The sequence below is a fragment of the Brucella sp. LJL56 genome (assembly GCF_054871705.1).
In genome coordinates, this window is the sequence record NZ_JBTXLQ010000007.1 from 56003 (window position 1) to 171345 (window position 115343).

The following is a 115343-nucleotide window of genomic DNA, read 5'->3' on the forward strand; positions in this document are numbered from 1 at the left end:
GGCTGGGACGTTCATCTGGCGACCGATGCGCGTGCGCAGCGTTTCGCGGGTGCCTTTGCGGAAGATCATGTTCATGTCATTCGCTCGGCGACGATTGCCGGTCGCAATCCGATAGCGCTTTTGAAGACGTTCTGGTCACTGTGGCAGGGCAATCTCGATTCTCGCAAACTGTTTCGTCGGCTGAAACCCAAACTCGTTGCGGGCTTTGGTGGCTATCCGACGCTGCCGCCGCTTTATGCGGCCAGCAACATGCATATTCCGACACTGGTGCACGAGCAGAATGCTGTCATGGGCCGCGCCAATAAAGGGCTTGCAGGTCGGGTAAAAGCCATTGCTGGTGGCTTTCTGCCCGAAACGGGCGGTGCTTATGCCGAGAAGACGGTCACGACCGGCAATCCGGTTCGTCCGCCCGTTCTGGCCGCAGCCGGAACACCCTACAAGCCGGTCAAGGCGGATGAACGGTTTCGTCTGCTGGTCTTCGGCGGCAGCCAGGGCGCGCAGTTCTTTTCGACCGCCATTCCCGCTGCCGTGGCTTTGTTGCCGGAAAAGGATCGGGCACGGCTGCTGGTCACCCAGCAGGCCCGGAAGGAAGACGAGGCGGCTGTTCGTGATACATACAAGAAGCTTGGTATTCCCGCCGACGTAGCGCCGTTTTTCAACGACATGCCTGCGCGTATGGCGGATGCCCAGTTTGTGATTTCGCGTTCCGGTGCTTCGACTGTTTCCGAGATCACGGTGATCGGTCGTCCGGCGATGCTGGTGCCGTTCCCGCATGCACTGGATCACGATCAGGCGGCGAATGCGGCAGCGCTCGCGGCTGTCGGTGGTGGCGAGGTTGTTCGCCAGTCGGAATTGTCGCCAGAACGCTTGGCCACGATACTCCAGACGGCGATGAATGAGCCGGAGCGGCTCGAAAACATGGCAAAAGCTGCAAAAAGCGTTGGTAAGCCGGATGCGGCGCGGTTGCTTGCTGATCTGGCAGAGGCTATTGCAGCGGGTAAATCTGTTCAGGAATTCAAAGAAGGAAACCGGCCATGAAAATGCCGCTGAATATCGGGCTTGTCCATTTCATCGGAATTGGCGGCATCGGCATGAGCGGTATTGCCGAAGTGCTGCACAATCTCGGTTACAAGGTACAGGGCTCGGACCAATCCGATAGCGCCAATGTACAGCGCCTGCGTGACAAGGGCATTGATGTCTTTGTCGGCCACAAGGCTGAAAATATCGGAGATGCCGAAGTTGTTGTCGTTTCGACGGCGATCAAGAAGAGCAATCCCGAATTGGTTGCTTCGCGCGAAAAGCTGTTGCCCATCGTGCGTCGCGCCGAAATGCTGGCAGAGCTCATGCGCTTCCGCCGTGCAGTTGCCATTGGCGGCACGCACGGCAAGACAACCACGACGTCCATGGTTGCGGCCTTGCTTGATGCCGGGCACCTCGATCCCACTGTTATCAATGGCGGTATCATTAACGCCTATGGCACCAATGCCCGCATGGGCGATGGAGACTGGATGGTCGTTGAAGCCGACGAAAGCGACGGCACTTTCCTGAAGCTTCCCGCCGATATCGCGGTCGTCACCAATATCGATCCCGAACATCTCGACCATTACGGCAATTTCGACAATGTGCGCGCCGCCTTTGCACAGTTCGTCGAGAACGTGCCGTTCTACGGTTTCGGTGTCATGTGCCTCGATCATCCGGAAGTGCAGGCTCTTGTGAGTCGCATTGAGGATCGCCGCATCATTACCTACGGTCAGAACCCGCAGGCGGAAGTACGCTTTATCAATCATCGCATGGATGGTGCGGCGAGCCTGTTCGATGTCGTGATCCGCTCCCGCAAGGGCGAAGCGACCGAGATCAAGGACTTGCGCCTGCCGATGCCGGGTCAGCACAACGTATCCAATGCAACGGCGGCAATTGCGGTTGCGCATGAGCTGGGCATATCCGCCGACGATATTCGTCGTGGGCTCAGCTCGTTCGGTGGTGTGAAGCGCCGCTTTACCCACACGGGCACATGGAACGGCGTCGAGATATTTGACGATTACGGCCATCACCCCGTTGAAATCCGGGCTGTGCTGAAAGCTGCACGTGAAGCCACGAAAGGCCGTGTGGTCGCCATCGTGCAGCCGCACCGTTTCACGCGACTTGCAAGCCTGTTCGACGAATTCGCGGCATGTTTCAATGATGCCGACACGGTTATCGTCACGCCGGTTTATACGGCTGGCGAAGATCTGATCGAAGGCGTCAATTCCGAGGCGCTGGTATCGCGTATCAAGACCGCAGGTCATCGCGATGCGCGCTATGCCAGTGGTCCAGAGGCGCTGGCGCCATTGGTCGCTTCGATTGCGGAGTCGGGCGACTTCGTGGTCTGCCTCGGTGCAGGCAATATTACGCAGTGGGCATATGCACTGCCGAAAGAACTGGCTGAGCAGGGTAAGAAGTAAGATGGAAAGCGGCGAGACGCTTCTGAAGAAGCTCGACGGCAAATTGTCGGGCTTGCGTGGTCGGCTGACACCCGATGCCGGTATGGACAAAATCACCTGGTTCCGCGCTGGCGGACCGGCACAGGTCCTGTTTCAGCCTGCCGACGAAGAGGACCTCTCCGCATTTCTGAAAGCCGTGCCGGAAGAGATGCCGATCCTCGTCGTCGGCATTGGCTCCAACCTGCTTGTACGTGATGGCGGTGTGCCCGGTTTTGTGATTCGGCTCTCGGCGAAAGGCTTTGGCGAGGTGGAGCGTGTCTCCGACACGCAGCTCAGGGCGGGCACAGCGACGCCAGACAAGCGTGTGGCCGCAGCGGCGCTGGAAGCGGGGCTGTCTGGCTTTCATTTCTACCACGGCATTCCTGGTGGCATTGGCGGGGCATTGCGCATGAATGCGGGCGCAAACGGTGTGGAAACGCGTGAGCGCGTCGTGGAAGTTCGTGCACTTGATCGCAAGGGCGAGGTGCATCTGCTTTCCAACGCGGATATGGGCTACGCCTATCGTCATTCCTCAGCCTCGCCGGATCTGATTTTCACTTCCGTATTGTTCGAAGGCAATCCGGGCGAGCCTGATGCAATCAGGCAGGCCATGGACGAGGTGCAGCACCATCGCGAGACGGTGCAGCCGGTGCGTGAAAAGACGGGCGGTTCGACCTTCAAGAATCCGGAAGGCACATCGGCCTGGAAGGAAATCGACAAGGCAGGCTGTCGCGGTTTGCGTGTCGGCGGCGCGCAGATGTCCGAAATGCACTGCAATTTTATGATCAATACAGGCACCGCAACGGGGCATGATCTGGAGACTTTGGGTGAAACGGTACGCGCCAAAGTTTTCGAAAATTCGGGTATTCGCCTTCATTGGGAAATCAAACGTCTTGGTTTGTTCCGCGAGGGTGAGCCGGTTGAAGAGTTTCTTGGAAAATTTTGATAAAAAAGTTGCCCGGATTTTCTACCTGATATTCCGGGCTTTTTTGCCTTCACAAGCGACACGTAAGGTTCGTCCCTTCCTATAGGGTCTTGTCACGGAATCAATCCTCTGATTCTTTAGGGTTAACCACACAGTGATTTGATTCGGCAGGATTTTCCTGCCGCGGGTGCCTGCGGCCTGTGCTGCTGGGTTACTCGGATTCTGTTTAATTGATGCGCAGGGGATTGCGCAGAGGGGATGCTAACATGACGGGAAAGCACGTCGCCGTTTTGATGGGCGGTTTCTCTTCGGAGCGTCCGGTCAGCTTGTCCTCCGGAACGGCTTGCGCTGCGACCCTTGAAGAGCGCGGCTATCGCGTGACGCGTGTTGATGTGGACCGCAATGTTGCCAGCGTTCTTGCCGAACTGAAGCCTGACGTTGCGTTCAATGCGCTGCATGGTCCTTTCGGTGAGGACGGTGCTATTCAGGGTGTTCTCGAATATCTCCAGATTCCCTACACGCATTCGGGCGTGCTCGCTTCGGCTCTTGCCATGGACAAAGATCGCGCCAAGAAGGTTGCGGTGGCGGCTGGTGTTGCTGTGGCTCCCTCAAGGCTTATGAATCGTTTCGACATCGGTATGGAGCATCCGATGGAGCCGCCTTACGTGGTGAAGCCGGTTCGTGAAGGGTCGAGCTTCGGTGTTGTTATCGTCAAGGAAGATCAGGCGCATCCACCGCAGGTTATCGGTTCAGCCGAGTGGAAATATGGCGATGAGGTTATGGTCGAAGGCTATATTGCCGGGCGTGAGTTGACTTGCGCCGTGATGGGCGATCGCGCCATGGACGTGTGCGAGATCATTCCGGTCGGGCATCAGTTCTACGACTATGATTCAAAATATGTTGCAGGCGCGTCTTCTCACGTGTGTCCGGCAAAAATTTTACCAAATATTTACCAAAAAATACAAACAATGGCCCTTACGGCGCATCGGGCAATCGGGTGTCGGGGCGTAAGCCGGTCAGACTTCCGTTTCGATGATCGTTTCTCTGAAGATGGCGAAGTTATCTGGCTGGAAATCAATACCCAGCCGGGGATGACTCCTACCTCGCTCGTGCCTGATATCGCCAAAGCGGCTGGTATCTCTTTCGGTGAATTGTTGAGTTGGATGGTGGAGGACGCGTCTTGTTTGCGTTGAACGGAAAATCGGACAGATATGGGCGCTCGGGCTCGATGCGGGATGCATCGGGAGCGATGGGTGCTGCTTTTGTCCTGCCGCGCTTCCTGCGCAAGCCGTTCCGCTTCGCTGTTCGCCTTTTCCAGGGCAACGTAAATATTCCGCGCCATGCTGGCACTGTCGGTATGCTGGGTTTCCTTGGTGCTACCGGCCTTTACGGTATGGTGGTTGGTAATCATACGCCCGAGGTCGTCAAGGCGACAGCTTCCACGTTTGGTTTCGCAATCGAGGATGTGAAGGTCGTCGGCAATAACGAGACTTCCGATATTGATATTCTGGGCCAGCTCGATCTCGACGGCGAGACGTCTCTTGTCGGTCTGAGCGCTGAAGAAGCACGCCAGTCCATCGACAAGCTGCCGTGGGTTGAAAGCGCAGAAGTTCGCAAAATTTATCCTGGTACTGTTCTCGTCTCGCTGCACGAGCGCAAGGCGTTCGCCATCTGGCAGAACGACAAGGACCTGTCGCTGATCGACGCCGCTGGTGACACGATCGTTCCGTTCCGTTCCGGTCGTTACAATTCGCTGCCGCTCGTCGTAGGCGAGGGCGCCGAAAAGAAGGTAAAAGGGTTCGTCGACGAGATTGCTGCCTATCCCGGTCTGGCCGGAAAGGTTCGTGCCTACATCCGTGTCGGCGACCGTCGCTGGGATCTGCTTCTCGATAATGGCGTGCGCATCATGCTGCCGGAAACCGATCCGCTGAAGGCATTGGCGCAGGTCGAGAAGCTCGATCAGGACCAGCATCTTTTGTCGCGCGATATCGCTGCGGTCGATCTTCGTCTCGATGATCGCGTGACGGTCCAATTGACGGCAACTGGCATGGAGCAGCGCCAGAAGTTTCTGGCAGAGCGTAAAAAAGAACTATCCCGCACGGGGAAGCGCGTATGAGTATTCTGGGCGGCAAGGGATCATCACAAGGCGGAACTGCAGGGCGCAAGGTGCGCCTGTTAACGGTTCTGGATGTCGGATCAAGCAAGGTTTCCTGCGTCATCGCACGGTTGCGTCCGCATGAAGGCGGCGCACTGCTGCCAGGTCGCACGCATCGTATGGAAGTGCTGGGCATAGGCCATCAGCGTTCGCGCGGCGTCAAGTCGGGCGTCATCATCGATCTGGATGCGGCTGAGCAGTCTATACGTCTTGCAGTCGATGCAGCAGAACGCATGGCTGGCCTTACCGTCGATAGTCTGATCGTCAATATTTCAGCCGGTCGCCTCAAGAGCGAAACCTTCACGGCAAGCGTCAATCTGGGCGGCCATGAAGTCGAGCAGACTGATATTCGCCGCGTTCTGGCCGCTGGTGCCAAGCAGGCGCTCGCAGCCGAGCGTCACCTCGTTCATTCGCTCCCTGTCGGTTATACGCTCGACGGTGAACGTGGCATTCGCGATCCTCTCGGAATGCTGGGCGACAGCCTTGGTGTCGACATGCATGTGCTGACCGCCGATGCAGCGCCGCTGCGCAATCTGGAGCTTTGCATCAACCGTTGCCACCTGTCGGTGGAAGCCATCGTAGCGACGCCTTATGCCAGCGGTCTTGCGGCTCTGGTCGGCGACGAGGCTGAAATGGGTGCGGCCTGCATCGATATGGGCGGCGGCACGACGACGATTTCCGTCTTCTCCGAAGGCAAGTTCATTCACGCCGATGCAGTGGCCATTGGCGGCAATCACGTGACGATGGACGTGGCTCGCGGCTTCTCCACCCGGATGGAAGATGCGGAGCGCCTGAAGGTCATGTACGGCTCCGCTCTGCCGAGCGCTGCCGATGACCGCGATCTCATCTCCGTTCCGCCCATCGGCGACGATGAGCGTGATGTACCCAATCAATATCCGCGCTCGGTGCTGACGCGGATTATCCGTGCAAGAGTGGAAGAGACGTTGGAACTGGTGCGCGACAGGCTCAACCAGTCAGGTCTTGGACATATTGTCGGCAAGCGTGTGGTTCTGACCGGTGGCGCAAGCCAACTGCCAGGAATGCCAGAGGCTGCCAGGCGAATCCTTGCAAGAAATGTACGAATCGGGCGTCCTCTAGGAATAGCGGGATTGCCTGAGGCGGCTAAGGGGGCAGCTTTTGCCGCGACCGTTGGACTTCTGATTTACCCGCAGGTGGCCGGGATAGAGGAGCGGTCGGTGAAAGCGGCTTCCTCCGGTCTCATGACCGGTACGGGTGGGCGCATTCAACGTGTCAGCCAATGGCTGAAAGAGAGTTTCTGAGTAGCAAGTGTTGTGTAAGCTGTTGAAATAGCGTGTTGAATTATTGGGGCGTGACCATCTGGGTAACAACCAATCCACACCGCGGCGGCGAAGCGGTGGTAAGGCTTAAGAGGAACAAGGACCTATGACTATCAATCTGCAAAAGCCGGATATCACCGAGCTGAAGCCACGCATCACCGTATTCGGTGTTGGCGGCGGCGGCGGCAATGCGGTCAACAACATGATCAATGCCGGTCTGCGCGGCGTGGATTTTGTCGTAGCCAACACCGACGCTCAGGCTTTGACGATGTCGAAGTCGGAACGCATGATCCAGCTTGGCGCTGCCGTCACGGAGGGTCTTGGTGCTGGTTCCCAGCCAGAGGTTGGCCGCGCGGCCGCTGAAGAATGCATCGACGAAATCGTCGATCATCTGAACGGCACGCATATGTGCTTCGTGACCGCAGGCATGGGTGGCGGCACCGGCACTGGCGCTGCTCCCGTCGTGGCGCGTGCAGCGCGCGAACGCGGTATCCTCACCGTTGGCGTTGTGACCAAGCCTTTCCATTTCGAAGGCGCCCGCCGCATGAAGACTGCCGATCTCGGCATTGAAGAACTGCAGAAGAATGTCGATACGCTTATCGTCATTCCGAACCAGAACCTCTTCCGCATCGCCAACGACAAGACCACCTTCGCCGATGCTTTCGCAATGGCTGACCAGGTGCTCTATTCGGGCGTTGCCTGCATCACAGACCTGATGGTCAAGGAAGGCCTCATCAATCTCGACTTCGCCGACGTTCGTTCGGTGATGCGCGAAATGGGCAAGGCGATGATGGGTACGGGCGAAGCTTCCGGCGAAGGCCGCGCAATGGCTGCTGCCGAAGCTGCAATCGCCAACCCGCTGCTCGACGAGACCTCGATGCGCGGCGCAAAGGGCCTCCTGATCTCGATTACCGGTGGTCGCGACATGACCCTGTTCGAAGTCGACGAAGCTGCAACGCGTATTCGCGAAGAAGTCGATCCGGATGCGAACATCATCCTTGGCGCAACCTTCGACGAAGGCCTCGAAGGCGTCATCCGTGTGTCTGTTGTCGCAACCGGTATTGACAAGCAGTTAGGAGACGCGGCGCCTGCGCCGCTGGAATTTCGCCAGCCGGTAAAGCAGACTGCTCAGGTGAAGCCGATGGCTCCGCATGGCGCACTTCGTCCTCCGGTCGTTGAACAGCCGCGTCAGGTCGATCCTATTGCCCAGGCGATCCAGTCTGCTGAAGCTGAAATTCCAGCCGCACCGGCAGCTCCTGCCGCTTCCGCCGAGCCGGAATTCCGCCCGCAGAGCCGCATTTTCCAGGCTCCGGCGCCGGAATCCTTCGAACGTGCTCCGGCTGCCCGTGCACCGATGCCGCAGGCCCCGGCAGGTCATCAGGCAGCACAGCCACAGGCCTACCAGCAGCCGCAGATGCACGAACAGCCGGTACGCGAGCCGCGCCCGGCTCCGCGTATGCCTGCCGTTTCGGATTTCCCGCCGGTTGCACAGGCTGAAATAAATGCTCGTCGTGCTCCGCAGCAGCCTGCGCAGGAAGAGCCGCGTGGCCCGATGAGCCTCCTGAAGCGCCTGACCCATGGTCTGTCGCGTCGCGAGGAAGATCAGCCTGCAGCCCGTCTGGAACCGGCTCAGCATCGTGAACCTGGCATGCGCCCGGCTGAACGTCGCGCTCCACAGCAGGATTCGTCGATCTATGCACCGCGTCGTGGCCAGCTTGACGATCAGGGCCGTCCGCAGCCGCGTGCAGCTTCGGAAGAAGATCAGCTCGAAATCCCGGCCTTCCTGCGCCGCCAGTCGAACTGAGCCACTTCGGACAACGAATAAGAAAGCCGCGGGTAACTCCCGCGGCTTTTTCGTTTCTGTAAACAAAATCAAAACATTCGTAAGAAAGCGTGATTTTGTTCAAGTCACGCAAATTATTATTTTAATTGAAACGGGGTATGGTTGGGGCAGCACATGTTTGTGAACCTTGTGTATTTCCGGTCGCAATTTTAGCTATATCTATCCATATAGACGCAAAGAATTGCGAAACGGGCTGTGTTGAAATTCCGTTTGAACGGCCTGCATTCATTTTATTCAGCAGATTGGAACTCTCTTGAGCGCTTATCAAAAGACAATTGGTCGTGCGGTCACGCTTTCGGGCGTTGGCGTTCATGGCGGAGCCCCGGCTTCGGCGACTTTTTTCCCAGCCGATGCTGACACGGGCATTGTCTTCCAGCGTTCCGACATGAAGGGCAGCGCACCAGAAGTGCGCGCCCACGTTTCGCAGATCGGTGCAACGGATCTCTGCACGTCGCTTGGGCCGAAAGAATCCAAGATTGATACGGTCGAACACCTGATGGCGGCAATCGCTGCATTGGGCATCGATAACCTTATCGTGGAAGTCGATGGCCCGGAAGTTCCCATTCTCGATGGTACTTCTGCGCGCTTTATCGAAGCTTTCGATGAGGCGGGTGTCGTCACGCAGGAAGCAAAGCGCCGCTTTATCCGCATTCTGAAAACGGTCCGGGTTGAAGCCGGAGGTTCCTGGGGGGAGTTCCGTCCTTTCGCCGGTACGCGATTTGAGGTCGAAATCGATTTCGAGTGCCCGCTGATCGGGCGGCAGAAATTTGCTGATGACGTGGATGAAGCGACCTTCCGCAAGGAGCTTTCCACCGCGCGCACGTTCGGTTTCATGAAGGATGTGGAACGTCTCTGGGCTTCGGGCCATGCGCTTGGCTCTTCGCTCGACAATTCGCTTGTCATCGGTGACGATAACTCGGTTATCAATCCGGGTGGCCTGCGTTTCAAGGACGAATTCGTTCGCCACAAGACACTCGATGCTGTCGGTGATCTGGCTCTGGCCGGCCTTCCGTTCATCGGCTGTTTCCGCTCTTATCGCAGCGGTCACAGACTGAACGCCGAAACGGTGAAGGCGCTGCTGTCGGACAAGACTGCATTCGACATTGTCGAGGCTTCCGGTGTCCGCCGGAATTCCAGGGCGTCGGATTTCGTTACCGTGAAGCCGAATATCGCCGCTCCATGGGCGCTCTAACTTCTTCTATTTCAAGCATAATCTTATCGATCCTCGTTCCACTCCGGTCGGATTATGCTCTAAAATCAGCCAAGAAATAAGTGCGTATCGGCGCATGGCCTTAATTGAGCCGTGTTCGCCGGTTCACCTCGCAATTGAGTCGGTGCGCCGTGTCTGCGGTGGATTGATCGGGGAGCATCTACCCATACGGGTGGTCAATACCGGGGACAATTCACACTGGTTACGCGTTTCGATACGCCGTCCGGCGCATTTCAGACCACTAGGCGATTGCCGATTTCGCCTGCATGTGGTTTATGGACGGCCAAAACAGCGTCAGCTATGTTCGTACATTTGCTGAAGCTGAATGATTTGTATGGATGGAGCCGCCGTGCAGTGTTAGAAGCACGCAGCTCCAAACAGGAATGACGCTGCCAGAAGGCCGGAGACCGCATGACGAGTTTCAAATTCAAGGGTGTGACGAAAACCGCGCTGCTGACTGGCGCTATCGCCGTTCTTATCCCGCTCGCCGGTTGTGCCAGCAAGGACGACGACATCGATCTCACCAAGTATGTCGAGACGATCGATCCAGCCGACAAACTCTACAATGAAGGTCTCGCCAATCTGGACGCAGGCCGCCTCGATGAAGCTGCGAAGAAATTCGCTGCCGTCGACCGCCAGCATCCCTACACTGAATGGGCGCGCAAGTCGCTCGTGATGGCTGCCTTCACCAACTACCGCAAGGGCAATTACGAAGAAGCGATTTCGATGGCGAAGCGTTACAACACGCTTTACCCGACTTCGCCTGAATCTGCTTACGCCTATTACATCATTGGTCTTTCCTATTTCCGCCAGATCCCTGACGTGACCCGCGACCAGGCTGCAAGCCGCCGCGCAATCGCTGCGATGCAGGAAGTGGTCGATCGCTTTCCGGATTCCGAATATACCGATGATGCCAAGGCCAAGATCCGCTTTGCGCGCGACCAGCTCGCCGGCAAGGAAATGCAGATTGGCCGTTACTATCTGGAACGCAAGGAATATCTGGCAGCTATCAAGCGCTTCCGCGGCGTCGTGGAGGAGTATTCCAACACCCGCCAGGTGGAAGAAGCGCTCGCTCGTCTCGTCGAAGCTTATTATGCGCTTGGTCTGACGTCGGAAGCCCAGATGGCCGCCTCGGTTCTCGGCAAGAACTACCCGGACAGCCAATGGTACAAGGACAGCTACAAGCTTCTGCAGAGCGGCGGTCTTCAGCCGCGCGAGAATGGCAATTCGTGGCTGGCCAAGGCTTCGTCGCTCATCACCGGCGGCTCATAAGCCGATTCCCATATGCTGTCGCACCTGTCGATCCGCGATATTGTTCTGATTGAAAGGCTCGACATCGAGTTCAAGACAGGCTTGTCCGTGCTTACCGGTGAAACCGGAGCGGGCAAGTCTATCCTGCTTGATTCGCTTTCGCTGGCGCTTGGTGCACGCGGCGATGCCTCTCTCGTGCGCCATGGTGCCGATCAGGGGCAGGTGACAGCGGTATTCGATGTGCCGGGTGGTCATCCGGCGCGACTTTTTCTTCGCGAAAATGGTTTTGACGACGACGGCGACGTTATCTTGCGTCGTTTGCAGATGGGCGATGGCCGCACGCGCGTCTTCATCAACGATCAGGCGGCAAGCGTCGCGCTGCTGCGCGATCTCGGGCGCAGACTGGTGGAAATTCACGGCCAGCATGACGACCGGGCACTGATCGATACCGATCTTCATCGCACATTGCTGGATGCTTTCGGTGGTCTCGAGCAAGAGGCCGCATTGGTCCGCGAGCGTCACAAGGCCTGGCGCGATGCGGAAACCGCACTTGCCAAGCATCGCGCCCGCGTCGAGCAGGCCGAGCGTGAAGGTGACTACCTGCGCTCTTCGGTTGAAGAACTGACCAAGCTTGATCCGCAACCTGGCGAGGAAGAAGAGCTCGCCGAGCGCCGCGCGATCATGATGAAATCCGAAAAGATCGCCGGTGACGTGAACGAAGCTGGCGAGTTGCTGTCGGGGCAGGGATCACCTGTACCGACGCTGGCGAGCCTCGTGCGCCGTCTGGAGCGCAAGATTCCGGAAGCGCCGCATCTGCTGGAGCCGGTTTGCAAAGCAATCGATGAGGCGCTCAACAGTTTGGCTCTCGCTCAGGACGGTATAGATCACGCCATGCGCGAGATCGATTTCGATCCGCGTGTGCTGGAACAGGTCGAGGAGCGGCTTTTTGCTCTGCGTGCCGCTGCGCGCAAATATTCTGTCCCGGTGGAAGGATTGCCTGCACTGCGTGACAAGATGGATGCTGATCTTGCCGATCTCGATGCTGGAGCGGAAAAGCTCATCCAACTGGAAAGTCAGGCGAGCGAAATGCGGGCGGCCTATGACACGGCAGCGGCTAAACTTTCCGGGTCGCGCAAGGAGACGGCGGAGCATCTAAAGGCCGCCGTAATGGCCGAACTGCCGGCACTGAAGCTTGAGCGTGCTGAATTCATCGTTGAAATGACGACTGACGCGCAAGCGCGGGCTGCGGAAGGCATCGATACAGTTGAATACTGGGTGCGCACCAATCCGGGCACAAGGGCTGGTCCGATGATGAAGGTCGCTTCGGGTGGTGAGCTTTCGCGTTTCCTGTTGGCGCTGAAGGTGGCGCTTGCGGATCGCGGTTCGGCCCCGACGCTCGTATTTGATGAAATCGATACCGGCGTGGGCGGTGCGGTGGCAGATGCCATTGGGCAGCGCCTTGCGCGGCTCTCCGGTCGCGTGCAGGTCCTTTCGGTCACGCATGCGCCGCAGGTGGCAGCGCGTGCCTCCACACATTTCCTGATTGCCAAATCGGCAACCCATGAAGACCGGATGGCGACCTCGATCCGATCCATCGGGGTGGGTGAACGACAGGAAGAGATCGCCCGCATGCTGGCCGGTGCCAGCATCACTGATGAAGCACGTGCCGCTGCCGAGCGGTTGCTCGCCGAGAATTGAGCATTTCCAGCAAAAGTGCGAAGCGGTTTTGCGTCGGATAATGCGTACAACAAAGAAACAGTGCACTCGTCTCCTGACACGACGCTGTCAGGGGATTTGCATGTTCGTAATGTCGGGCTGGTGTAGGCGCGATGCCATTTCTTGGTTATGTTGAGCAAAATTGAATCAGCAGGTTTTGCTCCGCCTATGACCGATATTCCCGTCGAAAAACTGACCGAATCAGAAGCCGCTTCCGAACTGGAACGGCTGGCGCTCGAAACTGCTCATCATGATGAGCTTTATCATGCCAATGACCGGCCAGAGATTTCGGATGCCGAGTATGATGCGCTGAAGCGGCGCAACGATGCGATTGAAGCGCGTTTTCCGCATCTCGTACGAGCAGACAGTCCGTCTTTGCGGGTCGGCACTGCGCCGGTTTCCAAATTCGCACAGATTGTCCATGCGCGTCCGATGCTTTCGCTCGGTAATGCGTTTTCGGATGAGGACGTGCGCGATTTCGTGGGCAGTGTCTATCGCTTCCTGGGGCAAATACCGGATAACTCAATCGCGTTTACCGCCGAACCGAAGATTGACGGGCTTTCCATGTCGATCCGTTACGAGAACGGAAATCTGGTTAGCGGCGCGACGCGCGGTGACGGTACGACCGGCGAGAATGTCACGGCGAATATCCGCACTATCGCCGAAATTCCGAACAGACTTCCGGCTGGAGCGCCTTCTATCGTTGAAGTGCGCGGCGAGGTCTATATGGCCAAGAGCGACTTCCTCGCGCTCAACGAGCAGATGGCAGCCGAAGGCAAGCAGACTTATGTGAACCCGCGCAACACGGCAGCAGGTTCGCTCCGCCAGCTCGACGCCAAGGTGACGGCGAGCCGCAAGCTGAAATTCTTTGCCTATGCCTGGGGTGAGATGTCGGACATGCCTGCCGATACGCAGCATGGCATGGTTGAGATTTTCCGCGAATGGGGATTTCCCGTCAATCCGCTAACGAAGCGGCTTCACGGTGCAGACGAACTGCTTGCGCATTATCGTGCCATCGGTCTCGAACGATCAATGCTCGACTATGATATCGATGGCGTCGTCTACAAAGTTGATCGGCTCGATTTACAAACGCGGCTAGGCTTTCGTTCACGCAGCCCGCGTTGGGCAATTGCGCATAAGTTTCCGGCAGAACAGGCTTTTACAAAGCTTCTGAAAATCGACATTCAGGTCGGACGTACCGGTGCGTTGACGCCGGTAGCGCGGCTGGAGCCGATCACTGTCGGTGGAGTGGTCGTCACGAATGCGACGCTGCACAACGAGGACTATATCAAGGGTATCGGCCTCAAGGGTGAGCGTATTCGCGCGGATGAGCATGACATTCGCGTCGGCGATACGGTTATCGTGCAGCGTGCAGGCGATGTCATCCCCCAGATTGTCGATGTTGTGCTGGAGAAACGCCCGGATGATGCTGTGCCTTTCCATTTCCCCCATGAATGCCCGGTCTGTGGCAGCCATGCCGTGCGCGAAGAGGGCGAGGCGGTTTATCGCTGCACCGGCGGTCTGACCTGCGCTGCACAGGCAGTTGAGCGCATTCGCCATTTCGTATCGCGCAATGCGTTCGATATTGAAGGTCTTGGTGAAAAACAGGTCGAGTTTTTCTTCCATGCCGAAGATGACAGCCTGAAGATCAAATCGCCTGCGGATATTTTCACGCTTCAAAAACGACAGGCCGAATCGCCTCTGAAGAAACTCGAGAACATCGAAGGCTTCGGCGTGACTTCCGTGAAGAAGCTTTATGATGCGATCAATGACCGGCGCGAGATTGCCCTGCATCGTTTTCTGTTCGGCCTTGGCATCCGTCACGTTGGCGAGGTGAATGCCAAGCGTTTTGCGCGGGCCTATCTGTCTTATGCGGCTTTTGAAAAAGCTGCTCTGGAGGCTGTACCGCCGAAAGAAGGCGACCGCACCGATAAGGGCAACGAATCCTGGCAGGAACTGATTGCGGTTGAGGGCATCGGTTCCATCGTTGCTGAAGCTGTCGTGGATTTTTATGTGGAGCCGCATAACCGCGAAGTGCTGGCCGCTCTTCTGGCCGAAGTGACGCCGCTTGATGAGGAAGCACGTGTTTCTACCGGTTCGCCGGTCGAAGGCAAGACGGTAGTATTTACCGGCAGTCTGGAACGTATGTCGCGCGATGAGGCGAAGGCCATGGCCGAGCGCTACGGAGCAAAGACAGCCGGATCGGTATCGAAAAAGACCGATCTCGTGGTTGCCGGACCGGGAGCGGGTTCCAAACTCGCCAAGGCGTCGGAGCTTGGCATCGAAGTCATTGATGAAGACGCCTGGTTTACACTGGTCGGAGAAGAATAATGGCCCCGTTCAGCGGATTTGGTGAGAAAGCGATCCCGTTTCTGAAAGCTCTGGATTTTCACCAGAATCGCGAATGGTTCGTTGAGAACAAAGATCTTTTCGAACAGCAGTTGAAGGAGCCGCTTGGCGATCTTGTGGACGAACTGACTGGTCGTTTCGAAAAGGCCGGTCTGCCGTTCAAGGGCGACCGGGTGAAATCGCAGTTCCGCATCAAACGCGATACGCGGTTTTCCAAGGACAAGGCACCCTATAACCGCCACCTGTCTGCACTATTGTCGCAATCGGGTACCAAATGGGACGAGAGCGGCTGCTTCTATGTCTGCATCGGCCTGCCGGGTGTCCGCGACTGCTACGCCTGTGTGGCTTGGTGGGGGCCAAAGAAGGAACTGCTTCTGGCTATACGCACTTCTATTGCCGAGAAGCCGGAAGAATTCCGCGCTATGGTCGCGAAGCTCAAGAAAAACGGTTTGAGAATCAGTGATTATGACCGGCTGAAACGCACGCCACGTGGTTTCGAGGCCGTGACCGATGATGATCTGCTGGAAGCAATTCGCAATCGGCATTTTTCTGTGCGAATCGAAATCGATCCTGACACGATTACCAATCCCGATCTGGCGGATCGCCTTGTCGACTTCACCGAACGGGCTCGCCCGCTTGTGGACTGGATGCACAAAATCGAAAAGACCGTTCCGCAACAATCATGATCATTCATGAATGCATCAGCAGGATTTATGAGTGATGCGCAAATGCGGCATCGCTGTTTAATAGTATGATTTTTTGGGAAATCATATTCCAACGGGTCGTAGAATTTCCTAGTTACTCTTCATTCGGAGGAGTGAATATTCGTGGATCAGACTTTTCGGCCCGTAAGGGCTTCAGCGCGCGCCGATATTATTGACGGTGTCCGGCGCGGACTTCCGCTTGTCGTTGCCGGAGCGCCCTTTGGCTTGCTGTTCGGCGCACTTGCTGTCGATAACGGATTGTCGCTCGCCGAAGCGGTGTTCATGAGCTCCATCATCTATGCCGGGGCCAGCCAGATGGTCGGGCTTGATCTTTTCGGCCAGAACATCGCGCCGTGGATGATCGTCATGTCGATCTTCGCCGTCAATTTCCGGCACGTGCTCTATTCGGCGACCACGGGTCGGCGCATCCGTCACTTCAAGCCATGGCAGAAGGCGCTGGCCTTTTTCGTGCTGGTGGACATCCAGTATGCGGAAGTGGAACAGCGGGCGGAAGCCGGAAAGCCGGTCACCTTCGTCTGGTATATGGCCATCGGGCTCACATTCTATCTGACCTGGGTTCTCGAAGCGGTGATTGGCGGGCTGTTCGGGAATCTCATTTCGGATCCCTATGCTTTTGGCATCGATTTTCTGTTGCCGATCTATTTTCTCGGCATGGTGATGAGCTTCCGTCATCGGCAGAACTGGCTGCCGGTCGTCATCGTCAGTGCGATTTCAGCGGTGGCCGCCTACAAGTTCGTGGGTTCTCCGTGGCATGTTTCGCTGGGTGCGCTCGGCGGCATCGTGCTTGCGGCGATTATTGCCAAGCCACGCGAAGGGGAGGCGTAAATGTCCACCACGATCTGGATCATTCTCGCAGGCGCGCTTTGTACTTATCTCACCCGTATTGGCGGGCATCTGGTCCTGTCACGCTTCAGCCGTGTGCATTATCGGGTGGAAGCGGCGCTCAACGCCGTGCCTGCAGCCGTTCTGACGGCCATCGTAGCCGCACCTGCTTCGGATCACGGCTGGCGGGAACTGCTCGTGCTTGCGGTCTGTATCGTGCTTTCGTTGCGACTCAGCATGATGACCATGTTCTTTGCAGGCGTAGCGCTTTTGATCGCGCTACGCCATTTCACCGTGTGAAGGCATTGTCAAAGCGGCGCAGTCGCCGCTTCGAGCCATTTGCGTTCAGCGTCCTTGAGATGGCCTGACAGCTTCTCGCGCACGCTGGCATGGTAGCGGTTCAGCCAGTCGATTTCCTCCTGCGTGAAAAGCGACTTGTCGACCAGGCGTCGGTCGATAGGGCAGAACGTCAGAGTCTCGAAGCCCATCATCGGAATGTCGCCGCCTTCCGGTACTTCGGGTTCGGTGACGATGATGAGGTTTTCGATGCGAATGCCGAACGAATCGGGTTTGTAATAGCCCGGTTCGTTGGAAAGGATCATACCCGGCAGCAGTTCCTGCGCGCCCTTCTTCGAAATGCTTTGCGGGCCTTCGTGCACCGACAGATAGGAGCCGACGCCGTGGCCGGTTCCGTGCGCATAGTCGAAACCATGCTTCCATAGTGCGATACGTGCCAGAACGTCGATATCCTGCCCGCGTGTGCCTTTCGGGAAGCGGGCAGTCGTGATCGCAATCACACCTTTCAATACAAGCGTGAAAGCCCTGATCGTCTCTGGTGTCACCTTGCCGATGGGGACGGTGCGGGTGATGTCGGTGGTGCCGTCGCGATATTGTGCGCCGGAATCGACCAGATAAAGCTCGCCATCTTCAAGCGTTCTGTTGGTGTCGGTATTGACGCGATAATGGATGATCGCGCCGTTTGGCCCCGCACCGGAGATCGTGTCAAAAGATATATCTTCCAGTGGCATCTGGAAGTCACGCCCGGCTTCGGAGCGTGATTCTTCCAGCTTCTGCGCTGCGCTGATTTCATCGATTGTGCCGGGCTTCTGGGCGTCGACCCACGAGAGGAAATTGACCATCGCCACGCCGTCGCGCTCATGGGCAGCACGTGAGCCGTCAAGCTCGGCCTTGTTCTTGATTGCACGTGGGATACGGGCAGGGTCTTTGCCTTCGATTACGCTGCCACCTGCGCTGGTGACAATGAGGCGAAGTTTTTCGGCCGCGAGGATCGGATCGAGAAGAATAGCTTCGCCCTTGGCTGCGCGAGCACTGAGATGCCCTTCCAGATCGGCAGGCGACGAGAGCTTGGCGAGTTGGGTCAGATAGGCGCGCGGTTCGATGGCGAGCTTGCGTTCATCGATGAAAAGCTCTGGCTCACCCTTCGCAGGAATGATGGCAAAGCTCAGCGGAAGCGGCGTGTTGGACACGTCCTTGCCGCGGATATTGAACACCCATGCGACCGAAGACGGGTCGGTCAGGACAGTCGCGCTGGCACCACTTGCCGCAACCGTAGCCTGCATTTCCTTGATCTTGTCTTCTGCTTCATGACCTGAGAAGCGAGCTGGCTGGATCGTGATTTCTGCCGTCGGCACTTCAGGCTGGTCGTCCCAAACAGAATCGACAAGATTGATTTCCACGGGAACGAGCTGGCCGCCGTGGTTTTCGAGCGCGTCGCGTAAGCTGCGGGCCTCCGAAATGGTATGGAGCCAGGGATCGAAGCCGATATTCAGGCTCTTGCCGTTTTCCGCCAGCCAGGAAGCTGGCGGATTTGTAACAAGGCTTTCATAGGAGAAGACCTTCGGGTCGGTCTGGGCGCGGACCTGTAGCTCATAGCGTCCATCAACGAAGATGTAGGCACTATTCTTGAGGATGAGCGCGGCACCGGCCGATCCGGTGAACCCGGTCAGCCAGGCGAGACGTTGTGCGTGGGGCGGAACATATTCGCCCTGATGTTCGTCCGCCCTGGGAACCAGAAAGCCATCGAGGCCAAGTTCGGCCATCTTCGCACGTAATTTTGCAACGCGCGGGCCGCCATTGGCTGGATTTGTGGTGACGTCGAAATTCTGAAAAGCCATAGGTGTAACTCGCTCAAAACAGGAATATGCCGTGATTTATACGGCCTGTTATTTCAGATGAATTGCCACCCAGCCTTCGCGATGTAACGTCTTTTGATGGGTGAGTCCCTGTGCCTGATAGGCAGCGAGCACCGCATCATGCTGACTGTCAAGTATTCCCGAAAGAATGATGGAACCACCGGATGCCAAATGCTCCTTGAGGGAAGGGGCTAGCTCGATAAGAGGATTGGCGAGAATGTTGGCGACGATCAGGTCGAATGGCGAATAGGAACGGAAGATTGAGTGGCCGAAACCTTCTGCCGTTGCTGTGACGATATGTTCTGCCACACCGTTTTTGGCGGCATTTTCGGCAGCGACCGTGACGGCAATGGGATCAATATCCGTGGCCAATACCGGAATCGGGGCAAGCTTGGCGATGGCGATGGCAAGAACTGCGCTGCCGGTGCCAAGGTCGAGCGCGTTGGTCGGATGTTCACCGGTGACGGTTTCTTCGATCAGTTCGAGGCATCCCGCCGTTGTACCGTGATGGCCGGTACCGAAGGCAAGACCGGCATCGATTTCAATGGGGATGTCGCCCGCTTCAATCTTGTCGCGGTCGTGTGAGCCGTGGACGAAGAAATGTCCAGCTCTCACTGGTTTCAGCCCTTCCAGCGAATGCGTGACCCAGTCGATGTCAGGCAGTTCCTCAACTGCGAAAATATTTGACCCCACCAGAGCATCGATTCGTCTGGCGACATCTTCGGCATCGTCTTCGACATAAACCGACACCTCGAAAATCTGCCGATCTTCATCGATCTCGGTGATAGCGATGGGGAAGCCGTCTTCCTCGAAAGCCTGTTCGAGAATGTTGTAAACGCGCTCGGCTTCCGCCTTATCCGCCGAAAAGAAAAGTCGTGACTGGGCCATGAAGTAAAAAGCTCTCTGCTGGAAATGCTTCGGAGCCTTTACTTAACCGTTCGCAGCGGCTTTGGCCAGATTCTTCAACTTTTCCAGAGCCGTATCCGGGTTTTCCTGATAGGCGATGGTGCTGCGGAAGCGACCGCCCTTGTCGAGCAGAAATACCGATGCCGTATGATCCATCGTATATTCGCCGTCTTCGCCCGGAACTTTCTTGGCGTAGACGTGGTAGGATTTGACTACATCAGCAATATTCTCCGGCGTGCCCGTGACTCCGATGATACGGTCGGAAACATTGCTCACATAGGTCTTCATGACTTCCTGCGTATCGCGCTCCGGATCGACAGTGATAAAATAAGCCTTGATGTCACTGGCTTCGGGTCCAAGCTGCTTCAGCCAGCCATCCAGTTCATAAAGCGTCGTAGGACAAACGTCCGGGCAATGGGTGAAACCGAAGAAGATGGCTGCGGGCGCAGCGCGCAAGTCCTTTTCGGTGAAGGGTGTGCCGTCCATGGTCACGAGGTTGAGCGGACCGCCGAAGGGTTCTTTCGCCGCCTGCTTATCGCGGAAAAGGTTGAGACCTGCAGCGCCGACAATGGCGACGATGAAGGCAATGATGAAGATGGGCAGGAATTTTTTCATGTCCAGTCAGCCTTGAATTTCGCAACGCGCCTTGCTGCGCTGCTCAACAACCTATCTTTTCTTTATGCGCTGCAGAACGGTCGATATAGCCGCATCCTGCCATCATGAAGAGCGTGCCGGTAATGTACTGCCATCTGCTCAATTTTCAATAATTTCTGAAACTTTTGACGATATGTCGCGCGGTGGAAATGGCTCCTCTTAGCTTGTGGAGCTAGAGCCGTTCACACATGACCAAAGTTGAACAGCTTCGACACTCTTTCTTTTTGCAAGGTCAGCTAAACTGATATATTTCCGTCATAAAACCGCAATTTCTTGTGAGTGCCATAGTGGAAATCGATTATATCATTGCCTGGGTCGATGGGCAGGACCCGGCGCATATGGCTGCCAGAAAACAGTTCGCTCCCGATTCCGCTCGCACGCATTTTGAAGCCGTAACCAGCGAACGTTATCTCGATAATGGCGAGATTTATTACAACATCGCTTCCGTCATCAAATTCGCGCCGTTCATCAAGCGTATTTTCATCATCACCGATCATCAGAAGCCACGGTTCCTCGATGCGTTCAAGCAGGAGAGCAAGTGCGACGCGTCCTTTATCCAGATCGTATCGCATGATGACATTTTTGAAGGCTTGCCGGCTGCCCGCCCGTCGTTCAACGCTCGGGCCATCGAAGGGGCGATGTGGCGGATACCCGGATTGTCGGAGCATTTTATTTATTCCAACGACGATTTCTTCGTGAATGCCCCACTGACGGTATCCGATTTTTTTGAGAACGAAAGTCCTGTCCTGCACGGCGATTGGGTGCGGCCTGAGAATACTCGCTGGAAATACAAGTTGCGTCGTTTGCTCGGGAAGATATCGCGGTACGAGTATACGTTCCCGAAGTTCCGCTTGGCGCAATGGAAAGGCGCCTCAACCGCTGGCATGAAAGATCGCTTCATGTCGATCCATCATCATCCACATCCATTGAGGCGCAGCACGCTGGCAGCTTTCTTCGCCGAGAAACCTGACGTTCTGAATAAGCAGGTCAGTTTCCGGTATCGTGATATCGAGCAGTTCAACACGGTTGCTCTCGCCAATCATCTCGAGATTTTGCGGCACAAAGCCTCCGTTCGCCCGGCGAGAGAACTGGCGTATCTGGATTTTGTCCAGGAGAAGCGTTGGGCGGAAGAACTGCAAGCAATCGAAGCGGGATCAGCGCCCTTCGGCTGTGTGCAGGGGTTTGAGCGTTTCGATCCCGCGTTCCGTGCCCAAATTCACCAGACACTCATTGCAAAGTTTGACGATGTTCTGCCGAATGTTATCAAGGATTATCTTTCCGGCGAGGAAGATGGTTCGCAGGAAGCGGCTTAGGCAGTTCGTTCCAGAGCTGACTGTGCTGCAGGGAAGCTTGGGGTGAATTTGCAATGACGTCGTCCGGTGATCTTCGTTTCCAGAACAGCGAACCGCGCATTCATTCCACGGCCCAGTTGAAATCCGTCAAACTGGGGCGGTATGCCGATATCGGTGAGCGCGTCATTCTTCGTGAGGTCACAGTCGGTGACTTCACCTATTTCGAGCGTAACGGTGAGGGGATCTACGCCGAAATCGGCAAGTTCTGTTCCATTGCCGCGAATGTCCGCATCAACGCGCTCGAACATCCGATGGAACGGCTGACGACACATAAGGTCAGCTATCGGCCGAATGAGTATTTTCGCTATCTGGGCGTTGATGGAGAGTTCCGGGCAAGGCGTCAGGAACAGCGTGTGGTCATCGGCAACGATGTATGGATCGGTCATGGTGCGGTCATCACACCGGGCGTTCAGATCGGTCATGGTGCTGTGATCGGAGCGAATGCGGTGGTGACGAAGGACGTGCCACCCTATCATGTGGTTGGCGGTGTTCCTGCCCGTTTCATCCGCAAACGCTTCGATAATGCCGTCATAGATCGGCTGCTTGAACTCGAATGGTGGAATTGGCCGGTGGAAAAGCTCTATGAAGCAGTGCCGGACATTCAGACGTTGGAGATTGAGGCTTTCCTCGAAAAGTGGGGCGGGTGAATTCCGCTCTTGCAAAGCCGCAATTGTTTATCCACCTTCGCATCACAACAGTTCTGGAGGCTGGAAGATATGGTTGGACTGAAGCGCTTTGCCGGTTGTTTGCTTACTCCCATGCTGGTCCTTGCTGCTTCGGCGGCTCCGGCTGAAGAGGTCGGTAAGGTTGGCGTTGACTGGCTTGGAAATGATATTGTCATCGATGCGGTCCAGGACCCGAAAGTGCAGGGCGTAACCTGTCATCTCGCGTCGTTTTCGCGCGGCATGATCGACCGGCTGCAAAAGGGCAACTGGTTCGAGGACCCATCCAATGCTTCCATCTCATGCGAACAGACAGGGCCGATCACAATCGCTGATATCAATCTCGGCAAGGGTGGAGAACGGGTTTTTTCCGAGCGTACCAGTCTGATCTGGAAGAAGCTTGTCATCACGCGCATATACGACAAGACAAACAACACGCTGCTCTATCTCGCACATGCAACACAAGTTCAGGACGGTTCAGCGAAGACCTCGCTTTCAACCGTGCCGCTCTATAAGGGCGATGTTACGTGGGCGAAGGGCAAGCCGGAATAATCCGGCTGCCCTGATGTTTCACTGAAAATGCGGGTTTAGATCGGCTGGACGAAGCTATCGAGAACACGCTTCTGTCCTGCTTTATCGAAATCGATTGTCAGCTTGTTGCCGTCGATGGCAGAGATTTTGCCATTGCCGAATTTCAGATGGAACACACGGTCGCCGGGCTTGAAGGCCGATGGTTTGTCGGCCACTGATTTCGCTACCAGTTCACCGTCTATCGTGCGTCCCTTCACAGAACCTCGCCCGGCTCCGAAACCTGAATCGGTCTCGCCATAGCCGATACGCTCAACACGACTACCGGAGCGCGAGCCCCAGTTGTTGCGCGTGGCGTCGGAACGGTTCTGCTGCGCACGCTGCCAGCCGGGCGTCGAATAAGAGTTCTGGAACGGGTCGGCCTTGTCAAAGCGAGACTGTCCATAGCCGCCGCCATAACCACCGTAATTGCCTTCCAGTTCAGCCACTTCCACATGGGCTTCCGGCAATTCTTCCAGAAAACGGGACGGAATGGTCGATTGCCACATGCCGTGAATGCGCCGATTGGACACGAACCAGATATGCAGATTTTTTTTGGCACGGGTCACACCGACATAGGCGAGGCGACGTTCTTCCTCGAGGCCGGAACGTCCGCCTTCATCGAGTGCGCGCTGGTGCGGAAACAGGCCTTCCTCCCAGCCGGGAAGGAAGACGGTTTCAAACTCCAGCCCTTTGGCCGAATGCAGCGTCATGATGTTGACGGCATCCATATCTTCGTTCTTTTCAGCATCCATGACGAGCGCGACGTGCTCGAGGAATCCACGCAGGCTTTCATATTCCTCCATGGAACGGATCAGTTCCTTGAGGTTTTCAAGTCGGCCCGGTGCTTCCGCCGATTTGTCGTTCTGCCACATGGTCGTATAGCCGGATTCATCCAGAATAGTTTCGGCCAGTTCCGTATGCGGCGTGTTGTCGATCAAGGACTGCCAGCGCAGGAAATTCTCGACCACTTCGCGCAGGGCGGAGCGTGGCTTCGGCTTCAGTTCTTCCGTTTCGATCAGGTCGCAGGCAGCAGCGAACATGGAAATCTCGCGTGCGCGCGCATAATCGTGGATTTGCCGGATAGCCGCTTCACCCAGACCACGCTTTGGCGTGTTGATGATGCGCTCCAGTGCCAGATCGTCTGCCGGTTGTGCGACGACGCGCAGATATGCCATCGCATCACGGATTTCGAGGCGCTCATAGAAACGCGGTCCGCCGATGACACGGTAGTTAAGGCCGAGCGTGACAAAACGATCTTCGAACTCGCGCATCTGGAAGGAGGCACGGACGAGGATCGCCATGTTGTTGAGGAGGCGCCCTTGACGCTGAGCCTGTTCGATGGCCTCGCCAACAGCACGGGCTTCCTCTTCTGAATCCCATGCGGCGTGGATTTTGACTTTCGGATCGTCGGGGTTTGGCGCTTCTGTGAAAAGCGTCTTGCCGAGGCGACCTTCATTATGTGCGATCAAATGGGCTGCGGTACCCAGAATATGTGCGGTCGAGCGGTAGTTGCGCTCAAGCTTAATCACGACTGCGCCCGGAAAATCCTTATCGAAGCGCAAAATGTTGTCCACCTCGGCTCCGCGCCAGCCATAGATCGACTGGTCGTCATCACCAACGCAACACAGATTGACTTTATCTCCGCTCACGCCGAATTCGCGGTGCTCATCGGCTCCGCGGGGGCCTTCGGACGCCCTAGCGGGCTGTACTGGCGAGCCTCCGGCCTGTATTGGTGCGGTCGTTCGTGATTTTGGTCGCTGTGCCAGCAGGCGCAGCCAGAGATATTGGGCTGTGTTGGTATCCTGATATTCGTCCACGAGAATGTAGCGGAACTTGGCGTGATATTCGCGCAGGATATCGGGATGATTGCGGAAGATGCGGATCGGATGCAGCAGAAGATCGCCGAAGTCGCAGGCATTCAGCGTGCGCAGGCGCTCCTGATAGGCCTGATAAAGCTCGCGACCTTTGCCGTTGCCAAACGAGCGCGCGTCGCCTTCCGGAATGTCTGAGGGGCCAAAGCCCTTGTTCTTCCAGCCGTCGATCATATTGGCGAAGGTGCGGGCGGGCCAGCGCTTGTCATCCAGACCTTCCGCCTGAATGAGTTGCTTGATCAGCCGGATCACATCGTCCGTATCAAGGATGGTGAAATCGGATGTGAGATTGACCAGTTCCGCATGGCGGCGCAGCAATTTCACGCCGATGGAGTGGAACGTGCCGAGCCACGGCATGCCTTCCACAGCGCCGCCGACCAGATGGCCGATGCGCTCTTTCATTTCGCGTGCGGCCTTGTTCGTAAACGTTACAGCGAGAATCTGGCTTGGATAGGCAAGGCCAGTGGTGATGATGTGGGCGATGCGGGTAGTCAGAACGCGGGTCTTGCCGGTGCCAGCGCCCGCAAGCACCAAAACGGGGCCCTCGGTGGTCAGGACGGCCTGACGCTGTTCGGGGTTCAGCCCGTTCAGATAATCGGGCTCGCCACGCTGCTGGTTGCGTGCCGCCATGGCACGTGCGGCAATGCTTCCGGGAGCAGGTGCGCGGCCTGCCGGAGCGTCGTCATCGCCGAAAAACGGCATATCGTCGGGAAAGTCAGACATTTGACCCGAATGTAATGATTCGTGGCTGAAAGACCAGCGAAAGGGTTAAAATATTCGACTACTCTAATTGAGTGACGCGACGATCCGTAAAGTTCAGGCGATGCGAGGCCAGTGCCTCCACAAGGCCGCGCAGTTCGGGTTCGCGTTGTAACAGATCGTCGAGTTCCGTCATCTGGTTCATCGCAATCAGCCGCAGAATGTCGTCCCGGATGGTCCCGTCGGCGCGGCGCGGCAGATGGGCAACCGGCTGGATCAGTTCGACCCGCTGCCCTTTGAGCCTTGCGCGAAGGCTTTTTTCGTCGGCGTTGAGCGTTTCCACGAAAGCGTAGATGCCAACGCCCTTGGCGGGTAGAGAATAGAGCGCGAGCGCTATATCCGTGACACGCGGATCGGATTTGAGTGCGGCCTGAATTGCGGGCCCTTCATTGTCGATCCGGTCGCCGGTGCCTTCACCATCCGACCAGCTAAAAATGCCGCGCGTGATGAAGTTGTAGACTTTCTTGCCTGTGGCCAGCCAGATGCGCGACGGCAGGGAGCGGCGTGCCAGAATGCGCTTTTCCGTTGGCGTCATCAGGTCTTTTGCGAAAGCACGCTTTTGCTTGATGAGATGGCGGAAATCCTCATAGGCCATCAGTCGATAGAGGGCACCACGACGACGATGAACGCTTGCAAGCTGGAAATCGATAACTGCCGCTTCGCCTTCGGGCGTCATCAACCAGTTCTGCGGCTTGGCGAGATCGTTGTGGGTAACGCCAAGGCGGCGCATGTCGCGCAGGATACGGTGCGCGGTACGATACCATTTCGGATCGGAGGGGCGCGCAAGATGCAGCGGTGTGCCTTCCGTCCAGGATCGATACAGCCCGTCCTTGTCGGTGGCGAGCAGTTGGGGAACGCCTTCAATGCCGCGCACCGTTTTGAGGCCGCGGATTTCTCGCCGGGCCAGTATCCACGCGAGCGGTCTCGACCACCAGGGAGCAGCGCTCACGACGCGACGGATGATGCGGGTATCGGGGTCGCCTGTAAAATAGCCAGCATGCGTTTCTGAAAACACGTCGCGCTTGAACACGGCGGTCTCGACAAATTCCGGTATTTGATCGCCTTTCAGAGGCACATCTATATTGGGGTTCTGAACCATAAGGCTCCCACTAGCCGCTTGCGTCCGATCAATCAAGTTTGATGGCGGATAACCCTCATTGCAATCGCGTGATCGAAAGCGCACAAGGAACACACAGATTTCGTTCAAGTCATCGGGGAAACGCAGAAAATGGCACAGGGCGACGACAACAAGCAGGCGATTGCGCAGATCATCCGACAGGAACAGGCGCTTATTTTTTCGTCGTTTGACGAGAACGAAGCATTTGCGCTCGGTCATCGTATTCGCGACATCGCCGTGAAGGAAAAGCTCGGCATCGCCATCGAAATCTCACTGTGGGACCGGCAGTTGTTTTATGCGACGACTGCTGGAAGCACTGTGGATAATCAGGAATGGTTGCGCCGCAAGTTCAATGTCGTGCGCCGCTTTCATGCTTCGACCTATCGTCTTGTTCTTGAACAGAATCGCGACGACCGCATGTTCGCTCCCCATAAAGCGTTGAATGTTGAGGACTACGCGCTGGCGGGCGGCGGATTTCCGATCCGCGTTTCCGGGGCAGGTGTGATCGGCGCCGTAATCGTATCGGGGCTGCCGCAGCGCGAAGACCATAATCTGGTTATCCGGGCCGTTGCCGAGCATCTTGGACAGGATCCTGTTGCGCTGGCATTGCCTGCCGTTTGAATATGAATTTCGGAGAATGAACGATGTCGCTTGAAAATGTTGTCGCGCTTGCACGCAATGAGAACGGTATTGCAGCAGCAGTGGGTATTCTCAAGCAGCGTTTCGGTGAGCGCGCGCAGACCGGTCAGGCTATCCGAGAACAGCACGGCCACACGACAACTTATGTGCCGACACAGGCGCCGGATATCGTCATCTTTGCCGAGGCCGCGCAGGAGGTGCAGGATGTTGTCCGCATCTGTGCCGAACATCGTGTTCCTGTCATCGCCTTTGGTGCCGGTTCATCACTCGAAGGGCAGGTTAACGCGCCCGCTGGTGGTGTGTCTCTTGACCTCACGCGCATGAACAGGGTGATTGCCGTGCATGCGGAAGATCTTGATTGTGTGGTGGAGCCCGGCATCACACGCCGGGAACTGAACGAGTATCTGCGCGATACCGGACTGTTCTTTCCGATCGATCCGGGTGCGAATGCCACGCTCGGTGGTATGGCTTCCACGCGTGCGTCCGGCACGAATGCGGTGCGTTATGGGACCATGCGCGAGAATGTGCTGGCCCTGAAAGCCGTGATGCCTGATGGACGACTGATCGAGACTTCCAAGCGCGTGAAAAAGACAGCGGCGGGTTACGATCTTACGAGGCTGCTTGTCGGAGCCGAGGGAACGCTTGGCATCATTACCGAGCTGACGTTGAAACTGCAGGGAATTCCGCAGGCGATTTCCGGCGGTATCTGTCCTTTCCCGGACGTGGCTTCGGCTTGTCGTACGGTGATCGAAACCATCCAGATGGGTATTCCCGTTGCGCGTATCGAGCTTGTGAACACGCTTCAGATGCAGGCCCTGATCCTCCATTCCAAACTGCCTTACGAGGCGCAGCCTTATCTGTTCGTCGAGTTCCACGGCACGGAAAGTGGCGTTGCCGAACAGGCGGAACTGTTTGGGGAAATTGCTGCGGGCAATGGCGGCGGCGATTTCCAGTGGACGCACGATGCCGAGGAGCGTGACCGGCTCTGGCGGGCGCGTCACGACGCCTATCTCGCCTCCTTCCTGCTAAGGCCCGGTTGCAAGGGCGTTTCCACCGATGTCTGTGTGCCTATTTCGCGCCTGGCCGATTGTATTGGCGAGACGGAAAAGGATCTGGCCGAAACCGGCCTGATCGCACCGATTGTCGGCCATGTGGGGGATGGAAATTTCCATCTTCTCCTGCTTCTCGACACGGATGATGTGAGCGAGATGGAGCGTGCCGAAGCTTTTATGGATCGACTGGCCAAACGCGCCATTGCCATGGAGGGAACCTGCACCGGCGAACATGGCATCGGGCAGGGCAAGATGAAGTATCTGGCGATGGAGCTGGGTGAAGCCACGGATTACATGCGCGCCATCAAGAACGCACTTGATCCCGATAACATCATGAATCCCGGCAAAATACTGATTTCGTGATTCAAATCAGCCGTTTGGACGGGTTTGCCAAGAGTTTGATTCAGGCCGGCGTGCATATCGATGTGGCTGCGATGCAATTTGCCTTGTTGTCGCCGGATCGATGCCGTTATGTTGCGCAGATAAAGACAGCGTGATTCACTCTTTGTTTCGCGCTAACTTGCAATCTGTTTGACCGGAGCTGGTTCTTGGGCCGCATATTCGTGATCGTCGGCGGGCTTCTCGTGCTGCTGTTGACGGCAGCACTTGTCGTGCCGCCCTTTGTTGACTGGAGCGGCTATCGTGCCGATTTCGAGCGCGAGGCGAGCCGCGTTCTAGGGCGCCCCGTCAAGGTCGCCGGTGACGTCAGCGCACGGCTTTTGCCATTTCCCTCCGTTGCATTTTCCGATGTGCGTGTTGGCGCCGATGCGGCTCATCCGGTCATGACCGTCGATACGTTTTCGATGGATGCGGAACTGATGCCGTTTCTGCGTGGCCAGCTTCTGATTTTCGATATGCGCGTGGATCGTCCCCGGGCTACGATTTCTCTCGACAAAAGCGGCAAGGTTGATTGGGCAATCCGCCCGACGACGCCGCTGGATCCGACGAAAATCAAGCTGGAACGGCTTTCCGTCAATGACGGAACAATCACCCTTCGTGAAGAGGCAAGCGGTCGCAGTCATACGGCAACCGAACTCAACGCCGTGATTTCCGCAAACAGTCTGGCAGGCCCGTGGCAGGCGAACGGAAGTCTCGTTCTTCAGGGTGAAAAGCTGGCGATAGACCTTTCGAGCGGCGAGGCAAAGCCGGACGGTTCGCTGCGCGTGCGTGCACGAATTTCGCCGGATGCAATCCCAGCTACTTTCGAGACGGATGGCGATGTGACCGTAACTGACGGTCGGCTCGATTATGCCGGTGATTTTTCGCTTCGCTCTTCCGATATGGTTGCCAAAGCCGGTAAAGATCAGAAAATACCGACGGAAACGCCATTTTTCAGTGGCGTGCGCGTAAGCGGAAAGTTCAAGGCGGATCGTAGTCGCTTCGATGCCAGCGAATTCCGCATGGAGCAGGGACCGACCGACAATCCATATGTGGTGAATGGGAAGGCATTCATCGATTATGGCGACAAGCCGCGTTTCGAGGTCAGCGCCGACGGGCAGCAGTTGTTCTGGGGGCCGAATGAAGCTGTCAGCGAAGAGCAATCCGGTTCTGCCATGCCCGTCCCGGATCGCATTGCAATAGCGCGTCGGGTTCTTGAACAGCTTCCTATTCCGAGCATACCTGGCAATGTGGATCTGCGCCTGCCTGCAGTTATTGCAGGGGGCACGACGATACGTTCGGTTACAGTGAGCGCGGAGCCTGACGGAAACAATTGGAATATTCGTCAGTTCGCTGCCGATCTTCCTGGTCGGACCAAGGTCGAAGCCAAAGGGACGCTCTCCGTTGGAAAGGACTTCGGCTTCAAGGGAGACATACTCGTCGCCTCGCGCCAGCCGTCCGGCCTGGCAAGCTGGCTCAACGAGACTGTTGATGATTCCGTGCGCAAACTCGAAGGTGCGGGGTTTTCCGGACACGTGAATCTTCGCGACGGGATGCAGCGGATCGAAAATCTCGAAATCGCATTGGGGCAAACGTCGCTCAAAGGATCGTTTGTTCGCGAGGCAAAGGGTTTAGCCCAACCTGCACTTACGCTCGCGCTTAATGGCGGCACGGTGGAAAGCGAGGCCCTGCAAGCCTTTATAACCTTTTTCTCAAGCGGTGAGGGGCTAGGGTTTCTCGATGGTCAGTCGCTGAACCTGGCGTTCAAGGCCGGTCCCGTCCGATATCAGGACATGGAAGCCGGTAATGTCGATATGGCGCTCAGGTTGCACGACGGTCGCTTCGATTTCGACCGGCTTCTGGTCGGTGATGTTGCGGGTGCCACGTTGACTGCAACAGGCACGTATGAACCTTTCGTCAATACGCCCTCCGGTTCGCTCGATGCGACGATCCTGTCCGGTGATCTTTCGCGCTTCCTTTCCCTGATGGCTAATCGGTATCCTCAGCTACCGCTGTTTCATGCGCTTTCGATGCGGGCGGCGAATTTCCCTGGGCTGTTCGAAGATAGCGAAATCAATGTCATCGCCAATGCGGTGGCGCCGTCCGTGCCGGAGGCCGACAAGGCACCTGCGAAAAGCACGGCATCCAAGGGTAAGAGCGCACGGCCTGCTGAAGTAAAGACCAAAAACGTTCCCGGTGTTGGGGAGTTTTCGTTCAGCGTCACCGGAAGAACAGGTGGTATGAAACTGGATCTTTCGGGGACAGCGAGCGGGGGGGAGGGCGAGAGCGAGCCGTTGCAGATGCAGTTGAATGGTACTGCAACATCGGCTCAAGGCGAAGCTGTGCTTGCACTGATAGGCTTGCCCACATTGCCCCTGGGGCTTGCTGGCGAGCTTACTGCCGATCTGAACATGCAGGGCGCACCGAGTGCAGGTATGCGGACTCAGCTCAAGCTTGCGGCACCTGATGGCTCGGCCGCCGCCGATGGCGTGATTTCGCTGGTCGGCGGCGATATCGCTGCCAGCGGCAAAGCCCAGTTGAAGTCTGCCGATCTGCAACCGTTCATCGCGACAGCCGGTTTCGCGCTGCCTGGTTTCGGCGAAGGACTTTCGGCAAATCTGACCAGCGATTTCCAGTTTGCAAAGGGTATTTTACGGTTTCCCAATCTGGCCGGAAAGCTGGACGAAGAAGATGTTTCCGCGCGATTGGAAGCGAATTTTGCCGATAGCGGTCTGCCGCAGTTGAAGGGCGAAGCAAAGCTTGCCACGCTCGAGGTCGATAGCCTTGCAGCGATCATGCTTGGGCAGGATGCATTCGAGCCGGCAAAGCCCACCGCAAAGACCATTTGGCCACGCGGTGCATTCGCGGTTCGACCTTCATTACCGCTGCTGCTGGATATGAAACTCAACGTGGCCCAGGCTCATATGGGTGGGTTCGGAACTGCCACGGAGTTTTCCACACGGCTCCAGAAGACCATGGACGGTCTTCAGTTGAACGAGTTGACCGGTAATTGGGCGGGCGGGTATCTTGTCGGCAATGTTTCTCTGAGCAACAGCGACAAAAACGCTCTCCTCTCGACAGAGATCAAGTGGAGTGGCGCGAACCTCAAGGATTTCTATCGTCTGGAGGATGGTGTTGCTCCGCTGGGTGGCGTGGTGAAAGCTGCCGTGAATTTGAACGGCAGTGGCGAGAGCGTTGCAGCGTTGATCGGTTCGCTTGCGGGAACGGCAAGTTTTGACGTGGAGAATTTTACCGTCAACGGTCTGGACGGAGCGGCATTACCCGCAATGATCGGAGCCGCCGATATGATGGGGGATCAGTCCTCCGGATCCGACAAGCTGGCTTCCAAGCAATTTGTCGGTATTGCCGACAAGGCTACGGGGCAAGGCGTATTCGCGCCAGGTAACGCACGGTTCGATTTTACAGTTAGTGGCGGCGTCGCACGCATGGCGGCAACCAATCTGAACGACGGAAATGCTGCGCTTCTCAGTGATTTGCAATTCGATCTGTCGACGCTTGGTATCGGCGGAAACGGCACCTTGACGTTCCGGAATAGCGACGGCGCTGACACTGGCATCGCTCCGCAGGTGGCCATTTCGCTTGGTGGCAGTTACAGCGCACCCGAGGTGAAATTCGACCGACAGCCTTTGGTTCAGTTCCTGACTCAACGTGCGCTTGAGCGCGAACAGGAACGCGTTGAATCCATGCAGGCGAGCCTCATGGAGAAACAGCGTCTTCGTCGCCAGCTTGGGCTTTTCGAAGCGGATGAAGCGGAACGGGACCGTTCGCAACGTGAGGAAGAGGCGCGGCGCCGTGCTGAGGCTAGTGCGCGCGAAGTGGCTCGGAAAACCGCCGAGGAAGCTCAGCGGCTTGAGGCAGAGAAGCCACAAGAGGGACCGGCGGGCGGGTCGAAAGATCCCCTGGCATCGCCGGAAGGTGGGCAATCTTTGAACGAGTTTCTGAAGAGTCTGGAGCAGACACCAGTGGTTCCTGCGCCTCAGCCGTGAGTTATTCTGGATTTAAGCCAGTCGAGAACGTGGAGACGGAGCGCGGAAGACAGGTTGATCGGTCTGTCACGCTTGCTGTCGATTTCTGCAATCAGGGCCGCAACGGAAAGCTCTCGTGTGGCCGCGATTTCTTCGATCAATTCGAAGAATGGGTCTTCAAGCGTATAGCTGGTCGCATGCCCACGAATACTGACGGAATGTTTGCGTAGCCGACCCGACACGGTTACTTTTCCTCGTCCGGCTTGTCGCTTTTTTCCAAACGGTTCTGGTCCAGAAACCGCTCCGCTTTCGTCGCTTCCGTGCGAGCGAAAGCTTTTTCAGTCTTCGTTCGACCGAATTGAATGCGGTTCTGATCAGCCTGCTTTTCTTTTTCAGTGCGGGCCTTCTGCTTCTTGAATTGCCTGAGATTGACGATGTCGCTCATGGAACCACGCGGAAATGTTGAGGGTTTTTGAAAAATTATCGCGTTTCGGCTCGGTCTCGCAAGCTCGTAATGGGCTGGTGCTATTTCTGCGGGTCCTTCGGATTGGTGAACCACCAGATGGCCAAGGACGCCAGGATGAGGAGTATGAGCCCCACTGTCATCTGCAGAAGAGGAAAGTTGGGTTCGTCTTTTGCCACAAAGAAAGCAGCTACGATGCCGCTTATCCACAACACTGCCTGAGCAATTGCACGAATCATTGAACTCATTCCTGAACTGGTTGCCGTCAGGACAGAGTATAAAACGTCTGTTTATTTTTCACCATTGATTGCAATCAACCGTGAGATGAACTGTCCAGTCAAACAGGACAGCAATACCAGCGGGAAATTTGGCAGATTCGTGGGGCAGAGATGGCAGGTACAGGATTACTTCTTGCGGAAGGCATCCAGCGAAACAACATCAGCCGTAGGCTTGGCGTCCTTATCTGCACCGTCATCTGCATTGCTGTCCTTGGATGCAGCGGCTTCTTTTTCGGCAGCAGTCTTGCGTGACTTCGATTTGGGCTTTTCTGCCTTTTCGACTGGCGCATCTGTCGGGACAATTTCGATGGGAGCAGTATTGCCGCCTTCGTCATTGTCGCTTTCCGGCTGTGCGACCGCGACATCGAACTCGAGTTCGAAATTTACCGAAGGGTCATAAAAGCCGCGGACCGCCGAAAAAGGAACCGTCAGCTTTTCTGGGATGTCGCCGAAGGACAGGCCAACTTCGAACAATTGGTCCGTGACAAGCATGTCCCAGAACTGATGCTGTAAAACGATAGTCATCTGCTCGGGATATTTTTCCTTCAGGCGCGAGGAAATTCGCACACCGGGCGCTCCGGTCAGGAACGTGATGAAAAAATGATGGTTACCTGGCAAGCCAGCCTTGGCCACCTCCGCAAGTACCTTGCGAATGACGCCGCGTAGGGCTTCCTGAGCGAGAATATCGTAACGGATTAGGTCCTGTACCATGGTTTGCTTATCCCACGGATTCGGAGGTCGATGTCAAGTTCGTTCTCGCAGGAACTGATGATATATGACCTGAAATTGCGACAGGCGGTATCTATGATAGAAAGATACGCAACTTTTGAGCGCAAAAAAATGGGCGTTACTCTATCTGCATCCGAAAGCCATCAGAAACGTGCGCACCCCATTAACGGCGCTTTTCTCGATGATTGCGTCATCTATGCCTTGGCCGGTGAGCATGTGGTAGTGCGTATCGGCATTGATCAGCGCCATAAAATGGCGTGCCGCCAGGTCCGGGTCATCAATGCGCAGATGGCCGTCCATTGCAAGGCGAGCCAGACGCGCTGCTATAGCAGGGATAGCCTGTGCCGGGCCTTTCGTATTGCAGATACTGGCTGCAAGCGGCAGGTTGGTCTCGTTAGCCTGCATGATCTTGCGTAGGAACGCACCGGACGGATCGTATATGCAGTTCCGGCTCATGCGGATGGAGAAAGCCACAAGATCCTGTTCCAGATTTTCCCCAGTTTGGGGGAAGGTGGCCAGAACCGCGAACAGGCTCGCATTCATGCGTGCAAGCGCATCCTCGACGACGGCGGCAAGCAGCGCTTCCTTGTCGCGATAGTGATTATAGATGGTCTGACGCGACACGCCCGCTTCGCTGGCAATGAGGTCTATGCTCGCGCCTTGAAACCCGTCGCGATTGAAAACGCGCGCTGCTGAGCACAGAATAAAGTCGCGCTTCATGCACTGTCCGGGCTTTACCGCCGCGGAATTCAGGCCCTTTTCGGATATGGCGCGCTTCTCGGGCAGGACGGCCATGTCAAATATGTCAGTAGGCTTCATAACCCCAACATAAGATAGCTTGACGTTTTGGACAATGGTGTCTAATTTGACATTAGTGTCAAAACTGTTTTGACGTTGCGTATAGAATGCCTTTCGCTACTGACTTTTCAAGTGTCGGCCATATTGAGAAATGGGTCGATATCATCAAGATGAAAAGAAAACTGGTAGTGAATACAAATATTTATCTGTCCTGTGCCGATTTTGCGAGCCCGATGGCGCCATCCTCCCAAGCAAAACCGGAGATCCGAAATCGGTGCGGGAATCTCACGAAACATTGATGAAAGCGCGTCCCCCATGGCTTCCAGTCTTGTGCGCAATGCCATTGTTCTTGGCCTTCTTTCCGCCATTGGCCCATTTGCGATCGATATGTATCTGCCAGCTCTGCCCACCATAGCCGCCGATTTGCATGCGGAAACGGGTGCCGTGCAGATGAGTCTTCTGGCCTTTTTCATTGCTCTCGCGGTTGCACAGCTTTTCTGCGGGCCGCTGTCCGACATGGTCGGGCGTAAACTCCCGCTTTATGGCGGTCTGGTGCTGTTCGGTATCGGTAGCATCGGTTCTGCTCTGGCGACGGATATAGATGTGCTGGTGCTGTTCCGTTTTGTGCAGGGGCTAGGGGCTGCTGCAGGCATGGTTATTCCGCGCGCTGTTGTGCGTGACCTTCACACAGGTGTCGAAGCGGCGCGTCTTATGTCGCTTTTGATGCTCGTCTTCTCCATTTCACCGATCCTGGCACCGTTAACCGGCTCGATCATCATCAGCTTCTTCGGTTGGCGCGGTGTTTTCTGGGCCGTTCTGGTCGCTGCTGCGATCGGAATAGTGCTGGTTGCGACAGCGCAGAAAGAGACGCGGACGGCCGAAGCGCGCCTTGAAAGTAATCTCGGTACCGCTTTGCGCGGCTATGGTCGCCTGCTGAAGGATCGCTATTTCCTCGGGCTGGCTTCCGTCGGCGGCTTTGGCATCGCTTCCTTCTTTGTCTATCTCGCTAATTCGTCGTTCGTGCTGATCGACCACTACGGGCTGACGCCGACGCAGTATGCGATGGCCTTTTCGGCTAATGCGGTGTCGTTCTTCGGTGTTTCACAACTGAATGGGTGGCTTGGATCGCGCTTCGGACTTCGTCGTGTCATGCGATTCGCGGTTTCGGGATTTGCAGCGGCCATGCTCGCCATGTTCGCAGCCGCACTCATGGGGCATCAGTCGCTATGGCTGATCGCGGGGTTCCTGTTCGTGGGGTATGGCTTCTTAGGTCTCGTTATCCCGACAACAGCGGTGCTCGCTCTCGAAGATCACGGCGAGATTGCAGGAACCGCTTCTGCGCTGATGGGCACGCTGCATTTCGTGATTGGCGGTGTGGCGATCGGCGTCACCGGTTCGTTCTTTGATGGAACGGCTCTGCCGATGACCGGAGGGATTGCCGGTTGTGCGCTCACGGCCTTTGTGCTGACGCAGATTGTTCTTTCGCGCAAGACGAGTGAACTCGATACGGAAGCTGCGGCTGCATAGATTATCTGAAAGGGAAAGTGGAGGCTTCTGTTGCTAGGTGCCTCCGAACCCCGCCTTAAGGGGCTAACCCTAAGGACTTTAGAGTGGGTTTCCCGCACCGCCATTAGGCAGCGAGAGCATAACCCTGAGCTTTGTTGTCATTTGCAACTACTCAATTGACCCGATAACGGTGGTATCATGCCGAGTAAAAGAGCGATCTTTACACCCTTGTCGATCCTATTTCGCCCCCGCCACAATACAAACCGCTTGATTGATCTGTATTCTGGTGGAGGCGCCGGGTACCGCCCCCGGGTCCAATAGGTTTATTACACCGTCCGTTTATCACCATAGTCGGCTTGCGCCGACACGCCGTATATAGGCGCGGTTGATTATGATTGGAAGAGGGTGTGCCGTTTTTAACGGGTTTTGCTTACGGGCCCAACGATCGGCTTCGTGTTCATTTTTCATTGACAGCCTGCTTTTGCTGGTCAATCCTCGCAACATATCGGGTCGGCAAGCAAATTTTTATATAGCCGGATTCCGTGGGCTGAAACGGGGTGCTGATACCCCATTCGAAGGAGAGTGGATATATGAGTGAATATCTCGCGGATGTCCGTCGCTACGATGCCGGTGCCGATGAAGCTGTAGTCGACAAGATCGTCAAGCATCTGGGCATTGCGCTGCGCAATCGCGATTCCTCGCTCGTTTCGGCAACGGACCCGGAAGAATTGAAGCGTGTTCGCACCAACTGGGTTGCCAAGAAACTCGGCATCGACGACGAAGCCAAGGGCGATGAAGTGGTTGCGCATGTTGCTGAAGTCATGAAGGGCGATCGCAACAAGAATCGCGTCACCTTCTATTATCTGGTCGCCAAGCAGCTCGGAAAACTCGGCAGCCTCTGATTCACAGCGATTTTCTGAATCCGAAGCCCCGGTGCCTCACGCCGGGGTTTTTCTTTATAGTGGACTCGAAACGAATCGGTTCTGGATCATCCCCTATGCGCACCTATCTCGATCTTCTTCAACATGTGCTCGATAACGGCGTCGACCGTGGCGATCGTACGGGCACAGGTACGCGGTCGGTTTTCGGATACCAGATGCGCTTCAATCTCGAAGAGGGCTTCCCGGTTCTGACGACCAAGAAGCTGCACCTTCGCTCGATCATCTATGAACTGCTCTGGTTCCTGAAAGGCGACACGAATATCGCCTATCTGAAGGAGAATGGCGTCTCGATCTGGGACGAATGGGCGGATGATAATGGCGACCTTGGTCCGGTTTACGGCTATCAGTGGCGCTCATGGCCAGCGCCGGATGGCCGCCATATCGATCAGATCGCGAATCTCCTGAAGATGCTGCATGGGAATCCCAATTCGCGGCGTCTGATCGTGTCGGCCTGGAACCCTGCATTGGTCGATGAAATGGCTCTGCCGCCATGCCACTGTCTTTTCCAGTTCTATGTCGCCGACGGCAAACTCTCCTGCCAGCTCTATCAGCGGTCTGCGGATATTTTCCTGGGCGTGCCGTTCAATATTGCGTCCTATGCATTGTTGACGATGATGATCGCGCAAGTTGCGGGTCTGAAGCCGGGAGAGTTCGTGCACACGCTTGGTGACGCGCATATTTACGCCAATCATTTCGACCAGGCGCGCCTGCAACTGAGCCGCACGCCAAAGAAATTGCCGACGATGAGGATCAATCCGGAAGTGAAGGATCTTTTTGGCTTCCGCTTTGAGGATTTCCAGCTTGAGGGCTATGAGGCAGATCCGACGATCAAAGCACCCATTGCTGTCTGAGGCACCCAATGTCCATGCAAGAACCGATAGTTTCAATTATTGTAGCCGCCGCCGAAAATGGCGTCATCGGGCGTGACAATGACATGCCGTGGCGGCTTTCAACCGATCTCAAGCGCTTCAAGGCACTGACGCTCGGCAAGCCGGTTATCATGGGCCGACGGACATGGGAATCCATCGGGCGACCCTTGCCGGGACGGCCCAACATTGTGGTGACGAGGGACAACGGATTTCAGATTGAAGGTGCAAGTATTGTCGGTTCTCTCGATGAGGCGATAGCGCTCGGGCGAAAACTGGCTGCTGACATGGGTGTCGGGGAAGTTTGCATCATAGGCGGCGGGAAGATTTATGCGCAGGCTTTGCCTCTCGCGGACCGCATTCACCTGACCCGTGTTCTAGCCAAGATCGACGGAGACACGCACTTTCCAGAAATCGATCCGCAACTGTGGTGCGTCGTTTCGCAGGAGGATGTGCCCGCCGGAGAGAAGGACAGCCATCCAACATGCTATTTCGTGTACGAAAAATGTGCTGTGTAAAGCATAGTTCATGAATTTTGGCGTCTTCGCGTTGAAAGCGGACCTCGCGATGCCTATAAAACGGAAACATTAGTTGATGACGGGAGTGGGTAGCTCGCTTTCCCGTCACCCGGACGAGAGGTGAGGATGCCCTGGAGTAATCAGAATGGTGGCGGCGGCCCATGGGGCGGCGGCGGCGATAATAACAATAACAACAATAATGGCGGTCCTTGGGGACAAGGACCGAAGGGCTCGCGTGGCGGCGGCCAGAACACACCACCTGATCTCGAAGATATTCTGCGTAAAGGACAAGATCGTCTGAAGCAGGTCTTCCCCGGTGGTGGCGGCAAGGGCGGCAGCAATCGCGGCGTTCTTTTCCTTATCGGCGCGGCAGTTTTGGGTTTTTGGCTTTATCAGTCGATCTACACCGTGCAGCCCGACGAACTCGCCGTCGAACTGCGCTTCGGCAAGCCGAAGGAAGAAGTGTCCGAACCGGGCCTGCATTTCCATTGGTGGCCGATCGAAACCTATGAGAAGGCGCAGATCGTCGAGAAGCAGATCAATATTGGCGGGCAGGGCAACCGAAGTGCGACGCAGGGCCTCATGCTGACGGGCGACCAGAACATCGTCAACGTTCAGTTTTCGGTTCTTTACCGCGTATCGGACCCGCAGGCGTATCTTTTCAACGTCGATAACCCCGATGCGATGGTGCAGCAGGTTTCCGAAAGCGCGATCCGCGAAATCGTCGGTCGTCGCCCGGCTCAGGACGTTTTCCGCGACAACCGTTCGGCCATTGCAGCGAGCGTTCGCGATATTGTTCAGCAGACACTCGATACCTATAAGACAGGTATACAGATCAATGCCGTTTCTATCGAAGATGCCGCGCCACCGCGTGAAGTGGCTGATGCCTTCGACGAAGTTCAGCGTGCCGAACAGGACGAAGACCGTTTCGTAGAAGAATCGAACCAGTATTCGAACCAGAAGCTTGGTCAGGCCCGCGGTGAAGCAGCCCAGCTTCGTGAAGAAGCAGCCGCTTACAAGAACCGTGTTGTTCAGGACGCGGAAGGTGAGGCGCAGCGTTTCAGCTCGGTTCTCGGTGAATACCAGAAGGCGCCGGAAGTGACGCGTAACCGTCTCTTCCTCGAAACGATGGAACAGGTGCTGAAGAGCACCAAGAAAGTTATTGTCGAACCTGGAAAGGATGTCGTGCCTTATCTGCCGCTGAACGAACTCATGCGCCAGCAGCCACGCCCCGGTGTGAATGCCACCACGACGACCCCGAGCGGAGGTGCCCAGTAATGGCCCAGAACAGGCTTCCAATCATTGGCGGTATCATCGCCGTCATCGCTTTCCTGATCTACTCCGCTACGTTCATCGTATCCGAGCGTCAGCAGGCAATCGTGCTTCGTTTCGGTCAGATCGTTGATGTGAAGACGGAACCGGGCATCTACTTCAAGCTGCCTTTCGGGTTTCTTGATGCAGACACGGTGCAGTTGATCGATGATCGCCTGCTGCGCTTCGATCTGGACGACATTCGTGTTCAGGTTTCGGGCGGCAAGTTCTATGATGTCGATGCGTTTCTCGTCTATCGCATCACCGATGCCCGCAAGTTCCGTGAAACCGTTTCGGGCAGCACACTGCTTGCCGAACAGCGTCTGCGTACCCGTCTCGATGCTGCCCTGCGTAGCGTTTACGGCCAGCGCGGTTTCGAAGCGGCACTTTCGGAAGAGCGTGGCGACATGATGCGCGAAGTCCGTGACCAGCTTCGTCCCGATGCAACCTCACTCGGCCTGACCATCGCCGATGTGCGTATTCGTCGTACCGATCTGACGGCGGAAGTTTCGCAGCAGACTTATGACCGCATGAAGGCGGAACGTCTGGCGGAAGCCGAACGTCTGCGTGCACGTGGTCGTGAAGCAGCCCAGCGCATTCGCGCCGTAGCTGATCGTCAGGTTGTGGAAACGCTTGCCGAAGCGCGTAAGGAATCGGAAATCCTTCGCGGTGAAGGCGATGCGCAGCGCAGTGAAATCTACGCAAGCTCCGCAACGAAGGATCCGGGTTTCTTCGCCTTCTATCGTTCGATGGCCGCTTATCGTAAAGCGCTCGAAACCCCGGATACAACGCTGGTGCTCTCTCCGGACTCGGAGTTCTTCAAGTTCTTCCGTGATGCTGGCGGCAAGCTGGCAACGCCTGCCCAGTAAAACCGGGTCAAACGCTCATGAGCGATTTTCTAGCCGCCGTAGGTCTTCTCTTCGTTCTCGAAGGGCTGCTCTACGGCGGCTTTCCTTTTTTGGCGAAGAAACTCGCCCGTGAAGCAAGCGAAACGCCTGAAAACATGTTACGCATCGCCGGTATTGCGGCGCTTGCAATCGGCGTTGGTATTGTCTGGCTTGCCAGGGGATAAGCCGCTTTCCTTCTGTTATTTATTGTTTGTAGTCTATGCGGGGCCGTAAACAGGCCGTATTTTGCAGCAACTTATCGCTAATCAAACGACTGCAAGCAGACAGGAACGGAGCAGGGCTTCATGGCAATTGCACCAAAGGCGGGATTTGTTCGCACCCTTTTCGCAACCGTGGCATTGGGAGCGATGACCGTCGCTGGCACTCTTTCGGTAGGAACGCCTCCGGCAATCGCGGCGCAGGGACCGGCTTCGGTTGCCGATCTGGCCGAAGGGCTGCTTGATGCGGTCGTGAACATATCGACCTCGCAAACCGTCAAGGAAGACGGTGAAGGTGACGGCGCGGTTCCAATGCCGCAGGTGCCCGAAGGCTCGCCGTTCCAGGAATATTTCAAGGATTTTTTCGGTGACAAGGAAGGCGCGCAGGGCGACGAATCGCGCAAGGTCCAGTCGCTGGGGTCAGGCTTCGTCATCGATGCCGACAAGGGCTTCATCGTCACCAACAATCACGTCATTGCCGATGCGGACGAAATAGAAGTCAATTTCAACGATGGTTCCAAGCTGAAAGCGGAGCTGGTTGGAAAAGACATCAAGACCGATCTGGCAATTCTCAAGGTAGACCCATCCAAACACAAGCTGAAGGCCGTGCAATTCGGTAATTCGGAAAAGGCGCGTATCGGTGACTGGGTGCTTGCGATCGGCAATCCCTTCGGGCTCGGTGGAACCGTAACGGCTGGTATCATCTCGGCCCGCAAGCGCGACATCAATTCTGGACCCTATGACGACTTCATCCAGACCGATGCGGCCATCAATAGGGGCAATTCCGGTGGTCCGCTGTTCGACATGGACGGCAAGGTGATCGGCATCAACACGGCGATCATTTCTCCATCGGGCGGTTCTATCGGTATCGGCTTTGCTATCCCGGCCGAGATGGCGGTGGGTGTTATCGACCAGCTCAAGGAGTTCGGCGAGGTTCGCCGTGGCTGGCTCGGCGTACGCATCCAGCCGGTAACCGAGGATATAGCCCAGAGCCTTGGACTGAAGGAAGCCAAGGGTGCGCTGATTGCCGGGCTGATCGAGAATTCCGGCGTTGACAACAAGGCGATTGAAGCCGGTGACGTCGTGATCCGCTATGAAGGCAAGCCGGTCGATACGGCTCGCGATCTGCCGCGACTGGTCGCGGAAACTCCTGTCGGCAAGGAAGTCGAGATCGTTGTGGTTCGTCAGGGCGAGGAGAAGACTGTTAAAGTGAAGCTTGGGCGTCTGGTCGAGGATGACAAGAGCACCGAGGCGGCCGCGGAAGATCAGGCTCCACTTCCAGAAGGCGAGGGTGGTGAAGAAGGCACACAAACACCGGATACGCCGAAAAAAGAACAGAAAAGTGATGCCGCCCCGAGCGTGCTTGGAATGAAGCTCAGCGAATTGAATGACGATGTTCGCGGAGAATTTGGCATTGCAGAAGATGTGGAAGGTGTTGCGGTCCTGTATGTTTACCCCGGCTCAGCCGCAGGTGAGAAACGTATCGAAACCGGCGATGTTATCGTCGATATCGGACAGGTGAATGTGAAGACACCCGAGGACGTGAAAAAGCGTATTGATGCGCTGCGTCGCGAAGGGCGCAAGAATGCTCTTCTGATGTTGGCTTCCCGTTCGGGAGAATTGCGTTTTGTAACTGTCCGGATCAATTGATTCATAATTGAATACACTGCTGAAGCGGCATTGTGGAGCAATCTGCAATGCCGTTTTGCTTCGTAGTTTGAATGGCTTGACGCTAGAACTGCACAAACAGATTCGGATAGTCCTCCGTTTGGTTATCCGAAATGGCAAAGCCTTCTGTTTCATGGGTCACTGGTGTGCTATGGACCGGCGCCATTCGGAGTAAGGTGAATTGGAAACAGTTGATATCGTGGTGATAGGCGCCGGTGCAGCAGGCATGATGTGTGCCGTCGAGGCGGCCAAACGCGGGCGTTCCGTGCTGGTCGTGGATCATGCAAAATCGGCTGGTGAGAAAATCCGCATATCGGGTGGTGGCCGCTGCAACTTCACCAATCTTCATGCAAGCCCGAAGAACTATCTCTCACAGAACCCGCATTTCTGCATCTCCGCTTTGAGCCGTTATACGCAACGCGACTTCATCGCGCTCGTTGAGCGTCACCGCATTGCCTATCACGAGAAGACGCTGGGTCAGCTCTTCTGTGATGGTTCGGCATTGCAGATAATCGAGATGCTGCTGGGCGAAATGAAGCGCTATGGTGCGCGACTGAAGCTTGGCTGCAGTATCAGTTCCGTCGAGAAATCAGCACAGGGCTTTTCTCTCCAGTTGTCGGATGGTCCAGTGCGCTGTCGATCACTGGTGGTGGCGTGTGGAGGAAAGTCGATCCCCAAGATGGGGGCGACAGGTTTCGGTTACGATATCGCGACGCAGTTCGGATTGCGGATTGTCGAAACACGGCCGGCGCTCGTGCCGCTGACGTTTGAACCCAATACATTGGAACGGCTGAAACCGCTGGCCGGTGTTGCCGTCGATGCCGTTGTCGCCTGCGGCAAAACGAAATTTGCCGAGGCAATGCTTTTTACGCATCGCGGTATCAGTGGCCCTTCGATCTTGCAGATTTCTTCCTACTGGCGAGAAGGTGAAGAAATCCGCATTGCGATGATGCCGGATACGGATATTTTCGAGGGATTGCGCGAGCAGCGCAAACAAAACGGCAAGCAGGCATTGCAGACGGCACTCGCCATTTATCTTCCGAGGAAGCTTGCGCAAACCATAGCCGAGGATATGGGCGCGATAGGTCATCTGGCGGATATGTCCGACAAGACTTTCCGCCGCGTCGAGGCTGCGATAAATGACTGGCGCATCAAGCCCGCTGGTTCGGAAGGCTACCGTACGGCCGAGGTTACACTCGGAGGCGTTGACACGCGCGATCTCGATTCCAAAACCATGGAAACCAAATCCGTTCCGGGCTTGTTTTTCATCGGCGAGGTGGTCGATGTAACCGGCTGGCTGGGCGGCTATAATTTCCAGTGGGCCTGGTCTTCCGGCTGGGTGGCCGGTCAGTCTGCCTGAATGCGATAGACGGAATGAAGCTTCAAATGTGGAGTTTCATCCGGCACACGGGGATGGTCGAAATCGCTCGACGGATCACGGGTCATGCCGATGCGCTGCATCACGGCTGTGGACCGCTCGTTATTATGGACGGCGAAGGAAACGACTTCCGAGAGGCCAAGGGTGCCGAAAGCATATTCGATCAGCGCTTTGCCCGCTTCGGTTACATAGCCCTTGCCCCAAAATGGAGTGGCCAGCCGCCAGCCGATTTCAACAGTGCCGTCCGGTAAATGAGGCTCGAGGTTGGTGCGGGAGAGTCCCGCAAAGCCGATGCACAGACCGCTTTCTTTTTCTTCAAGCGCATAGAAACCGAGGCCCGTTTCAGAGATCATCTTCTGTACGGAGTCGAACAATTCGTCTGACTGCGAGCGGTCCCTGCGAAACGGAAAGAAACGCATAACTTCTTCATCGGAATTGATGACGTGGAACAGATCGCGGTCGCGATCCTCCCAGTTCCGGATGATAAGGCGCGGCGTTTCAAGAATGATCATTGAACGAAATCCGTCTTTCTATAGCCCTGAATATAGAGGAGGGCGGTCAGGTCGCCATGGTCAACCCGCATTCTGGCCTGCGCTGCCACAGTCGGCTTCGCGTGAAGTGCGACACCAGTGCCTGCAAGCTGGATCATGCCGAGATCGTTCGCTCCGTCGCCCACCGCAATTGCGTCATCCGGTGTGAGACCGAGGCGCTCGGCGATTTCCAAGAGTTTCTCGACCTTGGCTTCACGGCCGAGAATTGGCTCTGTGACAAGGCCGGTCAAATACATGCCATCGTCGATCAGCCTGTTAGCACGGTCTTCATTGAAGCCGATCATTTCGGCGATACGCTGGGTAAATGAGGTAAAACCGCCGGATACAAGCGCCGTGTAAGCACCATGTTTCCGCATGGTACGCACGAGTTCCGGCCCGCCGGGCATCAGTGTGATGCGGGTTGAAATGACCTTGTCGATGACATTGAGCGGCAGGCCTTTCAACAAGGCCACCCGCTCGCGCAAGGCCGGTTCGAACTCGATCTCACCGTTCATGGCGCGTGCGGTGATGGCCGCGACATGCTCGCGCAGACCGGCTTCTTCCGCCAGTTCGTCGATGCACTCCTGCTGGATCATCGTGGAATCCATATCGGCAATCAGAATTTTCTTGCGTCGGCGCTCCTGTTCCTGCACCACCACATCAATCGGTGCGCCATCGAGCGAGCGACGCAGCAGGGCTTCGGCTTCTTCACTGTCGATCCCCGACGGAAGCGCAATGTCGCAGGCAATGTCGTCGGCCAGCCAATAGAGTCCGGTTGCATTCACTGCCGCTGAGGCTTTAATCCCAAGCGCTGATGCAAGCGAGGCTTTGGCCGGGTTGGCGATCAAAGTGGCGACGAGAGAAACCTGTTGAGACATGGAGAGCAATTCCGGCGATGAGTGAGGATGCGGTCACGAATGCAATCCTGATAGCTGGCCCAACGGCCAGCGGCAAGTCGGCACTTGCCATTCGCATGGCTCGTGAGACCGGCGGCTTCATTGTAAACACCGATTCCATGCAGGTTTATGATGTTCTTGATCTTCTGACTGCCCGGCCCGGCGAAGCCGATCTCGCTTCGGCACAACATCATCTCTACGGGCACGTTGCGCCGTCGATATCCTATTCAACCGGACGATGGTTGGACGATGTCACCGACCTGTTGTCGCAACCTGCAATGAAGAACCGAACGCCAATTTTTGTTGGTGGCACCGGGCTTTATTTCAGGGCGCTGCTCGGCGGACTGTCTCAAATGCCGGCGGTGCCGGTCGATACTCGCGCCTATTGGCGAGGCCGGATGGAGACGGACGGCCCGGAGCTTCTTCACCAGATCCTTCGTGAACGCGACCCGGATATGGCCGCAACCCTCAAGCCTTTCGACAGTCAACGTATCGTTCGGGCGCTGGAAGTGTTTGAAGGCACCGGAAAGTCGCTTCTCATGTGGCAGCGTACTAAAGGACAGGCGCTGGTGGATGACGATAGCGCGCGCAAAATCGTGCTGCTACCTGACCGGGCATGGCTTGCCGAACGAATTGCGAGGCGATTTGCGCTAATGTGGGACAATGGCGCGATCGATGAGGTCAAGGCATTGCTGGCGCTTGATCTCGATCCGGCATTGCCTGCGATGAAAGCCATCGGCGTGCGTGAAATCACAGCATTTCTGCAAGGCTCGATGACGCGGGAAGAAGCGGTTGAACGTTCGGTCATCGCCACTCGACAATACGCAAAACGTCAGTCGACCTGGTTTCGAAACCAGCTTGATGATCGCTGGGTGGTACACGCAAATTCTGACGATGCGCTCGCTCAATTAACGACACTGAAATAACTCGCTGGCACTCTCTCGAACAGGAGAGGCGGGCGCGGACTATGCGGTTTCATAAATCGGAGCGGGCATTTTTTATTCTGATTGTTTTGATGTTCGGTATCGGGCTGTTGCTTTACCAGGCCCGTGTCGACATCGGACAATTGCAGACCTTGCCACTTGACGTGAGCGCTTCTGAACTGGTTTCGACGCTCGACCAGTTGAGCTATGTCACGATCTGGGTGTTGATTGCGACTATCGCGTGCGGGGTGTTCCTGATCTACCCTCAAATACGAACCGACGCGCTGGACCGTGGCAAGCTGCAGGTCATCACGCAGGATCTTTCCGAACGATCTCAGAGCCTTGAACATGCCGCACTGACGGACAGCCTGACCGGCATGCAGAACAGACGTTATTTCGATGAGGCGTTAAAGGAATATCTGGTTCAGTTCGACCGTATCCAGCGGCCTGTCGGGTTGATGATTATCGATCTCGATCACTTCAAGACCGTCAATGATACCTATGGACACGACATTGGCGACATCGTGCTGCAAGAGGTGGCGCGGTGTCTCAAGGACTATACGCGGTATCATGATGTGGTAGCCCGGCTTGGTGGTGAAGAATTTGCCGTTCTTGCACCGAACATGGATGCGGAATTGATGATCAAGCTCGCCAATCGTGTCCGCAAAGCCATATCGACGCTCGAAATCGACCTTGGCGATGAAAAGCTTGGTGTTACCGTCAGTATCGGTCTTGCGATATGGGACCGACGCGAGACATCGAAAGACCTCTATCGTCGCGCCGATAAGATGCTCTATGCGGCGAAGAACATGGGCCGTAACCGCGTCTGCGCCTAGCGCTGTTTATTTTTGACGGAGCCGCCCCGGCTAGAGCATATCTGGAAAAGTATGAAATGGTTTCGGATATAATGCGCTCTAGCGTTCGCGGTCCTTGCGAAAACTGCGTACGAGTTCGCCCATCTTTTCAATGCTCTGCTTCGTGTCGAGGCTGAGTGATACATGCGGCCTTGGCGAAGAAGGCGAAATATCATCCTCCGATACGTGGTCGCGGCGGGTGGTCGAAACCGGATTGCCCCACAAATTGCTCTCATCTGCGAGCTGGTCCCTTGGTTCTGCCTGGGAACTGCTTTCAAAAGCACGCAGTCTTTCGACGATACGGTCAAGCGATATTTTGTCGTCACCGCGCCAACTGGAAAGAGCGCTTTCGCCCTTGCTGCATTCTGGAAGCTGATGAGGCGGGATGGTTTCGAATGTAAGGCGCATCGGTGTCGAGAAGGCCTCGCCAAACGCTATGGCCTCGCGGTTAGCGATTGATGACAGGAAACCTGCCATGCTTTGCGCACCCCCGCGAATGGCGCCCTTGATGATTTCCTGATCACGTTCGTTGCCGAGCCGCATTGCAAAAATCGAATTGCACTGGGACAGAATTGTAGGGTCAAGTTCGCCCGGACGCTGGCTGATGACCCCAAGATAGGAGCCGTATTTTCGGCCTTCTTTGGCAATTCGCGCTATCGCTTGTCTTGTCGGCCAGAAACCGGCATCGCGGTCGGTCGGAATATAGCGATGAGCTTCTTCGCAGATTACCAGTGTTTGCAGACTGCCCTCACTTGAAAGAGCGATATCGAATGCCAGGCGGCACAAGACTGAGGCAACCGCGTTGACAACCTCGGATGGCAATCCTGCGAGCTGGAATGTGCAGATCGGTTTTCCGTTTTGCGGAATGCGGAAAATGCGGCCAATGGCTTGCCGCATTGTTTCAGGGCCACCAGTTACGGCGAACATGAAGCGAAAGCGGGGATCGGACGAGATCGATTCCAGTCGAGCCTTGAGGCTGCGCAGATAGGGACGATCCGCTTTGCTGTCGAGAAGACCGATACGCTCATCGACGAGGGCTAGCAGGTCAGCCAAGCGATAGGAGACAGGCGTGTCCGCGCTGACGCTCTGGCGGTCGGCCAACTGTCGCCGCAAGGTCTTCGTGGCCGACGTTTCGATGCCGTGCATTTTTTCGCGGGCAAGCTGGACCAGATCGCGCAATATGTCGAGTTCCGTCGGGTCCGGCGTACGGCCACGAAAGATCACATCTGCGAATTCATCAAGCCGTAGCATCCAGAAGGGCAGCTCGATATTTGTCTGATCGACTGCTACCGCCAGATCGGGAAATGCGCTCGCAAATTCATTGTGTGGATCAAGAATGAGCACACGCAGATTGGGCTTTTCGGCGACGATGCGGCGTAGGAGCAGCATGACGGCGCTCGATTTGCCGACACCCGTTGTGCCGACGATGGCGAAATGTCGGGAGATAAGGTCAGCGACCGAAATATAGGCGGGAACCGTTGCATCCTGTGTCAGTGTCCCGATTGAAACGTTGCTGTGCCCGGTCTGCGCATAAATGGTCGCGAGATCGGTCGCCCGGATACGATGAGCAATAGCGCCGGGATGGGGGAACTGCGAAATGCCACCATTGAATACGGTCTGTCCGTTCGGCTGCACACGAACCTCGCCCAGAAACTCGATATGGACATGCAGCGTGTTGTCACCGCCACGTATCCAGATATCCCCCGGAACAAGCACGTTGCGGATAAGGCCGACGACGCGATTGTCGCCCGTCTGAATGGATATGAGCTGGCCTACGGCCCAATAATCATCGGATGCCGCCGAAGAAGGGCCTGACAGTGCCGAGACGACCGCACCTTCGCCATCACACTGGATGACATAGCCTTCCGTACGATTACGCTCAACATATTCACCTTGTCCCCGCGCGTCGGAACCATCCCCGATTTCGCTCATGTCGCCCACTCTGCCCCGACTTTCAACAAGAGGTTCCGCGCCATAATAGAAGCCTTCGGTTGAAATAAAGTTATCGTTTGAGGCGGATGAGCCTAAGAAAATATCGCAGGCGACGTATTTATGCGTTGACGACGCCAAATCCGGCTATTAGTGTCCGCCACCATGAACACGTTTATTATTCTTGTGGTACGGGCGCGCATGGGCAGGATGGTATAACCATCCGGCGAAAGCTCCCATGCGCGAAAGACAGGCTCCCTCGGGGGCCTTTTTTATTATCCAAAATCAGAAATGAAGTGCAGACGACGGGAAGAGAACAATGACTGCAGGTAAACATGAGGCGGATGCAAACGCCGCAGAAACGCAGGAAGCAAGCAATCCACGTGAAATGACCGGTGCCGAGATGGTCATTCAGGCTCTGATCGATCAGGGCGTGGAGAGCATTTTCGGCTATCCCGGCGGTGCCGTGCTTCCGATCTACGACGAGCTTTTCCAGCAGGATAAGGTTCAGCACGTTTTGGTCCGTCATGAGCAGGGCGCTGGACATGCGGCGGAAGGCTATGCGCGGTCGACCGGCAAGGTTGGCGTGATGCTTGTTACGTCCGGTCCGGGTGCGACCAATGCGGTCACTCCGCTGCAGGATGCCCTGATGGACTCCATCCCGCTGGTTTGCATTTCCGGTCAGGTTCCGACAACGTTGATCGGCTCCGATGCGTTTCAGGAATGCGATACGATCGGTATCACGCGCCCCTGCACCAAGCACAACTGGCTGGTAAAGGACGTCAACGATCTGGCGCGCATCCTGCACGAAGCCTTTCATGTCGCATCCACCGGTCGTCCTGGTCCCGTTGTGGTCGATATTCCAAAGGACATCCAGTTTGCCAAGGGCATTTATACGCCACCGGAAACTGCGCCGCGTACCAGCTATCGTCCGGTTCTCGACGGCAATGCGCAGGCAATTTCGGATGCCGTTCGCCTGCTCGTCAATGCGAAGAAGCCCGTCATCTATTCGGGCGGCGGCGTGATCAATTCCGGCCCGGCAGCTTCCCGTCTGCTGCGCGAGCTGGTAGAGATCAGCAATTTCCCGATCACATCCACGCTGATGGGTCTGGGTGCTTATCCGGCTTCCGGCAAGAACTGGCTCGGCATGCTGGGTATGCATGGCACCTACGAAGCCAACATGACCATGCATGATTGCGATGTCATGCTGTGCGTCGGCGCCCGTTTCGATGACCGTATCACTGGACGTCTGAACGCATTTTCTCCGAATTCGAAGAAGATTCATATCGATATCGATCCATCTTCGATCAACAAGAGCGTTCGCGTCGATGTTCCGATCATTGGCGATGTCGCCCATGTTCTGGAAGACATTGTTCGTCAGGTCCGGGCCTCTGATAAGAAGCCGGAAAAGCAGGCAATCGGTGCCTGGTGGGAGCAGATTGATCGTTGGCGCTCTCGCAATTCACTTGCCTATGCGCCGAATAAAGACGTCATCATGCCGCAATATGCAATTCAGCGGCTCTATGAACTGACCAAGGTTCGGAAGACCTATATCACCACGGAAGTTGGCCAGCATCAGATGTGGGCAGCGCAGTTCTATGGCTTCGAGGAACCAAACCGCTGGTTGACCTCGGGTGGCCTGGGTACCATGGGATACGGCCTGCCAGCAGCACTCGGTGTGCAGATCGCGCACCCTGACGCATTGGTTATCGATATTGCGGGTGACGCCTCAATCCAGATGTGTATTCAGGAAATGTCGGCGGCCATCCAGCATAATGCGCCGATCAAGATCTTCATCCTGAACAACCAGTACATGGGCATGGTGCGCCAGTGGCAGCAGCTCTTGCATGGCAACCGCCTGTCGCACTCCTATACTGAGGCAATGCCGGATTTCGTGAAGCTGGCGGAAGCCTATGGTGCGCACGGTATCCGCTGCGATAAGCCAGGTAAACTCGATGACGCCATTCAGGAGATGATCGACATTGACAAGCCGGTGATCTTCGATTGCCGCGTGGCAAATCTCGCCAATTGCTTCCCCATGATCCCGTCAGGCAAGGCGCATAACGAAATGCTGTTGCCGGATGAAGCAACAGATGAGGCAGTTGCCAACGCCATCGATGCCAAGGGCCGCGCGCTCGTCTGATCCGGAGGAAAGAAATCATGAATGCACAGAACCTAGCTTCCGGATCGGCCTATTTCATTGCAGCCGAAACGCAAACGCCGGAAACGCATACGCTTGCCGTACTCGTTGACAACGAACCGGGCGTCCTAGCTCGCGTGATCGGCCTTTTCTCTGGTCGTGGCTATAATATTGAAAGCCTGACGGTTTCGGAAACCGAGCATGAAAAACACCTGTCGCGCATTACAATCGTGACGCGCGGCACGCCGCACGTGCTCGACCAGATCCGCCACCAGTTGGCCCGCATTGTTCCGGTTCATCGTGTTGTCGATTTGAGCCATCGCGCCTCTGAACTCGGCCACGACCGTCCTGTCGAGCGTGAACTCGCACTGGTGAAGGTCGCTGGCAAAGGTGAAGCGAGAGCTGAAACGCTGCGTCTGGCCGATGCGTTCAAAGCCAAGGTGGTTGATGCGACGACAGATCATTTCATTCTGGAGATCACCGGAAAGACCGCGAAGATTGATCAGTTTATTTCGATCATGAAGCCGCTTGGTCTGGTTGAGACCTGCCGTACGGGTGTCGCGGCCATGAATCGCGGGCCGGAAGGTATGTAACAGCCTTCAATCAAAACCGATACAATATCGTTGAAAACCGGCACAATGTTTCGATTGTGCCGGTTTTTTATTGAGCTAATTTGTCCCCATAAATCGAGGCCGTCCTATGTCCATTGAAGTTTTTTTGGCGCTTCTTGTCTTCGCCTTCGTCTCGTCCGTTACACCGGGACCAAACAATCTGATGCTTCTAGCTTCGGGCGTAAACTTCGGTTTCCGCCGCACCATTCCGCATATGTTGGGGATCGGCGTGGGCTTCTTCGTATTGCTGCTGGCGGTTGGTTTCGGTCTCGGCGCTTTGATCGAGACGGTACCGTCATTCTATGTGGCGCTGAAGTTTGCCGGTGGTGCCTATATGCTTTATCTCGCCTGGAAAATTGCGATGTCGCGCTCCATTGGCGATGCCAAGCATCGGGATAAAAGCGAGCCAATGACTTTCTTACAGGCGGCGGCATTCCAATGGGTCAATCCGAAAGCATGGGTGATGGGGATTACAGGAATTGCCACTTATGCCAACCACGACAACTATTATGTCGCGGTGCTTCTGGTCAGCGTCGCCTTTGCGATTGTGAATTTGCCAAGCGTGTCAGTGTGGGCAGGATTTGGCACATTGCTGCGCAATTGGCTTTCCGATCCCTTTCGGTTGAAATGTTTCAATTTTATCATGGCTTTACTGCTCATTTTGAGCTTGTGGCCAATGCTGAAATAAAGGTGAAGGGCAAATGACGAACAAGCTTCCAACTTATGATGACGTGGTCTCGGCTGCAAAGCAGATCGAAGGCTATGCTCACCAGACACCGGTATTCACATCGTCTACCATCGACCACGAAACCGGTGCCCAGTACTTTTTCAAATGCGAGAATTTCCAGCGGATCGGTGCCTTCAAGTTTCGTGGCGCCTTCAATGCCCTGTCCCGATTTACAGATGAGCAAAAGGCTCGAGGCGTACTTGCGTTCTCATCCGGCAACCACGCCCAGGCAATCGCGCTTGCAGCAAAACTGCTCGGCATCGGCGCAACCATCATCATGCCTGAGGATGCGCCGCGCGCGAAACTTGACGCTACGCGAGGTTACGGCGCGAAGGTTGTCACCTATAACCGCTATGAAGAAGATCGCGATGTGATCTCAAAGCGTCTGGCAGAAGAGGGGGGGCTGACCCTCATTCCACCGTTCAATCATCCTGATATCATCGCTGGGCAGGGAACTGCGGCCAAGGAGTTGATCGAGGAAACGGGTCCGCTCGATGCTCTGTTCGTTTGTCTTGGCGGCGGTGGCCTGCTTGCAGGTTCGGCATTGGCCGCGAAAGCCTTGTCGCCGGAGTGCGATGTCTACGGCGTGGAACCAGAGGCGGGAAATGATGGTCAGCAGTCGTTCCGGTCGGGCAAAATAGTCCATATCGACGTGCCGAAGACGTTGGCGGACGGTGCCCAGACACAGGCCCTTGGTGACATGACTTTTACCATTATCCGCGAAGCTGTTAGCGATATTCTGGCCGTCAGCGACGATGAGTTGGTGCAAGGCATGAAGTTCTTTGCCAGCCGGATGAAAATGGTGGTCGAGCCTACGGGTTGTCTCGCGTTTGCCGGTGCGCGGCAAGTGGCATCTAAGCTGCAAGGTAAGCGGGTGGGCGTAATCGTCAGCGGTGGCAATGTCGACCTCGACAGATTTGCAGGCTTAGTGACTAAAAACGTTTGATCACGGTTTGATCTTGTTTTCGGGCAGCGAATCCTGTCTGAAGGGACGATGCAGTTTTCACCGGAACAGGATCAGGCGCTGAAGGCCGTCGGGCAATGGCTCAAAGACGGCCGTAGCCCCATTTTCAGATTGTTCGGCTACGCGGGTACGGGCAAAACGACGCTCGCCCGCTATTTCGCTGAACACGTGGACGGCGATGTGCAGTTTGCGGCCTTTACCGGAAAGGCGGCGCAGGTGCTGCGTTCGAAAGGTGCCAGCAATGCCCGTACGCTCCATTCGCTGATCTATCGTCCGCGTGGTGAGGAAGCGATTGAGGACGAAACGACCGGCAAGACTTCCATCGCGCCGACCTTCTCGCTTAACCGGCAGAGCCCTGTTGCAAAAGCGGCGATGATTGTCGTGGACGAATGTTCCATGGTCGATGAAGCGCTGGGTCGGGATTTGATGAGTTTCGGCACTCCGATCCTCGTTCTTGGCGATCCTGGACAGTTGCCTCCTATTTCCGGAGGTGGCTTTTTCACGGAGCACGACCCGGATTATCTCCTGACCGAGATTCATCGTCAGGCACAGGATAATCCGATCATCCGTATGGCGCTCGATGTGCGGGAAGGGCGTGAGCTTCCCTATGGCGACCATGGCGCCGCAAGGGTTATCGGAAAAGGCGATGTCAATCAGGAAATGGTGCTGTCTGCCGATCAGGTGCTCGTCGGCACCAATCGAACGCGCCGCCGCTATAACCAGCGCCTTCGGGAGCTGAAAGGCTTTACTGCGGATTACCCACAGGCTGGCGACAAGCTGGTCTGCCTGCGTAACGATCCCGCCAAGGGACTTCTCAACGGTTCACTTTGGAAGGTGATGACATCATCCAAGGAAACGGTGAAGCCCGGCATCAATCTGCTGGTTACGCCCGAGGACGATGATCGCGGCGTTGCGAAGATCAAGTTATTGAAGGCGCAGTTCGAAGACCCTGACAGTGAAATTCCGTGGCAGACCAAGAAGCGCTACGACGATTTCGATTATGGTTATGCCTTGACGGTTCATAAAGCACAAGGTTCGCAGTGGGATGAGGTCGTGCTTTTCGATGAAAGTTTTGCCTTTCGCGACACACGTGAACGGTGGCTTTATACGGCGATCACACGCGCGGCCGAACGTTTGACCATTGTAAAATAATTACTCATCTGCGGGCTGGGCATTGAGCCATTCCCAAGCTTCGTTTTCCTCGTCTGCTTCGAACGCACGAAGCTCAATGGACAGGAAAGGCTGCATCAGAGTTATGCTTGCCTGAATCCACAAAGGCCCGCCGACAATTGCATAGTGGCGAAGCTTTTTCAGGGATTTAGAGCGCATGGACAGCATACTTTCCGAAAAGGCAGCCGTCCAGTCGAACCCTTCATATCCGGTAAGACGGATCAGAAGATCGATTTCTTCATGTGTTTCATAGGCTGCGTCGAGAAGACCATAGAGGTTCTCCAATGACGCATCGTCGAGATGTCCTTCGATTGCAAAAGCGAAAACGTCTTCCCGGTTTGTTGGAATGCGGCGAATGACGGGTATGTCCTCATTTCGCATCATAGACCTCCATTTATTGATCGGTTTAAACGCCCGAGCAGGGACAAAGGTTGCGATCACCTACAAATTGATGCGAACTGGAAAACTCCGCAAACCCCGTTTGTTGCAGGCAGATTTCATGATTGGGGATTGCGGCTGCGGTGCGACGGCAAAACACTCACATTTTTTCATGGCAGGCGTTATAAAGCGGAATATTCATCCGGGAGTCTTCAATGCCTGCGAAATTATCGGTCAATCTCAACGCTGTTGCGATGCTACGAAACCGGCGTGATTTGCCATGGCCAAGCGTTACCGGTCTGGGCCGCGCTGCTCTTGCCGCCGGAGCTGCCGGATTGACGGTGCATCCGCGTCCCGATCAGCGTCATATCCGGTTTTCTGATCTCGGTGATATACGTGCTTTGATTGATGATGAATTTCCGCAAGCAGAGTTCAATATTGAAGGTTTTCCAAGCGAGGCGTTCCTTGATCTGGTGGAGAAGCATCAGCCGGAACAGGTGACGCTCGTGCCTGATGGTCCAATGCAGGCAACGTCGGATCATGGTTGGGACTTTGTGTCGAAAACTGACTTTCTGGCTCCAATCGTGGCTCGTCTGAAAGCCGGTGGTATGCGTGTATCCTTGTTCGCCGATCCCGATCCGCTAGGCTACGAACGGGCGGCTTCAATCGGTGTGGATCGTGTGGAGCTTTACACCGGCCCTTATGGCGCAACCTATGATGACCCGGCAGCCGCGGTGCGTGAGTTGGATCAACTGGAAAAAGCTGCAAATGCCGCTACGGCGCTAGGCCTCGATATTAATGCGGGACATGATCTGACAGTAGACAATCTGCCTGCGCTGGTGAAACGTATCCCGCAATTGAGCGAAGTTTCCATTGGACACGGACTGACCGCCGATGCTCTGATGTATGGGATGCCGGTAACGGTCAGTCGCTACATCGCGGCCCTTGCGTAACGCGTGGTCAATGCGCTTGGTGCATGGCTCAGATTGGAGCTGTGCAAAAAGTGCATTTGCATTCGGGCGAGACAAGCTTTAGGCGTCCGCCACTAATTATACGCGTTGGGGGCGCGCAGGATCGTATGAGGGACGCATTGAAGCAGTTTTCCGACGTCCGCTTTCCGCGCCGAGGCAATTCTATATCTGTTGCATTCGGGCAGATTGCTACGCTCAATCGACGCAATGTCCATGATTAAAACTGATCTGGGCAAAGGTGCGGCGACTATGCTGCAATTCGCAACTTTTTGCGAATACACTCATTATTCCAATTCTATCCCCAGTAACTCCAGCCAGAACCGTTTCAGGAAGTTGCGAGGTGCCTGCACATGAGCGGCGAGCTAAATGGCAATGACACGCCGATCCAGGCTGCTATGCCTGCCGTCGGTGTTCCCGAAAGCGTCGCTTTTGCTGAAGATGCCGAGCAGCATAATGAGAGCATGAAGACGCTGGTGCTTGGCGCTCTGGGTGTTGTTTACGGTGACATCGGCACCAGCCCTATCTATGCTTTTCGTGAAGCCCTCCATGCGGCGGCAAGCGATGGTATTCTTGCGCGCAGCGACATCCTGGGCGTTGTTTCACTGATCTTTTGGGCGTTGACGCTCGTTGTCACCATCAAGTACGTGCTGTTCGTGCTACGCGCCGACAACAATGGCGAGGGTGGCATTCTTTCGCTGATGGCTCTTGTCAGAGGTGCGTTGAAAGGCAGACCTGATCTGATCCTAGGGGTAGGTATCTGCGGGGCGGCGTTGTTCTTCGGCGACGCGGTCATCACGCCTGCAATTTCGGTTCTTTCGGCAATGGAAGGTCTTGAGATCGTCGCGCCTGATCTCACGCCATTCGTTGTTCCCATCACTGTCGTCATCCTCGTGACACTGTTTTCTGTCCAGAAACTGGGCACCGGCAAGGTGGCCATCGTTTTCGGGCCGATCATGGCATTGTGGTTTCTGGCGCTGGGCGCGTCGGGCCTTTGGCATATTTTCGATGATCCGACGGTTATGATGGCGCTCAATCCATATTATGCGATACGCTTTCTGACGGTTAGTCCCGGTGTGGCGTTCATCACTGTTGGTGCCGTGTTCCTCGCGATGACTGGTGCCGAAGCGCTTTACGCCGATCTTGGGCATTTCGGGCGCAAGCCGATTGTGCGTGCATGGCTATGGGTCGTTTTCCCATGCCTGCTGCTCAACTATTTCGGACAAGCTGCGTTTATCCTGTCGCATGGTGAAGCCGCAGCATTGCCGTTCTTCCAGATGATGCCGAGCTTCGCGCTTTGGCCCATGGTCCTGCTGGCAACGGCGGCAACAGTTATCGCGAGTCAGGCCGTCATAACAGGTGCTTATTCAGTGGCGCGTCAGGCTGTTCAGCTCAACATTCTGCCGCGCCTTGAAATTCAGCACACTTCGGAAAAACTGCACGGCCAGATCTATATTCCGCGCGTCAATCTGTTATTGGGGCTGGCGGTGGTCATTCTGGTGCTTGGTTTCGAAAAGTCCAGCAATCTGGCTGCAGCCTATGGCATTGCCGTCACTGGCAACATGCTGGTCACGACGGTTCTGCTTTACATCGTGATGACCCGGATCTGGAACTGGCGCGTAAGCCGTGCCCTGCCGATTATTCTCGGCTTCCTTATCATTGACATCATGTTCTTCAGTGCGAACATCATCAAGGTTCATGAGGGCGGCTGGGCTTCAATCGGTATCGCGGTTGTACTCGTCCTCATCATGTGGACCTGGGTGCGTGGGACGCGACATCTCTTTCACAAGACCCGCAAGGCCGAAGTTCCACTTGATCTCATCGTGGAGCAGATGGCCAAGCGTCCGCCGACCATCGTGCCGGGCACGGCCGTATTTCTGACCGGCGATCCTAAAAGTGCTCCAACCGCGCTCATGCACAGCCTGAAACACTATAAGGTTCTGCACGAAAACAATGTTATATTGACGGTCGTGACCGCATCGAAGCCATGGGTTTCCAGTGCTGATCGGGCACGCGTATCCCAATATAACGAACGCTTCATGCAGGTGACGCTTACCTTCGGCTATATGCAGCAGCCGAACATTCCGCGAGCGCTCGGCATCTGTCGAAAGCTTGGCTGGAAATTCGATATCATGACGACGTCGTTCTTCCTGTCGCGCCGCTCGCTCAAGGCGTCGGCTCATTCCGGCCTGCCACTCTGGCAGGACAAGTTGTTTATCCTGCTTGCCCGAACCGCGTCCGACGCGACAGAATATTTCCAGATTCCGACCGGTCGTGTGGTAGAAATTGGAACACAGGTGAATCTGTAAACCCACCTGATTCGATAGGTTTAAGGAGCGCTTTTCCGGTTTCGGGAAGGCGCTTTTTTTGCATTTTGCGTGGATGAAAATTAATCCTGTATTAGGCTGCTGTAATTTTTGAAAACATGCTTGACCGCTGATGAAACAATAATTATGAATTGGGAACCGTACCGTACGGTACAAGGTGGAGGAAAAGACCCGTGACTGATACCAGCGACGAATTGCAGGCTCAAAAGCAGCAAGCTCTTTCGCCGCGTCAGAACGATGTTCTGGAGCAGGCATTGCGCCTTTTAGTCGAGGGCGGGGATCGCGCTTTGACGACTGCTAGTATTGCTCGTGCTGCCAACTGCTCGAAGGAAAGCCTCTACAAATGGTTTGGTGACCGCGACGGTCTGCTGACTGCGATGGTTCGCTGGCAGGCATCGAAAGTTCGTGTCGTACCACTGACCCGTGAAAAGCTGGATGCGGAATCTCTCTTCTCAAGTCTGGAGCATTTCGCGCGCGACTGGCTGTTGGTGCTTTCGGGGAAAACCTCGATTGCACTGAATCGATTGGCGGTGAGCCATGCAGCATCCGGTAAATCGATGCTCGGCGATATCGTTCTGGCCAATGGGCCTGTGGCCATGGCCAAGCGCCTCAAGCCTATTCTCCATATGGGGCAGGAAGTGGGTCTGCTCGCCTTCGACGATATCGACGAGGCATTTCGCACGTTCTTCGGGCTTGTCGTCCGGGACATGCAAATACGGTTGCTGCTTGGCGACCATCTGGAACTGACTGACGACGTGGTCATCCGGGATGCCCGGCGTGCCACCAAGCAGTTTTTTGCCCTCTATGGGGCCTAATCACATCGGCGGACGCAAGAAAGCCGAAGAACAATCTGAACGAAGGGAATAAGGAAATGCGCGTTTACTACGATCGGGATGCAGACGTTAACCTGATCAAGTCGAAGAAGGTGGTTATCGTCGGTTATGGCAGCCAGGGTCGCGCCCATGCGCTGAACCTGAAGGATTCCGGTGCCGCTAACGTGCGTGTGGCCCTTCGTGAAGGTTCTGCGACCGCGAAGAAGGCACAGGCGGACGGCTTCGAAGTGACAAACGTTGCCGATGCCGCCAAGTGGGCTGATCTCATGATGATGGCAACGCCTGACGAATTGCAGGCCGACATCTACAAGGAACACATTCACGACAATCTTCGTGATGGCGCCGCAATCGCTTTCGCCCACGGTCTCAACGTGCATTTCGGCCTCATCGAGCCGAAGAAGTCGGTTGACGTTGTCATGATCGCGCCGAAGGGTCCAGGCCATACGGTTCGTGGTGAATACCAGAAGGGCGGCGGCGTTCCTTGCCTCATCGCCATTCATCAGGATGCCTCGGGCAATGCCCATGATCTGGCTCTCTCCTACGCTTCGGGTGTTGGCGGTGGCCGTTCGGGCGTCATCGAAACGACCTTCAAGGAAGAGTGCGAAACTGACCTGTTCGGTGAGCAGGCTGTTCTTTGCGGTGGCGTGGTCGAACTGATCCGTACCGGTTTCGAAGTTCTGGTTGAAGCGGGTTATGCTCCGGAAATGGCCTACTTCGAGTGCCTGCACGAAATGAAGCTGATCGTGGATCTGATCTACGAAGGCGGCATCGCCAACATGAACTACTCGATCTCGAACACTGCAGAGTGGGGCGAATACGTCACCGGTCCACGCATCATCACTGCTGAAACCAAGGAAGAAATGAAGCGCGTTCTGAAGGACATTCAGACCGGCAAGTTCACTTCCGATTGGATGCAGGAGTATCGTGCAGGTGCAGCGCGCTTCAAGGGTATCCGTCGCAACAACGACAGCCACCAGATCGAAGAAGTTGGCGAAAAGCTCCGCGGCATGATGCCATGGATCGCAGCGAACAAGCTCGTCGACAAGGCGCGCAACTAAAATCAGTGGGGTTCAGGTTCTGGCTGTCAGCAAATGCTGCGGCACACCGGAACCAGAATGTCATTTGATTTTCGAGCTTTTACCGAAGGTCGAAATGAGGGGCGCTTCTTGCGCCCCTTCATACTTGGCACTCTATGGCAGAGTTGATCGTCAGCCTGAAGCGAACGAAAAGAACCCAAATTCTGCGCCCGTTTTTTCGTTTCATGCACTTTGAGGCCCAAAACAATTCCGAATATCTTTATTCCATAGAAGCATGGGAAAAGCTGTTCTCGTCCGCCGAAAAGTGCGCTAGAGCTTCACATCCAATAGCCAAGTTCTGAGGAGACTTAGCTATTACAAGTTCCGTAAAATGTACGGATAGTCTAATTGAGGAGATTTCCCGTGTTGGACTGGGAAAATGTATTTGCAACGCGCTCGAAACGTATGCGCGCATCGGAAATCCGCGAACTACTGAAGCTTCTGGAACGTCCAGATATTATTTCGTTTGCGGGCGGAATTCCTGATCCGGCTCTTTTCCCGCACGATGAATTCCAAGCGGCCTACAAGGATATTCTTACCGGCCCTGAAGCCAATGCAGCGCTGCAATATTCCGTTTCGGAAGGCTACAAGCCGTTACGCACCTGGCTGGTTGGAGAACTCGCCAAGATCGGTATCCCCTGCACGGAAGACAATGTGTTCATCACATCGGGTTCGCAGCAGGCGCTCGATTATCTGGGCAAGCTGTTTCTGTCGCCTGGCGACACGGCACTCGTGACCGCACCGACCTATCTCGGTGCGCTACAGGCTTTCAATGCTTACGAGCCGAACTACGATGCGCTGGCGATTAATGGCAATCGCACGCCGGAATCCTATGCCGAGGCTGCCAAGAAAGCTGGCGGTCAGGTCAAGTTTGCTTATCTGTCCGCTGATTTCAGCAATCCGACAGGTGAAACTGTTGATCTTGCCGGTCGTGAAAAACTGCTCGCGCAGGCGGATGAACTCGACATTCCTGTGATCGAAGACGCGGCCTATCAGTATCTTCGCTACAATGGCGATGCGATCTCGCCGATCCTGGCGCTCGACATTGCCCGCAACGGCGACGACATCGAGAAAACCCGCACCATCTATTGCGGCTCTTTCTCCAAGACACTGGCTCCGGGTTTGCGCGTTGGCTATGTGGTTGCGTCGAAGCCAGTCATTCGCAAGCTCGTTTTGATGAAGCAGGCTGCAGATCTTCATTCATCCACCATCAATCAAATCGCTATTCAACGAGTTGCGAGCGGCGGCTTTGATGTTCAGGTGGCGAAGCTGCACAGTGTTTATAAACACCGTCGCGACAAGATGCTTGAGGCACTGGCGAATTATATGCCGGAAACCACCAGTTGGACAAAGCCTGAAGGCGGTATGTTTATCTGGGTTACACTGCCGGAAGGTATGGATGGCGCGGCACTCCTCGCTGCATCCATCGACAGTGAGAAAGTCGCGTTCGTTCCGGGAAGGGCATTCTTTGCCGATGGGACTGGTGCCAATACTCTGCGTCTCAGCTATTCATGTGCCAACGACGAGATGATCGATGAAGGTATCAAGCGCCTTGGCCGTTTGATACGCGCTCATACGAAATCCGCTGCCGCCTGATGAGCACGAACGAAAAGCCGGGTTTTGACCCGGCTTTTCCTTACTGGAATGGCGAATTGCAGCCTGCTCTCGGACCGGCCAATGGCTGGTATGTATTGTCAGAAGTCCGGTAGCTGCGATAGCGGTTCGAGCACCACTGAATATGATTGCTGGTCGGCCGCGCGCCCGCCGTTGGTGGCTGCATCGTGCGCCGATATTGCAATGCGTCACCGTTCTTGTAGTTCAATACGCCATGCTCGGTGACATAAGTTCCACTTTCCCGGCATTGCGTTGAACCGTAGCAATTGCGGGCGCTCGGGTCTGTGCGATTGGCGCCTGCCTGACCGCCAATAATCAACGGACCACTCGGCTTCAGCGAGGGAAGATATTGACTGTTCCGCAGTTCGACGGCTGAACTCGCACTTGCAATGCCTGCAACGAACAGTCCGGTCAGTATCGTTAGGCGCAGAATTTTTCCCATCGTCTCGGCTCGCTTCAATCTCTATTCTCCCGATATATGGGCATATTTTATACCCAAGTCACCGCTTCAGCAGAAATTTATTGGTTTCGGAATTCATCCTCTTGCCAATCGTCCGGCAAGCAGAGAGATTGCGAAAGCATGTTTACTATAGCTACCTTCAATGTCGAAAATCTGATGCGCCGGTTTGATTTTTCCGGCTTTCGCAATGAATTGCATCAGGATCGCGCCTTGCAATTGTTCGAAATCAGCGATGAGGCGCAATATCGCCTTCTCGAACAGGCTCGTGCTGTTGCGCATGCGGATGACGCGCGGCAGATGACAGCGCTCGCGATCGCGGAAACACGGGCGGATATTCTCTGCCTGCAGGAGGTGGACAATCTGGCTGCGTTGAATGCGTTTGAGTATGGTTATCTTTTCAAGATGATAGGCCATGGCTTCCGGCATAAATATCTCATAGACGGCAATGACAGCCGAGGTATTGATGTTGCCGTTATGATGCGCGACACGACGCGGGATGGACAGCCCATCGAGGTCGATGAAGTCACGAGCTATGTCTATGTAACTTATAATGATTTTGGTCTCTATGAGCCGGTTCTCGCCGAACTGGGAATCCAGCCCCATGATCGCATTTTCAAGCGGGATTGCCTCAATTTGGATATCCGGATTGCTGGAAAGCCCATATCGCTTTTTGTGACGCATCTGAAATCGATGACGGGTGCGCGCAATGGATTTGACGGACGGACAGCATCTCTGCCGGTGCGACGCGCAGAGGCACGCGCCATTCGCCGTATCATTGAGGATAAGTTCGGGCCGTCTAATGTTGCAAATCGTCGCTGGCTGATTTGCGGCGATTTCAATGATTATCGTGAGCGGATCATCATCGGCGGCGATGAGTGGAACGACTATCAATTTACGCCGATGGTTGAAGAGGAAAGCGCGCTCGACGTGCTTTTAGGGGATGGCTTCGCGGTCAATCTGGTCGAGCGCCGCCCCGTTATGGACCGCTGGACGCTTTACCATACGCGCGGGCCACAAGAACGTCATCTTTGCCAGCTTGACTACATTATGGCCTCACCCTCATTCGCGAAGAAGAATGAAAAAGCGGTGCCGGAGATCATTCGGCGAGGGCAGCCCTGGCGCACGATCTTTCCGCCCGATCAGCAGGTCGAGCGTTATCCCCGAACCGGATGGGACCGCCCGAAAGCAAGCGATCATTGTCCGGTTGCGGTGACACTGAATATGGTTTGAATGATGCAACACGTCCGGGAAAATACCGTCCACGTTATTGATAGTGCTGATGTCCGGGTTTTACCTGGTCCTTTGCCATATACTGAGCAAAACAGCGAAGCGATTGCTTTGAACTGGGCGCGCGAGCGCGCCGCGAATCCAACTCTGTTCGATGGTGAGTTCTATCTGGCACCGCAAGCTGAATTGACAGGCGGTGTATTTCAGGCAGGTTTCAAGCGCACCAGTTTTGCGACGCTGATGCACTGGCGACATGATGAATCACAAGAACGTCCGTGGCATATTTTTGGTGTTGGTGTAATTGTCTCGAGCGACGGCCATTTAATTGCCGGGCGTATGAGCGCGCAAAATGCGGGTGCGGGAAGGGTCTATTTTCCGGCAGGCTCAATCGACGATAATGACATTGTCGATCGATGTGTCGATTACGACGCCAATCGGCGACGTGAGGTGCAGGAGGAAACGGGTCTTGATATTCAGGACGCGCGCGCTGAGCAAAAGATCAATCTTGTGACCGGTAACCGTAGCATAGCGCTTTTCCGCCGTTATTATTTTGATGCACCAAGCAAAGAACTGGTATCGCGGATTGAACAACATCTGTCGTCGGAGGTAGAGCCGGAGCTGTCCGAGATCATACCGGTGAACGCAGCCGGTGCGATGGGAGATGCTACACCGTCTTATGTACGAGCATTTGCCGATTGGCATTTCAATAATCTCTAAAACTTGCCCGGACTTGCAGATGACAGCGCCGCGAAATTGGCTATGCTCGCAAATAATGTGAAGCATAACGCATTGGAGTGAAATCGACTTTGCAGTCGGTTTTATAGGCAGATTGAGGGGAGAATGAGGGATGAGTGACGCCGCTGTTTCCGGCAGGTTCTACGAGGTTTTCGACGTTTTCGCCGACAAGGCTCTGGCTGGAAATCCGCTGGCTGTCGTCCACGACGGCGAAGGCTTGAACGATACGCGTATGCAGGCCATCGCACGCGAGTTCAATCTTTCTGAAACGGTCTTCATCTTTCCTCCGAGCAATCCCGCCCATGAAGCCGCTGTTCGTATCTTCACGCCTGATTATGAGCTTCCCTTTGCTGGGCATCCAACAGTGGGAGCGGCCGTGTCACTGGCTCGCCGTCGCAAAACGGGCGATGAGACGGACAGGCTCGTTGCTTTGGAAGAGACGGTCGGTATCGTTCGCTGCGGCGTAATACTTGGCGAGAACAGTGCCTTTGCCGAGTTCGATCTGCCCCGCCTGCCAGAGAAGCTTGACGTCAAGATCGAGAAGGAGGAGGCTGCTGCCGCGATCGGTCTCGGTACGCACGAGATCGGATTCGAGAATCATGTGCCTGCCGTCTGGAGCGCAGGCACGCCTTATCTCTTTGTGCCGGTTCATAATCTGATTGCTGCAGCAAAAGTGTCCATTGATCCGGTCTATGTGAATGAAAGCCTGCCGCACGTCGATGGCCGACCTCTGCCGATCTATGTCTATTGCCGCGAAACAATTCTGTTCGACAGCAATTTCCATGCGCGCATGTTTGTAACTGGCGCCAATGTCTATGAAGACCCTGCAACGGGGTCGGCTGCTGCCGCCTTTGCAGGCATGATCCAGAAGAACGACAAGCCTGTTGATGGCAGTTCGCAGTGGTGGATCGAACAGGGGATGGAGATGGGGCGGCCGTCGCGGATTCGTCTTGAACTGGATGTGGCCAAACAGCAGCTCACAGGAGCCCGGATCGGCGGCACTGCAGTCAAGATTGCGGAAGGGCGCCTGTTCGTCTAACAAAAACACTATGCTTGCGATTTGATCACGGTCAAAGCTGCGACGCTGCCCTATGTTAATTTGTCAATAAACAAGCAAACGGCGGAGGCGTGCCATGATGATCAGGGAAATGTCGGAATACGATATCCGGGACATGATACAACACACCCATCTGGGGCGGTTGGCTTATGTGCTCGACAACCGTCCGTTTATCGTACCGCTCAGTTTCCGGTTCAGTGGTGGCTCACTCTATTCTTTTACAACGGATGGCCAGAAGACCGAGGCCCTACGCAAGAACGATGCCGTTTGTATCCTTTTCGATCACATCGAATCCCGAACGAGCTGGCGCACCGTTGTACTTAACGGTCATTATCGAGAGATCGAACGTGAGGACGAGAAAAGTTCGATTGTCGCGCTGATGGCTTCGGAGCCAACCTGGTGGGAGCCAGCTTACATAAAGACGATTGCGAAGGATGGGCACGAACGCAAACTTGAGCCGGTTTTTTTCCGTATTGATATCGAAAGTGCGACGGGTCACCAGACTGGTTGAGAACGAAGAAGACCCGATACTTTCGGGCCTTCTTCGTTGTTGCTTTACTTTACCACCAGAACCGGTGTGTTGCTGCGGGTCAGGACTTCATAGGTCTGACTACCGAGAAGCATGCCCTTCAGTCCGCGGCGACCATGGGAAGCCATGACGATGAGGTCGTTGCGCAGCTCCTTGGCCGTCTCGATGATGGATGTTGCCGGATGCGGGGCAACCTCATGCAGCGTATGAACTTCGACCTCTGTTTCAGCCGCCAGTTCGCGAGCGCGAGCCAGGGATTTATCAGCGTATTCGTTCCATTCCTGCTCGAAGCGCTCAATAAATGCAGGGCTGTCGGTCCAGCCGCCTGGAAGCCCGGAAACGGAATAGGGGGCGGTCACAGTCAGCACTGTCACCTTCGCGCCGACTGTATGCGCCAGCTTAAATGCGTGGACGAGTCCACGCTCTGCAAACTCTGACCCATCGGTCGTTACGAGAATATTCTTGTACATGCTGCCCTCGCAGTTGCTTTTCCATCTTTAAGCTAATGCCTTAAAGAGCCATATCAAACCCCTTGTCTGCCAAGTTGTTTAGACGGAACGATTTCATGCCCCTCGACTGCGACGCCTTTCATGCAAGCTGGATAGCGACAGTTCTCAATCTCGATTGGCCGTCGCGCAGTTCGTCCCGCATTGAGGATGATGCCGAACGTATAAAGCGCCAGAAACAGGAATTGGTCAGGCTTTTCGATGAAGCGTCCGAGCATGGTATCAATGCGGTCATCTTTCAGGTTTCGCCAACCGGCGATGCATTTTACCAATCGTCCTATTTGCCATGGTCATCCTATTTGACTGGAACCCTTGGCAAAGATCCAGGTTTTGATCCGCTGAAATTTGCGATTCAGGAAGCGCATAAGCGCGGCATAGAACTGCATGCATGGCTTAATCCCTATCGTGTCTCGATGGACACAAAGCCGTCGACCCGCAAGGAATTGCGGAACTCGTCGAAGGAATCTCCCGTCAGTGTTTATAAGTCTCATCCAGATTGGGTTGGTGTTTCGGCGGATCGTTATGTCCTTGATCCCGGCATTCCGACTGTCCGCGAATGGATAACGAATGTGACGGCAGAGGTCGTGCAGAAATATGACGTCGATGGCATCCAGTTCGATGACTATTTCTACTACGAAACAGCATCGTCGAAACTTGATGACGACAAATCATATGCACGGTTTGGTACGCGCTTTTTGAGCAAATATGAATGGCGTCGCTACAATACCTACACACTGGTACGGGACATTTCAGACAGGATAAAATCCATCAAGCCAAATGTTCGCTTTGGTATCAGCCCGAGCGGCGTTTGGCGCAACGCTACGGATGATCCGCGCGGTTCTGCAACCCGCGCCGGAAAAACCAACTATGACGGAGATTTTGCCGACACGCGACGATGGGTGAAAGAAGGCATAATCGACTATATCGCGCCGCAGATTTACTGGTCCTTTGGCCGCAAGGATGCGTCTTACGGGACGATTGCCACATGGTGGGCTGATACGGTTCGCGGGACGAAGACCGATCTCTATATCGGCTTGGCACTCTATCGAGCCGGTTCCGGAACCACGCTTGAACCCGGCTGGAAGTTGGGTGAGGGTGTGACCGAAATTAAACGCCAGCTTGAACTCAACGAGTCTTTGCCGGAGGTGAAAGGAAGCATTCTCTTTCGCCAGGGTTTCCTTTCCGACCCGAAGGTCGAAGGTGTGTCGAACTATCTGAAGAAAACGTGGGGCAAATGCAGGTCACGGAAAGCTGACGGCAAAAAATGATCATGGACCGCTGAATTGTTGTTTGTTTGATTGAAATCAAAGAGCTTCGTTTGAGCGAGTGCTAACCAACCATCGTTGCCGGTTTCCACCAGAGCCGGTGACCCGGGGTGCCGAGGCCCTACTCGAATGGCACCCCGGCTAAATCAATCTGTCGAGCGCATGAGCGCGATCTTTCCGTAACGTCGTCTTGTCGACAGCCAGCGGGTGCTGTCGGCGTTGCTCCCCTCTGTTTCATCAAATCAGCACCCGCGTCCAATTTCTATAAATATGGGAACCTTTTAGCAGTTCTTGATCCTAATCAAGGCTGGCAGTTGCGATTGCGATTAGAGCAAGCCTAACCGGGCGTTTGCGATTCTGGATCGTTTCCCCCAATTCACCGGTTGCTAAATGAGAAGGTAGTTCCATATCCTCCCGAGAAGGTTCTGGCTGATGTCAGAGGCGGGGCGGTGGGGACAATGAAAATCCTTGCAGACAGCGACCGCCCGCCGGTGCTTCGTTTGAAGACGGCGTTGTGACGATGATGGCAATGAGGGTGTTTCATTATGGCTTTCAACCGTAAGCAATGGATACTGGCTGGGGCGATTATCGTTCTTGCCGCAGGTGCGTATTATGCTTGGAAGACGCTGAACGGCGATGGATTGCCGGAAGGTATTGCCAAAGGCAATGGGCGTATAGAGGCGGTTGAAATCGACATTTCGACGAAGAGTCCGGGGCGCATTCGCGAAATCCTCGCGGATGAGGGCGATTTCGTGCAGGAAAATGACATCCTTGCGCGCATGGATACGGATCAATTGGAAAGTCAGCGCAAGCAGGCTGAGGCGCAATTGCGCCGGGCGGAGATTGGTATCGAGACCGCACGCAGCCTTGTCACGCAGCGGGAAGCCGAGCGCACGGCAGCAGAAGCGACTGTGGCGCAGCGCGAAGCGCAATTGGATGCTGCCCAGCGCCGTCTGGTTCGATCTCAGCAATTGACGCAATCGCGCACCGTTTCGCAACAGGTTCTCGACGATGACCGAGCAACCGCGCAGGGGGCGGAAGCCGCTGTCGGTGCAGCCAAGGCACAGCTTGCAGCCACGGAGGCAGCCATAGGTGCTGCCAAGGCGCAGGTTGTGGATGCAGAGGCATCTGTCGAGGCCGCCAAGGCGGCAATCGCAAGCATTGAGGCAGATATCAATGATGCCACTTTGAGGGCGCCTAAGCCGGGACGTGTTCAATACCGCGTTGCTCAGCCGGGCGAAGTGCTTTCCGCAGGTGGGCGGGTGCTCAATCTTGTAGACGTCAGCGATGTTTACATGACCTTCTTCCTGCCGACGGCGCAGGCCGGGCAGGTGGCCATGGGTGCGGATGCCCGGATCGTTCTTGATGCTGCGCCGCAATATGTCATTCCTGCGAAGATCAGCTTTGTGGCTGATGTGGCCCAGTTTACGCCGAAGACCGTTGAAACGGAGGAGGAGCGCCAGAAGCTGATGTTCCGGGTCAAGGCGAAGATCCCGCAGGAACTACTTCAAAAATATATCCAGCAAGTGAAAACCGGATTGCCGGGCATGGCCTATGTCAAGCTTGACCCCAATGCCGAATGGCCGAAGAATCTTGCGGAAACTGTGAAATGAACGACGTTCCTGTCAAAGCTGGCGCCAATGACGACAGCTTTGTCGTCCGGGCGCAAGGCGTAGGGCTGTCCTACGGGAAAACACGTGCTCTGCGCGAGGTCAATCTTGATATCCCCGCTGGTTGCATGGTGGGTTTAATCGGGCCTGACGGGGTTGGGAAATCGAGCCTTTTATCGTTGGTGGCCGGGGCGCGGACGATGCAACAGGGCCGCATCGAGGTCCTTGAAGGTGACATTTCTGATAAGCGTCATCTTCAGTCCGCATATCCCCGTATCGCCTATATGCCGCAGGGGCTTGGAAAGAATCTGTATCCGACGCTTTCGGTGTTCGAGAACATCGATTTTTTCGGACGGTTGTTCGGACATAACCGAAAAGAGCGTGAGCATCGGATCGCCGATCTTCTGGCCCGCACGGGTATGTCGTCCTTCGCGGACCGTCCGGCTGGCAAACTTTCCGGCGGCATGAAGCAGAAGACTAGCCTCTGCTGTTCGCTCATCCATGATCCCGACCTGCTTATACTGGATGAGCCGACGACAGGTGTTGATCCTCTATCCCGGCGCCAGTTCTGGGAAATGATCAATGATATCCGGAAGGACCGCCCCGGAATGAGCGTCATCGTCGCTACGGCCTATATGGAAGAAGCGCAGGGCTTCGACTGGCTGATTGCCATGAATGATGGGCAGATTCTGGCGACGGGTACACCGCAGGAATTGCTAGAGCGCACCAACACTCCAAATCTTGATGCAGCTTTCATCGCGCTCCTGCCAGAAGAATTACGGAAAGGACATCAGGATATCGAAATTCCGCACCGCGATTTCGGTGCGGATGCTGAGATCGCAATAGAAGCAGAAGACGTCACCGTTCGCTTCGGCAACTTCACTGCAGTGAATAATGTAAGCTTTCGAATCGCGCGTGGTGAAATCTTCGGTTTTTTAGGTTCCAATGGTTGCGGTAAAACTACCACAATGAAGGTGCTGACCGGATTGCTGCCTGCCAGTGAAGGGACGGCGAAACTGTTCGGGCGCGAAGTCGATCCCAACGATATTGATATACGTCGTCGTGTTGGCTACATGACTCAGGCGTTCTCGCTCTATTCGGAATTGACCGTTCGTCAAAATCTGGAACTTCACGCCAAGCTTTTTGGTATGGAGCCGGTGCTGACCGAACAGCGTATCAAGGAACTGACCGAGCGTCTCGACCTAATCGGCGTCATGGATACGTTGCCCGATGCCATGCCGCTCGGTATCCGCCAGCGCCTGTCACTGGCTGTGGCACTGATCCATTCGCCCGACATTCTTATTCTAGATGAGCCGACATCTGGTGTGGACCCGGTGGCTCGTGATGCTTTCTGGCAAATCCTCGCCAATCTGTCGCGCAAAGACAATGTGACGATCTTCGTTTCTACTCATTTCATGAATGAAGCCGAACTTTGCGACCGGATTTCGCTGATGCATGCCGGTAAAGTTCTGATTAGCGATACGCCGAAGGCGATTACCGAAAGCCGCCACGCCGAGACGTTGGAAGAAGCCTTCGTCGCATATCTTCAGGATGCCATTGGCGAAACAGAACAGCCAGCCCCATTACCTACAATTCTCACAGAACAGACGACGGAGGCAGACGAAACGCATCCAAAGAAGGCTTCAAGCTGGTTGCCGGACCTGAGGCGAATGCTGGCTTATACGCGGCGCGAGGCCTTGGAACTGAAACGCGATCCGATCCGCGCCACGCTGGCGATCCTCGGTAGCGTCATCCTGATGTTTGTTATCGGTTACGGTATTAATCTGGATGTCGAGAATCTGAAATTTGCGGTGCTCGATCGTGATGATACGACAATCAGCCGTGATTACACGCAGCAGATTGCGGGTTCGCGCTATTTCTCTGAGCAACCTGCCTTAACAGATTACGATGATCTTGATCGACGGATGCGTGATGGTGAAATCAGTCTTGCGATTGAAATTCCACCGAACTTCGGCGCAGATGTGATGCGTGGGCGCCCGGCCGAAATCGCTGCATGGATTGATGGCGCGATGCCCACCCGCGCCGAGACGATCAAAGGCTATGTTCAAGGCATGCATGCCAACTGGCTGGCGCAGAAAGCTCGCGAGCTTTATGGCAGTGCGGCGAATGCTGGCAGTTTCAATCTGGAGATACGCTACCGTTATAACCCGGACGTGCAAAGCCTTGTGGCTATGGTGCCTGCGGTCATTCCGTTGCTGCTGCTCATGATTCCCGCAATGCTGGCGGTGCTGAGCGTGGTCCGCGAAAAGGAGCTGGGATCGATCATCAATTTTTACGTGACGCCGGTGACGAAATTCGAGTTTTTGTTCGGCAAGCAATTGCCCTATATCGGGCTGGCATTTCTGAATTTCCTGATGCTGACAGCCTTTGCGGTGTTTATTTTCCGGGTTCCGTTTACGGGAAGCTTCCCTACTTATGCGCTGGCGGCGCTGCTCTACGTGACGATCGCGACCGGCATGGGACTGGTACTGTCCACTTTCATGAACAGCCAGATCGCAGCAATCTTCGGAACGGCGCTTCTGACACTCATTCCGGCCGTACAGTACTCCGGTATCATCGACCCGGTGTCGTCGCTGCAAGGTGCAGGCGCGTTCATTGGTAAAATCTATCCGGCGACCTATTTCGTGACCATTTCGCGCGGGGTTTTCTCCAAGGCGTTGGGGTTTGGCGATCTCGCAAGTTCGTTTTTACCCTTGTTGATCGCGGTGCCGGTGCTCATGGCGCTCGCGATTGTTCTTCTCAAGAAACAGGCGAGCTAAGATGCGGATATCCAACATATTCCAGCTTGGCGTGAAGGAACTGCGCGGTCTCGCGCGTGATCCGATGTTGTTGATCCTGATCGTTTATGCCTTTACGCTTGCGATCTATACGGCATCAAAGGCGATGCCTGAAACTCTTAACAATGCGGCAATAGCGATTGTCGACGAAGATCAGTCGCCGGTTTCCAGCCGGATAACGACGGCATTCTATCCGCCATATTTTGTGCCTCCGAAGCTGATTTCGTCTTATGAAATGGATGCCCGGATGGATGAGGGGCTGGATACGTTCGCGTTGAACATACCGCCGAATTTCCAGCGCGATCTTCTGGCAGGCCGTTCGCCGACAATCCAGCTCAATGTCGATGCAACCCGGATGAGCCAGGCCTTTACCGGGGGCGGCTATGTGCAGTCAATTGTGTCGAGTGAGGTGAGCGAATTTCTTAATCGCTATCGCGGTAGCGCACAAGCGCCTGTCGAACTCAATCTCAGAGCGAGATTCAATCAGGATTTGAACAAGGGCTGGTTCGGTGCAATCAATAACGTGATTTCATCCGTTACGATGCTGTCGATCATCCTGACGGGCGCAGCCCTTATTCGAGAACGCGAACATGGAACCATTGAACACCTGCTGGTGATGCCGGTAACGCCGGTTGAAATCATGGTCAGCAAGATATGGTCCATGGGGCTCGTCGTGCTGGTTGCTTCTGCTTTTGCGTTGGTCTTCGTAGTGCAAGGGCTGCTTGCCGTCCCGATCTATGGGTCGGTATCGCTGTTTCTCGTGGGCGCAGCGCTCCAGCTTTTTGCGACGACCAGCCTTGGCATTTTCCTGGCAACGGCGGCTGGTTCCATGCCGCAGTTCGGAATGCTACTGATGCTGGTGCTTCTGCCGTTACAGGTGCTTTCAGGGGGGACAACGCCCCGTGAAAGCATGCCCGAGATCATCCAGACAATCATGCTGGCCGCGCCGAATACGCATTTCGTCATATTGGCGCAATCGATCCTGTTTCGCGGGGCAGGGCTGGGCGTGGTCTGGCCGCAATTTCTGGCACTGATCGTCATTGGTTCTGTGTTGTTCTACTTTGCGCTTCAGCGTTTCCGTGCATTTCTGCGATAGGAAAGACCTTTGAAATCATGAGGCTGAATCCATTCCTTGCGAATGTGCTTCAGTTTTCTGTGCTGGATTGCGCTTTAAAGCGTGTCGCATTTTATCACACGCATATGACACGCTATAAGCTTTTGTTTTCATGCATGTCTTTATCCCAAAGCCGGTTCCCACTTTAGGGAGACATGCTTTAATAGAGTTGCGAATCCTTAACCATGTTGCTATCGACTTGATCAGGAAACGGTTCCGCTGTTCAGGCGGATGAAAAGGGAACACGGTGAAGCCATCTGGCTGATGCCGCGACTGCCCCCGCAACTGTAACCGGAGAGCTATCCTCCATAGCCGTGCAAGCGGTGAAAGCCACTGAGAGCATTCGATGCATTCGGGAAGGCGGAGGGGAAGCGACGACCCGGAAGTCAGGAGACCTGCCGTATCTGGTCACCCATGCGTGGACACGGGGTGTGTTCAGGCGCGGCTGCCCGTGGCGGTGACATTGTTGAAATGTTGCCGTTGGGAAGAAGGGCGTTTTGCGCTGCCATTGCTTCAACCTGCGGTGAGAGGAAATGCCGTTTATCGGTCTCCGGTTCGGCGGGTTGAGGGAAAATGTGCCTTATAAAATCATCGGTTCTACTCGTATCGGCCAGCGTTCTTGCGTTGCCGTCCACGACGCTTGCTCAAAATCTGCCAGATGGCGACGGCAGCGTTGTTCTCGATACAATCGTGGTCACGCCATTGCGCCGCGCATCTTCGCTGCAGCGCTCGACTTCGTCTGTGACTGTTATCGATTCAGCAGATATCGAACGGTCGGCTGCTCCCGATCTGCAGTCGCTGCTGAAGTCCTATAGCGGTATCTCCATAAAGACGAATGGCGGTCAGGGTTCTTCCGCCGGAATTTTTGTTCGTGGAATGTCTTCTGATCAAACAGTTGTTCTGGTCAATGGCGTGCGCACCGCGTCGGCAACGAGTGGCTCGACCGCGCTTTCCAATATTCCTCTAACCTCTATCGAGCGCATCGAAATCGCCAAGGGGGCTCATTCTGCACAATATGGCGCTGATGCCATGGGTGGGGTGGTCAACATTATCACCAAGCAGGGTGGAGCCTGTGGTGAACGCCCTTGGTGCGGCAGTCTTTCTACCGGCGTCAGCCATCCCTGGGGCGGCTATACATCCGGGTCCATTCAAGGACGCAGCAGCGACGGCATCGACTATGCTTTCGGCGCGGCGGTCACAGGCACGCAAGGGTATGACTTTACCGCGCCCGACGCCTATGGCCATGAACCGGATCGCGACGGGTTTTTGCAGGGCTCTTTCAACTTTGCCCTGTCGAAGGATTTCGACTGGGGTAAAATTTATGCGGATGGTCTCTTCAGTCGGGGACGCAACCAGTACGACGCCAAAGCGCCATCGCCGAACCAGGCTGACAGCACAGCATTTACCGGCAAGATCGGAACGCGTGTCGATCATACGGCAGATTGGTCGTCTACGCTGGAGTTCAGCACGGGCATCGACAGCAGCCGTAACTTCCGCAAGGGCGTGAGTGGATCCGATCGGTTTGAAACCAAGCGTTATGGTGTCTTTGCCTCGACAGAAAAGAGTTTCGATACGGGCAAGGTCGGCCACACCGTGACCGCTGGTGTGGAAGCCTATCGCGAGGAGATTAACACCACCGTTGCTTATGATGAAACCAGCCGCGATCTGGCCGCCATATTCGGACAATATTCGCTCGAATACGAGGCGCTGCGTTTCGATGGCGGATTGCGTTATGATCACAACAGCCAATTCGGCGATGTCGTCACCTATAATCTTGGTGTGAGCTATGAAATTCTGCCCGATCTGGTGCTACGGTCTTCTTACGCTACCGGTTTCCGCGCGCCGACGTTCAATGATCTCTATTATCCTTTGTCGGGAAATCCAGATCTAAAACCCGAGAAATCGGGCTCTTATGAACTGGGTTTAAACTGGCAGATAAGTTCCGGCACCAGTTTGGATATGGCATTCTACGACACCCGGTTAAGGCAGGGTATTAGCTGGAGAGAGGACGAACAAACACATTTGTGGTTGCCAGTAAACGTTGATCGAGCTCACATAACTGGGTTTGAAGCGACGCTTGACCACCGCTTCAACGAACAGTGGGGTGTCAAGGGTTTAGTGGACCTTAAACGGCCTATTGATGAAGCCACAGGAAACGATCTTCCCTATCGCGAACGTTTTAAGGCTGCGGCTGAGGTTAATTTCACACCAATTGAGAAGCTCGATCTTACCGCAAGATTGATCTATGGCGGTTCGCGCTATGCTGACGCTGCTAACAGAAAGAAGCTTGGTGATTATGTGACTGCTGATTTCGTCGCGCTCTATTCCATCGACAAGCAATCACAATTGAAATTCTCTGTCGAGAACATCTTTGACAAGGATTATCAGACCAGCTCTGGCTATATTGCACCGGGACGCACCATCAATATCGGGTTGACCCGGAATTTCTGAGGCTGCACAGAGAATGAAAAGGGCATCCGTAGAATGGATCACCAGCTTCTGCCTTGCGGTTGGGCTGGCCCTTTTTGTTCGAAATTCAGCAGACGCAGTGGAAATCCCCCAACGCGTCGTTTCCATCAATGTATGTACCGATCAACTCGCATTGCTACTGGCGAGCAAGGGGCAGTTGCAGTCGGTTTCCTATCTGTCGCAGGACCCGGAACTGTCCGTCATGGCTGCGAAAGCCCGGAAGTTGACGGTCAATCATGCGCAGGCAGAAGAAGTTTTTCTGATGAAACCTGATCTTGTGCTGGCCGGAACATTCTCGTCAAGGGCAACGGTGGGGCTGTTGCGCAGACTGGGTGTCCGTGTGGAAGAGTTCGCGCCCGCCCGTTCGTTCGACGATATAGAAGATCATCTGCGTCGCATGGGTGAGTTGCTCGGAAGACAGGCGGAAGCGAGCTCGGAAGTCGATAAAATGAAAGCTGCTTTGGCGGCAATTCGCCCTCCAGCTCGCCGCAAGACGGTCGCGCTTTATTATGCCAACAGTTACACGTCAGGTCGGGGAACACTGGTTGATGAGGCTGTGCATCTTGCCGGGCTTGATAATCTGGCCGATAGGGTGGGCGTCAGTGGTTCTGCTCCGTTGCCCTTGGAAAAGCTGCTGCTCGAAAAGCCGGATATCCTGGTGCGTAGTTCAAGAGATCGTGCACCTGCGCTGGCTTTCGAGAATTTTGAACATCCAGCGTTACAGGCGCTTGAAAAACAGGCGAGGCCAGTGACGATAGCGGATAATCTGACGGTTTGCGGTGGTCCATTCAGCGTCGAAGCTGTGGCAGAACTTGCGGAGGCGGCGCGTGACTGAACGGAACCGCTTCTATCTTCTGCTCGTCGGACTGGCCATGCTTGTGGCTTTGCTTTTCATCGTTTCGTTGCTGACGGGGCCTGCTGCGATCGGTATGACCGACAGCCTCAGGGCGCTTTTCGGCGATGACAGCGAGATGATCGTACTGGTCATGCGCGAAATCCGCCTGCCGCGGGCACTGCTCGCGCTCCTCATCGGCGCTTCTCTTGGTTTGTCCGGTGCTGCCTTGCAGGGTTACCTGCGCAATCCACTTGCGGAACCCGGCCTGCTTGGTGTGAGTGCATCCGCGTCATTCGGTGCTGTTATTGCTATTTATAGCGGTCTCTCGCTTCTGTTCCCGCTGGCTTTGCCGCTCCTCGCGCTTGCAGGTGCCTTTGTGTCGGTGTTTCTCGTCAAGCTTCTGGCGGGGCGCAATGCTGGTACGCTTGCGGTCATATTGGCCGGTGTCGCGGTGACCAGTCTCGCCGGTGCATTGACGGCGCTGGCGCTGAACCTGTCGCCCAACCCATTTGCCGCAATGGAAATCGTCTTCTGGATGCTCGGATCGCTGGCGGACAGATCGATGACGCATGTGGTTCTCGCCGCACCGTTCATCCTCATTGGCTGGGTGATGCTTCTGGCACTCGGGCGGTCACTCGACAGTCTGACACTGGGGGCCGATGCTGCGGCAACGATGGGCGTCAATCTGGCTCGTGTGCAGCTTTTTGCCGTGCTGGGCACCGCGGCCTGCGTGGGTGCCTCCACCGCTGTTGCCGGTGCAATCGGTTTTGTGGGTTTGGTGGTTCCTCATCTTCTGCGGCCGCTTGTCGGTGCACGTCCGTCACGATTGCTGGTTGCCAGCGGTTTCGGCGGGGCTGCCCTATTGTTGGCGGCAGACGTATTGGTGCGTGTCGTCATGCCGGGACGTGAACTGAAACTGGGCGTTCTGACGGCAATCATTGGCGCACCATTCTTTCTGTGGCTTGTATTCAAATATCGGAGGCAGCTCATATGACTTCGCTTTCGGTAAAAAATCTTTCCGTTTCGCTCGGCGGGAAGGCAGCACTCAGCGACGCAAGTTTCAATATTCATGGCGGTGAATTCATCGGACTGATCGGACCCAATGGTGCCGGGAAGACGACATTGTTGCGCGCCATTCTTGGACTTGTCGCATCCAGAGGGGAAATTTCCCTCGACGGGGATGATTTGCGGCAGACGAGTGCTTCGACGAAAGTGCAGAATCTTGCATATCTGCCGCAGGATCGTGATGTTGCGTGGCCGGTTTCGGTCGAAATGCTCGTTTCGCTGGGTCGCTCCGCGCTGAAGCCGGTATTTGCGAGCCTGAGTGCGCAAGATGCAGCGCTTATCGAGACGGCAATGCAGCGTATGGACGTCGCGCGATTTCGGGACAGGTCGGCGATGCAACTTTCCGGCGGAGAGCGGGCACGCGTGCTTATTGCGCGCGTTCTGGCGCAGGATACGCCCGTAATACTCGCTGATGAGCCAGTCGCTGGACTTGACCCATCTCACCAGCTTGGATTGATGCAAAGTTTCGCCGAACTTGCGCAAGAGGGCCGCACTGTCGTCGCCTCATTGCATGAGTTGAGCCTTGCGGCACAGCATTGCACACGCCTTATTCTGCTCGACAAGGGACATATCGTTGCAGATGGCAAGCCGACGGAAGTGCTCACGCCGCAACTGTTGCACGACGTCTACGGTATAAAAGCGAAAATCATGATGGTGGACGGCGAGTTCATCGTCCATCCGACCTCACGTATAAGCTAGATATTTTTCCACTGGCGCGCGCGGGAAGAGGTATAGATCGTTTCCACAGTCTTCTGGACTTCATATCCTTCGCGAAAATCGGCGTGATTATTCTTCTGTCCAGCAATGGCAAGCAGAAAGTCACGGACTTCAATCGTCTTCAGATCGTTGAAGCCGATCTGGTGGCCACCCGCTACGCAGAATGCGCCATAGGGTTCGTGTTCCGGACCTGCGAAGATCTTGCGGAAGCCCTGTTGTCCCTTTTTGTCGGAAAAGAGAAACAGGTCGAGTTCGTTGAAGCGTTCCTGCGAAAAGAACAGGGAACCTTTCGATCCGGAAATCTCGAAATCGTGCTGCATCTTGCGACCGCTGGCGATCCAGCTCGCTTCGATTGTGCCCGTTGCCCCGTTTTCAAAACGCACGAAAGCGCGGCAGACATCGTCTGTTTCCACGGGTTTCATCTGCGAAAGGTTCAAACTATCTGGGCGTTCATTGATGATGGTGACGGCGTCTCCCATGACCGTTGTTATCGGCCCAACGAGATAGCGCGCGGCGGCAATGATGTGACTGCCGATATCGGCTAATGCTCCGCCCCCACCTGCCGGATCGAGCCGCCAGGTCCACGGAATGCGGGCATCGGCCATGAAATCTTCGACATGAATACCGCGAAAACTGCGAATTTCACCTAGCTCTCCGCTGTCGATGATTTCCTTGGCCAGTTTTATCATCGGGTTTTTCAGATAGTTGAACCCAACGGCTGTCTGAACACCTTGCCGTTCTGCGGCGAGCGTCATTTCGAGGCACTCGGCAGCGGTGGGTGCAAGCGGCTTTTCGCAATAAACGTGTTTACCCGCTTCAATGGCGGCGAGCGCCATTTCCCTGTGAAACCGGTTTGGCGTCGTGATGTCGATGAGATTGATATCCCGGTTGGTGATCAATTCCCGCCAATCTCCAGTGGCATTTGCAAATCCCAGTTGTTTTGCGGCTTTTGACGCCGTTTCAGAATTCACATCGGCCAATGTGTGAAGCTGCACATCGATAGGTAGGTCGAAAACGCGATTGACGTTAGCGAGCGCAAGGGCGTGCGTCTTGCCCATGAAGCCGGACCCGATCAAGCCCGCCACCACAACCTCAGCTCTATCAGCCATTGTCATTCCTCCAGAAACGATGGTCGAAGCGTTTGGCGCTGCGCAACTCCTTTGGGAAATAAGCATATTGTCGGCAGCTTATGCGATTGACATGAGCTATCAGAAATGGAATTATAATTCTACGAGAACTTGTTATGAATGTTTCATTCTATTGAAAAGATCCACGATCTGCATGTGTTCACGGGTAAAACGCTTGGAGGAGCGCCGGAATACAGCAGGCGGAAGGTAAAGCGTTAACGCAAACCGGCGGGGAGTGCCGGACAAGGGAGGAGTGAACATGCAATCTCTATTGAAATCGGCAGTGGCCGGGGTGGCGTTGCTGGCTGCGTCTTTCGCTGCACACGCGGCCGATATTAATATCGTTGTCGTCAGTCACGGTCAGGCATCGGATCCGTTCTGGTCTGTCGTCAAGAACGGCGTCGCCGAAGCGGCAAAGGATACGGGCGCGAAGGTCGATTATCGTGCACCGGAAACCTTTGACATGGTGCAGATGGCCCAGCTTATCGACGCCGCGATCAATCAGAAGCCGCAGGGTATTGTGGTTTCCATTCCAGATGCGGATGCGCTTGGACCGTCGATCCAGCGTGCTGTAGCAGCCGGTATTCCCGTCATTTCCATGAATTCCGGTTCCGATGCCTCGAAGAAGCTCGGCGCTCTGCTGCATGTCGGTCAGGATGAGTTCGATGCCGGTAAGGTCGCAGGTGAAGCATTGAAGAATGCTGGCGGCAAGAAGGGCATTTGCGTCAACCAGGAAGTGGGTAACGTCTCGCTCGATCAGCGCTGCGCAGGCTTCAAGGAGGGCTTTGGTGATGTAACGGTTCTGCCGACATCGACCGATCCTGCTGAAAACGAAGCCAAGGTTCGCGCTGCTCTGGCATCTGATGCTGCCGTCGACACAATCCTGACGCTCAATGCGACACTGGCAGGTGAACCGGCCGTGAAAGCCGCCGCCGAAAGCGGTCGCAGCGGAATCCACGTTGCGACGTTCGATATGTCGGCTGGCTTCCTGGAGGCTGTTGAAAAGGGACAGGCAGACTTCGCCATCGACCAGCAGCAGTTCTTGCAAGGCTATCTGCCGGTATCGTTCCTCGCACTTAATGCGAAATACGGTCTGATGCCGGGTGGCAATGTTCCATCTGGCCCGAACCTTATCACCAAGGATAAGGCCAAGCAGGTCGTGGAACTTTCGGCCAAGGGCATCCGGTAAGCATCATTTAGGCCATCTGATATCGAACCCGCCCATGAAAATGGGCGGGAACGGGTCTCTGTGCCCAGAATGAATCAGGAGAAGATCATGAGTGAGCCACTTCCCCATGAAAAGGCCGGCACGGCGGCGCTATCGAAGGATGAGCGACTTCAGTCGGCGAGCCCATTGCAACGGCTCCTGAGCAGGCCCGAATTAGGAGCAGTTTCCGGCCTTATCCTTATTACGATCTTTTTCGTCTCAGTTGCCAATCCGGCTATGTTTACCGCAGCCGGCATTATGAACTTCATGGCTCCCGCTTCGCAGCTCGGCATTCTGGCGGTTGCTGCGGCACTTCTCATGATCGGCGGTGAGTTCGATCTTTCCATCGGGTCGATGGTGGCTTTTGCAGGCCTGATCTTTGCCGCTGCCCTGGTCGTCTGGCAGGTGCCGCTTGGCGTGGCCATCATCGTTACTCTGCTGTTTGCCGCATTCGTGGGGGTGGTGAATGCCCAGATTGTAATCCGGACCGGCTTGCCATCTTTTATCGTAACGCTCGCTTTCCTGTTCATTCTGCGCGGCCTGTCGTTGGTCGGGCTGAAATGGGCAACAGGCGGCGCTACGCAGTTGCGTGGTGTCAAGGAAGCCGTTGCAGGCAGTTATCTTGCCGGGCTTTTTTCCGGTGATGCGTTTCAGGGATTTTTCGCCTGGATGGCTGAGAATGACCTGATTGACAAATTCCCCAATGGTGAGCCTTCGGTGAAAGGCGTGCCAGTCGAAGTTTTGTGGTTCATCGCCATCGCGCTTATTGCAACCTATGTGCTGGTGCGTACGCGCTTCGGCAACTGGATTTTCGCCGCAGGTGGCGACGCTCTGGCTGCTCGCAATTCCGGTGTGCCCGTGCGTCGCGTCAAGACCACGTTGTTCATGTGCACAGCCATGGCTGCGGCATTAGTAGCTATCCTTACCGTTCTTGATGCGGGTTCAACCGATGCGCGCCGTGGCTTCCAGAAGGAGTTTGAGGCGATTATCGCTGCGGTCATTGGCGGCTGTCTGCTGACCGGGGGCTATGGTTCTGCAATTGGCGCATTCTTCGGCGCAATCATCTTCGGCATGGTGTTGATTGGGCTGACCTATACCCAGATCGACCAGGATTGGTATCTGGTCTTCCTGGGAGGAATGCTTCTGATCGCGGTGCTCTTCAATAATTTCATTCGCAAGCGCGCTACCGGCGAGCGCTGAGAGGGAGATTTGCCATGACGACACCCATCATCGAAGTCCGCAATCTCGTTAAACATTTCGGCCCGGTCATTGCATTGAACGGCGTCTCGCTGAGCGTCGAGCCGGGACAGGTCCATTGCCTACTTGGCGATAATGGTGCCGGTAAATCGACCTTGATCAAGACGCTTTCCGGGGTTCACAAGCCGACGAGCGGTGACTTTCTGGTCGAAGGAAAGCCGGTCATCTTCAAAAGCCCACGCGGTGCGCTCGATCATGGCATTGCGACGGTCTATCAGGATCTTGCGATGATCCCGCTGATGTCTGTCATGCGCAATTTCTTTCTTGGACGCGAGCCGACAAAGGGTGTTGGACCGTTCCGCTGGTTCGACACGCAGCAGGCCGAAGAAGTAACGCGCGAAGAAATGCGAAAAATCGGGATCGATGTCCGTGATCCGCAGCAGGCTGTTGGAACGCTTTCCGGCGGTGAGCGCCAATGCGTTGCGATTGCCCGTGCCGTTTATTTTGGCGCAAAAGTGCTGATCCTCGACGAACCGACTTCTGCGCTGGGTGTGCGGCAGACGGCCATGGTTCTCAAATATATCAATCTCGTGCGCTCCCGCGGGCTTGGTGTGATCTTCATCACGCACAATGTTCGTCATGCTCATGCTGTCGGCGACAAGTTTACAGTTCTCAATCGCGGTGTGACGCTTGGAACGCGCACGAAGAACGATGTGGACATGGATGAATTACAAAGCCTCATGGCGGGCGGACAGGAACTGGCTGATCTGACTGCCGAACTGGGTGGCAGGGTTTGACTAGAAGCGGTTCCGGTTGAAACTGAATCGTGGAACCGCTCTATCTTTTTCTTTTCACGCATTATCCGACGCAAAACCGCTTCGCACTTTTGCTGGAAATGCTCTTGAATTTCGGAGCGCAGAATGGACGGACAATTCAACGGAAAAGTTGCTGTCATCACCGGAAGCACGCAGGGGCTTGGAGCAGCGACAGCGAAACTATTTGCAGAAAGGGGTGCTGAAGGCCTCGTGATATGCGGGCGTTCGGCTGAAAAAGGACAAGCACAAGTCGATCAACTGGCAAATCTCGGAGCCAGAGCCGTCTTCGTGCAGGCTGATCTTGAGAAGGTGGAAGACTGCCGCAAGATCATTTTGGAAGCCAACCGTGCCTTTGGAAGGCTCGATGTTCTCGTAAATGCTGCTGGTCTGACGGATCGCGGCACCATTCTCGACACGAACCCGGAATTGTTCGACCGTTTGTTTGCGGTGAATACGCGGGCGCCATTCTTCCTTATTCAAGAAGCAATTAAGCTATTCCGGCGCGATAAGGTCGAGGGAACGATTGTCAATATTTCCTCGATGTCGTCCATGGGCGGTCAGCCCTTCATTGCAGCGTATTGTGCTTCCAAGGGGGCGCTGGACACGCTGACCCGTAATGTAGCCTATTCGGTTCTGCGCAATCGTATCCGCATCAATAGTCTGAACATCGGCTGGATGGCATCGGATGGCGAAGACCGCATTCAACACGAGTTTCACAATGCGCCGGAGAATTGGCTTGATGAAGCGGCTCGAAGTCAGCCTTTCGGCAGGCTGATCGATCCGAGCGAGGTTGCACGTGCAATAGCATTTCTGGCCTCGGAAGAGTCCGGTTTGATGACCGGCGCCATCGTGAACTTCGATCAATCCATTTGGGGAGCCTACGGTTCATCTCCGCATCCCGATCAGCCGCTTTGAGCGGCTGACAGTATCTCTATGTTTGATTGAGAGGGATAGTAACCGGTTCAATAGCTGAAATGAATCCGTAGATATTTCATCGAGAATATGAATGCCTTGCCCGTTGCTTTGCTCGAGTATTGCTTGAGCAAACTGTAAAATATTGTGAGAAACTTTTGCGATCCTGCTTGCGCTTGCAATTTCAGGTAGTTAGAGCATCTGCCTGCCTGACCGATTCAGGCTGTGTGTTTTAAGCAGTTGTTTCAGCCGTATTTACGCGATGTCGAAGCCTCCCTTTCGTCAGCGAATTCGCTCTGGCAATGGCTTGCACAGACACCGTTTTAATTTGCGCTGAAAGGACCAGCATCGTGGAGCAGGCAAAGAACGGAACCCGTAAGGGTGGACGCAAGGCACTGTGGGCGGCAGTTGCGGTAATCGCCATCGCTGCAGCCGGTTTGACCGGATACAAGATCACACTTGAGAAGACCATTACATCGCAGCTTGAAAAGCGTGGCGGCAAGGCCTCTTCGGTTGAGGCAGATTTTCTCGGACGTATTCACCTGCGCGACGTGACGTTGCCGTTGAAGGATGGTTCCAACGTTCGTATTGCCTCGGTAGATGGTCGCCCCAAGTTTCTGTTCCTCACCGGCATGCTGAATGCGTCGGGCATTGATACAGAAATTGGAAACTACAAGATTTCCATTCCAAGCGTGGCAATCGAAGACGCTAATTTCGATACCGCCATGCTGAAGGACACATTCGGTAATAGCGGTCTGACACTGCCAGAGCGCGTTGGTCGTTTCTCGGCAAAGCGCCTGACTGCGCAAGAAATCAAGGTCGTTCAAACGGTTGCGAATAACGAACAGAACATCGTCTACAAGGACGTTGCGCTGGAAGATATCAACCTCGGTAAGGTTGCTCGTTATACAGTGGGCGGCACGGCTTTTGACTTCACGATCCAGGTGCCTGGCGAAGACGGTGAAAAAGTCGCGGACAAGATGACTGGTACCATGGGTGCCGCAGAGGGCAAGGACATTGATGGTGTCTTCCTCGCCCGTCTCTATACCGAAAAGGCAGGCCCGGACGACAAGGAAGCAAAGCCCGTCTACGGTCCTTTCTCGGCGAAGAATATCGTCATGAAGACGAAGGATGCGAGCTTCAGCTATGATGAAATTCGCAGCAATGGCTTCACGGCTCGTATGCCTGCCGTGCCGTTCACCGAAACCTTGGAGAAGCTACAGTCTCTCGAAAATGCAGACGAACTTTCACCGGAGGAAACACGCGAGCTTATTCTTCAGGTGAGCTCACTGTTCGACACCATCGGCAAGGGCGATGTTGAAATGCTTGGCATGAAGATCGAGCCAACTGATGCATCGAAGGGCAAGGGCGGTATCGAACGCGTCGCAGTTGCTTTCGACAATCAGAAAATGGATGCGACCATTAAGGGCTTGGCCTTCTCCGAAGGTCAGGACTACATGAAGATGGAGGAAGCTTCCTTGAAGGGCTTCTCCTGGGCGACTTCAGTTGAAGCTCTGAAAAAGTTTGCGGCGTTGAATGAAGAAGAAGTTGAAAACTTCCCTTTCACGACCATGCTTCCGGAATTCGGCACACTTAAGGTAGTGGGGATCGACGCCGATCTGCCATATGAAAAGTCTGAAGATGTGGATGCAAGCGAGGAAGACGCGGACGATGGAGATCAGGCTATAACCGAAGAGCCGTCGGTTCCTTCGCTGCCTGAACGCATTCAGTTTGCCATGAAGAGCTACGAAGTAGCTCTCAACAAGCCTTACAACGGTATTCCGACCGATGTGCGTATCGCTTATGAAGATATGTCGCTCAAGGTGCCGACACAGGCTGATGACGAGTTTTACCAGCAGCTTCGGGCACTTGGCTATGATAGTCTCACCATGTCGTCAAACTTTGAGGCAAGCTGGGATGAAGCAAACCAGAATCTGATCATCAAGGACATCTCGATCAGCGGCAAGGATATGGGTGCCGTATCCATGTCAGGTTTGATGGGCGGTCTGACGAAGGAATTCTTTTCTGGCGACAAGGTGATGATGCAGGTCGCTCTGCTTGGGCTCAAGGCCAAGCAGGTAAACCTGAAAATTGAGGAAAAGGGCATCATCTCCAAGGCTATCAAGACTTATGCCAAAGAAAAAGATATGTCGGAAGATGAAGTGCGTAGCGCGATGTCTCTGATGGCTGCCGCCTCTCTGCAAGAGCTGGCAGTGGACCAGCCACAGTTGCAGGATGTTGCGACGGCGTTTTCTACCTTCCTCGCAAAGCCGAACATTTTCGAGCTCACTGTGAAGTCGAAGGCTGAAAAGGGAATTGGCGCTCTCGAAATGGTAGCTGCATCGCAGGATCCAATCTTGCTGCTCGACAAAGTCGATATCGAAGCCAAGGCGGAATAATCGACTATTCGATTGATCCAAGCGAAACGCCGGCCCTTGGCCGGCGTTTTCTGTAATCAGAGCTTCACCAAAACATTACACAAGGGTCATGCCCTTGATATATAAGGGTTCTAGTAAGCCTCGGAAATAACGAGGCCAACATGACCAGAAAAAATGTCCTGCTTATCGTCGTTGATCAATGGCGAGCAGATTTTATCCCTCACCTGATGCGGGCTGAGGGTCGCGAACCCTTCCTCGAAACTCTCAATCTTGATCGCCTTTGCCGGGAAGGCTTGACCTTCCGTAATCACGTCACGACCTGCGTGCCGTGTGGCCCGGCAAGAGCAAGCCTGCTTACGGGGCTCTACCTGATGAACCATCGGGCAGTGCAGAACACGGTTCCGCTTGATCAGCGCCATTTGAATCTCGGCAAAGCTCTCCGCGCCATCGGCTACGATCCCGCGCTCATCGGTTACACAACGACGACACCTGATCCGCGTTCGACGTCCCACAGAGATCCGCGTTTTACGGTTCTGGGCGATATCATGGACGGGTTTCGCTCTGTGGGCGCATTCGAGCCCAATATGGACGGATATTTCGGCTGGGTGGCTCAGAACGGCTTTGAACTGCCGGAGAATCGCGAAGATATCTGGCTGCCGGAAGGCGAGCATTCTGTTCCCGGTGCTACCGACAAGCCATCGCGGATCCCGAAGGAATTTTCGGATTCTACATTCTTCACCGAACGCGCGCTGACCTATCTTAAGGGGAGGGATGGCAAGCCTTTCTTCCTGCATCTCGGCTATTATCGCCCGCATCCGCCGTTTGTCGCCTCTGCGCCTTATCATGCAATGTACAAGGCAGAAGATATGCCGGCACCCGTCCGTGCGGACAATCCAGATGCCGAAGCGGCGCAGCATCCGCTTATGAAGCATTATATCGATCACATCAGACGCGGTTCGTTCTTTCATGGAGCGGAAGGTTCGGGTGCAACGCTGGACGAGGGCGAGATTCGCCAGATGCGGGCCACGTACTGCGGCCTGATCACGGAAATCGACGATTGTCTGGGTCGGGTCTTCGCTTACCTTGATGAAACTGGTCAGTGGGACGACACACTGATCATCTTCACCAGCGACCATGGCGAGCAGCTCGGCGATCATCACCTACTCGGCAAGATTGGTTATAACACCGAGAGCTTTCGCATTCCTTTGGTCATAAAGGAAGCAGGACAGAACCGCCACGCTGGCCAGATCGAAGATGGCTTTTCCGAAAGCATCGATGTCATGCCGACCATCCTCGAGTGGCTGGGTGGGGAAACGCCACGCGCCTGCGACGGACGTTCGCTACTGCCGTTTCTGGGCGAGGGGAAACCCACCGATTGGCGCACGGAACTGCATTACGAGTTCGACTTCCGCGACGTCTTCTACGATCAGCCACAGAACTCGGTGCAGCTTTCGCAGGATGATTGCAGCCTCTGCGTGATCGAAGACGAAAACTACAAGTATGTGCATTTTGCGGCCCTGCCGCCGCTGTTCTTTGACATGAGGGCAGACCCGCACGAATTCAACAATCTGGCTGAAGACCCCGCTTATGCGGTTCTCGTTCGCGACTACGCCCAGAAGGCCCTGTCGTGGCGGCTGTCTCATGCCGATCGGACACTCACCCACTACAGATCTGGCCCGCAAGGGCTGACAACGCGCAACCATTGATCTCAGGAGCAACCAAATGATCAATCTGACCCGACGCGGGATGCTCGGCCTTTCAGCCGGTGCTGCCGGTTCGCTCATCCTACCGCGCTTTGCAATCGCACAGGCTGACAATCGCCCATCGATCACCATTGCTGTCCAGAAGGTGGCAAATAGCAATACGCTCGACGTCCTTCGTGAACAGTCGAATGTGGGTGAACGTGTTTTCTTCTCCAGCCTCTGGGAAGCGCTGATCGACCGGGATTGGCTGGGTGGTCTTTCAGCGGTGCCAGGTCTTGCGACCGAATGGACCCGCATTGACGACAAGACCGTTGAACTGAAGCTCCGGCAAGGTGTGAAGTTCCACAACGGTGACGAGATGACCGCCGAAGACGTTGCCTTCACTTTTGGCAAAGAACGTATGTTCGGTGACACTCAGCCAGCCGAAGGCAAGACAATATATGTCTCGGAGAAAAACCCGCTCGGTCGCGAAAGCAAGGAGTTGCCGCTTGAAGTGCCCGCAACGGCACGCCGCTCGTGGCCGGCGCTTCTCGGTGTCGAAGTAGTCGACAAATACACGGTGCGCTTCAAGAACGGTACGCCAGACGTCACGATGGAAGGCCGCATCTCCCGTTACGGTAGCCAGATCATGAGCCGTCGTGGTTGGGAAGAGTCGCCGAGCTATCTCGACTGGGCGCGCAAGCCGGTTACCACCGGGCCTTACAAGGTTGTAGAGTTCAAGCCGGACAATATGCTGGTACTCGAAGCTCATGACGAATATTGGGGCGGACGCCCGCCGCTGAAGCAGATCCGCTTCATCGAAGTGCCGGAAGTTGCGTCCCGCATCAATGGTCTGCTCTCTGGCGAATACCAGTTTGCTTGCGATATTCCACCAGATCAGATCGAAGGCATCGAAAAGAATGATGCTTTCGAAGTTCAAGGTGGCACGATCCTCAACCATCGTTTGACCGTATTCGACAAGTTCCATCCTCAGTTGGAAAATCCGTTGGTGCGTCGCGCATTCACCCACGCGATCGATCGTCAGGCTATCGTGGATTCGCTGTGGGTCGGACGTACAGTCGTTCCGGCGGGACTCCAGTGGGACTACTATGGTGATATGTTCGTTCAGGGCTGGAATGTTCCGGAATATAACCCTGATCTCGCCAAACAGCTTCTGAAGGAAGCCGGTTACAAGGGCGATGCGATCCCATATCGCCTGCTCAATAACTACTACACGAACCAGACGCCGACGGCGCAGGTCCTTGTCGAGATGTGGAACCAGGTCGGCCTGAACGTCGAAATACAGATGCAGGAAAACTGGCAACAGGTTCTGGAAAAGAGCCCGAGCCGTGCGGTGCGTGATTGGTCCAACTCGGCACCGTTCAACGATCCGGTTTCTTCTATCGTCAGCCAGCATGGTCCGAACGGTCAGCAGCAACAGGTTGGCGAGTGGACGAATGAGGAAGCCAACAAGCTCTCAGTCATTCTGGAAACCAGCACCGATCATGCCAAGCGCAAGGAAGCATTCAAGCGGATGCTGGAAATCTGCGAACGGGAAGACCCCGCTTACACGGTCCTCCATCAGAATGCGACTTTCACCGCCAAGCCGAAGTCATTGAAGTGGAAGGCTGCGCCCGCTTTCGCAATGGACTTCCGCAAGAACAACTGGGCCTGATCCATTTGTAAAAGCGAGCCCGGTTCAATCGGGCTTGCTTTTCCTTTGGGGTTTCGAGCCCCGCAACTGTGAATGAACCAGAAGGATTGCGTGATGCCGCTGGTCGAAATTTCCAATCTCAAGGTAGCCTTTGATGGCGTACTGGTTCTGCATGGTATCGACCTCTCGATTGAACGAGGCGAAGCCGTGGGACTTGTCGGTGAATCCGGCTGCGGTAAATCTGTGACCTGGCTTGCGGCGCTCGGTCTTCTGCCGAAGAAGGCGGCTATCTCCGGTAGCGTTCTTCTTGAGGGAACAGAATTGCTCACTGCGTCGCGCGGTACGCTCGAAAACATTCGCGGTGGCCGTATTGCGATGATCTTTCAGGACCCGTCGAGTTCCTTGAACCCGGTTATCCGGGTTGGGCGCCAGATCGAGGAGGCTGTGCGACTTCATCGTAATATCAAGGGGCCGTCCGTCCGAGCAGAAGCTCTACGGTTGATGGAACTGGTTGGAATTCCCGATGCACGTCGCCGTATTGATAATTATCCGCACGAGTTTTCCGGTGGTCAAAACCAGCGTTTGATGATCGCCATGGCGCTTGCTGGCAATCCTGATATCCTTATCGCTGACGAGCCCACGACGGCACTGGATGCGACGATTCAGGCTCAGATTCTCGATCTGCTGGCCGCCTTGCGCGCCGAAACAGGCATGGCGGTGGTCTTTATCAGCCATGATCTTGGTGCCGTTTCGCAAATTTGCGAACGAGTTTCCGTCATGTATGCCGGACGCATTGTCGAACAGGCGCGGACCGAAGCGCTTTTTGCCGCTCCGCGCCATCCCTATACGCACGGCCTGTTTGATTCCATTCCTAGTCTCGACGGTGGACGCAGTCGTCTGATCCCTATCGAGGGTACAGTGCCAGAACCCGGCAAGCTTCCGTCAGGTTGTGCGTTTTCTCCACGCTGTTTGAGCGCCACGGATCTCTGCGCACGTAGCCTGCCAAGGCTGGGTGTTCCGCAGGATGATGCTGGTGAGGGGCGCGCCGTCGCCTGTTTTCATCCCTATCCGGCATCGTCGCATTTGCCGTCATCCATGGGTGACCATATTTCGATCCCAGCGAGCACAAGGGCAATAGCACAATGACCGCCGTTCTCATCGAAGCTCGCGACCTCGTCAAAACCTATACGTCGCGCAAGGGTTTTTTCGCCCAACCGGTTGCTGTGCGCGCTGTCGACGGACTCTCGATATCGGTTGCTCCGGCGATGACACTGGGAATTGTGGGAGAATCCGGGTCCGGTAAGTCGACAACCGGGCGTTTGCTTCTCGGTCTGGAAGATCCCAGCGAAGGAGAAGTTACTTTCGAAGGCTCGGCTTTGCCTCCGCAAAAAACTGCGAGCTGGCGGGCATTGAGAGCGCGCATGCAGCTCGTCTATCAGGATCCGCTGGCTGCTCTGGACCGGCGGATTCCTATTGGTCGTCAGATTGCTGAACCGCTGGAAATACACGGAATTGGAACCCCCAGTGAGCAAAGAGCCCGTGTCGCGGAACTGATGCGAGCGGTTGGGCTTCGCCCGGATCAGGCTTTGCGCTATCCTCACGAGCTTTCGGGCGGACAGCGTCAGCGTGTTGTCATCGCTCGAGCCATCGCGTGTAAACCGCAACTCATTGTCTGCGACGAACCCGTATCGGCGCTGGATGTTTCCATTCAGGCGCAAGTTGTGAATCTCTTGCGGGATTTGCAGGAGCGCGAAGGCATTGCCATGGTGTTCATCAGCCATGATCTGAAGGTAGTGCGTAACATCGCAGATCGTGTAGCGGTCATGTATCTGGGCCGTATCGTAGAAGAGGCATCTTCGGACGAGATTTTTGCCCGACCGCTTCACCCCTATACGCAGGCACTCGTGTCCAGTGTTCCCGTCGCTGGGATCCCTCTCAGTGACCGTATCATCCTGCAGGGAGAGCCGCCTAATCCCGCAGCACGTCCCAATGGCTGCGCCTTTCATCCACGCTGTCGTTTTGCCGCTCAGCGCTGCAGCAACGAGACACCGGAACTCCTCGACATGCCAGCGGGAGGCAAAGTGGCTTGCCACTTTGCCGGAACCCTGCAGACGGACGATATTCATGCTTAGATTTTTGATGGTTCGCGGGTTTCGGGCATTTGTGACCATTCTGCTTGTGGTGACATTTGCTTTTATCGTGTTGCGCATGTCCGGGGATCCGGCCCAGATCATCATGGGACCGGACGCTCCGCCAGAAGCGATAGCTGCTTTCCGGAAGAACTGGGGGCTCGACGATCCGCTCTGGCAGCAATATCTGCGTTATTTCGGAGCTATCGCGCGTGGTGACCTTGGAATATCCATGCGCGACGGCCAATCGGCAATTGCACTTGTGGTCGAACGCATTCCGGCGACCCTCCAATTGACGATACCGGCACTTCTGATCAAGCTTGGACTGGGTATTCCCGCCGGTATTTATGCTGCACTGCATCGCAACAGTGCTATTGACCGGGCGGTTATGGCGACCGCCGTCATCGGGTTCACTTTGCCGAGCTTCGTTTTAGGGCTGCTTCTCGTGCTGGTTTTCTCGGTTTCGCTGGGATGGTTGCCCTCTGGCGGACAGGATAGCTGGATGCATGCCATTCTACCCATCATCACTATGGGGCTTGGTGGCGCCGCGATTCTGGCGCGTTTCTCCCGCAGCGCGATGATCGAGATTCTGGGGCAGCCTTATATCCGTACGGCGAGTGCAAAAGGTGTGTCCTGGCGGAATGTCGTTTGGCGGCATGCACTACCCAACGCGGCTATTCCAATCGTCACTATCGTAGGTTTCATGATGGGGTCGCTGATTGCAGGTGCAGTGGTCGTTGAATCGCTCTTTTCCTGGCCGGGTGTGGGCAGATTGCTCGTGGTTTCGGTTGCTAATCGCGATCTCGCTATCGTGCAATGCATATTGCTTCTGGTGGCAGTGACGATGGTGATCTCCAATTTCATCGTTGATCTTCTCTATGGTTATCTCGATCCGCGTCTTCGTCAGACGCAGGGCAAGGCGTGAGGTTGGACCGATGACGGATGTAACCGCCAATACAGCCGCTGTTTCAGCGCAACCGAGAATGGGTCGTTCGCGCATTCCGCTTATGGTCATCATCGGCTTTATCTGGATCGTGGCAATGATCCTGATTGCTTTGACCGGGGATTGGATAAAGCCCTATAATATCACAGCTTTCGATCTTAAAAACCGCCTTGCACTGCCGGGAAATCCGCAACACTGGCTGGGTACCGACGAGCTGGGACGTGATGTGCTTTCACGCCTGATCGAGTCCATTCGCATTTCGTTGCTCATCGCTTTCGGCGCGACGATTATCTCTGCGGTATTCGGAACGACGCTCGGTTTTCTCGCAGCGTATTTTCGCGGTGCCATAGAGCAGGTTGTCGTCATGCTGGCTGATTTTCAGGCGGCACTTCCATTCCTGATCCTGTCGCTTGCCGTACTTGCATTCTTCGGTAGCTCACTTCTGCTATTGACCTGCCTTATGGGCTTTTATGGTTGGGAACGTTATGCCCGTATCGCACGCGGACTGGCTGTTTCGGCGAATGCGCAAGGCTATGCTGCAGCGGTTACCCAACTCGGCGCAACGCCGTCACGCGTTTATCTCAAGCATATCTTGCCGAATATTGCTTCGACGCTGATTGTTTCCATGACGCTGACATTCCCGGAAATTATTCTCCTCGAAAGCAGTCTTTCGTTTCTGGGATTGGGTGTGCAGCCACCAATGACCAGCCTTGGCAACATGGTCGGTTATGGTCGTGAATATCTTACCCGCGCACCGTGGATCATGCTCGCGCCGTCATTCGTAATCATGTTCACAACGCTGTCGATCAGCTTTGTGGGTGATTGGTTGCGCGACAAGCTGGACCCGACAACCAAATAAGGTCGTTTGTCCTCCTGATCGCGAAGTTGCGCTTCAACCTTGCGATAATGAAAGCGAGTTGCTCAGAGCGGTTCCGGTTGAAACTGAATCATGGAACCGCTCTATCTTTTTGTTTTTGCGCATTATCCCACGCAAAACCGCTTCGCACTTTTGCCGAAAATGCTCTAGTGTGAGGCGACGGAATTTTTATGGGAACTGACTTCTTATGTTGAAGAATATCAATCCATTGCTGACCGGTTCGCTGCTCGAGGTCCTTGCAAATATGGGACACGGGGACGATCTCGTGATTGTCGACGCCAATTACCCGGCGCAGTCCTCCGGTGTGCATGTGCTGGATTTTCCGGGAATCAGCGCGACCGATATGGCTGAAGCTGTGCTGTCGCTGCTGCCTTTGGACGATTTTGTCGACAAGCCAGCCGCTGTCATGCAGGCGCCCAATGAAACGCCAGCGATTTTCAAGGAATTTGAAAGGGTGATAGAGAAGGCGGAAGGCCGGAAGATTTCCGTCGATCCGGTTGAGAGATTTGCTTTTTATCACCGCGCTCGTGACGCCTTCGCTATCATTCGTACCGGTGAGAAGCGGCTTTACGGCAATATCATCTTCAAGAAAGGCGTTATCCGCTCCTGAGTGGTGCCGTTGATATTGACGCATAAAAACCCGGGCATTGAGCCCGGGTTCTTATTTCAGATTTATTCCTGTGGCTTCTCTGCCTGACCCTTCATCAGGCCTTTGTGCTCGCCGCCTTTGTGGCTGCCCATCCGATGCGGACCCTTATGGTGTGAGCCTTTTGCGTGATGGTACATCTTTGCGGCGCGCATTTCGCTGCGGTCGACCTTGCCATCCTCATTCCGATCCAGTGCAGCGAATTCCTTCTTGCGTTGGTTTTCGACTTCCGCCAGCGTGACCTTGCCATCGCCATTAACATCAAGGCGACGTTCCATGCGATCGGCTGCACGGCTCACGACGCGCTTGAGCGCCAATGCTTCGATTTCGTCTCGAGAAAGAACGCCATCGCCATTGGTGTCGGCGGCCTTGAGGTCATCCATACGCGAGAATTTCTCAAGATCGACAGGGCCTCGCTGGCCCTTCATATCTTTGTGTGGGGCAACGGTCGTCTCTGCTGCCGGTTTATCAGTATTTGCATCGCTATTGTCTTGTGCGAGTGCGGGAACAGCAAGCAAAGATGTTGCAATTACAGCGATAAATGCGGTCTTCGATTTCATGGTTATTTGACTCCGTTACTCTTTTACAGGGGCGCCACTAAATGGCGTGCGAGTAATGTCTGTCTTTTTAGATGAACCGCATATGAATATGCCAATTAATTATCGGTAATGTATTGGGGGGAGCTAGAAAGCCAAAGCCGATGTGAGCTTGAAAACGAAAGCAGGCCCGCAGCCGATACGGCGTGTATCTGATCGGATTAGGACAAGGTACGTCCGACCCATCAGGATCTATTATCAGCGGAAGCGTTTGTTTTCAGAAGAGAAAATGGTGGGTGATGTAGGGATCGAACCTACGACCCGCTGATTAAGAGTCAGCTGCTCTACCAACTGAGCTAATCACCCACTCGCTTTGCCGAGGCAGCGGCCCCGGTGAAGTGAGCGGTTCTATAACGGCCTCTTTTCAACCTGTCCAGCCTCCAGTCGCAAATTTTCGGAAAAAAATGACATCTTGCGCAGAAAGCCCAGAAATGCGGGGGTTTTTGATTTCCATCTTTACGCGTAACCCGTGTCTTTTTCTAGATTGCCTATTCTGGTTGTGGGCGTTCAGGGCGTTTTGGAGAATCAAGAATGAGAGATTCTTGATTTGATTCATTTTTTCACGTTTCCAGCGTTGTAAGCGGAACCAGAGGACTCCATATTCGGCAATGCTGGTCTTATATGTCCGGCGGGGAGGTTTTGTTCAGGGAGTAGGACTACGCTGCAAATGTCGCAGCCATGTCATCAATTTTTGATGCTTGTCTGAGATGCTACGGCATATAAAAGACTTGATCGGTTGGTAGTTGTCCTGAAACCATGGATACCGACACCGCCCCAAAAACTTATCAGAGCAAGGCGCTTTATGCACCGGGTTGCCCTTGCCGAAGAAAACAGGAACGGCTCATATCGTTTCAAAATCCGGTTCGCGACATTTGAGGACGGAATGGAAAGTATAATAGGCGATCTCGGACAGTTTATTTCCGATCATCGGGCATGGGCTGGGCCTATCGTGGGGATTATCGCCTTCGGTGAATCTCTCGCCATTATAGGAATGTTCATTCCAGCCACGCCGATAATGATCGCCATCGGCGGCCTCGTGGGTGCCGGAATCATTGAACCCATTCCCGTCATCATCGGCGCAATTATTGGCGCTGTGATTGGCGACATCATTTCCTATTTTCTAGGCTGGTGGCTTGGCCGCAATATCATTCACAAGTGGCCGCTCAACAAGCATCGTAGCGGCGTGGCGCGTGCGCGCCTTCTCTTCCGTCGCTATGGTTTCTCGGCTGTGTTTCTTGGGCGTTTCTTCGGTCCTGTGCGCTGCACGGTGCCGATGGTGGCCGGTATGATGTCCATGGATCAGACGCGCTTTCAGACAGCCAATGTTCTCTCTGCGCTGGTATGGGCCCCGCTGATGTTCCTTCCGGGCTGGCTGGCAGGGCGCGGTGCCGGCATTTTCGCCAGGATGGACGGTGATCATATGTTCTGGTTTGTGATCGGAATCACTATTGTCACCATTATTGCGACGGTCATCGGTGTGCGTTTTTTCAAAGCCCGTCCGCGCCGGGAGCGCAAGCGCCGCGTTCACGTCTCACCGGCTGAATGATTGGCCTCTTGTGCCGCAGGCTTCGGTCTGCTTAATAGCAGAACCATATGTTCCATATGGCAACCGGTGTCGCCGAGGCTTCATGCCTCCCAAGCGCCCATATAAGGTTCATCGCGCTTAATGCCCGACGACAGTTCTGACGATTCGTCTTCTCGAAGTCCGAGTACCCCGGAGGGGTGTTCGGACTTCGCGCGTATTGAACCATTCCCGACAATCTTCGTCTGCATCAGGCTGGCCCGCATAATAGCGGCCGGGCCACAAATTGCTTGCGCTGTATTTTCTAATTTCCGTTTCTGCTGATCTTTAAAGGAGCCGACATATCATGGACTGGTCCATGGACTGGATTGCCGACCCCAATGCCTGGATAGGTTTGGTGACATTGGTGGTGCTCGAGATCGTTCTCGGTATCGACAATCTCGTCTTCATTGCCATTCTGGCTGATAAGCTGCCCCCCCACCAACGCAATCGCGCGCGCCTGATCGGTCTTACTCTGGCTCTTTTGATGCGTTTGGTGCTGCTCGCTTCGATTTCGTGGATTGTTACTCTGCGCGAACCATTGGTCTCGCTCATGGGTATGTCGTTCTCAGGCCGAGACATCATCATGCTGATCGGTGGTCTGTTTCTGCTGGCCAAGGGCACCATGGAGCTCCACGAGCGGCTAGAAGGTGATCACGGGCCTAAAAATTCCAAGGTCGTGCATGCCGTGTTCTGGCAGGTGATCGTCCAGATTGTCGTTCTTGACGCTGTGTTCTCGCTGGATAGCGTGATCACTGCTGTAGGCATGGTTCAGCATCTGCCGGTCATGATGATCGCTGTCGTTATTGCCATTGGCGTGATGATGCTTGCTTCCAAGCCGCTGATGGATTTTGTCAACAAGCACCCCACCGTCGTCATCCTCTGTCTCGGCTTCCTGATGATGATCGGCTTCAGCCTGGTGGTCGAAGGTTTCGGCTTCCATATTCCAAAGGGCTATCTCTATGCGGCTATCGGCTTCTCGGTGTTGATCGAAGCGGCCAACCAGATGTCGCGACGCAACCGCGAGAAGCTTGTAACCACCAACGATCTGCGGGAGCGCACGGCCGGCGCGGTCCTTCGTCTGCTCGGTGGCAGTCGCGGAGAAAATCCGCTCTCCGATACGGTCGACGTGATTGCCCAGCAGACAGCGGCTAGCGATATTTTTCTCCCGGAAGAAAAAGAGATGATCCGTGGCGTTCTCGATCTGGCTGATCGGCCGGTTCGTTCGATCATGTCACCTCGCAACGAGATCGAATGGCTCGACCTCGATGAAGACGAGGCGGAGCTTGATGCGGCCATTCGCAAACTGTCGCATTCGCGCGTCATTGTTGCACGCCGTCAGGTGGATGAGTTTGTTGGCGTGGCACTGGTCAGAGATCTACTGCTTGATATCGGCGATAGGAAGCCTATCGACTGGGATAAAACGGTAAAACAGCCGCTTGTCGTGCATGAAAATGCCAATGTGTTGCGCGTCATGGAGCAGCTACGCAACTCTCCTGTACAGATTGCAGTGGTTGTTGACGAGCACGGCTCTTTCGAAGGTGTCGTGACGCCGACTGACGTTCTCGAAGCTATTGCTGGCGAATTCCCCGACGAAGATGAAGAGGCGGCTGTCGCGCAGGCGGACGGGCAGGGCGGTTATCTTGTGGACGGGTTTACCGATATCCGCCGGTTGAGCGGTCTTCTGGAACGCGACCTTGTGGATGACGGTGATCGTTATACCACTCTTGCCGGCTATGTTCTCTGGCATCTGGGACATCTGCCGCTGGGAGGCGAAAACTTTGTGGCCGACGGCCTGGAGTTCAGGATCGAGTCGATGAACGGACGTCACATCGGCAAGGTCCGTATCACGCCTTCAAGCGATTACGAGGAATAACAGGAATAAATTTGCGGGCCGCTACGGCTGGCTCGCAAATTATTTCACATCGTTAACTCCGATAAAATAAGTAGGTTATTGACAAAAACCCGGAAGCCTTCAAAATTAACCTATCGTTCATTGTTGCGGCGAAAGCGCGACAAATTTGAGCGTGACGCAATGAGGAGGCCTGGCATGAAGCGAACTGTTCAACTGCTCGCTACGAGAATGAAGAATACGTTTTTGCGTGTTCCTGTCTTTCTGGAGCAGCCTTGGCGCGAGATGAAGTTGAATGCAGAAGAGATTGCAGCCCGCCGCCGCAGCCGGTTGGAGCGTGGCGAGCATAATTTTCTCTGGTGCTGGCAGCATCGCGGTTTCTGGTAAGCCAGACAGGCGAAAAATTATCGAAGGCAGGGGGTGGAAGTCTCCTGCCTTTTTGTATTCTTTTTAAGGTTTTGCTCCAGATGAGAATTATTTTCTCATGTCGGTAAATGGTTTGGGTGCAGGTTCCATGATCGGCCAGATAAGTAGTTTATATATTTAAATCAATGATTTAGATTGATTTTGTTTCTTCTCTCGTTAGATTTGTTTTCCGAAAACAATCCAGATTAGAGCGCTTTTCGCAAACAGCGCGGTGGGGATGGGTCTAATGAGAAAAATTATTCTATATGCGGCGCTAGCCCTTGGTTTAGGCTCTGCACCGGTTCACGCGCAGGAGCCGACGGAAATTTTGAATGTTTCCTATGATATTGCGCGGGAACTTTACGAGCAGGTCAACAAAGCTTTCATCGCCGATTGGAAGACGAAGACCGGCGAAGATTTGACCGTCAATCAATCCCACGCAGGTTCCTCGAAACAGGCGCGTTCGATTCTGGAAGGGCTTGAGGCGGACGTCGTTACGTTCAATCAGGTGACCGACGTGCAGGTCCTGCACGACAAGGGCAATCTGATTCCTGCGGACTGGCAGCAGCGGCTGCCAAACAATTCGTCTCCTTATTATTCGCTCCCTGCATTCCTTGTCCGCGAGGGCAATCCGAAGAACATCAAGAATTGGGACGATCTGGCGCGTGACGACGTGAAGGTGATCTTCCCGAACCCGAAGACTTCGGGCAATGCGCGTTATACCTATCTCGCTGCTACGGCCTACGCGAATGAGGCGTTCAAGGATGATCAGGCAAAGGTACACGAATTCATCGGGAAGATTTTCAAGAATGTCCCTGTGTTCGATACAGGTGGTCGTGGCGCAACGACGACTTTTGCCGAACGTGGGATTGGCGACGTATTGGTGACCTTCGAAGCTGAAACACGCGGAACCGAGAAGGTTCTTGGCCCCGACAAGTATGATGTCGTCGTCCCCGAAGTCAGTCTTCTGGCGGAGTTTCCAGTTACGGTCGTCGATAAGGTCGTAGACAAGCGTGGATCGCGCAAGATTGCCGAAGCTTATCTGAATTATCTCTATTCCCCGGAAGGCCAGGAGATTCTGGCCCAGAACTTCAATCGCGTGCATGACAAGGACGTCATTGCAAAGCACAAGGATATCTATCCTGATGTGCGTCTCGTAACGGTTGAAGATGCTTTTGGCGGCTGGGAGAAGGTACAGAAGGAACATTTCGCCGAGGGCGGAGTGCTCGATCAGCTCTTCACCGGTAAATAAACAAAGCCAATTGGCGATCCCTGACGGGATCGCCTGCTTTTCGGAAAAATTCAGTGGCGCTTCTAAGCATGAAACGTAATTCTGTGCTGCCGGGGTTCGGACTGACCCTTGGCTGCACTTTGCTTTATCTGGCGGTGATCGTGGCCCTGCCACTGCTGGCCATGATCCTGAAGACCGCAAGTCTGGGCTGGAGCGACTTCTGGAGCATTGTGACTTCAGACCGGGCGCTGGCAACCTACAAGATCACCTTGAGTACCGCTGCGGTGGCAACCGTGTTCAATGGCTTATTCGGTCTTCTGCTGGCCTGGGTGCTGACGCGGTATGAATTTCCAGGCAAACGGTTGATCGATGCCGCCGTCGATCTTCCTTTCGCTTTGCCTACCGCTATAGCGGGTCTGGCACTCGTAACCTTGTTTGCCCAGAATGGATGGTTCGGAAGGTTCCTCGAACCAATTGGAATAAAGGTTGCCTACGCACCGCTTGGCATCATGATTGCGATGTTCTTTACCAGCATCCCATTCGTCATTCGTACGGTTCAACCGGTGTTGGAGGATATGAGTGCCGATGTGGAAGAGGCCGCTCGCAGCCTCGGAGCCAGTTCCTGGCAGATATTCTCCCATATTATCTGGCCGACCATTTTTCCGGCTTTTCTTGCAGGCTCGTCGCTTTCCTTTGCGCGCAGTCTCGGTGAGTTTGGTTCGATTGTCTTTATCTCGGGCAATCTTCCCTTCGAGACCGAAGTGACATCGCTGCTCGTTTTCATCCGGCTTGATGAATATGACTACCCCGCCGCAGCAGCACTTGCATTTGTAATGCTGGTTACAGCTTTCGTCATGCTTCTCGTGACAAACCTCATTCAAGCGAGGCAGCTTCGTTATGCAGAACGCTAGCGCAAGTTTACAGGCGCGAAACTCCGGACCAGCGCGCAATCTGTTGATCTGGCTGGCGGCGGGCTTGTCGGTGATCTGCATCGGAGCACCGCTTGCAATCATCTTCTCCTATGCATTCAGCAAGGGTCTCGATGTCTTCTTCAGCGAAATATTGAAACCCGACACATTGCATGCGGTCTGGCTGAGTATTCTCACGGCTATCGTCGTGGTACCGATCAATATGGCCTTCGGTGTCTGTGTTGCGTGGCTTGTAACCAAGTTCCGCTTTCCAGGGCGGCGGTTGCTGATTACTTTCGTAGAGATACCATTCTCCGTATCGCCCATCGTGGCCGGTGTGACCTATCTTTTCCTCTATGGATCGCAAGGTCTGCTGGGACCGCTGCTTGAATCCTACGACATCAAGATCATGTTTACTGTCCCGGCGATTTTTCTTGTCAGCCTGTTCGTAACATCGCCCTTCGTGGCGCGTGAACTGATCCCGCTCATGGAAGTGCAGGGGAGCGATGAAGAAGAAGCGGCGCTCACACTCGGTGCCAATGGCTGGCAGACCTTCTTCTATGTCACTCTGCCCAATATCAAATGGGCGTTGCTCTACGGCGCCGTGCTTTGCAATGCGCGTGTCATGGGAGAGTTCGGAGCAACTTCGGTCGTCTCGGGCGCAATCCGCGGCAAGACCAACACGCTGCCGCTTCAGGTGGAACTGCTGTTCAATGACTATAATGTCGCAGGTGCTTTCGCTGCGGCTTCGACACTTGCGTTGATCGCTCTTCTGACGCTTGTCTTGAAGGTTCTGCTTGAACATAGGCAAGGCGCTTAACTACAAAAGAGCAGGAGCGGTTCCATTTGACTGGAACCGCTCTCACGGTCACGCTGCTTGGGAAAGCGTGTTGTTTACCGGTTCGCGGTGAAGAGAAGATGCGAGAATAACTCCCTCCGGCCAACGACTGAAGCCGCTTGCTACGTTGATGTGGCCGGCATGACCGAGATCGACGAAACCCGATCCCCACACATGTGAAAGCGCCTCAGCCTTGGCAAAGCTCATATATTCATCGTTGCGGCTCGCCACAACGATGGAAGGGAAACCCAGCTCATGGCGCGGGAGCGGGGCGAAACTCTGGAAACGGCTGTCCTTGCGAGTCATGGTTTCGGCGTCGGCGGGTGCAACGAGAAGAGCGCCCGCCACGTGAGCTGCCGATGGGCGGCTTGCCAGATGTGCGACGAGCGCGCAGCCGAGGCTATGGGCGACCAGAACGGCGCCTGGATTTTCGGCGAGTTTGGCTTCGAGCGCGTACATCCAGTCGGATAGTACCGGATAGTGCCAGTCGTCCTGTTCGACGAGCAATGCTGACGGATCGTCATGCAACCATTGGCGCTGCCAGTGGCCTGCTTCCGATCCCTTGTAACCAGGGATGATCAATGTCGCAGGCATGCGTTGTTCCTCTTGAATAAAGCCTTGGGAGGGCGTTCAATTTCGCAGTTTGCATTTTTTGCGAAACTGGTTCCAAGATAGGCGGCTTGAGCCGCCATTTTAAGGAAAATAAATTCAATTTATGACAGTTTTTGTGAAAGCTATGCTCCGCACTCAACTTGGCTCTATTTCCGCTGTTTTTCGTTCCATCGCAGGAGAAACTGCGACTTCTCGAAGACCAGCACCACCACAAGCGACATCGCGAATGGAATGAGAAGGTAGAGGAGGCGGAAGACGATCAGCGCTGCCAGCACGTCAGCCTGATTCATATCCGGCAAGCCGGTGAGGAAAACGAGTTCCAGAACACCGAGGCCGCCTGGAGCATGTGAGATCAGGGCCGCCGAGAACGAGACAAGAAAGATGCCGAGAATAATAAGAAAGCCGGGATTGCCAGTCTCGGGCAGGGCGAAGTAGATGATGCCAGCGGCGCCGATCAGTTCCAGCGGTGCAACGATGAGCTGCTGCACAACAACCGACATGCGCGGATATTCCAGGCGGAAACTGCCGATCTGAAGCGGGCGCAGGCGGAGCCAGCTACCAAAAACATAAAGCAGCACGAATGCCAGCATCAAAAGTGCGATGACAATGGAGACGGTCGGCGTCAGTTCCTCGTTGAAGCGCATGAGAATATGCGGTTCCAGCAAGAGAACAACGCTGGAGGTTATGATGACGCCGAGAATGAATGTGAAAGAACAGAAGGCGATGAGGACGGCGATTTCACTGCCGGGCATGCCTTGAGAGGAATAGGCCCTGTAGCGCACGACCGCGCCTGAGACGACCGAGGCGCCGATATTGTGTGACAAAGCGTAGGTGGTGAAGGAACAAAGCGCGATAAAGAGCCAGGAAATTTTACGCTTGAGGTGCAAAAGCGCAATACGATCATAGCCCGCAAGCGAGCTGTAGGCCAGAAGCGCCGACGCTGCCGCCAGTGCCCAATGATGGGCGCGAATAGCATAAAGACTGTCCAGAACATCATCGAGTGAAATGCTGCGAAGTTCGCGATAGAGGAGCCAAGCCGAAATACCGACTGCGCAAATACCCACGACCGGCCAGATGTAATCCTTTGCTTTCATCAGCCGGTCACCATGCCTTCATGCTTCATGTCATCCCCTTTTTTGCCCACGATATCGGCCGATCTGTCTTCCGATATTATCCCTGTTATGTTGGTCTGAGATTCGGTTTCCGTGTTTTTCTTTGTGATCTCAGTCCCGATCGCCTTTGCCATGGCGGCTGCGATTTCCTCTTCTCCCAGAATGACAAAGTCTGCGCCAAGGTCGCGCAAATATTGCGCTTCGGCTTTCGAACAGGCGCGTACGATAATGCTGATTTTCGCGTTGGCCGCTTTGGCCAATGCGGTCACCCGGCCGGCTTCGAAAGCATTGGGTATTGCGATGATTAGATTTCGAGCCGTTGCCGGATTGGCTGCTTTCAGTATTTCTGAATCTGAGGCGTTGCCCGCAATGGCTTCGATGCCTTTATCCTTCAGCGACGCACTGATTTTCGGTGAATCTTCGATAACAAGAAAAGGCGTAGTCTCCGCCTGCAATCCTTCTGCAATCCTGGCACCAATCTGGCCATAGCCAACGAGAATGGTGTGTCCGGTCAGTGAAGTCTCCGGCAACGGTTCGGGTTCGCAAACGCTGAGTTCGGCGCCGGTGTTTTCACCTGTTGATGTTTCGCTTTTGCTTCGATTTTCGATCCACGGACGCATCCGTTCTGCGACGATGAACATTACTGGATTAAGGAAGATCGAGAGGATTGCACCTGCGAGAATGAGGTCACGGCCCGCTGGCGGGAGTAGATTAAGACTGACGCCTAACCCAGCAAGAATGAAGGAAAACTCGCCGATTTGTGCAAGACTTGCCGAGATGGTGAGTGCAGTGCTGACGGGACGACGGAAAGCGCGCACGATGAAGAATGCTGCGACCGATTTGCCGATCAGAATGATGGCAAGTGTTCCGAGCAGCGGGAGCGGATCGCGGAGAAGGCTCATCGGGTCGAACAACATGCCGACCGAGATGAAGAACAACACCGCGAAGGCATCGCGCAAGGGGAGGGACTCTTCCGCAGCCCGATGGCTGAGTTCGGATTCACTCATCACCATACCGGCAAAAAATGCGCCGAGCGCGAAAGAGACGCCGAACAGATGCGCTGCACCGAAAGCGACACCCAGCGCAATGGCGAGTACACCAAGACGAAACAATTCGCGGGAACCGGTCTGAGCCACGACATTCAGAAGCCAGGGGATGACCTTGCGCCCCACGATGAGCATCAGCGCGACGAATAAAACAACCTTGGCAATGGTGAGGAGGATGATGCCACCAATGCCAAGGCCCAGCCATGAAACAATAGGATCGCTCGCTGCCGAGCCCTCCGCGCGGCCGGTTACGCTGGCGACTGCCGGAAGCAGTACCAGCGCCATGACCATTGCGAGGTCTTCGACGATCAGCCAGCCGACAGCAATGCGTCCGCGTTCGGTATCAATCAGACGGCGTTCCTGCATTGCGCGCAGAAGGACTACGGTACTGGCCGTTGAAAGAGCCAGGCCGAAAACCAGACCTGCCTGCACATCCCAGCCAAGAGCGACGCCAAGGCCGGTGCCAAGTGCGGCGGCGGCTGCAATCTGTGCGAGTGCACCGGGTACCGCTATGGCTTTGACGGAAAGAAGATCCTTGAGGGAAAAATGCAGACCGACACCGAACATCAGCAGGATGACGCCAATCTCGGCAAGCTGGAGAATGAGGTCCTGATCTGCAACGAAACCGGGTGTATGGGGACCGGCAATAACACCGGCTAGAAGGTAGCCGACGAGAGGGGAAATTTTCAGACGGGTGGCTATCGCACCGAAAATGAAGGCCAGGCATAACCCGATGACGATTGTCGCAATCAAAGGCGTGTCATGGGGCATCAGGTGCCTTCCCCCTCTGGCTTCTCAGTTTTGTAAGTGGGAGCCGGGCAAGGCCTGAACCTTGCCCGGCAAACGGGTTATTTCTGCGCTGCGGCGCTGTCTTCGATAGCCTGATGTGCTTCCTTGCGGTGTTGCCACCAGTTGCCCAGCAGAAGCAGAATCGGAGCGGCGATGAAGATCGACGACGATGTTGCAATAAAGATACCGAACAGCATGGGCACGGCAAAATTATGAACCGCGCTACCGCCCCAGATAGCCATCGGGAGCATACACAGGAATGTCGTCACCGATGTATAAATACAGCGGACGAGAACCTGATTGATACTCATATCGATGATCTCGCGCAGCGGCTTCGATTTATAAAGACGCATGTTTTCACGCATGCGGTCATAAACCACGACCTTATCGTTTACCGAGTAACCGATAGCGGTCAGAAGCGCTGCGATGGCGGTCAGGTTGAAGTCGAGCTGGAACAGCGCAAAGAAGCCGACCATTTTCGTGGTGTCGAGGACGAGCGTGATGATCGCGCCCATCGCAAAGAACCATTCGAAACGCCACCAGAGATAGATGAGCATGCCCAGCGCCGACAGAATGACGGCGATGAAGCCGGAACGCGCCAGTTCACCGGAAACTTTCGGGCCGACGACTTCCGTACGCTCGATCTTCACGCCGGGGTCGAGTTCGGTCACTGCCTCACGCATCTTGTTGACAGCAACCGTCTGCGCTTCTTCGCCACCGTCCTGACGCTGAACGCGGATCAGAACATCGTTCGGGCTACCGGCAGACTGAAGTGCTACTTCACCAAGCCCCAGCGAACCAAGCTTTTCGCGCAATTGCGCCAGATCGGCTGGTTGCGACGTGACGATTTCGGCCTGAATGCCGCCCTTGAAGTCGATGCCATAATTCAGCCCCGGCTTGAAGAACAGACCAATCGACAGAATAGACAGCACGATCGAGACGCCAATACCGACGAAGCGAGCGTTCATGAAGCTGATATTCGTCTTTTCTGGGACGAACTTCAGGAACGGCTCGATGACGAGTACCTTCAGCTTACGCTTGCGGACGTACCAGGCCATCGCCATACGAACCAGCGTCACATCCGTGAACATGGAGATTGCGATGCCGAGCATCATGGTGATCGCAAAGCCGCGAACCGGACCAGTGCCGAAGGTGAACAGCAGCAAGGTCGAGATCAGGGACGTAACGTTCGCATCCACAATGGTGGAGAAGGCGCTGTGGAAGCCCTTATCCAGCGCGGCCATGGCCCCGAGGCCTCGCCGTGTTTCTTCGCGAATACGTTCGTTGATGAGAATATTGGCGTCAACCGCGATACCGATACCGAGAATGATACCGGCGATACCGGGCAATGTCAGCGTTGCGCCAATAAGGCTCAGGGCGGAGAAGGTGAGCAGGGTGTGGAGCAGCAGCGCCACATTGGCAATCGTACCCCAGACGCCATAAAGGAGCTGGATGAACACTGCGACAAGCACGAAACCGACGATACCGGTGATCAGGCCCATCTTGATAGCATCGCCGCCAAGATCCGGACCAACGGTGCGTTCTTCGATAACGGTCAGCGGAGCAGGCAGGGCGCCAGCCCGCAGCAATGCCGAAAGAACGACCGTATCCTGAACGGTAAAGCTACCGGAAATCTGACCCGAGCCGCCAGTGATCGGTTCACGGATAACCGGTGCGCTCAGTACCTTGCCGTCGAGCACGATTGCAAACGGGCGGTTGACGTTTTTCGTCGTAATGTCCGCGAACTGGCGCGCACCGAGGCTATCGAAACGGAAGGACACGATCGGCTCATTGGTGCGCTGGTCAAAGCCAGCGCGCGCATCGGTGAGACGCTCGCCGGAAAGAGCGATCTGATCCTCGATCGGGTACTTGATATTCGGATCTTTGGAATCCGGCATAATGCTTACGCCCGGAGGCGGAGTATCGTTCGGATTGGCATCGGCGACCATATGGAAGCTCATTTTCGCCGTGCTTCCAAGAAGCTGGCGAAGCTGAGCCGGGTCCTGAAGACCGGGGAGCTGAACGACGATACGATCCGAGCCAACACGCTGGATGGAAGGCTCTGCGACACCGACCTGGTCGACGCGCTGACGGATAATTTCAAGGCTCTGCTGAAGAGCGGCATCAAGACGATAGTTGAAACCTGCTTCGGTAAGGGTCAGGCGTACCTGATTGTCGTTCGAGGCAACGTCTATGTCGTTGATCGCCGTGCCGAAACCGCTGGTATTGACCTGCGAGATCAAGGTACGCAGTGCAGTTTCAGCCTTGGAACGCTGGTCCGCATCAGGGATGGTTACGACGACAGCATCGCCGACAGCACGGATCGACTGCGGTTGGATACGTTCGGCGCGCAGCTTGCTGCGGGCATCGTCAAGCAGGGAGCGCAAACGGTCTTTTTTCAGGCTCGCTGCATCGACTTCAAGCACGAGATATGAACCGCCGCGCAAGTCGAGGCCGAGCGTGACCTGACGCTTCGGGAACCAGGACGGCATCGCGTCAAGGTGCTTTTGAGTGAAGAAGTTGGGCAAGGCGATGATGACGCCGATCACAACGATCAGGCTATACAGCACAACCACCCATTTCGAAGTACGCATGGATTAAGGTTCCGGTTGATATGCCCCAATTGCCACTCGATCAGTAGCTGTGTGGACATTGTTTGTAATGGTGTTCAGGATTGGTAAGGGCCAATCTTCAAGAATGGCGTATTATGCGCTTTTTGGAGGCGCACGGGCAGAGCCAAAATGTCTCTGCAAAACTGTGAGGCGCTGGAAATTCTGGGCCGATTCAGGCGAATTTGCCTTTGGAAAAACAATGGCGACCGCTGCAACAGGCAGCGCTGCTCCGGTGCCGTCGAGATAAGCCGCCTTGATTTTGGCAGCCATGGCTTCGATCAGAATCGCCCGCATAGGCTGCGGCGAGGGGGAGGACTGCTGGCGAACAGGCGTCGCCGGACTGCCTTCAATCTGTCTTGCCACGACGCCGCCGGACTGACCGCGAGCGACGTCTTCGCCAAGCGTTGAAAAGTCCACGGCAAACAGAAAGGCCGTAAACGACAGAACGCACGTGACGAACAGCATGAAACCACGCTGTTTGTGCTGTTCCGTGTTTTTCATGCCCTTCATCAAATCGCTGAGACTTTCTTTAGAGTCTATCCGTGGAGTTGAGCCAGCTTTTCACACTCATTGCGAATCCTCATTAATCATTTGTGTTCGCACGAACAAGGAAATACTGGCATCAAGGCCTGTCTTATACGTTATGGGTCCGCTTCCCGCGCGTTATGAAATCTTGTAAGGAGCCACGCCTTGCATCCGTTTTAGGGCGCTTTATGTTGAAACCATGTCTTGTTTAACGGCAGAATTGAATTGGCATATTCATCGACGTTTCGTGTTCTTGCATTTTCTCTTCTGATAAGCGTCCTGTCGCTGGGCAGCATTACGCCTGTCTTCGCCCAGGACAACAAACCATCAACGACACAATCCGCACCGGCTGCAGCACCGCAGAGCGATTCATCGCAGCAGGCGCCGGCCGCCGCTGATCAGCAAAAGGCGTCTGCGCCCGTTTCCGGTGTCGTGCAACAGCAAAAACCGGTCATCAATGATCTGAAGCAGCAGACGAAGCGGATCAGCGATCAACTCCCGAAGGCTGCTTCGAACGATGAAACGCTGGCCAATCTCAAGCTTCAGCTCGACTCTCTATCAAAGAAGCTTCTGGACACAGGTGTAGCATTTCGTCCCCGCCTCAGTGAAATCAACACACGGCTGGAGCAATTGGGGCCGGCACCCTCCGGCGATCAGCCGACGGAACCGGCAATCGTCAGTGAAGAACGCGCCCGTCTGACCGCTGAAAAGGCAGAAATAAATGCTGTCGTCGGCGAGACCGAAGACACGTCGCTTTCCGTCAATCAGATGTCCGCAAAAATCGGCGACATGCGCCGGGACCTCTTTACAAGGACGCTATCCCAGCGCGTGAACATCGACACGACGCTTGGCACGGAAGTTGCGGTGGCGGCGAGTTCCCAAATGGTTTCGCTCTGGCGTATTGTCCAGTCCTGGTGGCGTTTTGTAAGCACGTTCAAGCTCAATTCATTTCTTGCTGCCGCCTTTTTTGCGTTCGTTGCTGCATTGGTTATCCAAATAGGTGCGCGGCGGGTTCTCGGCACGCTCTACCAGCGTGATCCATCGGTCGAGTCGCCATCCTATCTAAGCCGTCTTTCGGTCGCGTTCTGGTCTACGGTGATACCGTCGGCAGCGGTTGGTGTTTTTCTGGCGACAACCTACTTCTTTATGAATTATTTCAATGTGTTGAGAACAGATATAGCGGCTTTGTTCCAATCATTGTTTCTTGTGCTGGGGCTTGTTTTCTTCATTCACAGACTGGCGTCTGCGTGTATCAGTTCGGATATGCCGCAGTGGCGGCTGGTTCCGGTTGCACCGCGTCCGGGACGTGTGTTGAACTGGCTGATAACCGGAACCGCACTGACCAGCGGTCTCGATTCCTTCTTCGGGAAGGTCAATCAGATTTTGTCGTCGCCCTTGTCGCTGACTATGGCGAAAAGCTTGTTGGCCACCGTAATGGTCGGTGTTCTCATTCTGGCGATTGCATTTTTGAAGCCTGTTGAGCGTGAGAAGGATGGTGTTGTTCGTTCATGGCCACGCGCATTCAGAACATTTCTCATCATATTGGGGCTTTTGCCCATTCTGACTGCGGTTTTCGGCTATATCGGCATGGCACGTTTCATATCGCAGCAGATCGTGGTCACAGGCGCATTTCTCGTTACCATGTACATGGGTTTCTTGACGGGGCGAGCGATCTCCGAGGAACAAGCATTCGCATCCAGTCAGATCGGCAAGGCAATGCGGGTGCGTTTTCATTTCGACGACGCAACCCTTGATCAGCTTGGGCTTGTGGCAGGCATTTTGATCAATCTCGTCGTGGCGCTGATTGGCATTCCGCTGGTTCTCATGCAGCTCGGCTTTCAGTGGGCTGAACTGAAAAGCACTTTCTATCAGTTGATGACCGGCTTTCAGATCGGCAATATTTCGATCTCTCTCATGGGTCTGCTGACTGGCGTATTGCTGTTCGTTATCGGCTATCTGCTGACGCGGTGGTTCCAGAACTGGCTCGACAACAGTGTCATGGCGCGGGGCCGCGTCGATTCTGGCGTTCGCAATTCGATCCGTACGGTCATAGGCTATGTAGGGCTTTGTCTCGCGGCGCTGATGGGCGTATCTGCAGCCGGGTTCAACATGTCCAATCTGGCACTGATCGCTGGTGGCCTGTCTCTCGGTATCGGTTTTGGTCTCCAGAATATCGTCCAGAATTTTGTTTCCGGCCTTATTCTTCTCGCGGAACGCCCATTCAAAGTTGGCGACTGGGTGGAAGCCGGTACGGTCAGCGGTATCGTCAAGAAGATCAGCGTGCGCGCGACAGAAGTGGAAACCTTCCAGAAGCAGTCGATCATCGTGCCGAATTCGACGCTCATCAACGGTAATGTCGGCAACTGGACTCATCGCAACAAGCTGGGACGCATCGATATCAATGTGCAGGCTTCGTATACGGAAGAACCGCGCAGAGTACACGGACTGCTCCTTGAGATCGTTCGCGGGCACCCGTCAATATTGAAGAACCCGGAGCCGTTCGTCGCATTTCAGAGCATGAACGATTCACTGATGGTTTTTGATATCTACGCCTATGTGGCAGACATCACATCGACCGGCGGTATCAAGAATGAGCTGAGGTTCCAGATTGTCGAACGCTTCCATGAGGAAGGGTTGCACTTGTCGTCGTCTACGACCGATTTGGTACTCAGCGTTCCGGAAATCGAAAAGCTCTCCAGCGTGATACAGAGGGAAAAAGAGCATTCCTCTGCTGCCAGGAAGAAAAAGGCAGCTACGGAAACGCCGGAAGCCAAGGACGATGCCGACGACCGGGCTTGATGGGCATTTCGTTCAGTTACAGTTCAGTTTTGTCTGCTTATAAATGCGATGACAGAGGGCAATAGTGCTCATGCGACATCGGACATATCGCGGCGGGAGCGATGGAAAGGTCGGGACGGTATGAACAGAAATCAGGTCAACAATCTGGGTAAGCTTGTTCTTGGTGCAGCAATCGGTTTTGCAACCATGGTCGACGGCGCTTTTGCGGCTCAAATTTCCAACAATGACAGCGGTCCTCAGACGATTGTGGTCACGGAAGGCGCTTCCAAGCGGGAAATGATCGTCGCGCCCGGCGAGACCGTCGAATTCTGCGCTTCTGGCTGCTTCGTGACTTTTCCAAACGGCGACCGTGAAGCGTTGACTGGCGACGAAACGATTACCCTCAGCGGTGGCAAGGCCACGCTGAAATAAGATCGCCGAACTGTTGTATTAAAAAAGCCGGGCGAAATGCCCGGCTTTTTGCTGCTGTATAGTTTTTCAGCTACGCGGTTTCAGGTTTTCCGGGTCATAAAGCGGCTTGTAGCCAACCGAGGCGACCTCAACCGGATAGGTTTCGCCGAAATACTCGACGGCGAGCTTGCGCCCTTCCTGACAATGGCTCCATGGCAGATAGGCAAGCGCAATGTTTTTCCCGATGGTTGGACCGAAAGCCACCGATGAGGTGAATGAGCGACGGCCAAGCTCATCGACCAGTGTTTCGCCGGTTTCGGGCTCCATGACCGGCATGATGCCGACGGGATAACGGGCCACGCCTTTCGAGTCGATATTGTCGGTCATGACCAGCGTGCAGAGCATGGCGGGCTGATGCTCACGAGCGCGATATTCGACATGCCTGGCCTTGCCGCGGAAATCGGCTTCCTTGACCTTCGGGCGTGCGAGATCGGCCTCAAGGAGATTGTACTCCGTCAGCAGATCGGCGTTCTGAAGGCGCAGGCTCTTTTCCATGCGGCGGGTATTGGCATAGGTTTCGACGCCGACGGCAATCGTACCCGTAGATCGCAACGCATCCCAGACGGCAAGGCCATCTTCATAGCGCATGTGCAATTCCCAGCCTTGTTCGCCGACATAGGAAATGCGGAAGGCGGTTACGTCCTTGCCCATGATCCTGATCGGTTTGATGGCTGCGAAGGGGAAGTTTTCCGGATCAAGCCCTTCCGGATTTTCGACGACCTTCTTGAGATTTTCGCGGGCATTCGGACCCCATATGCCGATGGTGACGTATTTCTCCGTCACATCGGTGATGGTGACATCAAAGCCCTTATCCTCGACCACGCGACGCATGTAATGGAAATCGCGCGGACCTGCATCGGCACCGTTGATCATGCGGATGCGGTCAGCCATGCGGATTGCCGTGAAGTCGGCGCGCACCATGCCTTCATCATCGAGGAAGTGGGTATAGATGCCCTTGCCGATATTGGCATCGCCACCGATCTTGGCTGCACAAAGCCATTCCATCAGCTCGACATGGTCCGGACCTTCGATGTCTACCATCGCGAAATGCGAGAGATTGATGATGCCGCAATTTTCAGTCAGTTCGAGATGTTCGGCATTGGAAACGCGCCAGAAGTGGCGATTGTCCCATTCGTTTTCGCGCACCGGAACGCGATTGCCGTATTTTTCCAGCAGGTGCTCGTTGGCGGCATAGCCATGCGCGCGCTCCCAGCCGCCGAGTTCCATGAAATGGCCGCCAAGCTCTACTTCGCGCTCATAGAATGGTGAACGCCTGATATTGCGCCCCTTGGAAAAAGGCTCGCGGGGGTGAACAGCCGGATTATAGACCTTCATTGCCGTTTCCGTACAGCGATCCCAGATGAACTGCTCGGTCATCTGGTGCGGATAGAAACGCGAATAGTCGATGGCGTGATGGTCGATGGATGTGCGGCCGTCGGTCATCCAGTCGGCAATGAGCTTGCCCATGCCGGGGCCGTCCTTGACCCAGATGGCGACCGCATACCACAGACCGCGCACCTTCTGGCTTTCGCCCATGGATGGGCCGCCATCGGTCGTGACTTGCAGGAAGCCGTTGAAGGAGTGGCTTTCATTGTAGCCGAGCTCGCCCAGAATAGGTGTCAGCTCGATTGCGCGCTCTAGCGGTTCCAGAATCTGGTCCATCTCAAGATCGCGCTGCGATGGTGAGAGACGTGCTTCATGCTTTTCCAGAAGGTCACGCGGATGGCACAAGCGCGGGTTCTTTTCTTCGTAATAGCCCCATTCGATCTGGCCGCCTTCTGCGGTCTTCGGGTCGCCGGTATCGCGCATATAGGCAGAGTTACCCTGATCGCGCATGAGCGGCCAGCCGATTTCCTTTCCGGTGCCCTCAAACTCGTTATAGGGACCAAAGAATGTCAGCGGATGGTCGATTGGCATGACCGGCAGGTCTTCACCGACCATTTCGGCGATGAGACGTCCCCACAGGCCTGCGCAGATAATGACATAATCCGCTTCGATGGTGCCGCGATGTGTGACCACACCCTTGATACGGCCGTTTTCGACGATCAGCGACTGGGCAGGGGTATTGGCAAAGCTCTGCAGCTTGCCTGCGGCTTCTGCCTGATCGATCAGCTTGCCAGCGACAGTTTGCGAACGCGGGATGACAAGGCCGGCATCCGGGTCCCAAAGGCCGCCTTGAACCAGGCTTTCCTCGATGAGCGGGAACTTTTCCTTAATCTCTGCCGGTTCCATCAGACGGGCACGGGTACCGAATGCCTTGCCTGACGCAACCTTGCGCTTGATTTCGTCCATGCGGGCGTCGTCACCAACGCGCGCCACCTCGATGCCGCCGACGCGGGCGTAATGGCCCATCTTTTCATAGAAGTCGATAGAGTAGAGCGTCGTCCAGCAGGATAGAAAGTCGTGGCTCGTCGCATAGCAGAAATCCGATGCGTGGGCGGTCGAACCGATATCGGTCGGAATACCCGACTTGTCGATGCCGACGATATCGTCCCAGCCACGCTCGATCAGATGGTGTGCAACCGATGCGCCGACGATACCGCCAAGCCCGACAATCACAACTTTCGCCTTTTTAGGAAACTCTGCCATTTTATGCGTCCCTGGAGCATTTCCAGCAAAAGTGCGAAGCGGTTTTGCGTCGGATAATGCGTGAAAAAAATGGATAGAGCGGTTCCAACGATTCCGTATTAACTGGAACTGCTCTAGTTGGTATTTGACAAAACCATAGTCGTTGGCTGGTCGCGACATTTGCCTTTATACGACATATTCGCAGCGTCAGACGACTGCATCGCAGCTTCTGGAAATCCCGACAGGTCGAGCATGGGCTATCCTGTTCGCGACATGCCTCCCGATCCGAGGTTTGCACACCGTTCGACCTATGGAGCTGATTCCGGAAAAGTCTGTATGGTTTTGATTTTATTTCGGAAGATAACAGAGATGGGACTGCTCCGTTCAAGGTGCAGCTCCACCTTTCTTCGGTGTTGTGCTCAAGCGGCGATGAGCATTTTGCGGTCTGCTCGTTCCTGTTGTGGTGATCGTCCGTATAGCTCTCGATAGCATTTGGAAAAATGCGACGCCGATACGAAGCCGCAGGCAACGGCGACTTCGACCACAGGCATGGATGATTGCAACAGCAGATGTCGCGCTCGATCCAGACGAATTTCGAGGTAATAGCGTGCCGGCGACCGACCCATCTCCTGGCGGAAAAGGCGCTCCACCTGACGGCGCGACAGGCCAATCGTATGGGCCACATTGATCAGTGCCTGCGGCTCTGAAAGATTGGCTTCCATCATCTCGATAATGGTCAGCACCTTTGAGTTCTGAATTCCGAGCCGGGCACGCAGCGGTAGACGCTGGCGATCCTGCGGGCTGCGGACACGGTCTGTCAGGGCCTGCTCACAGATCTTGTTGACCAGAGTGGCGTCGAAATCGTCCCCGATCAGCTTCAGCATCATATCGAGAGAGGCTGTTCCACCTGCACAGGTGTAAAGGTTGCCATCGACCTCAAAGAGATCGGCATAGACCTCAGCCTTTGGGAATGCCTCTGAAAAGCCCGGAAGATTTTCCCAGTGAATTGCGCAGCGTTTTCCAGATAGAAGCCCGGCTGCCGCCAGTATATGAGCACCTGTACAAAGTCCACCGACCGCCACGCCGCGATTATATTCCTCGCGTAGCCATGCGAAGACCGACTTGTTACGGA

General features: G+C 55.1%; 98 protein-coding genes, 1 tRNA gene, 1 other RNA gene and 1 riboswitch (2 of these 101 running past the window's edge). Of the genes, 73 read left to right on the top strand and 27 right to left on the bottom strand.

The genetic code is table 11. From position 1 onward, the window contains the following. The 14 genes from murG to ACYSN1_RS17445 all read left to right on the top strand — a co-directional run. A protein-coding gene (murG, locus tag ACYSN1_RS17380; RefSeq protein ID WP_461726839.1) for an undecaprenyldiphospho-muramoylpentapeptide beta-N-acetylglucosaminyltransferase crosses the window boundary here: on the top strand, window positions 1-1038 show its 3' portion. It extends 90 nt beyond the left edge of the window; 1038 of the gene's 1128 nt are visible here — the last part of the coding sequence; the start codon falls outside the window, past its left edge; it ends in the stop codon at window positions 1036-1038. After that, window positions 1035-2441, top strand: coding sequence for a UDP-N-acetylmuramate--L-alanine ligase (gene murC, locus ACYSN1_RS17385; RefSeq protein ID WP_461726840.1), 1407 nt, complete (start codon window positions 1035-1037; stop codon window positions 2439-2441). Before murG ends, murC begins: the two co-directional genes overlap by 4 nt. Window position 2442: 1 nt before the next feature. Next, the gene (gene murB, locus ACYSN1_RS17390; RefSeq protein WP_461726841.1) at window positions 2443-3405 is read left to right on the top strand and encodes a UDP-N-acetylmuramate dehydrogenase; all 963 of its coding nucleotides are present in this window, start codon (window positions 2443-2445) and stop codon (window positions 3403-3405) included. A 245-nt stretch (window positions 3406-3650) separates the two neighbouring features. Beyond that, on the top strand, window positions 3651-4577 hold the full coding sequence (locus ACYSN1_RS17395) for a D-alanine--D-alanine ligase (RefSeq protein ID WP_461726842.1): 927 nt from the start codon (window positions 3651-3653) through the stop codon (window positions 4575-4577). Further along, window positions 4565-5500, top strand: a complete 936-nt coding sequence (locus ACYSN1_RS17400; RefSeq protein ID WP_461726843.1) for a cell division protein FtsQ/DivIB — start codon at window positions 4565-4567, stop codon at window positions 5498-5500. The genes ACYSN1_RS17395 and ACYSN1_RS17400 overlap by 13 nt, the downstream gene beginning before the upstream one ends. Further along, complete coding sequence (ftsA, locus tag ACYSN1_RS17405; RefSeq protein WP_010659734.1) at window positions 5497-6819, top strand: cell division protein FtsA; 1323 nt, start codon at window positions 5497-5499, stop codon at window positions 6817-6819. The genes ACYSN1_RS17400 and ftsA overlap by 4 nt, the downstream gene beginning before the upstream one ends. A gap of 124 nt (window positions 6820-6943) precedes the next feature. Further along, window positions 6944-8641, top strand: a complete 1698-nt coding sequence (gene ftsZ, locus ACYSN1_RS17410) for a cell division protein FtsZ (RefSeq protein WP_140022081.1) — start codon at window positions 6944-6946, stop codon at window positions 8639-8641. Window positions 8642-8933: 292 nt separating this feature from the next. Beyond that, a complete protein-coding gene (gene lpxC / locus ACYSN1_RS17415; protein ID WP_461726844.1) occupies window positions 8934-9872 on the top strand; it encodes a UDP-3-O-acyl-N-acetylglucosamine deacetylase in 939 nt (312 codons plus the stop codon). Window positions 9873-10301: 429 nt separating this feature from the next. Beyond that, the gene (locus ACYSN1_RS17420) at window positions 10302-11162 is read left to right on the top strand and encodes an outer membrane protein assembly factor BamD (protein WP_461726845.1); all 861 of its coding nucleotides are present in this window, start codon (window positions 10302-10304) and stop codon (window positions 11160-11162) included. A gap of 12 nt (window positions 11163-11174) precedes the next feature. Further along, on the top strand, window positions 11175-12839 hold the full coding sequence (gene recN / locus ACYSN1_RS17425) for a DNA repair protein RecN (RefSeq protein ID WP_461726846.1): 1665 nt from the start codon (window positions 11175-11177) through the stop codon (window positions 12837-12839). 186 nt (window positions 12840-13025) lie between these two features. Beyond that, window positions 13026-15188, top strand: a complete 2163-nt coding sequence (ligA, locus tag ACYSN1_RS17430) for an NAD-dependent DNA ligase LigA (RefSeq protein ID WP_461726847.1) — start codon at window positions 13026-13028, stop codon at window positions 15186-15188. After that, window positions 15188-15892, top strand: coding sequence for a DUF2461 domain-containing protein (locus tag ACYSN1_RS17435; protein ID WP_461726848.1), 705 nt, complete (start codon window positions 15188-15190; stop codon window positions 15890-15892). The genes ligA and ACYSN1_RS17435 overlap by 1 nt, the downstream gene beginning before the upstream one ends. A 141-nt stretch (window positions 15893-16033) precedes the next feature. Continuing rightward, entirely contained in the window at window positions 16034-16756 is a 723-nt protein-coding gene (locus ACYSN1_RS17440) for an AzlC family ABC transporter permease (RefSeq protein WP_461726849.1), read from the top strand. Continuing rightward, window positions 16757-17053 (top strand): AzlD family protein, encoded by a 297-nt coding sequence (locus ACYSN1_RS17445; RefSeq protein ID WP_010659742.1) that lies wholly within the window; start codon window positions 16757-16759, stop codon window positions 17051-17053. An 8-nt stretch (window positions 17054-17061) separates the two neighbouring features. Here ACYSN1_RS17445 and ACYSN1_RS17450 read toward each other — a convergent pair whose 3' ends face one another. From ACYSN1_RS17450 to ACYSN1_RS17460, 3 genes are read right to left on the bottom strand one after another with little or no spacing between them, the layout of a single operon-like run. Further along, the gene (locus ACYSN1_RS17450) at window positions 17062-18888 is read right to left on the bottom strand and encodes an aminopeptidase P family protein (protein WP_461726850.1); all 1827 of its coding nucleotides are present in this window, start codon (window positions 18886-18888) and stop codon (window positions 17062-17064) included. Between the two features lie 48 nt (window positions 18889-18936). Further along, the gene (locus ACYSN1_RS17455; protein ID WP_461726851.1) at window positions 18937-19794 is read right to left on the bottom strand and encodes a 50S ribosomal protein L11 methyltransferase; all 858 of its coding nucleotides are present in this window, start codon (window positions 19792-19794) and stop codon (window positions 18937-18939) included. Window positions 19795-19836: 42 nt separating this feature from the next. Next, window positions 19837-20427: an SCO family protein gene (locus ACYSN1_RS17460; protein WP_461726852.1), complete on the bottom strand. Its 591-nt coding sequence runs from the start codon at window positions 20425-20427 to the stop codon at window positions 19837-19839. A 326-nt stretch (window positions 20428-20753) separates the two neighbouring features. Between ACYSN1_RS17460 and ACYSN1_RS17465 the strand changes: the two genes are divergently transcribed. The 3 genes from ACYSN1_RS17465 to ACYSN1_RS17475 all read left to right on the top strand — a co-directional run bounded on the left by ACYSN1_RS17465 (window position 20754) and on the right by ACYSN1_RS17475 (window position 23032). Continuing rightward, window positions 20754-21779, top strand: a complete 1026-nt coding sequence (locus ACYSN1_RS17465; protein WP_461726853.1) for a hypothetical protein — start codon at window positions 20754-20756, stop codon at window positions 21777-21779. Between the two features lie 53 nt (window positions 21780-21832). Beyond that, window positions 21833-22465 carry a DapH/DapD/GlmU-related protein gene (locus ACYSN1_RS17470; protein ID WP_461726854.1) on the top strand — a complete coding sequence of 211 codons (633 nt, stop codon included), beginning with the start codon at window positions 21833-21835 and terminating at the stop codon, window positions 22463-22465. Window positions 22466-22534: 69 nt separating this feature from the next. Continuing rightward, window positions 22535-23032, top strand: coding sequence for a CreA family protein (locus ACYSN1_RS17475; RefSeq protein WP_461726855.1), 498 nt, complete (start codon window positions 22535-22537; stop codon window positions 23030-23032). 35 nt (window positions 23033-23067) lie between these two features. On the opposite strand, the gene ACYSN1_RS17480 is transcribed toward ACYSN1_RS17475, so the two are convergent. After that, the gene (locus ACYSN1_RS17480; RefSeq protein ID WP_461726856.1) at window positions 23068-25644 is read right to left on the bottom strand and encodes an ATP-dependent helicase; all 2577 of its coding nucleotides are present in this window, start codon (window positions 25642-25644) and stop codon (window positions 23068-23070) included. A gap of 58 nt (window positions 25645-25702) precedes the next feature. Next, window positions 25703-26779 (bottom strand): serine/threonine protein kinase, encoded by a 1077-nt coding sequence (locus ACYSN1_RS17485; RefSeq protein WP_461726857.1) that lies wholly within the window; start codon window positions 26777-26779, stop codon window positions 25703-25705. A 129-nt stretch (window positions 26780-26908) separates the two neighbouring features. Between ACYSN1_RS17485 and ACYSN1_RS17490 the strand changes: the two genes are divergently transcribed. From ACYSN1_RS17490 to ACYSN1_RS17500, 3 genes are all read left to right on the top strand, one after another. Beyond that, window positions 26909-27418 carry a heme-degrading domain-containing protein gene (locus ACYSN1_RS17490; RefSeq protein WP_461726858.1) on the top strand — a complete coding sequence of 170 codons (510 nt, stop codon included), beginning with the start codon at window positions 26909-26911 and terminating at the stop codon, window positions 27416-27418. Window positions 27419-27441: 23 nt separating this feature from the next. Further along, window positions 27442-28851 (top strand): FAD-binding oxidoreductase, encoded by a 1410-nt coding sequence (locus tag ACYSN1_RS17495; protein WP_461726859.1) that lies wholly within the window; start codon window positions 27442-27444, stop codon window positions 28849-28851. A gap of 185 nt (window positions 28852-29036) precedes the next feature. Then, window positions 29037-32873, top strand: a complete 3837-nt coding sequence (locus ACYSN1_RS17500; RefSeq protein ID WP_461726860.1) for an AsmA family protein — start codon at window positions 29037-29039, stop codon at window positions 32871-32873. On the opposite strand, the gene ACYSN1_RS17505 is transcribed toward ACYSN1_RS17500, so the two are convergent. The 5 genes from ACYSN1_RS17505 to ACYSN1_RS17525 all read right to left on the bottom strand — a co-directional run bounded on the left by ACYSN1_RS17505 (window position 32864) and on the right by ACYSN1_RS17525 (window position 35141). Continuing rightward, window positions 32864-33094, bottom strand: a complete 231-nt coding sequence (locus ACYSN1_RS17505) for a ribbon-helix-helix domain-containing protein (protein ID WP_461726861.1) — start codon at window positions 33092-33094, stop codon at window positions 32864-32866. The two genes, ACYSN1_RS17500 and ACYSN1_RS17505, sit on opposite strands and share 10 nt — an antisense overlap. Before the next feature lie 2 nt (window positions 33095-33096). Continuing rightward, window positions 33097-33297 carry a DUF4169 family protein gene (locus ACYSN1_RS17510; protein ID WP_140022102.1) on the bottom strand — a complete coding sequence of 67 codons (201 nt, stop codon included), beginning with the start codon at window positions 33295-33297 and terminating at the stop codon, window positions 33097-33099. 80 nt (window positions 33298-33377) lie between these two features. Continuing rightward, on the bottom strand, window positions 33378-33554 hold the full coding sequence (locus ACYSN1_RS17515; RefSeq protein WP_461726862.1) for a hypothetical protein: 177 nt from the start codon (window positions 33552-33554) through the stop codon (window positions 33378-33380). Window positions 33555-33719: 165 nt separating this feature from the next. After that, the gene (locus ACYSN1_RS17520; protein ID WP_461726863.1) at window positions 33720-34304 is read right to left on the bottom strand and encodes an SspB family protein; all 585 of its coding nucleotides are present in this window, start codon (window positions 34302-34304) and stop codon (window positions 33720-33722) included. 141 nt (window positions 34305-34445) lie between these two features. Then, a complete protein-coding gene (locus ACYSN1_RS17525) occupies window positions 34446-35141 on the bottom strand; it encodes a TetR/AcrR family transcriptional regulator (RefSeq protein ID WP_461726864.1) in 696 nt (231 codons plus the stop codon). A 294-nt stretch (window positions 35142-35435) separates the two neighbouring features. Between ACYSN1_RS17525 and ACYSN1_RS17530 the strand changes: the two genes are divergently transcribed. Then, window positions 35436-36647, top strand: coding sequence for a multidrug effflux MFS transporter (locus ACYSN1_RS17530; protein ID WP_461726865.1), 1212 nt, complete (start codon window positions 35436-35438; stop codon window positions 36645-36647). A gap of 16 nt (window positions 36648-36663) precedes the next feature. On the opposite strand, the gene ssrA is transcribed toward ACYSN1_RS17530, so the two are convergent. After that, window positions 36664-37031: a transfer-messenger RNA gene (gene ssrA / locus ACYSN1_RS17535) on the bottom strand. Window positions 37032-37216: 185 nt separating this feature from the next. Between ssrA and ACYSN1_RS17540 the strand changes: the two genes are divergently transcribed. From ACYSN1_RS17540 to ACYSN1_RS17575, 8 genes are all read left to right on the top strand, one after another. Further along, complete coding sequence (locus ACYSN1_RS17540) at window positions 37217-37528, top strand: DUF2853 family protein (protein WP_461726866.1); 312 nt, start codon at window positions 37217-37219, stop codon at window positions 37526-37528. Between the two features lie 95 nt (window positions 37529-37623). Then, window positions 37624-38418 (top strand): thymidylate synthase, encoded by a 795-nt coding sequence (locus ACYSN1_RS17545; protein WP_461726867.1) that lies wholly within the window; start codon window positions 37624-37626, stop codon window positions 38416-38418. Window positions 38419-38432: 14 nt separating this feature from the next. Continuing rightward, window positions 38433-38951: a dihydrofolate reductase gene (locus ACYSN1_RS17550; protein ID WP_461726981.1), complete on the top strand. Its 519-nt coding sequence runs from the start codon at window positions 38433-38435 to the stop codon at window positions 38949-38951. A 126-nt stretch (window positions 38952-39077) separates the two neighbouring features. Next, entirely contained in the window at window positions 39078-40229 is a 1152-nt protein-coding gene (gene hflK / locus ACYSN1_RS17555) for an FtsH protease activity modulator HflK (protein WP_461726868.1), read from the top strand. Beyond that, window positions 40229-41131: a protease modulator HflC gene (hflC, locus tag ACYSN1_RS17560; RefSeq protein ID WP_461726869.1), complete on the top strand. Its 903-nt coding sequence runs from the start codon at window positions 40229-40231 to the stop codon at window positions 41129-41131. The genes hflK and hflC overlap by 1 nt, the downstream gene beginning before the upstream one ends. Window positions 41132-41148: 17 nt before the next feature. Continuing rightward, the gene (locus ACYSN1_RS17565; RefSeq protein WP_140022110.1) at window positions 41149-41334 is read left to right on the top strand and encodes a DUF2065 domain-containing protein; all 186 of its coding nucleotides are present in this window, start codon (window positions 41149-41151) and stop codon (window positions 41332-41334) included. Window positions 41335-41454: 120 nt separating this feature from the next. Beyond that, window positions 41455-43017 (top strand): DegQ family serine endoprotease, encoded by a 1563-nt coding sequence (locus tag ACYSN1_RS17570; RefSeq protein ID WP_461726870.1) that lies wholly within the window; start codon window positions 41455-41457, stop codon window positions 43015-43017. A 199-nt stretch (window positions 43018-43216) separates the two neighbouring features. Beyond that, complete coding sequence (locus ACYSN1_RS17575; protein ID WP_461726871.1) at window positions 43217-44395, top strand: BaiN/RdsA family NAD(P)/FAD-dependent oxidoreductase; 1179 nt, start codon at window positions 43217-43219, stop codon at window positions 44393-44395. On the opposite strand, the gene ACYSN1_RS17580 is transcribed toward ACYSN1_RS17575, so the two are convergent. Together ACYSN1_RS17580 and serB are read right to left on the bottom strand one after the other, a co-directional pair. Next, window positions 44383-44925 (bottom strand): GNAT family N-acetyltransferase, encoded by a 543-nt coding sequence (locus tag ACYSN1_RS17580; RefSeq protein WP_461726872.1) that lies wholly within the window; start codon window positions 44923-44925, stop codon window positions 44383-44385. The two genes, ACYSN1_RS17575 and ACYSN1_RS17580, sit on opposite strands and share 13 nt — an antisense overlap. After that, on the bottom strand, window positions 44922-45821 hold the full coding sequence (serB, locus tag ACYSN1_RS17585; RefSeq protein WP_461726873.1) for a phosphoserine phosphatase SerB: 900 nt from the start codon (window positions 45819-45821) through the stop codon (window positions 44922-44924). The genes ACYSN1_RS17580 and serB overlap by 4 nt, the downstream gene beginning before the upstream one ends. 17 nt (window positions 45822-45838) lie before the next feature. Between serB and miaA the strand changes: the two genes are divergently transcribed. Beyond that, on the top strand, window positions 45839-46765 hold the full coding sequence (miaA, locus tag ACYSN1_RS17590) for a tRNA (adenosine(37)-N6)-dimethylallyltransferase MiaA (protein WP_461726874.1): 927 nt from the start codon (window positions 45839-45841) through the stop codon (window positions 46763-46765). Between the two features lie 41 nt (window positions 46766-46806). Then, a complete protein-coding gene (locus ACYSN1_RS17595) occupies window positions 46807-47598 on the top strand; it encodes a GGDEF domain-containing protein (protein WP_140022116.1) in 792 nt (263 codons plus the stop codon). Between the two features lie 78 nt (window positions 47599-47676). On the opposite strand, the gene ACYSN1_RS17600 is transcribed toward ACYSN1_RS17595, so the two are convergent. Then, window positions 47677-49548 (bottom strand): ATP-binding protein, encoded by a 1872-nt coding sequence (locus tag ACYSN1_RS17600; protein ID WP_461726875.1) that lies wholly within the window; start codon window positions 49546-49548, stop codon window positions 47677-47679. A 316-nt stretch (window positions 49549-49864) separates the two neighbouring features. Between ACYSN1_RS17600 and ACYSN1_RS17605 the strand changes: the two genes are divergently transcribed. The 5 genes from ACYSN1_RS17605 to ACYSN1_RS17625 all read left to right on the top strand — a co-directional run bounded on the left by ACYSN1_RS17605 (window position 49865) and on the right by ACYSN1_RS17625 (window position 55139). After that, complete coding sequence (locus ACYSN1_RS17605; RefSeq protein ID WP_461726876.1) at window positions 49865-51688, top strand: acetolactate synthase 3 large subunit; 1824 nt, start codon at window positions 49865-49867, stop codon at window positions 51686-51688. Window positions 51689-51705: 17 nt separating this feature from the next. Further along, window positions 51706-52278: an acetolactate synthase small subunit gene (gene ilvN / locus ACYSN1_RS17610; protein ID WP_010659773.1), complete on the top strand. Its 573-nt coding sequence runs from the start codon at window positions 51706-51708 to the stop codon at window positions 52276-52278. A 106-nt stretch (window positions 52279-52384) separates the two neighbouring features. Beyond that, a complete protein-coding gene (locus ACYSN1_RS17615; RefSeq protein WP_461726877.1) occupies window positions 52385-52984 on the top strand; it encodes a LysE family translocator in 600 nt (199 codons plus the stop codon). 13 nt (window positions 52985-52997) lie between these two features. After that, a complete protein-coding gene (locus tag ACYSN1_RS17620; RefSeq protein WP_461726878.1) occupies window positions 52998-53969 on the top strand; it encodes a threo-3-hydroxy-L-aspartate ammonia-lyase in 972 nt (323 codons plus the stop codon). Window positions 53970-54017: 48 nt separating this feature from the next. Further along, window positions 54018-55139 (top strand): ATP-dependent DNA helicase, encoded by a 1122-nt coding sequence (locus ACYSN1_RS17625; RefSeq protein ID WP_109989079.1) that lies wholly within the window; start codon window positions 54018-54020, stop codon window positions 55137-55139. Here the strand turns inward: ACYSN1_RS17625 and ACYSN1_RS17630 are convergent, their stop codons facing one another. Then, window positions 55140-55538 (bottom strand): SpoIIAA family protein, encoded by a 399-nt coding sequence (locus tag ACYSN1_RS17630; RefSeq protein ID WP_461726982.1) that lies wholly within the window; start codon window positions 55536-55538, stop codon window positions 55140-55142. Window positions 55539-55750: 212 nt separating this feature from the next. On the opposite strand from ACYSN1_RS17630, the gene ACYSN1_RS17635 reads away from it, so the two are divergent. The 5 genes from ACYSN1_RS17635 (at window position 55751) to ACYSN1_RS17655 (ending at window position 62335) form a co-directional block, all read left to right on the top strand. After that, window positions 55751-56488 carry a pyridoxine 5'-phosphate synthase gene (locus ACYSN1_RS17635; RefSeq protein WP_461726879.1) on the top strand — a complete coding sequence of 246 codons (738 nt, stop codon included), beginning with the start codon at window positions 55751-55753 and terminating at the stop codon, window positions 56486-56488. Window positions 56489-56856: 368 nt separating this feature from the next. Continuing rightward, window positions 56857-58812 (top strand): potassium transporter Kup, encoded by a 1956-nt coding sequence (locus tag ACYSN1_RS17640; RefSeq protein ID WP_461726880.1) that lies wholly within the window; start codon window positions 56857-56859, stop codon window positions 58810-58812. A gap of 191 nt (window positions 58813-59003) precedes the next feature. Continuing rightward, entirely contained in the window at window positions 59004-59645 is a 642-nt protein-coding gene (locus ACYSN1_RS17645; protein ID WP_461726881.1) for a TetR/AcrR family transcriptional regulator, read from the top strand. A gap of 56 nt (window positions 59646-59701) precedes the next feature. Beyond that, the gene (gene ilvC, locus ACYSN1_RS17650) at window positions 59702-60721 is read left to right on the top strand and encodes a ketol-acid reductoisomerase (protein ID WP_140022125.1); all 1020 of its coding nucleotides are present in this window, start codon (window positions 59702-59704) and stop codon (window positions 60719-60721) included. 381 nt (window positions 60722-61102) lie between these two features. Beyond that, window positions 61103-62335 carry an aminotransferase-like domain-containing protein gene (locus tag ACYSN1_RS17655; RefSeq protein ID WP_461726882.1) on the top strand — a complete coding sequence of 411 codons (1233 nt, stop codon included), beginning with the start codon at window positions 61103-61105 and terminating at the stop codon, window positions 62333-62335. Between the two features lie 40 nt (window positions 62336-62375). Here ACYSN1_RS17655 and ACYSN1_RS17660 read toward each other — a convergent pair whose 3' ends face one another. Next, complete coding sequence (locus ACYSN1_RS17660) at window positions 62376-62795, bottom strand: BA14K family protein (RefSeq protein ID WP_461726983.1); 420 nt, start codon at window positions 62793-62795, stop codon at window positions 62376-62378. A 138-nt stretch (window positions 62796-62933) separates the two neighbouring features. Here ACYSN1_RS17660 and ACYSN1_RS17665 point away from each other — a divergent pair, with 138 nt between their 5' ends. The 4 genes from ACYSN1_RS17665 to ACYSN1_RS17680 all read left to right on the top strand — a co-directional run bounded on the left by ACYSN1_RS17665 (window position 62934) and on the right by ACYSN1_RS17680 (window position 66343). Next, window positions 62934-64043, top strand: coding sequence for an endonuclease/exonuclease/phosphatase family protein (locus tag ACYSN1_RS17665; RefSeq protein ID WP_461726883.1), 1110 nt, complete (start codon window positions 62934-62936; stop codon window positions 64041-64043). A gap of 3 nt (window positions 64044-64046) precedes the next feature. Then, window positions 64047-64757 (top strand): NUDIX hydrolase, encoded by a 711-nt coding sequence (locus ACYSN1_RS17670; protein WP_461726984.1) that lies wholly within the window; start codon window positions 64047-64049, stop codon window positions 64755-64757. A 130-nt stretch (window positions 64758-64887) separates the two neighbouring features. Next, window positions 64888-65814, top strand: a complete 927-nt coding sequence (locus ACYSN1_RS17675; protein ID WP_461726884.1) for a PhzF family phenazine biosynthesis protein — start codon at window positions 64888-64890, stop codon at window positions 65812-65814. 94 nt (window positions 65815-65908) lie between these two features. Next, complete coding sequence (locus ACYSN1_RS17680) at window positions 65909-66343, top strand: pyridoxamine 5'-phosphate oxidase family protein (RefSeq protein WP_140022129.1); 435 nt, start codon at window positions 65909-65911, stop codon at window positions 66341-66343. Between the two features lie 44 nt (window positions 66344-66387). On the opposite strand, the gene ACYSN1_RS17685 is transcribed toward ACYSN1_RS17680, so the two are convergent. Further along, window positions 66388-66831: a universal stress protein gene (locus ACYSN1_RS17685; RefSeq protein WP_461726885.1), complete on the bottom strand. Its 444-nt coding sequence runs from the start codon at window positions 66829-66831 to the stop codon at window positions 66388-66390. 95 nt (window positions 66832-66926) lie between these two features. Between ACYSN1_RS17685 and ACYSN1_RS17690 the strand changes: the two genes are divergently transcribed. The 8 genes from ACYSN1_RS17690 (at window position 66927) to ACYSN1_RS17725 (ending at window position 78722) form a co-directional block, all read left to right on the top strand. Further along, complete coding sequence (locus tag ACYSN1_RS17690) at window positions 66927-68135, top strand: glycoside hydrolase family 10 protein (protein WP_461726886.1); 1209 nt, start codon at window positions 66927-66929, stop codon at window positions 68133-68135. Window positions 68136-68677: 542 nt separating this feature from the next. Continuing rightward, window positions 68678-69745: an HlyD family secretion protein gene (locus ACYSN1_RS17695; RefSeq protein WP_461726887.1), complete on the top strand. Its 1068-nt coding sequence runs from the start codon at window positions 68678-68680 to the stop codon at window positions 69743-69745. Continuing rightward, window positions 69742-72522, top strand: a complete 2781-nt coding sequence (rbbA, locus tag ACYSN1_RS17700; protein ID WP_461726888.1) for a ribosome-associated ATPase/putative transporter RbbA — start codon at window positions 69742-69744, stop codon at window positions 72520-72522. Before ACYSN1_RS17695 ends, rbbA begins: the two co-directional genes overlap by 4 nt. A 1-nt stretch (window position 72523) precedes the next feature. Next, window positions 72524-73636 (top strand): ABC transporter permease, encoded by a 1113-nt coding sequence (locus tag ACYSN1_RS17705; RefSeq protein WP_461726889.1) that lies wholly within the window; start codon window positions 72524-72526, stop codon window positions 73634-73636. A gap of 212 nt (window positions 73637-73848) precedes the next feature. Continuing rightward, window positions 73849-74071, top strand: a riboswitch (cobalamin riboswitch). A 156-nt stretch (window positions 74072-74227) separates the two neighbouring features. Continuing rightward, window positions 74228-76105: a TonB-dependent receptor domain-containing protein gene (locus tag ACYSN1_RS17710; protein WP_461726890.1), complete on the top strand. Its 1878-nt coding sequence runs from the start codon at window positions 74228-74230 to the stop codon at window positions 76103-76105. Between the two features lie 13 nt (window positions 76106-76118). Beyond that, a complete protein-coding gene (locus ACYSN1_RS17715) occupies window positions 76119-76958 on the top strand; it encodes an ABC transporter substrate-binding protein (RefSeq protein WP_461726891.1) in 840 nt (279 codons plus the stop codon). Further along, entirely contained in the window at window positions 76951-77952 is a 1002-nt protein-coding gene (locus ACYSN1_RS17720; protein ID WP_461726892.1) for a FecCD family ABC transporter permease, read from the top strand. Before ACYSN1_RS17715 ends, ACYSN1_RS17720 begins: the two co-directional genes overlap by 8 nt. Further along, window positions 77949-78722: an ABC transporter ATP-binding protein gene (locus ACYSN1_RS17725; protein ID WP_461726893.1), complete on the top strand. Its 774-nt coding sequence runs from the start codon at window positions 77949-77951 to the stop codon at window positions 78720-78722. Before ACYSN1_RS17720 ends, ACYSN1_RS17725 begins: the two co-directional genes overlap by 4 nt. On the opposite strand, the gene ACYSN1_RS17730 is transcribed toward ACYSN1_RS17725, so the two are convergent. Next, window positions 78719-79849, bottom strand: a complete 1131-nt coding sequence (locus tag ACYSN1_RS17730) for a Gfo/Idh/MocA family protein (protein ID WP_461726894.1) — start codon at window positions 79847-79849, stop codon at window positions 78719-78721. The genes ACYSN1_RS17725 and ACYSN1_RS17730 overlap by 4 nt on opposite strands. Before the next feature lie 277 nt (window positions 79850-80126). Between ACYSN1_RS17730 and ACYSN1_RS17735 the strand changes: the two genes are divergently transcribed. The 12 genes from ACYSN1_RS17735 to ACYSN1_RS17790 all read left to right on the top strand — a co-directional run bounded on the left by ACYSN1_RS17735 (window position 80127) and on the right by ACYSN1_RS17790 (window position 94271). Then, window positions 80127-81056 (top strand): sugar ABC transporter substrate-binding protein, encoded by a 930-nt coding sequence (locus tag ACYSN1_RS17735; RefSeq protein ID WP_012091817.1) that lies wholly within the window; start codon window positions 80127-80129, stop codon window positions 81054-81056. An 87-nt stretch (window positions 81057-81143) separates the two neighbouring features. After that, window positions 81144-82274, top strand: coding sequence for an ABC transporter permease (locus ACYSN1_RS17740; protein ID WP_461726895.1), 1131 nt, complete (start codon window positions 81144-81146; stop codon window positions 82272-82274). Between the two features lie 14 nt (window positions 82275-82288). Further along, on the top strand, window positions 82289-83068 hold the full coding sequence (locus ACYSN1_RS17745) for an ATP-binding cassette domain-containing protein (protein WP_461726896.1): 780 nt from the start codon (window positions 82289-82291) through the stop codon (window positions 83066-83068). Between the two features lie 123 nt (window positions 83069-83191). Continuing rightward, the gene (locus ACYSN1_RS17750; RefSeq protein WP_461726897.1) at window positions 83192-84001 is read left to right on the top strand and encodes an SDR family oxidoreductase; all 810 of its coding nucleotides are present in this window, start codon (window positions 83192-83194) and stop codon (window positions 83999-84001) included. Window positions 84002-84348: 347 nt separating this feature from the next. Further along, the gene (locus ACYSN1_RS17755; RefSeq protein WP_461726898.1) at window positions 84349-86397 is read left to right on the top strand and encodes a hypothetical protein; all 2049 of its coding nucleotides are present in this window, start codon (window positions 84349-84351) and stop codon (window positions 86395-86397) included. Window positions 86398-86537: 140 nt separating this feature from the next. Then, on the top strand, window positions 86538-88082 hold the full coding sequence (gene pehA / locus ACYSN1_RS17760; RefSeq protein ID WP_461726899.1) for a phosphoric/sulfuric ester hydrolase PehA: 1545 nt from the start codon (window positions 86538-86540) through the stop codon (window positions 88080-88082). A 16-nt stretch (window positions 88083-88098) separates the two neighbouring features. After that, window positions 88099-89733 carry an ABC transporter substrate-binding protein gene (locus tag ACYSN1_RS17765; RefSeq protein ID WP_461726900.1) on the top strand — a complete coding sequence of 545 codons (1635 nt, stop codon included), beginning with the start codon at window positions 88099-88101 and terminating at the stop codon, window positions 89731-89733. Between the two features lie 72 nt (window positions 89734-89805). After that, window positions 89806-90858, top strand: coding sequence for an ABC transporter ATP-binding protein (locus tag ACYSN1_RS17770; protein ID WP_461726901.1), 1053 nt, complete (start codon window positions 89806-89808; stop codon window positions 90856-90858). After that, entirely contained in the window at window positions 90855-91844 is a 990-nt protein-coding gene (locus ACYSN1_RS17775) for an ABC transporter ATP-binding protein (RefSeq protein ID WP_461726902.1), read from the top strand. Before ACYSN1_RS17770 ends, ACYSN1_RS17775 begins: the two co-directional genes overlap by 4 nt. Further along, on the top strand, window positions 91837-92766 hold the full coding sequence (locus ACYSN1_RS17780; RefSeq protein ID WP_461726903.1) for an ABC transporter permease: 930 nt from the start codon (window positions 91837-91839) through the stop codon (window positions 92764-92766). The genes ACYSN1_RS17775 and ACYSN1_RS17780 overlap by 8 nt, the downstream gene beginning before the upstream one ends. A gap of 10 nt (window positions 92767-92776) precedes the next feature. Beyond that, window positions 92777-93643 (top strand): ABC transporter permease, encoded by an 867-nt coding sequence (locus ACYSN1_RS17785; protein WP_461726904.1) that lies wholly within the window; start codon window positions 92777-92779, stop codon window positions 93641-93643. A 205-nt stretch (window positions 93644-93848) separates the two neighbouring features. Further along, on the top strand, window positions 93849-94271 hold the full coding sequence (locus ACYSN1_RS17790) for an RbsD/FucU family protein (RefSeq protein ID WP_461726905.1): 423 nt from the start codon (window positions 93849-93851) through the stop codon (window positions 94269-94271). A 62-nt stretch (window positions 94272-94333) separates the two neighbouring features. On the opposite strand, the gene ACYSN1_RS17795 is transcribed toward ACYSN1_RS17790, so the two are convergent. Further along, window positions 94334-94867: an EF-hand domain-containing protein gene (locus ACYSN1_RS17795; protein ID WP_461726906.1), complete on the bottom strand. Its 534-nt coding sequence runs from the start codon at window positions 94865-94867 to the stop codon at window positions 94334-94336. 266 nt (window positions 94868-95133) lie between these two features. Beyond that, window positions 95134-95209 (bottom strand) — tRNA-Lys (locus ACYSN1_RS17800). 577 nt (window positions 95210-95786) lie between these two features. Between ACYSN1_RS17800 and ACYSN1_RS17805 the strand changes: the two genes are divergently transcribed. The 6 genes from ACYSN1_RS17805 (at window position 95787) to cysW (ending at window position 101680) form a co-directional block, all read left to right on the top strand. After that, window positions 95787-96449 carry a DedA family protein gene (locus tag ACYSN1_RS17805; protein ID WP_140022154.1) on the top strand — a complete coding sequence of 221 codons (663 nt, stop codon included), beginning with the start codon at window positions 95787-95789 and terminating at the stop codon, window positions 96447-96449. 322 nt (window positions 96450-96771) lie between these two features. Continuing rightward, window positions 96772-98340 (top strand): TerC family protein, encoded by a 1569-nt coding sequence (locus ACYSN1_RS17810; protein ID WP_461726907.1) that lies wholly within the window; start codon window positions 96772-96774, stop codon window positions 98338-98340. 174 nt (window positions 98341-98514) lie between these two features. Then, on the top strand, window positions 98515-98703 hold the full coding sequence (locus ACYSN1_RS17815; RefSeq protein ID WP_140022156.1) for a hypothetical protein: 189 nt from the start codon (window positions 98515-98517) through the stop codon (window positions 98701-98703). Between the two features lie 265 nt (window positions 98704-98968). After that, window positions 98969-99973 (top strand): sulfate ABC transporter substrate-binding protein, encoded by a 1005-nt coding sequence (locus ACYSN1_RS17820; protein ID WP_461726908.1) that lies wholly within the window; start codon window positions 98969-98971, stop codon window positions 99971-99973. A 68-nt stretch (window positions 99974-100041) separates the two neighbouring features. After that, window positions 100042-100863, top strand: coding sequence for a sulfate ABC transporter permease subunit CysT (cysT, locus tag ACYSN1_RS17825; protein WP_461726909.1), 822 nt, complete (start codon window positions 100042-100044; stop codon window positions 100861-100863). After that, window positions 100850-101680, top strand: coding sequence for a sulfate ABC transporter permease subunit CysW (cysW, locus tag ACYSN1_RS17830; protein WP_461726910.1), 831 nt, complete (start codon window positions 100850-100852; stop codon window positions 101678-101680). The genes cysT and cysW overlap by 14 nt, the downstream gene beginning before the upstream one ends. A 48-nt stretch (window positions 101681-101728) precedes the next feature. Here cysW and ACYSN1_RS17835 read toward each other — a convergent pair whose 3' ends face one another. From ACYSN1_RS17835 to ACYSN1_RS17855, 5 genes are all read right to left on the bottom strand, one after another. Then, window positions 101729-102292: an alpha/beta hydrolase gene (locus tag ACYSN1_RS17835; protein ID WP_140022160.1), complete on the bottom strand. Its 564-nt coding sequence runs from the start codon at window positions 102290-102292 to the stop codon at window positions 101729-101731. A 164-nt stretch (window positions 102293-102456) separates the two neighbouring features. Further along, window positions 102457-103404: a lysylphosphatidylglycerol synthase domain-containing protein gene (locus tag ACYSN1_RS17840; RefSeq protein ID WP_461726911.1), complete on the bottom strand. Its 948-nt coding sequence runs from the start codon at window positions 103402-103404 to the stop codon at window positions 102457-102459. After that, a complete protein-coding gene (gene ybaL / locus ACYSN1_RS17845; protein WP_461726912.1) occupies window positions 103404-105239 on the bottom strand; it encodes a YbaL family putative K(+) efflux transporter in 1836 nt (611 codons plus the stop codon). Before ybaL ends, ACYSN1_RS17840 begins: the two co-directional genes overlap by 1 nt. A 77-nt stretch (window positions 105240-105316) precedes the next feature. After that, complete coding sequence (gene secD, locus ACYSN1_RS17850; protein ID WP_461726913.1) at window positions 105317-107851, bottom strand: protein translocase subunit SecD; 2535 nt, start codon at window positions 107849-107851, stop codon at window positions 105317-105319. 111 nt (window positions 107852-107962) lie between these two features. Continuing rightward, window positions 107963-108379 (bottom strand): hypothetical protein, encoded by a 417-nt coding sequence (locus ACYSN1_RS17855; protein WP_461726914.1) that lies wholly within the window; start codon window positions 108377-108379, stop codon window positions 107963-107965. Window positions 108380-108619: 240 nt separating this feature from the next. Here ACYSN1_RS17855 and ACYSN1_RS17860 point away from each other — a divergent pair, with 240 nt between their 5' ends. Next, entirely contained in the window at window positions 108620-111193 is a 2574-nt protein-coding gene (locus tag ACYSN1_RS17860) for a mechanosensitive ion channel domain-containing protein (protein ID WP_461726915.1), read from the top strand. 120 nt (window positions 111194-111313) lie between these two features. Next, on the top strand, window positions 111314-111604 hold the full coding sequence (locus tag ACYSN1_RS17865; RefSeq protein WP_461726916.1) for a hypothetical protein: 291 nt from the start codon (window positions 111314-111316) through the stop codon (window positions 111602-111604). Between the two features lie 66 nt (window positions 111605-111670). Here the strand turns inward: ACYSN1_RS17865 and ACYSN1_RS17870 are convergent, their stop codons facing one another. Together ACYSN1_RS17870 and ACYSN1_RS17875 are read right to left on the bottom strand one after the other, a co-directional pair. Continuing rightward, on the bottom strand, window positions 111671-114232 hold the full coding sequence (locus tag ACYSN1_RS17870) for a GcvT family protein (protein WP_461726917.1): 2562 nt from the start codon (window positions 114230-114232) through the stop codon (window positions 111671-111673). A 398-nt stretch (window positions 114233-114630) separates the two neighbouring features. Beyond that, on the bottom strand, window positions 114631-115343 hold the 3' portion of the coding sequence (locus ACYSN1_RS17875) for a GlxA family transcriptional regulator (RefSeq protein WP_461726918.1). The gene runs 286 nt beyond the window's last position; 713 of the gene's 999 nt are visible here — the last part of the coding sequence; the start codon falls outside the window, past its right edge — the gene reads right to left on this strand; its stop codon occupies window positions 114631-114633.

Coding starts and splice junctions, on each gene's coding strand:
- murC (WP_461726840.1), top strand. CDS start 1,035: ATGAAAATGCCGCTGAATATCGGGCTTGTCCATTTCATCGGAATTGGC.
- murB (WP_461726841.1), top strand. CDS start 2,443: ATGGAAAGCGGCGAGACGCTTCTGAAGAAGCTCGACGGCAAATTGTCG.
- ACYSN1_RS17395 (WP_461726842.1), top strand. CDS start 3,651: ATGACGGGAAAGCACGTCGCCGTTTTGATGGGCGGTTTCTCTTCGGAG.
- ftsA (WP_010659734.1), top strand. CDS start 5,497: ATGAGTATTCTGGGCGGCAAGGGATCATCACAAGGCGGAACTGCAGGG.
- ftsZ (WP_140022081.1), top strand. CDS start 6,944: ATGACTATCAATCTGCAAAAGCCGGATATCACCGAGCTGAAGCCACGC.
- ACYSN1_RS17420 (WP_461726845.1), top strand. CDS start 10,302: ATGACGAGTTTCAAATTCAAGGGTGTGACGAAAACCGCGCTGCTGACT.
- recN (WP_461726846.1), top strand. CDS start 11,175: ATGCTGTCGCACCTGTCGATCCGCGATATTGTTCTGATTGAAAGGCTC.
- ligA (WP_461726847.1), top strand. CDS start 13,026: ATGACCGATATTCCCGTCGAAAAACTGACCGAATCAGAAGCCGCTTCC.
- ACYSN1_RS17435 (WP_461726848.1), top strand. CDS start 15,188: ATGGCCCCGTTCAGCGGATTTGGTGAGAAAGCGATCCCGTTTCTGAAA.
- ACYSN1_RS17445 (WP_010659742.1), top strand. CDS start 16,757: ATGTCCACCACGATCTGGATCATTCTCGCAGGCGCGCTTTGTACTTAT.
- ACYSN1_RS17450 (WP_461726850.1), bottom strand. CDS start 18,888: ATGGCTTTTCAGAATTTCGACGTCACCACAAATCCAGCCAATGGCGGC.
- ACYSN1_RS17455 (WP_461726851.1), bottom strand. CDS start 19,794: ATGGCCCAGTCACGACTTTTCTTTTCGGCGGATAAGGCGGAAGCCGAG.
- ACYSN1_RS17460 (WP_461726852.1), bottom strand. CDS start 20,427: ATGAAAAAATTCCTGCCCATCTTCATCATTGCCTTCATCGTCGCCATT.
- ACYSN1_RS17470 (WP_461726854.1), top strand. CDS start 21,833: ATGACGTCGTCCGGTGATCTTCGTTTCCAGAACAGCGAACCGCGCATT.
- ACYSN1_RS17475 (WP_461726855.1), top strand. CDS start 22,535: ATGGTTGGACTGAAGCGCTTTGCCGGTTGTTTGCTTACTCCCATGCTG.
- ACYSN1_RS17480 (WP_461726856.1), bottom strand. CDS start 25,644: ATGTCTGACTTTCCCGACGATATGCCGTTTTTCGGCGATGACGACGCT.
- ACYSN1_RS17485 (WP_461726857.1), bottom strand. CDS start 26,779: ATGGTTCAGAACCCCAATATAGATGTGCCTCTGAAAGGCGATCAAATA.
- ACYSN1_RS17490 (WP_461726858.1), top strand. CDS start 26,909: ATGGCACAGGGCGACGACAACAAGCAGGCGATTGCGCAGATCATCCGA.
- ACYSN1_RS17495 (WP_461726859.1), top strand. CDS start 27,442: ATGTCGCTTGAAAATGTTGTCGCGCTTGCACGCAATGAGAACGGTATT.
- ACYSN1_RS17510 (WP_140022102.1), bottom strand. CDS start 33,297: ATGAGCGACATCGTCAATCTCAGGCAATTCAAGAAGCAGAAGGCCCGC.
- ACYSN1_RS17515 (WP_461726862.1), bottom strand. CDS start 33,554: ATGATTCGTGCAATTGCTCAGGCAGTGTTGTGGATAAGCGGCATCGTA.
- ACYSN1_RS17520 (WP_461726863.1), bottom strand. CDS start 34,304: ATGGTACAGGACCTAATCCGTTACGATATTCTCGCTCAGGAAGCCCTA.
- ACYSN1_RS17525 (WP_461726864.1), bottom strand. CDS start 35,141: ATGAAGCCTACTGACATATTTGACATGGCCGTCCTGCCCGAGAAGCGC.
- ACYSN1_RS17530 (WP_461726865.1), top strand. CDS start 35,436: ATGGCTTCCAGTCTTGTGCGCAATGCCATTGTTCTTGGCCTTCTTTCC.
- ACYSN1_RS17540 (WP_461726866.1), top strand. CDS start 37,217: ATGAGTGAATATCTCGCGGATGTCCGTCGCTACGATGCCGGTGCCGAT.
- ACYSN1_RS17545 (WP_461726867.1), top strand. CDS start 37,624: ATGCGCACCTATCTCGATCTTCTTCAACATGTGCTCGATAACGGCGTC.
- ACYSN1_RS17550 (WP_461726981.1), top strand. CDS start 38,433: ATGCAAGAACCGATAGTTTCAATTATTGTAGCCGCCGCCGAAAATGGC.
- hflK (WP_461726868.1), top strand. CDS start 39,078: ATGCCCTGGAGTAATCAGAATGGTGGCGGCGGCCCATGGGGCGGCGGC.
- hflC (WP_461726869.1), top strand. CDS start 40,229: ATGGCCCAGAACAGGCTTCCAATCATTGGCGGTATCATCGCCGTCATC.
- ACYSN1_RS17565 (WP_140022110.1), top strand. CDS start 41,149: ATGAGCGATTTTCTAGCCGCCGTAGGTCTTCTCTTCGTTCTCGAAGGG.
- ACYSN1_RS17570 (WP_461726870.1), top strand. CDS start 41,455: ATGGCAATTGCACCAAAGGCGGGATTTGTTCGCACCCTTTTCGCAACC.
- ACYSN1_RS17580 (WP_461726872.1), bottom strand. CDS start 44,925: ATGATCATTCTTGAAACGCCGCGCCTTATCATCCGGAACTGGGAGGAT.
- serB (WP_461726873.1), bottom strand. CDS start 45,821: ATGTCTCAACAGGTTTCTCTCGTCGCCACTTTGATCGCCAACCCGGCC.
- miaA (WP_461726874.1), top strand. CDS start 45,839: ATGAGTGAGGATGCGGTCACGAATGCAATCCTGATAGCTGGCCCAACG.
- ACYSN1_RS17595 (WP_140022116.1), top strand. CDS start 46,807: ATGCGGTTTCATAAATCGGAGCGGGCATTTTTTATTCTGATTGTTTTG.
- ACYSN1_RS17600 (WP_461726875.1), bottom strand. CDS start 49,548: ATGAGCGAAATCGGGGATGGTTCCGACGCGCGGGGACAAGGTGAATAT.
- ACYSN1_RS17605 (WP_461726876.1), top strand. CDS start 49,865: ATGACTGCAGGTAAACATGAGGCGGATGCAAACGCCGCAGAAACGCAG.
- ilvN (WP_010659773.1), top strand. CDS start 51,706: ATGAATGCACAGAACCTAGCTTCCGGATCGGCCTATTTCATTGCAGCC.
- ACYSN1_RS17615 (WP_461726877.1), top strand. CDS start 52,385: ATGTCCATTGAAGTTTTTTTGGCGCTTCTTGTCTTCGCCTTCGTCTCG.
- ACYSN1_RS17620 (WP_461726878.1), top strand. CDS start 52,998: ATGACGAACAAGCTTCCAACTTATGATGACGTGGTCTCGGCTGCAAAG.
- ACYSN1_RS17625 (WP_109989079.1), top strand. CDS start 54,018: ATGCAGTTTTCACCGGAACAGGATCAGGCGCTGAAGGCCGTCGGGCAA.
- ACYSN1_RS17630 (WP_461726982.1), bottom strand. CDS start 55,538: ATGCGAAATGAGGACATACCCGTCATTCGCCGCATTCCAACAAACCGG.
- ACYSN1_RS17635 (WP_461726879.1), top strand. CDS start 55,751: ATGCCTGCGAAATTATCGGTCAATCTCAACGCTGTTGCGATGCTACGA.
- ACYSN1_RS17640 (WP_461726880.1), top strand. CDS start 56,857: ATGAGCGGCGAGCTAAATGGCAATGACACGCCGATCCAGGCTGCTATG.
- ilvC (WP_140022125.1), top strand. CDS start 59,702: ATGCGCGTTTACTACGATCGGGATGCAGACGTTAACCTGATCAAGTCG.
- ACYSN1_RS17660 (WP_461726983.1), bottom strand. CDS start 62,795: ATGGGAAAAATTCTGCGCCTAACGATACTGACCGGACTGTTCGTTGCA.
- ACYSN1_RS17665 (WP_461726883.1), top strand. CDS start 62,934: ATGTTTACTATAGCTACCTTCAATGTCGAAAATCTGATGCGCCGGTTT.
- ACYSN1_RS17670 (WP_461726984.1), top strand. CDS start 64,047: ATGCAACACGTCCGGGAAAATACCGTCCACGTTATTGATAGTGCTGAT.
- ACYSN1_RS17675 (WP_461726884.1), top strand. CDS start 64,888: ATGAGTGACGCCGCTGTTTCCGGCAGGTTCTACGAGGTTTTCGACGTT.
- ACYSN1_RS17680 (WP_140022129.1), top strand. CDS start 65,909: ATGATGATCAGGGAAATGTCGGAATACGATATCCGGGACATGATACAA.
- ACYSN1_RS17685 (WP_461726885.1), bottom strand. CDS start 66,831: ATGTACAAGAATATTCTCGTAACGACCGATGGGTCAGAGTTTGCAGAG.
- ACYSN1_RS17690 (WP_461726886.1), top strand. CDS start 66,927: ATGCCCCTCGACTGCGACGCCTTTCATGCAAGCTGGATAGCGACAGTT.
- ACYSN1_RS17695 (WP_461726887.1), top strand. CDS start 68,678: ATGGCTTTCAACCGTAAGCAATGGATACTGGCTGGGGCGATTATCGTT.
- rbbA (WP_461726888.1), top strand. CDS start 69,742: ATGAACGACGTTCCTGTCAAAGCTGGCGCCAATGACGACAGCTTTGTC.
- ACYSN1_RS17705 (WP_461726889.1), top strand. CDS start 72,524: ATGCGGATATCCAACATATTCCAGCTTGGCGTGAAGGAACTGCGCGGT.
- ACYSN1_RS17710 (WP_461726890.1), top strand. CDS start 74,228: ATGTGCCTTATAAAATCATCGGTTCTACTCGTATCGGCCAGCGTTCTT.
- ACYSN1_RS17715 (WP_461726891.1), top strand. CDS start 76,119: ATGAAAAGGGCATCCGTAGAATGGATCACCAGCTTCTGCCTTGCGGTT.
- ACYSN1_RS17725 (WP_461726893.1), top strand. CDS start 77,949: ATGACTTCGCTTTCGGTAAAAAATCTTTCCGTTTCGCTCGGCGGGAAG.
- ACYSN1_RS17730 (WP_461726894.1), bottom strand. CDS start 79,849: ATGGCTGATAGAGCTGAGGTTGTGGTGGCGGGCTTGATCGGGTCCGGC.
- ACYSN1_RS17735 (WP_012091817.1), top strand. CDS start 80,127: ATGCAATCTCTATTGAAATCGGCAGTGGCCGGGGTGGCGTTGCTGGCT.
- ACYSN1_RS17740 (WP_461726895.1), top strand. CDS start 81,144: ATGAGTGAGCCACTTCCCCATGAAAAGGCCGGCACGGCGGCGCTATCG.
- ACYSN1_RS17745 (WP_461726896.1), top strand. CDS start 82,289: ATGACGACACCCATCATCGAAGTCCGCAATCTCGTTAAACATTTCGGC.
- ACYSN1_RS17750 (WP_461726897.1), top strand. CDS start 83,192: ATGGACGGACAATTCAACGGAAAAGTTGCTGTCATCACCGGAAGCACG.
- pehA (WP_461726899.1), top strand. CDS start 86,538: ATGACCAGAAAAAATGTCCTGCTTATCGTCGTTGATCAATGGCGAGCA.
- ACYSN1_RS17765 (WP_461726900.1), top strand. CDS start 88,099: ATGATCAATCTGACCCGACGCGGGATGCTCGGCCTTTCAGCCGGTGCT.
- ACYSN1_RS17770 (WP_461726901.1), top strand. CDS start 89,806: ATGAACCAGAAGGATTGCGTGATGCCGCTGGTCGAAATTTCCAATCTC.
- ACYSN1_RS17775 (WP_461726902.1), top strand. CDS start 90,855: ATGACCGCCGTTCTCATCGAAGCTCGCGACCTCGTCAAAACCTATACG.
- ACYSN1_RS17780 (WP_461726903.1), top strand. CDS start 91,837: ATGCTTAGATTTTTGATGGTTCGCGGGTTTCGGGCATTTGTGACCATT.
- ACYSN1_RS17785 (WP_461726904.1), top strand. CDS start 92,777: ATGACGGATGTAACCGCCAATACAGCCGCTGTTTCAGCGCAACCGAGA.
- ACYSN1_RS17790 (WP_461726905.1), top strand. CDS start 93,849: ATGTTGAAGAATATCAATCCATTGCTGACCGGTTCGCTGCTCGAGGTC.
- ACYSN1_RS17795 (WP_461726906.1), bottom strand. CDS start 94,867: ATGAAATCGAAGACCGCATTTATCGCTGTAATTGCAACATCTTTGCTT.
- ACYSN1_RS17805 (WP_140022154.1), top strand. CDS start 95,787: ATGGAAAGTATAATAGGCGATCTCGGACAGTTTATTTCCGATCATCGG.
- ACYSN1_RS17810 (WP_461726907.1), top strand. CDS start 96,772: ATGGACTGGTCCATGGACTGGATTGCCGACCCCAATGCCTGGATAGGT.
- ACYSN1_RS17815 (WP_140022156.1), top strand. CDS start 98,515: ATGAAGCGAACTGTTCAACTGCTCGCTACGAGAATGAAGAATACGTTT.
- ACYSN1_RS17820 (WP_461726908.1), top strand. CDS start 98,969: ATGAGAAAAATTATTCTATATGCGGCGCTAGCCCTTGGTTTAGGCTCT.
- cysT (WP_461726909.1), top strand. CDS start 100,042: ATGAAACGTAATTCTGTGCTGCCGGGGTTCGGACTGACCCTTGGCTGC.
- cysW (WP_461726910.1), top strand. CDS start 100,850: ATGCAGAACGCTAGCGCAAGTTTACAGGCGCGAAACTCCGGACCAGCG.
- ACYSN1_RS17835 (WP_140022160.1), bottom strand. CDS start 102,292: ATGCCTGCGACATTGATCATCCCTGGTTACAAGGGATCGGAAGCAGGC.
- ACYSN1_RS17840 (WP_461726911.1), bottom strand. CDS start 103,404: ATGAAAGCAAAGGATTACATCTGGCCGGTCGTGGGTATTTGCGCAGTC.
- ybaL (WP_461726912.1), bottom strand. CDS start 105,239: ATGCCCCATGACACGCCTTTGATTGCGACAATCGTCATCGGGTTATGC.
- secD (WP_461726913.1), bottom strand. CDS start 107,851: ATGCGTACTTCGAAATGGGTGGTTGTGCTGTATAGCCTGATCGTTGTG.
- ACYSN1_RS17855 (WP_461726914.1), bottom strand. CDS start 108,379: ATGAAGGGCATGAAAAACACGGAACAGCACAAACAGCGTGGTTTCATG.
- ACYSN1_RS17865 (WP_461726916.1), top strand. CDS start 111,314: ATGAACAGAAATCAGGTCAACAATCTGGGTAAGCTTGTTCTTGGTGCA.
- ACYSN1_RS17870 (WP_461726917.1), bottom strand. CDS start 114,232: ATGGCAGAGTTTCCTAAAAAGGCGAAAGTTGTGATTGTCGGGCTTGGC.